Genomic DNA, 95,922 nt, shown 5'->3' on the forward strand with positions numbered 1-95,922 from the left:
ACCCGCGCGCCCGCTCCATCTCGAGCTCGGCCTTGAGATTGTCGAGATCGCGGTTGATCGAGGCGACGGCCAGCACGCGGCCGGCCTTGATATATCGCAGCATGCAATCCCGTTTGGAGATGCTGCCGTCGATCTCAATGTGGTCGTAGCTGTCGGCGTGGCCCAGATAATTGATGACGACGTCAAAATGCTGGCTCCAGAAGAACGGCACGGCGTCGAAGCGCTCGCGCTTGCCCATCATGTTGCGCGCCGCGGTCTGGCCCTGCCGCTCCGCCACCACCCAGTGCTCGACGCGGATGGTTTGCCGCGAATGCGGATCGGGCCAGCGCGCGATATCGCCGGCGGCGAAGATTCCGGCGACGCTGGTCTCCAGATATTCGCTCACGCTGACGCCCCGATCGGCTGCGAGCCCTGCGTGCTCTGCCAGCGCAAGGCGCGGCTTGACGCCGATGCCGACCACGACGAGGTCGGCCTCGATCACGGCGCCGCTCTTCAGCGTGGCGCGGGTACCGTCGATTTTCTCCACGGTGTCCTTGAGGTGGAAGCTTCCGCCGTTCTCCTCGTGAATCTTGCGGATGAAGTCGCCCATCTCGGGACCGAGCACCTTCTGCATCGGCCGCTCCTCCGGCGCGACCACATGGACCTCGAGCTTGCGCGCACGAAGCGACGCCGCGACCTCGAGGCCGATGAAGCTCGCGCCGATCACGAGCACGCGCTTCGCGCTGCCCGCCGCCTTGATGACGGCACGGCTGTCGGCCACGGAGCGCAAGGTGTGGACATGCGGCTGATCGGCGCCCGGGATCTGGAGCTTGACCGGCTCCGCGCCGGTCGCGAGCAGCAGGCGGTCGAACGGCAGCTTGTCGCCATTGCCGAGCGTCACGCTGCGCGTCTTCGGATCGATCGCCGAGACGTTGGTGTTGAGCCGGAGATCGATGCTGGCATCCCCATAGTAGTCCTCGGGGCGCAACGGCAGATATTCTTCCGGCGCATTGCCGGCGAGATAGTCCTTGGACAGGTTCGGCCGGTCGGCCGGCATCGCGCCGTCACTGCTGAGCATCGTGATGCTGCCGGCAAAACCCTCGCGCCGGAGCATCTCGGCCGCCGCAAAACCGGCCCCGCCGCCGCCGACGATAACGAATTTTTCCGGAGTTGGCGCGGTGCGGTGGGACGCCGAAGGCTTCGGCATGTCGCGCTTGCGCTGGACCATGATCCTGTCCTGATCGCGCGTCACCTCCCACACTGTCAGCGTATTGAGTGCCGGCGCACGCGTCGCCTCGCCGGTGCGAAGTGAGAAGCAGGCGTGATGCCAGGGACAGCGGATAGTGTCGCCGACCACCAGCCCTTCGGCCAGCGGACCATGCCAATGGCCGCATTCGGGCTCGATTGCAAACACATCGCCGGCGGCGTGCACCAGCAGGACGTCCTCCTCGCCGACATGCCCGAGCAGCTTACCATCCTTGAACTCGCGCAACGACACGCCCCTGGTCAGGTCGGGTCCGCCCGGCTTCTTGTCCTCGGTCATGGTCATCTCCCTGGCACCTCAACGCGCAGCTCAGGATTGGACGACGGCGACAGCGAAAAGTTCCTGCGATCGCGAAAATCAGGCTTTGGCCGCTCAGGATTCAGAAGCGCCGGCGGCGGCGCTTTCCGCTTCGCTCCATGCGGGCTACAAGAGCCCTACTTCTGCGGTCCGGATAGCGATATCTCGCGTTCGGCCCGGAACACGTTGCTGTAGAGATTGGCGATCCACTGCCGGCCGATCTCGGTCTTGTTGAGATAGCCGATCTCGGTCTGGATGTGCGGCGCGACGCTGTTCCAATAGAATTGCGGATAGCGGTTCACGATGTCGGCGGGCGAGTCGTAGCCGAGTTGGCGGTTCATGCCGACCTCCTCGAACTCGTAATAGAGTGCATTGGCCTTGCGCAGATAGTTGGGATCGCCGAGCTGCCCGATGAAGTCGGCGGCGCGCAGGATCGACGCCTCGTCGTCGTATTCCTGGCCCTCGCGGGCCGGGAAGCGCGTCCCCTCGATGGCGCGGGCGATGCGTTCAGGATCAAGCCCCGGAATGTGCCGCAACCGCCGCGTCACATAGAGCTTCGAGCGGTCGACGTGATACGTCATCAAGCTGGCGTCCGACGCACCGCGCGGCAACGAGATCTTGGTGTCGGCAGCATCGATCACGAAGCCGTCGATGTCATCCTCCTCGAACAGGCCGCGCACATAGCCGATATCGTGGGCGAGGCAGGCGATCAGGACGTGAACGTAGTCCTCGGCCGTCAGGTGGGTATGGAGGCTTCGGCCGCTGAGGATGGAATGGCCCGCCAGCGTCACCAGCATCGTATGCTCGATGTTATGGTAAAGTGCATCGCTGTTGCCGATGCATTCCATCGCCGTGCGGGTTGCGCTCTCGACTATACTCGCAGCGCTCTCGTCATACCGACGCCGCATGAACGTGCCCAGCAGCTTCTCCAGGGATTCAGCTGCCAGTCGCGGTAACGTCATCATGGATGCAGCCCCGTCCGTCGGTGGTGTCCCACGCTAGCCTCCTGACGCCTCATACTCGCCCTCGACGCAGGCTCAGCATAGCCCAATCTGGGGCGACTGGCCAAACCCGGGAGTGAAAACACGGAAATATGTTGCAGTTGTGCTCCGCGATATCGCGGTTGCGGTGAATGCTCGACACATCCCTGGCGGGCGTCGCCGGACGGGCAAAACCGCAATCAGTCCACGAGCTGCACGTCCACGGCGACGCCGAGCTTCTGCTTCGGGGAGCCGACGATGATGCCGTCCACGGGGGACACATCGGAGAAGTCGCGACCGACCGCCAGCACGATGTGGTCATTGGCGACCAGGAGATCGTTGGTCGGATCGAAATCGACCCAGCCGAGCTCCGCGCCGCACCACAGCGACACCCAGGCGTGCGTGGCATCCGCTCCCTGCAAGCGCGGCTGTCCTGCCGGCGGAATGGTGCGTAAGTAGCCGCTGACATAGGCGGCAGGCAGGCCGAGCCCGCGCAGCCCCGCGATCATCACATGGGCAAAATCCTGGCAGACGCCGTGGCGCTTGTCGAAGACCTCGTCGAGCGGCGTCGAGATCGCCGTCGCCTTGGGGTCGTAGCGAAACCCGGTGCGGATGCGATGCATGAGATCGACCGCGCCGGCGAGGATGCCCTTTTCAGGCACGAAGCTCTCGGCAGCATAGGCACTGACGGGACGCAGCACCGGCACCAGCGGGCTCGCAAAGACATAACCGACCGGCGAGGACGGCCCGAGGCTTGTCGCTTCAAACGCGAGGTCGCGGATGCTCTCCCAGGATGGGCTCGCGGCATCGCGCGCCGGCGGCTTCCGCGCGACGGAGACGCGCGAGCGCGAGTCGATGCGTAAATTGCGATGCGCGGCCTCGATCACGATGCTCTCGGTCAGCGTGCCGAAGAAGTCGCGGCGGACGTGGCGCTCGGACGGACGCGGACGGATCTCGATCTTGTGCGAGATCAGCTCCTGGCCGTTGCCGTCCCTCGGCTCAAGCCGCAGCGTGCAGCGGGCGAAGCTGACCGGGCTCTCGTACTCGTAAGTCGTGACGTGCCGGATGTCGTAGATCACGCCAGCCCCGTCAGCTTTTCCGGCCGGCTCGCATTGGTGCCGTGCGGGAAATAATGCAACCCGATCGCTTCGGCGAGGCTGAGCAGATCCTGCTCCAGCGCGAACAAAGTCTTGACCTCGAGCTTCTCGGCTTCGGCGGTCGCCAGCATGGACTGCACCGCCACCGCAAGCCGCTGCGGCTGCTCGATCAGGCCGTGCTCCTTCAGGCTCGGCAGTGCCTCAATATGCTCGTTCAGCGTCGTCACCTGGAACGCCACCGACCGCGGATTGTAGGGGTCGAGCACGGCGAGGTCGCGCACCGGCGCCAGGATCGGCGCCAGCAGATAGCGCGAGCGATAGGTGATCTGGGAATCCACCAGCGTCAGCAGGATGTCGAGGTCCTCGTCGCCGGCCTCGTCATAGGCAAACTGCCGGGCAAAACGCGCGGTGTTGATGGCGCGCTCGGTGCGGCGGCCGATATCGAGGAAGCGCCAGCCGGCCGCGCGGTTCATGTTCTCCTGCGCAAGGCCCGCAAAGCTCGCAAGCTCCTGCAGGGTCAGCTCGGCCGCGCTCAGCACGCTGTCGTCGTCCTCGACCTCGTAGGAGAGCCGATCGGCCATCTCGGTAATGACCTGCCAGGCATCGGGCGATAGCCGCTCGCGCAAGGAGGTTGCGGTGCGCTGCGCCGAGCGCACCAGAGACAGCGCCGAGCCGAAACGCGCCTCGCTCTGCAGGGCTTCGGCGACGATGCGCCCCGGCGCCGTGCGCGAGGTCGGCGAGATCGCGCCCCAGGTCACCAGCAGGCGCTGAATCCGTTCGGACGATTGCAGCGAGGCCGCAGTGCCCTTGTTGGGCCCGCTTGGCGAGCCCAGCGCGCGCACCAGCCGCAGCGTCGCTTCCGCGCGTTCGAGATAGCGGCCAAGCCAGAACAGATTGTCGGCGGCGCGGCTCGGCAGCACACCGGCGATGCGGCGAATGCGGACCTTGTCGGTCGCCGGCAGCAGCGATGCGGTCGAGACCTTCTTGTCCGAGACCACCCAGACGTCGGCGGCACGCGCGCCGTCCCCCATCGACACCGCGCGCGCATCCGCCTGCTCGGCGATCCGGCAGAACCCGCCGGGCATTATGGCCCAGCCGTCCGGCGTCGCGGCCGCAAACACGCGCAGCACGAAGGGGCGCGGCATGATCTGCCCCTGCTCCCACACCGGCATGGTGGACAAGCGCACCACCTCCTGGCCGACATAATCCATGCCGCGGGCGCTGATGGCATCGACCAGCCGCTGACGGCCGGCGGCATCGAGCCCGCTCGCCAGCACCGGGCCGTTGCTGTCGAAGCCGGGCACGCCGCGGCGGTAGGCACCTTCGATCGCGACCTCGTCGAGCCGCGACAGCACCTCGTCGCGCGCCGATCGCTGGCCGCACCACCAGGTCGCGATGTGCGGCATCTTCAGCTCTTCGCCGAGCAGGCGACGGCTCAAGGCCGGCAGGAAGCCGAGCAGCGCCCTCGCCTCCAGCACACCGGAGCCCGGCATGTTGGCAACGACGATGCCGTCCTTGCGCAGCACATCGATCAGGCCGGGCACGCCGAGATGCGAGGAGGCATCGAGCTCGAGCGGATCGAGCGAGTTGGAATCGACACGGCGGAGCAATACGTCGAGCCGCTTCAGCCCCGCGACGGTGCGAATGTGGATGCGATTGTCGCTGACGGCGAGATCGTCGCCCTCGACCAGGAGGAAGCCGAGATAGCGCGCCAGCGTTGCGTGCTCGAAATAGGTTTCGCTGAAACTGCCGGGCGAGAGCACGCCGATCCGCGGCTCGTCGCGATCGGCACGCGCGCGAAGGCTATCGCGAAACGCCTCGAAGAACGGCGCGACGCGCGGCACATTCATCGACTTGTAGAGATCGGAGAAGGCGCGCGACAGTACCAGGCGGTTCTCCAGCGCATAGCCCGCGCCTGACGGCGCCTGCGTGCGGTCGCCCAGCACCCACCAGCGGCCGTCGGGCCCACGGCCGACATCGGCAGCATAGAGCGAGAGGTAGCGCCCGCCCGGCGGCGGCACGCCGCAGACGGGACGGAGGTATTCGGGACTGCCGGCAATCGCGCCGGCCGGCAGCGCACCTTCCGCGACCAGCCGGCCTTCGCCATAGATGTCGCGCAGCACGAGCTCCAAAAGCTCGGCGCGCTGGGTGATGCCGGCGGAGAGCTGCTTCCAGTCGGCCTCGTCGATCAGCAGCGGCAGATGGCTGAGCGACCACGGCCGGTCGGCGCTGTCGCCGGGCGCGCGGTAGGTGACGCCGGCCTCGCGGAGATGGCGGTCGGCCATGCCGAAGCGCCGCTCGACCTCGTCGGGCGCCAGCGTGCCGAAGGCATCGAAGAAGCGGCTCCAGACCGCGCGCGGGGCGCCGTCGGGCCCCAGAAACTCGTCGGGGATGCCGGGCAGGCGGCGATAGTCGCGGACCCATTGCGCGAGGCGGCGCTGACCTTCTCGCTGACCTTGCGCCTTACCCGCCTTGTCCTGTTCGGCTGCGCCCTCGCCCATGCGCCTCTCCCTGCCCCACCATCATACTCATTGCAGGAGCGGTGTCCGCAAGTCGAGGGTCAGCGGGAATTCATTTGTGCGTTCCTCGGGCGGGGGCTGCATGGGGCCCGGCGTATGGCCGTGGTCCTGGAAGCGCGCCAGCCGCCGCGCCTCGGCCTCGTAGGTGTTGACCGGCTTGGTGTCGTAGCTGCGGCCGCCGGGATGGGCGACGTGATAGACGCAGCCGCCGAGCGAGCGGCCGTTCCAGGTATCGATCAGGTCAAACGTCAGCGGCGCATGGACCGGAATGGTCGGGTGCAGGCCGGAGGCCGGCTGCCAGGCCTTGAAGCGGACACCCGCCACGGCCTCCCCCGAGCGTCCGGTCGACGTCATCGGCAGGCGGCGGCCGTTGCAGGTCACGACATGGCGGCCCTCGACGAAGCCGTCGGCCTTGACCTGGAGCCGTTCGACGGACGAGTCGACATAGCGCACCGTGCCGCCGGCCGAGCCCTCCTCGCCCAGCACGTGCCAAGGCTCCAATGCCTGGCGCAGCTCCAGCGTCACGCCGCCATGATGGATGCGGCCGAAGGCGGGGAAGCGGAATTCGAGCTGGGCCAGATACCATTCCGGCTCGAACGGATAGCCCGAGCTCTTGAGCTCGGAGAGCACGTCCTGAAAATCTTCCCAGATGAAATGCGGCAGCATGAAGCGGTCATGCAGCGCGGTGCCCCAGCGCACGAACTTGCCTTGTTGCGGCTCGCGCCAGAATTTTGCGATCAGCGCCCGGATCAGGAGCTGCTGCGCCAGCGACATCCGCGGATCCGGCGGCATTTCGAGCGCGCGGAATTCGACCAGGCCGAGCCGGCCGGTGGGGCTATCCGGCGAATAGAGCTTGTCGATGCAGATCTCGGCGCGGTGGGTGTTGCCGGTGATGTCGACCAGCAGATGCCGGAACAGCCGGTCAACCAGCCACAGCGGCGTCTGATAGCCCGGCGGCGGCACGTGCGAGAGTGCGATCTCGAGCTCGTAGATGCTGTCGTGACGGGCCTCGTCGATGCGCGGCGCCTGGCTGGTCGGGCCGATGAACAGGCCGGAGAAGAAATAGGACAGCGACGGATGCCGCTGCCAGTACAGCACCAGGCTCTTCAAAAGATCGGGGCGGCGCAGGAACGGCGAATCCTGCGGGCTGGAGCCGCCGACCACGACGTGGTTGCCGCCGCCGGTGCCGGTGTGGCGGCCATCGACCAGGAAGCGGTTGGCGCCGAGGCGTATCTTGCCGGCATCCTCATAGAGCCCGACGGTGATGTCGACCGCCTCGCGCCAGTTCTTTGCGGGCTGAACGTTGACCTCGATGACGCCGGGGTCAGGCGTCACCTTGATGACCTCGATGCGCGGATCGAACGGCGGCGCATAGCCCTCGACATGGACCTGGAGCTGCATCTCCTCGGCGGTGGCTTCGACCGCCGCGATCATCTCGAGATAATCCTCGATACGCTCGACCGGCGGCATGAAGGCGCAGATCACGCCGTCGCGGACCTCGATCGACAGTGCCGTGCGGACGGGGACGGACGTATTGAGCTTCTCGGGCGCGACCCGCGGCGACGCTGTCGGGCGCTCCGGGAGTGTGAACACCGGCAGCTTGCCGCGCGCCTCCAGCGGGTCCTGCTCGACGATGTAGGGATATTCACTGGGCGGGACGTAGCCGAGCGAACCGATCGGCAGGCGCAGGCCGAGCGGCGAATCGCCCGGCATCAGGAACAGATGATTGCGCCGGAGCTGCCAGCGCTCGCTGCGCCAGCGTGGCGGCGCGTTCCAGCGCTGCACCGGCAGCACGAAACCGCGTGGCTTGCGGAGGCCCTCATCGAACACCCGCGCCATGCGCGCGCGTTCCTCCGGATTGGACAATTTGGAGTCGGACGGATCGACGTTGACGGGAAGATCGGCCTCCTTCTGAAGCCAGTAGACGGTGTCCTCATAGGCCGGAATGACATAGCCGGGATCGAGCCCGAGCCGTGCCGCCGTGCCCTCCATGAAGTCTTCGGCGTCCTCGGTCACGGCGAGCTTGGGCTTCTCGATCCTGGCGATGAGGTCGCCATTCTTCCAGATCGGCACGCCGTCCTTGCGCCAGTACAGGCCAAAGGCCCAGCGCGGCAGGCTTTCGCCGGGATACCATTTGCCCTGGCCGTAATGCAGCAGGCCGCCCGGCGCGAATCGATTGCGCAGACGGCGGATCAGATCGTCGCCGAGCGCGCGCTTGGTCGGGCCGACCGCTTCCGTATTCCACTCCGCCGCTTCGAGATCGTCGACCGAGACGAAGGTCGGCTCGCCGCCCATGGTGAGCCGCACGTCCTGCGCAGCGAGATCGCCGTCGACCTGCTCGCCGAGATCGTTGAGCCGCGTCCAGGATTCGTCGGAGAACGGCTTCGTGATGCGCGGCGCCTCGCGGATGCGGCGGACGCTCATGTCGAAGGCGAATTCGACCTCGGCAAAGCCCGCGCCACCGGAGATCGGCGCGGCCGAACGATAATGCGGCGTGGCGGCAACTGGGATGTGCCCCTCGCCCGCGAGCATGCCCGAGGTCCCATCAAACCCGATCCAGCCCGCGCCCGGCAGATAGACCTCGGCCCAGGCGTGCAGATCGGTGAAGTCGTTCTCCACCTCCGGCGGCCCCTCGATCGGATCGATGTCGGGGCGGATCTGGATGAGATAGCCGGACACGAAGCGCGCGGCGAGGCCAAGATGGCGGAAGGTCTGGATCAACAGCCAGGCGGAGTCGCGGCAGGAGCCGGCGCACGATGTGAGCGTCTCCTCCGGCGTCTGCACGCCGGGCTCCATGCGAATGACGTAGTTGATCTTCTGTTGCAGCTCCCTGTTCAGATCGACCAGGAAATTGACGGTATTCGGGGCCTCGCGCGGGATCGAGGCGAGATATTTTGCGAATGCGGGATCGGGCTTGATGATCTCGAGATACGGCGCCAGCTCGGCCTTGAGGTCTTTCGGGTATTCGAACGGAAAGCTGTCGGCGTAAGGTTCGACGAAGAAGTCGAACGGATTGACCGTGGTCATCTGTGCCGTGAAATCGACTTCGATCTTCAGCTCGGTCGTTTTCTCCGGGAAGACGTAACGCGCGATCCAGTTACCTAGCGGATCCTGCTGCCAGTTCACGAAGTGATTGGCCGGCGTGACCTTGAGCGAATAGCTCAGGATCGGCGTGCGCGTGTGCGGCGCCGGCCGCAGACGGATGGTCTGCGGTCCCAGATCGATCGGGCGGTCGTATTTGTAGTGCGTGACGTGGTGTAATGCGACGTAGATCGACACGGGGTGCGGTGCTCCAGCAGCTTTTTTGAGCAGAACACCGCTGGTGACCTCGATCAAGCATTAACAACGGGCAGACCGTGCCCATTGCAGAAGCGGTAGATTTTACATGCCGTCATTCCGGGATGGTCCGAAGGACCAGACCCGGAATCTCGAGATTCCGGGTTCGATGCTTCGCATCGCCCCGGAATGACGGCAGCAGATCTCACATCGTCGCGCCCAGCACCCAGGGCGCGAACTCGGCGCCGCCGAAATCAAAGCTTTCGCTCTTGGTCGGCTGGCCGGATGCGGTCTTGAGGATGAGATCGAAGATACGCTGACCGCACTCCTGCACGCTCTCCTCGCCTTCGAGGATGGTGCCACAATTGACGTCCATGTCCTCTTCCATGCGCTTGTACATGGGCGTGTTGGTGGCGAGCTTGATCGAGGGCGCGGGCTTGCAGCCGAACACGCTGCCGCGGCCGGTGGTGAAGCAGACGAGGTTGGCGCCGCCGGCGACCTGGCCGGTGGCGGCGACCGGATCGTAGCCGGGCGTGTCCATGAACACGAAGCCGCGCTTGGTCACCGGCTCGGCGTAGCGCAGCACGTCGACCAGATTGGTGGTCCCGGCCTTCGCCATCGCGCCGAGCGACTTTTCCAGAATCGTGGTGAGGCCGCCGGCCTTGTTGCCGGGGCTTGGATTGGCGTTCATCTCGGCGCCTTCGCGCTCGGTGTATTCGTCCCACCAGCGCATCAGATCGACCAGCTTCTCGCCGACCTCGCGGCTGACCGCGCGGCGCGTGAGCAGATGCTCGGCGCCGTAGGTCTCCGGCGTCTCCGACAGGATCACGGTGCCGCCGTGACGGACGATGAGGTCGCTCGCCGCACCCAGCGCCGGATTGGCCGATACGCCGGAATAGCCGTCCGAGCCGCCGCATTGCAGCGCCACGGTCAATTCACTCACCGGCACGGACTCGCGCTTGACCTTATTGGAATCCGCAAGAGCCTCGCGCACGAAGGCGATGCCGGCCTCCACCGTCTTGCGGGTGCCGCCGACCTCCTGGATGTCCATCGCGCGCAGGCGGCCGGCGAGCTTCTGCTCTTCCATGAGCCCACCGATCTGGTTCACCTCGCAACCGAGGCCAAGCACGATGACGTGGGAGAAATTAACGTGCCGCGCATAGCCGCCGAGCGTGCGGCGGAGCAGCGCCAGCGGCTCGTTCTGCGTCATGCCGCAGCCGGTCTTGTGCGTCAGCGCGACGACGCCGTCGACATTGGGGAAATCGGCCAGCGGATTGTCGCCGGTGAAGGGATTCTTCTTGAAGACGTCGGCAACGAGACCCGCGACATGCGCGCTGCAATTCACCGAGGTGAGGATGCCGATATAGTTGCGCGTGGCGACGCGGCCGTCCGGGCGGCGGATGCCCTCGAAGGTCGCCGGCAGGTCGAAATTCGGCGTCGGCTTGACGTCGGCGCAATAGGCGTAGTCCTTGGCGAAATCGCCCATGCCGATGTTCTGCACGTGCACATGCTGGCCCGGCGCGATCGGAATGGTCGCAAAGCCGATGATCTGACCGTAGCGGATGACAGGCTCGCCCACTGCGATCGGCTTGATCGCGACCTTGTGGCCGGAGGGAATGCGCTCGACCGTGGTCACGCCGTCAGCCACCAGTGTCCCCGGCGGCAGGCTCGCGCGCGCGATCAGCACGCCATCAGCGGGATGCAGGCGGATGACGGGGCTGATGGTCATGGGTATCTCCTGTATCGAAACTATCGTGCCCCGGATGCTGCGCAGCGCGAAAGCGGTGCGCTGCTAAGCCGGGGCCCAGTTATTACGTCATTGCACTTCACTAGCTTCTGGGTCCCGGCTCTGCGGAGCGGCACTGCGTGCCGCACCGCGTCCGGGACACAGAGAGTCATCAAGCCTTGCCGCCGGAATCCTTGCGGGTCGCATTCACCTGCATCTTGGCAAAGGTCGTCATCAGGCCGACCTCGTTCGAGAGGGTCACCAGCCTGAAGCCCATGTTGATGGCGCGCGCAGCACCCTCGGCGCCGCTGCAATGGATGCCCGCGTTGAGGCCGCGCTTGGCGCACTCCTTGATGATCTTGTCGTAGATCGCGAGGATCTCGGGCTCGGAGCGGTCGAGCTTCGGTTCGAGGCCGTAGGAGAAGCCGAGGTCGGACGGGCCGATATAGACGCCGTCGATGCCTTCGACGTCGAAGATCGCTTCCATGTTCTCAACCGCGGTCTTGGTCTCCATCATCGGCAGCAGCACGATGTCGTCATTGGCCGTCTTCTGGTAGGAGCCTGCGGTGCCGTACATGCCAGCGCGGATCGGGCCGTTCGAGCGGACGCCCTTCGGCGGATATTTCGAATAGGACACGAGGTTCCTGGCCTCCTGCGCCGTGTTGACCATCGGGCAGATCACGCCATAGGCGCCGCCGTCGAGCACCTTGCCGATGATGCCGGGCTCGTTCCAGGGCACGCGGACCATCGGGGTGACCGGATGCTTGTCCATGGCCTGGAAGCACTGCACCATCGACTGATAATCCTGCACGCCGTGCTGGATGTCGACGGTGACGCTGTCGAAGCCGCATTGCGCGATCATCTCAGCGGAGAAGCCGGAGGGAATAGCCAGCCACGCATTGACCACGGCCTTGCCCGACTTCCAGATTTCCTTGACCTTGTTCGCCACGTTGCCTTCCTTCTCAGTTGTTCTCGCTCGCCGTCGTGCCGGCGACCTGTTCGCCGAGGCTCAAGCGAAGCAATCCGGAACTTCTTTATTCTGACGCTCCGGATCGCCTCGCCTTTGTACGTCTCGCGGCACTTTGAGCGAAAAAACGCGCGGATGTCCATTGTTCTCGCTGCGCGGGCACGCATATCTGGTCTCACTCCTCGGCTGTTGTCTCGTCCGCGGCGCCAGGTGCGGCAAGACTGCGCTCGAGCTCGCCCAGCATCTCCTGCAACTCCGCGAGCTTGCGCGCGCCGAAGCGCTGCGTGATCTCGGCATAGATCGCTTCCGAGGACGGCGCCACGGAGGCCATCAGCTTCACGCCGTCCCTGGAGATCGAGACCATGCTGCGGCGCTGGTCGGCCTTCGCGGTCTTGCGCTCGATCAGGTTGCGCGCCTCGAGATCGCGCAGGATGCGTGACAGGCTCGGCCCAAGGAGAAACGCGGTGCGCGCGAGTTCCGTGACCTCGGCGGCCTCAATGGACGCGAGCGCACGCAGGATGCGCCATTGCTGTTCGGTCAGGCCGTGCTCGCGCAGCGATGGGCGAAATTGCCGCATCACCGCCTCGCGTGCCCGCAGCAGCGACATCGGCAACGATCGCGAGAAATCGCGCATCGGCACCTGCCGCGCGGCAGGCGCGCTTGCGTTCGCGGAATCAGCCGGTCTCTTCGTCATGACGCCCTTTCAGACTGCAAAACGTTTGCAGTGCAGCAAGCCCGAATTGTGATTGACGCATTCACTTAACATGTTAAGTATCTCCGGGCACCACGATTTTGGTCGATCACTGATGGCGCTTTCCAAAGACGATATCCAAGCTTGCGCGAACCGTCTGCACGAGGCGGAGAAGACGCGCGTGCAGATCCGGCAGCTCTCGCAGGACTTCCCCGACATCACCATCGCCCATGCCTACGCGATTCAGAAGGCCTGGGTCGACATCAAGATCGCCGAGGGACGCCGCGTCAAAGGCCACAAGATCGGCCTGACCTCGAAGGCGATGCAGAGCGCGCTTGCCATCGACGAGCCGGATTCCGGCGTGCTGCTCGACGACATGTTCTTCGCCGATGGCGGCATGGTCCCGACCGAGCGCTTCATCGCAACCCGCGTCGAGGCCGAACTCGCCTTCGTCATGAGCAAGCGGCTCGAAGGTCCCGACTGCACAATGTTCGACGTGCTCAATGCCACCGACTTCGTGGTTCCGGCGCTGGAGATTCTGGACACGCGGATCGAGCGCGTCGATCCCAAGACGAAAGCCACGCGAAAAATCTACGATACCATCGCCGACAACGCGGCGAATGCCGGCATCGTGCTCGGCGGCCGGCCGATCCGTCCGCTCGACGCCGATTTGCGCTGGATCGGCGCGCTTTGCTTCAAGAACGGCCAGCTCGAAGAAACCGGCCTCGCCGCCGGCGTGCTCAATCACCCCGCGACTGCAGTTGCGTGGCTTGCGAACAAGATCGCGCCGCTTGGGCTCGCGCTCGAGCCCGGCCAAATCGTGCTCGCCGGCTCCTTCATCCGTCCGATCGAGACCCGTAAGGGCGACACAATTCAAGCCGATTATGGCGCCTACGGCTCGGTCAGCTGCTACTTCGCCTAAGGCAGTTAGACGACCCAGGGAGTGAAACAGCCATGCCGCATTTCACGATCGAATATTCGGCCAATCTCGATCACCGTGTCGACATCGGCGCCGTCTGCGAGATCGTGCGCAAGGCGGCGGTCGAAACCGGCATCTTCCCGCTCGGCGGCATCCGCGTTCGTGCCATCCGCTGCGAGCACTATGCGGTCGCCGATAACAGGCACGATTACGGCTTTCTCGACATGGTGCTGCGCATCGGTGAAGGCCGCGATCTCGCCACGCGGCAGAAGGCCGGCGAGCATGTCTTTGAGGCGCTCTCGAAACACCTCGATCCCGTTTTTGCCGCCAGCAAGTTCGCCTTGTCGTTCGACATGCAGATCAACGACAAGGACACCAGCTGGAAGCGCAACAACATCCACGACGCATTGAAAGTGGTGGCCGCCCATGGATAAGCCCACGCCGAAAGCCGATGTATTCCAGGCCAACCGCGACCGCGCAGCACCCCTGCTTAAAAAGCTGCAGGCGGACGGCATCGGCCACATGATCGACGGCAAGATTGTCCCGTCGATCTCGGGCCGGACCTTTGAGACAAAGTCGCCGGTCGATGGCGCAACGCTCGCGAGCGTCGCCCGCGGCAATGCCGAGGACATCGACGCCGCAGCAACGGCTGCTGCGCTGGCCTTCAAATCATGGCGCGACATGGGCCCCGTCACGCGGAAGAAGCTGCTGCATCGCGTTGCAGACGCGATCGAGGACAATGCTGAAGACATCGCCGTGCTCGAATGCATCGACACCGGCCAGGCCTATCGCTTCATGGCCAAGGCCGCGATCCGCGCCGCGGAAAACTTCCGGTTCTTCGCCGACAAATGCGCCGAGGCGCGCGACGGCCAGAACACGCCGAGCGACGAGCACTGGAATATCTCCACCCGCGTGCCGATCGGCCCGGTCGGCGTGATTACGCCGTGGAACACGCCGTTCATGCTCTCGACCTGGAAGATTGCGCCCGCGCTGGCGGCGGGCTGCACCGTCGTGCACAAGCCGGCCGAGTGGTCGCCGGTGACGGCATCCATTCTGGCCAGGCTCGTCAAGGAAGCCGGCGTACCCGATGGCGTCTTCAACACCGTGCACGGCTTTGGCGAAGAGGCCGGCAAGGCGCTGACCGAGCATCCTGCCATCAAGGCGATCGGCTTCGTCGGCGAGAGCGCGACGGGATCGGCGATCATGATTCAGGGCGCGCCGACCTTGAAGCGCGTGCATTTCGAGCTCGGCGGCAAGAACCCCGTAATCGTGTTCGACGACGCCGATCTCGACCGCGCGCTCGATGCCGTCGTGTTCATGATCTACTCGCTCAACGGCGAGCGCTGCACGTCATCGAGCCGCCTGCTGATCCAGCAAAGCATCGCGGACAAGTTCATCGAACGGCTGACCGCGCGCGTGTGGGCGCTGAGGGTCGGCCACCCCCTCGATCCCGCGACCGAAATCGGGCCGCTGATCCACGAGCGGCACCTCGCAAAAGTCTGCTCCTATTTCGACGTGGCGCGCCAGGACGGCGCCACGATCGCGGTCGGCGGCAAGGCTTATGACGGTCCGGGCGGCGGACATTATGTCGAGCCGACTCTAGTGACCGGCGCGAGCGGCAAGATGCGCGTGGCGCAGGAAGAGGTGTTCGGCCCCTTCCTCACCGTGCTGCCCTTCAAGGACGAAGCGGACGCGATCGAGATCGCCAACGACATCCGCTATGGGCTCACCGGCTATGTCTGGACCAACGATGTCGGCCGGAGCCTGCGCGTCGCCGACGCACTGGAGGCCGGCATGATCTGGTTGAACTCGGAGAACGTCCGCCATCTGCCGACCCCGTTCGGCGGCATGAAGGCCTCCGGCATCGGCCGCGACGGTGGCGACTATTCGTTCGACTTCTACATGGAAACCAAGCATGTCTCGCTGGCGCGGGGCACGCACAAGATTCAGAAACTGGGAATTTGACTGTCATTCCGGGGCGGCTCGAAGAGCCGAACCCGGAATCCATCGCGCAGCAGAGTTAGTGGAAGAATGGATTCCGGGCTCGCGCTCCGCGCGCCCCGGAATGACAAGGGCCGAGAGGGGAAACGCAATGCCCGTACCGCAACATATCTTCGAGCCGCCGTTCAACATCATCCGCTCCAGCCACGTCGTGCTCGACGTGACCGATCTGAAGCTGAGCCGGGCGTTCTACGAGACCGTCGTCGGCCTGCATGTCGAGGATGCCGACGACAAATGCGTTTACCTTCGCGCCGCCGAGGAGCATCAGCATCACTCGCTGGTGCTGCGCAAGGCAGCCGTGCCCGCCTGTAACAGGCTCGGCTTCAAGGTCGGCAATGACGGCGACCTCGACAAGGCCGCAAAGTTTCTTTCCGAGAACGGTCTTGGCTACGCCTTCGGCGACCAGCCGTTCCAGGGCCGCACGCTGCAATTCACCGATCCCTTCGGCTTCCAGATCGAGCTCTATGCGTCGATGGACCGCAGGCCGCATCTGCTCCGCCGCTACGACCTCTACAGGGGATGCCATCCGCAGCGGCTCGATCATTTCAACGTCTTCGCCGCCGAGGTGCAGGATACGGTCGACTTCTATGCGCGGCTGGGCTTCCGCCTCACCGAATATGCCGAAGAGGACGGACCGAACGGTCGTATCGCAGCGGCCTGGATGCATCGCAAGGGCAACGTCCACGATTTCGCGATCACCAACGGCAAGGGCCCGCGGCTGCATCATTTCGCCTACTGGACGCCGACGGCGATGAACATCATCCATCTCTGCGACGTCATGGCTTCCGCAGGTTTCGTGAAGAATATCGAGCGCGGACCGGGGCGCCACGGCATCTCGAATGCGTTCTTCCTCTACGTTCGCGATCCTGATGGACACCGCCTCGAGCTCTACACCAGCGATTACTTCACTGGGGATCACGACCACGAGCCGCTGCGCTGGTCGCTGCGCGATCCGCGCCGCCAGACCCTGTGGGGCGCGCCGGCGCCACGCTCCTGGTTCGAGCAAGGCTCGTCGTTCTCGGGCCAAGCCGTGCGCGAGCCAAAGTTCGTGGCTGATGTGCTGGTGGCGGATTAACCCATGAAGCTCCCTCGCCTCGCCACCTATTCCGTCAAGGGTGCAACCCGGTACGGCGCCGTCCTGGAGGGCGGCATCGTCGATCTCTCCCCGCGCCACGCCAAGGACTATCCGACGCTGCGCGAGGTGATTGCGGCAGGAAAGCTCGCGAGCCTTGCCGAAGCGGCCGCCAGCCTTACGCCCGATCACGCGCTTGGTGACGTCATCTGGCTGCCGCCGGTGCCTGCGCCGGAAAAGATCATCTGCATCGGCGTCAACTATCCCGACCGCAATGCTGAGTACAAGGACGGCCAGGACGCGCCGAAATATCCGAGCATGTTCATGCGCTCGCCCCGCTCCTTCGTCGGCCACGACACGCCGCTGGTGCGCCCGCGCGCATCCGCGCAGCTCGATTACGAGGGCGAGATCGTGCTGGTGATCGGCAAGCCCGGCCGGCACATTGCGGAAGACGCCGCGCTCGATCACATCGCAGCCCTCACGCTCTGCAACGAAGGCTCGGTGCGCGACTGGCTGCGCCACGCCAAATTCAACGTCACGCAGGGCAAGAACTTCGATTCCAGCGGCAGCCTCGGGCCTTGGCTCGTGCCCTACACCAGGGAAGCGCAAATCGCTGACATTCGCCTCACCACGCATGTCAACGGCGAGCTGCGGCAGGACGACCGTACCAGCCGGCTGATGTTTCCGTTCCGCTATCTCATCAGCTATATCTCGACTTTCGCGACGCTGGTGCCCGGCGACATCATCGTCACGGGCACGCCGACCGGCGCCGGTGCTCGGTTCGATCCGCCGCGCTATTTGAAGCCCGACGATGTCATCGAGGTCGCGGCCGAGGGCATCGGATCCTTGCGCAACGGCGTCGTCGACGAAGCCTGAACAACACCACTAATGGAATGATGCAATGACCACCCTCACCGGCGGCGAAGCGATCGTAAGCGGGCTCGTCGCCCATGGCGTCGACACCGTGTTCGGCCTGCCCGGCGCGCAGGTCTATGGCCTGTTCGACGCCTTCCACCAGGCCCAGCTCAAGGTGATCGGCGCGCGGCACGAGCAGGCCTGCGGCTACATGGCGTTCGGCTATGCCCGCTCCAGCGGCAGACCCGGCGTGTTCAGCGTGGTGCCCGGCCCCGGCGTGCTCAACGCCAGCGCGGCGCTGCTCACCGCTTACGGCTGCAACGAGCCGGTGCTGTGCGTGACGGGCCAGGTGCCGACGCAGTTTCTCGGCAAGGGCCGCGGTCATCTGCACGAGATGCCGGACCAGCTCGCCACCTTGCGCACCTATGTGAAGTGGGCGGACCGCATCGAGCATCCCGGCAATGCGCCGACGACCGTGGCGCGTGCGTTCCAGGAGATGACATCGGGGCGGCGCGGTCCGGCCTCGGTCGAGATGCCCTGGGACATCTTTACGCAGCGCGCCGACACGGCCGCCGCGCAGGTGCTGGAGCCGCTGCCCGCGCCGCCGCCTGATCCTGACATGATCAAGCAGGCCGCAGCACTCATCAAGAGCAGCAAGGCGCCGATGATCTTCGTCGGCAGCGGAGCGATCGAGGCACGCGAGGAGATTCTCGAGCTCGCCGAGATGATCGATGCGCCTGTGGTCGCCTTCCGCAGCGGCCGCGGCATCGTCTCCAATGCGCACGAGCTTGGCCTCACCATGGCCGCCGCCTACAAGCTGTGGCCGAAGACGGATCTGATGATCGGCATCGGCTCGCGGCTGGAGCTGCCGACCATGTCACGCTGGCCGTATCGTCCCGACGGGCTGAAGAGCATCCGCATCGACATCGATCCTGTCGAGATGCGGCGCTTCATCGCCGACACCGCCATCGTCGCCGACGCCAAGACCGCGACCTCCGATCTCACTGCCGCCGTCAGCAAGGCGGGCTACAGCAAGACCGCCGGCCGCCGCGCCGCGATCCGCGAGGCCAGTGCAACCGCGCTGGCGGAGATCCAGCGCATCCAGCCGCAGATGGCGTATCTGAACATCCTGCGCGAGGTGCTGCCAGCGAATGCGATTGTCACCGACGAACTCTCGCAGTTCGGCTTTGCCTCCTGGTACGGCTTTCCGATCTACGAGCCGCGCACCTTCATCACCTCAGGCTATCAGGGAACGCTCGGCTCGGGCTTCCCGACTGCGCTCGGCGCCAAGGTCGCCAATCCCGACAGGCCGGTGGTGGCGATCACCGGCGACGGCGGCTTCATGTTCGGCGTGCAGGAGCTCGCCACCGCCGTGCAATTCAATATCGGGGTGGTGACGCTGGTGTTCAACAACAACGCGTACGGCAATGTCCGCCGCGACCAGCGCGAACGTTTCGACGGCCGCGTGGTGGCAGCCGATCTGGTCAATCCGGACTTCGTCAAGCTCGCGGAGTCCTTTGGCGTGGCGGCCGCGCGCGTGACCTCGCCGGATCAGTTCAAGGCGGCGATGGAGAAGGCGCTTGCCCATGACGGACCGTATCTGATCTCGGTCGAGGTGACGCGGGACTCCGAAGTCAGCCCGTGGGCGTTCATTCACCCGCCGAAGCCGTAATCGAAGCATCGTCTTCCGGGTCTCTTCCTTCTCCCCTTGTGGGAGAAGGTGCCTTCCCGAAGGGAAGGCGGATGAGGGGTCTCTATCCGCGGAGACATACCCCTCATCCGTCTCTCTCCCGCTTCGCGTCAGCGATCCACCTTCTCCCACAAGGGGAGAAGGAAGGTCATCAGCGCGTCCTACGGAAGGTCAGATTGATCCGCTTCCGGCCGAGCAGTGCGTGCTCGCCGTCGGCGAGCGGCGCCACGCCGTGATAGGCGAGCCTGGACGGACCGCCCCAGACCACGACGTCGCCATGGACCAGCCGGAAGCGGCGCGGCTTGTCGGCGCGCGCCATGCCGCCGAACAGGAAGGTGGCGGGCAGGCCGAGCGAGACCGAGACGATCGGTGCCGAATAATCCAGCTCGTCCTTGTCCTGATGTAGCGACAGCCGCGTTCCGGGCTCGTAGCGGTTGACGAGGCAGGCATCGGGCGCAAAGTTCTGGAAGCCGCCCTGCTCCGCGGCGCGGCGAGCGAGATCGCGGAGCACCGGCGGCATCGCCGGCCATGGCGCGCCGGTTCGCGGATCGATGGGATCGTAGCGATAGCCGGTGTGGTCGGCGATCCAGCCGCGCTCGCCGCAATTGGTCATCGCCACCGACATCTGGTAGCCGCCGGGCGTGGTCATGCGGCGGAACGGCGACTGCGCCACGATGGCGCGCACGGCTTCGATCAGCTCGTTCTCGATCGGCTTGACGAAGCCGCGCAGCAGCACCGCACCGTCCGCGATCTCCTCGCGTGACGGCTGCGCCTCGGCAACCCTGTCGAACAAATCAGCCGTCAATCGCCGCACTCATTTGGCATCGTGAAAGATCACACCCAGGGTGTGGCGCTGGCCGGACCTGATCCGGCTGACGCCATGACGCAGGTTAACGCGGTACGTGCCGCGTGTCCCCTGCACGGGGCGATGATGCACAGCGAACGCGACCGCATCGCCTTGAGCGAGCGGAACCACCTCGGCGCGGGACTGCATGCGCGGGCGCTGCTCGGTCAGCACGAACTCGCCGCCGGTGAAGTCGCGGCCGGGCTCGGAGAGCAGGATCGCGACCTGGAGCGGGAACACGTGCTCGCCATAGAGATCCTGATGCAGGCAATTGTAGTCGCCGGCTTCATACTGCAGCAGTAGCGGCGTCGGCCGCGCCTGCCCCGCCTCGTGGCAGCGCTTCAGGAAGGCCGCATGCGCTGTGGGATAGCGGATGTCGATGCCCATCGCCTCGTTCCAGCGATTGGCGACACCCTGGAGATGCGCATAGAGCGCCGGCCGCAGCTGCGTGACGAGATCGGGCAGTGGGTAGGAGAAATATTTGTACTCGCCGCGGCCAAAGCCATGGCGGCCCATGACGATGCGGCTGCGGAAGTTCGCGTCGTCGGGATAGAGGGCGGCGACGGCACGGCACTGATCCGGCGTCAGCAGGTCCTTGAGGACGGCGCAGCCTTGGGTGTCGAGCTCGCCGGCGATGTGGGACCAGTCGAGGGCATCGACGTGGGCGGTGAGGTCCACCGACTGGGACCGAGGTGGTTTGCGTGCCGTTGCTGTCATGGCATTGACTCTCGCAGGACCGCCCCGCCCTCTGCCACCCGATTTCCGACTCTCTCCCCGTCATTGCGAGCGGAGCGAAGCAATCCAGTGTCTTTCCGCGGAGGGATTCTGGATTGCTTCGTCGCAAGGGCTCCTCGCAATGACGCCGAGAGAGCGTCGCTCGCAATGACGGCGGAGAGACTTTAGCCCCGCGCCGGCAGCGTCACCACGTCATATCCGTGCTTGATCGTCCGTTTCAGCACGGGATCTTCCAGCTCGAACTCGAACCGATCCGCGGGGCGGATGCCGCCCTTGGCCGCAAAGGTGCCGCCGAACATGGCGCAACCGTCCGGGAATTTGCCGCTCTCGAAGCCGCGCGCGATGAGGTCGTTGACCGGCAGCATCGCGTCCAGCGTGCCCTCCTGGTAGAGCACGCGTTCGCCCTTGATCGTGGCGTAGGAGCGCAAAATCATCCTGTCCCAATGGCCGATGACGTCCTCGAGCTCCCACAGCGTGGACGCAATCGGCTTGTCGCACATCTGCTTGGAGACCGTGACGTTGTAAGCCTCGACCTTGCGGTCGGTGTGATCCGAGCCGCAGCCGACGAAGATGCGGCCCTGCCAGCCGATCAGCACGAACTCGACCTCGCCGGAGGAATCGGTGCCGCAGCATTCGATGCTGTCTTCCTGGGTCAGCCGCCGCGCCGAGGCGCGGTAGTAGATCGGCGTCGAGGCCGGCCGGGCGATGCCCATCGCCTCCAGCTCGGCGATGTGCTTGTCGCGCGCGATCGCGTCGCGGCCGGTCCAGCCCGCGATGACCATCTGGTCAACCGCCAGCGTCAGCGGCGTGGTGGTGTCCCGGGCGTCGACGGTGAAAGTCAGGTCAAACACGAATTACGGCCTCCATGCCGGCAGCAAGCTCAAAGATACGACGATCGGATCCACCCGCGCCTGCAAGCATCAGACCGACCGGGACGTCGCCCTTGCGATGTGCCGGCAACGAGATGGCGCAGCCGTCGATCATGTTGATCAGGGTGCAATTGCGCAGCGCGCGCAGGTTCTGGACGGTGAACGCCTTGTCGTCGGCGAGATCCGAAATCTTCGGCGGCGTGTTGGCGGTGGTCGGCAGCACCAGGGCATCATAGGGCGCGATGCGCGCATTGACGCGGGCGATCAGCGAGCGGCGCTCGTTGAGCAGATCGATATAGTCGGCCGCGCTCTGCGCCTCGCCGCGCATGATGCGCACGGAGACTCTGGGATCGTAGACGTCGCCCTTGGACGTGATGAGGTAGCGATGCCAGGCATAGCTTTCGGACGCGGCAAAGCCGCCCTTGGCGTTCATCGGGCCGATGTCGTGGAATTCCGCCATCTCGATGCGCTCGATGATGGCGCCGTGATCGGCAAGCGACTTTAGCGCGCGCTCGAACGTCTGGGCTACCTCAGCGTCGAGATCGTCAAGCGCGATCGTGGTCGGCACCGCAAGCCGCATGCCTTTCACGGGGCGCGGCTTCAGGGGCACGATCGGCTCGTTCGCGAGCACGGCGTCGAGAATGGCACAGCAGCTGACCGATCGCGCCAAAGGCCCGATGCTGTCGAGCGAGAACGAGAGCGGCACCGCGCCGTCGAGCGGTACGCGGCGCTGCGTCGGCTTATAGCCGACGATACCGTTAAAGGCCGCCGGAATGCGGCAGGAGCCGCCGGTGTCGGTGCCGAGCGCGCCGTGCGCCATGCCGTCGAGCACGGACACCGCCGCGCCCGAGGACGAGCCGCCGGGCACATGGCCCTCGGCCCGGTTCCAGGCGCCCTTCGGCGTGCCGTAATGCGGATTGATGCCGATGCCGGAATAGGCGAACTCGGTCATGTTGGTGCGGCCGATCACGACAAATCCGGCCCTGCGCAGCCGCGCCACGGTGGCGGCATCCTGCTCGGCCGGCGGGGAATCGTCGAGCGCGCGGGAGCCGGCACGCGTCACCTGGCCCTTGATGTCGAACAGATCCTTGATCGAGACCGGGATGCCGGCATAGCGCGACGGCGCGGCCTTGGCCTTGCGCAAACCGTCCATCGCATCCGCGGTCGCAAGCGCGGCGTCCTTGGCGACATGGACGAAGGTGCGCTGCCCCTCGCCGGCGGGATCGGCGATTTTGGCGATGCACGCCTCGACCAGTTTTCGGGAGGTGGTGCGACCGCTTTCGAGGTCGTCGGCGAGCTTCGCCAGTGTCGGAAAATCGGGCATGTCTGTCTCACGGAATATTGCGCGCGCAATCTATAGCGCCGGCTCAGTTCGACACAAGCATTGTGCGCATGATGGCATGCATGCTGCCTGCTGGACCGTTGACGCGCTATAGCCGATTGTCGCATCAAGATTGAAACAGGCGGGCATGAAGCCTGTCCCTGAGGAGGGCGTTCCGAGATGGCCGAACCGCAGCGCGCGCGACCGAAACCGACGCCGGAAACCCAGCATTTCTGGGACGGCACCAAGGCGGGCGAGCTGCGCCTGCAGCGTTGCGACGCCTGCGCGCATGTCTACTTCCCGCCGCGCCCGTTCTGCCCGTCCTGCGCCTCGCGCAAGGTTTCGATGTTCAAGGCGAGCGGCAAGGGCTTTCTCTACAGCTACGTGATCAATCACCGTCCCGCCGCGCCCGGCTTCACGCCGCCTTACGCGATCGCAGTGGTGGAGCTCGCCGAAGGGCCGCGGATGATGAGCAACATCATCGATTGTCCGCAGACCCCGGAGGCGCTTGAGCTCGACATGAAGCTCGAGGTCGCCTTCGAGGCACTCGACGACAAGATCACCCTCCCCGTGTTCCGTCCGGCGAAGGGGTAAACCATGCGCAAGAACCAGGTTGCCGTCGTCGGCGCGGCCGAGACCACCGAGCTCGGTGTCATCCCCAACGTCTCGCAGCTCCAGCTTCACGCGGATGCGGCGCTCAATGCCATCGCCGATGCCGGGCTAAAACTGTCCGACATCGACGGCTTCGCCACCGCGGTCGAGACGCCGCAGCAGGTCTGCCATTATCTCGGAATCAAGCCCACTTGGGTCGACGGCACCTCGGTCGGCGGCTGCTCGTTCATGCTGCACGTCCGCCACGCGGCCGCGGCGATCGAGGCCGGCTTGTGCAAGACCGTCCTGATCACGCATGCCGAGAGCGGCAAGTCGATGATCGGCAAGGCGCCGCGCTCGATCTCCGCCGACAGCCTGCAAGGCCAGCTCGAGGCACCCTACGGCGTCTACGGCCCGCCCAGCATGTTTCCGATCCCCGTGCTGCGTTTCATGAAGACCTACGGCATCACCCACGAGCAGCTCGCTTCGGTCGCGGTCGTCCAGCGCGAATGGGCGGCGAAGAATCCGCGGGCGATGATGAAGGACCCGATCACGGTTGCCGACGTCCTCAACTCGCGCATGATCGCCTATCCGTTCCGGCTCTTGCAATGCTGCCTCGTCACCGACGGCGGCGGCGCGCTGATCCTGACCTCGGCCGACCGCGCCAGGGATTTTCCGCGCAAGCCCGTCTACATCATGGGCACCGGCGAGAGCGTCGAGACGCCGATGGTCAGCCAGATGGAGACGTTCAACTCCTCGCGCGCGTTCAAGACCGCGGGGCCGTTGGCGTTCAGGGAGGCCGGCATCGCGCACAAGGACGTCGATCACCTCATGATCTACGATGCTTTCGCGCATCTGCCGCTGTTCGGCCTCGGCGACCTCGGCTTCATGCCGCATGAGGAGACCGGCCAATTCATCGCCGACGGCAACACGCGCCCCGGCGGCAAGCTTCCGCTCAACACCAATGGCGGCGGTTTGAGCTACATGCATTCGGGCATGTACGGCATGTATGCGCTCCAGGAGAGCGTGCGCCAGATGCGCGGCATCGCGCCGGCACAGGTGCCCAACGCGAAGATTTCGGTGTGCCACGGCGTCGGCGGCATGTTCGCCGCAAGTGGCACGATCGTGTTTACGAACGAGAGGTAGCGCACCGTCATTCCGGGGCGGCGCGCAAGCGACGAACCCGGAATCCATCGTGCAGCAGCCGAGGCGGAGAAATGGATTCCGGGCTCGCGCCGAGAGGCGCGCCCCGGAATGACAGCGGAAATTGGAACGGACAGCGGAGACACCCACATGAGCAAATCACTGCAGGACAAGGTCATCATCGTTACCGGCGCAGGCCGTGGCATCGGGCGCGAGATCGCGCTGCTCTGCGCGGCGCAAGGCGCCAAGGTCGTGGTCAACGACCCCGGTGTTGCCGCCGACGGCGCCGGCTCGAGCGCATCCCCCGCCGAAGAGGTGGTCGACGAGATCAAGAAGCGCGGCGGCATCGCCGTCCCCAATTTCGAATCGGTCGCGGAAGCCGTGCCGGCGAGTAAGATCGTGAAGACCGCGACCGATCATTTCGGCCGGCTCGACGGCGTCGTCAACAATGCCGGCATCTTGCGGGACATGATCTTCCACAAGATGAGCGTGGAAGCGTTCGAGGCCGTCATCAAGGTACATCTGATGGGCTCGTTCTACGTCAGCCATGCCGCGGCGCGCATCTTCCGCGAGCAGGAAAGCGGCTCCTTCGTGCACTTCACATCGACCTCGGGCCTGATCGGAAACTTTGGCCAGGCCAACTACGCCGCCGCCAAGCTCGGCATCATCGGGCTCTCTAAATCCATCGCCCTCGACATGGGCCGCTTCAACGTTCGCTCGAACTGCGTCTCGCCGTTTGCCTGGACCCGCATGATCGGCACCATCCCGACCGAAACCGACGCCGAGAAGGCGCGTGTCGAGAAGATCAAGCAGATGGGTCCGGAGAAGATCGCGCCGATCTGCGCCTATCTGCTCTCCGATGCCGCCAAGGATGTCTCTGGCCAGATCTTTGGCGCGCGCATGAACGAGCTGTTCCTGTTCAGCCAGAACCGTCCGCTGCGCTCGGTGCATCGCAGCGAAGGCTGGACGCCGCAGTCGATCGCGGAGCACGGCATGCCGGCGCTGAAGGGCTCGTTCTACAAGCTCGATCGCTCCGCCGACATCTTCCCGTGGGATCCCGTCTAGCCATATTTTTGGCATCCCTGCGCCGCGATCTCTGGTTGCCTTGTCCAGAGATCGCCCCGCTTTACGCCCGAATGCGAGCGAATGGTGTCCTCCCAACACAACTTTGGGAGGAAACCATGACAAGAATACTGACCAACTCCGACGACATCATTGCAAGCGAGCGCAGCGGTCTCGGCCGCCGCACGCTCCTCAAGGGCGCCGCGACCGTCGTCGCATCCGCCCTGCTCGCCTCCAAGGCCGACGCCCGCGACTTCGGCGCCAATGCCGAGCCGCAGCGCTATCCCGACCCCGACATCGTCGTCATCGATCCCAAGCGCTTCAAGGCCAAGGTCGGCAACACCTCGATCAAGCGGCTCTATACCGGCTGCCTCTGGGCGGAGGGACCTGCGTGGAATGCGCAGGGGCAATATCTCGTCTGGAGCGACATCCCCGCAAACCGGCAGCTGCGCTATCTCGACGATGACGGCCATATCTCCGAGCAGTTCCACAAGCCGTCGAACGAGGCCAACGGCAATTCGTTCGACACCGAGGGACGCCAGATCAGCGCCGAGCGCACCCGCCTCGTCCGCTACGAGCACGATGGCTCGGTGACGACGCTGGCCGAGCAGGCCAACGGCAAGCCGCTCAACGGCCCGAACGACATGGTCGTGCATCCCAACGACAAGTCGATCTGGTTCACCGATCCCGGCTACGGCGCGATCAGCATCTACGAGGGCAAGCTCGCCAATACCGGCTCGCTGCAGCCCTATCAGAAGGAAGCCGTCTATCGCCTCGATGCGCAGTCCGGCCAGCTGACGAAGGTCGCGGACGACCCGTTCAAGCCGAACGGCATCGCCTTCTCACACGACTACAAGAAGGTATATGTCTGCGACACCGGGATCACGCATTATCCGCAGGCGGAAAACGTGGTGTGGTCCTACGACCTCGACGGTCAAAAGTTATCGAACCCGAAGCGGTTGATCGACATGAAGCTCGACGGCAAGTCAGGCTTCCCCGACGGAATGCGCGTCGACACCGAAGGCAATATCTGGGTCGGCGCCGGCTGGGTTGGACCGGGTTATGACGGCGTGCAGGTGTTCGCGCCGACCGACGGCGCACGGATCGGCCAGATCATGCTGCCGGAGACCTGCGCCAATCTGTGCTTCGGCGGCAAGAAGCGCAACCGACTGTTCATGACCGCGAGCCAGTCGCTGTACTCGGTCTATGTGGAGACGCAGGGCGCGCATTTCTGTTGAGAGCCCCGCTCCTCGTCATGGCCGGGCTTGTCCCGGCCATCCACGCGTTGACACACGGCACGAAGAACGTGGATGCCCGGGACAAGCCCGGGCATGACGACAGAGTGCGAGGCGACCGCGTGGCTCCTGAACCTATCCTGTATTCCTCAGCCCCGCCGAGATGCCGTTGATCGTCAGCTGAATCCCGCGCAGCACCTGCTCATCCGGGTTCTGCGCGCGGTGCTCCCTCAAGAGCTCGACCTGCACGTGGTTGAGCGGATCGAGATAGGGGAAGCGGTGACGCACCGAGCGCTCCAGCAGCGGATTGCCCTGCAGCAGCCGGTCCTGATCCATGATGTCGAGCAACGTCTCGATGCAGGAATGCCACTCGCGGCGGATGCGGCCGAAGATCTTTTCGCGCAGGGCTTCGTCCGGCACCAGCTCGGCATAGCGCGATGCGATCGCGATCGAGCTTTTCGCGAGCACCATGTCCATGTTCGACAACAGCATGCGGAAGAACGGCCATTCCTTGTAGAGCTCTTTCAGGAACGGCATGCCCTTGTCGGGATGCTCCGCGATCCATTGCTCCACTGCGCTGCCAAAGCCGTACCACCCCGGCAGCATGAGGCGGCATTGTGCCCAGGAGAACACCCAGGGGATCGCACGCAAATCCTCGATCGCGCGGGTCTTCTTGCGCGACGCCGGACGGCTGCCGATGTTGAGCGTCGCGATCTCGTTGATGACGGTCGAACCCCAGAAATAATCGACAAAACCGTCGGTCTCGTAGACGAGGCTGCGATAGGCCTTGAAGGCCAGATTTGAAAGCTCGTCCATCGCAGTGAGATATTCGCGGCGCGGCGCGCTCTGGCTCGGCTGCAACAGGCTGGCATCCAGCGTCGCCGCCGCCAGGATTTCGAGATTGTTGCGGCCGACCTCCGCGTTGGAATATTTCGACGAGATGATCTCGCCCTGCTCGGTGATGCGTATCTGGCCGTTCACCGCCCCGCCCGGTTGCGCAACGATGGCGTCATAGCTCGGCCCGCCGCCACGGCCGACCGAGCCGCCGCGGCCGTGGAACAGACGCAGGCGAACGTGGTGGCGCTCGAACACCTCGACGAGGCCGATCTCGGCCTTGTAGAGCTCCCAGCCCGAGGTGACGAAGCCGCCGTCCTTGTTCGAGTCGGAATAACCGAGCATGACCTCCTGCACGCTGCCGCGGCTGTCGACGAGGCGGCGGTAATCGTGCAGCGACAGCATGCGATCCATGATGCCGCTGGAGGCCTGCAGATCCTCGATGGTCTCGAACAGCGGCACGATGTTGATGGCGCTGCGCCCGGAGGGATGGACCAGGCCCACCTCCTTCAACAGCACCGCGACCTCGAGCATGTCGGACATGCCCTTGCACATCGAGATGATGCATTGGGGAATCGCGTCCGAGCCGAACTTCGCATGCGCCTCCGCAGCCGCATGGAAGACGTTGAGCTCGCCCATGGTCTCGTCGCTGTACTTGACGAATGGCGAAACCAGTGAGCGGATGCTGCGCAATTCGTTGGTGAGCAGCGAGATACGCGCCTCCTCGCCGAGCGCGAGATAGGACATGCCGGGGTTTGCCGCGTCCATCAGCTCGGCGATGGTGCGTTCGTGCACCGCCGAGTTCTGGCGAATATCGAGCCGCGCCAGATGGAAGCCGAAGCAATCCACCGCGCGACGCAACAGCCGCAGCCGGCCGCGGGCGATGACGCGGGCGTTATTGGAGATCAGCGAGCGGTGCAGCACGTCGAGATCGGCTTGCAACTCCCTGACGCTCTCATAGGGCGCGCCCTTGCCGACGGGACGGCGGGTGATCTCGACCTCGAGCTTTTCGGCCGTGGCCGTCAGGCGGGCATAGATGCCGGAGACCGCGAGCCGATAGGGCTCGCCGCTCCGGTGCGGCGAGGTATCGGGCGAACGCTCCGCCAGTGTGCGCAGCTCCCCCGAGACGTCGGCGAGATGCGCTGCGATCGACAGCTCCGAGCCGAGCACGTGCAGCTCGTTCAGATAGAACTGCATGACCCGGCTCGACTGGAGCCGCAGCGTGCCGCGCATCACGTCGGCGGTCACGAACGGATTGCCGTCGCGGTCGCCGCCGATCCAGCTTCCCATGCGCAGGAACGAGGCGAGCTCGCTGGCGGCCTGCTCACCGCCCTCCTCCAGCCGATCTTCCAGTGCGTTGACCAACCTCGGCACTTCACGAAGGAAGGTGTAATCGTAGAACGACAGGCCGTTGGCGACCTCGTCGAGCACGGTGAGCTTGGTCCGGCGCAACAGATTGGTCTGCCACAGCGTCAGCACCTCGCGGCGAAGCTGCTCGTCGCTGGCGGCGGCCTCGTCCTCCGTCAGCGCAACCCGCTCGCGGCGGTCGAGCAGGCGAGCGACCTCCATCTCGCGGTCCATGGTGCTCTTGCGGCGGACTTCAGTGGGGTGCGCCGTCAGCACCGGACTGACCAGCGCGCTCTTGAAGAAATTGCGTAGCGTATCCGCGCCAATGCCCGCGGCCTTGGCTTTGGCGAGCGTCTCCGCCAGCACGCCGGAGCCGCCGCCCTTGCCCGCGCGCATCTGGCGGATGTTGTTCTGGTCCTCGGCGATGTTGGCGAGGTGGGAGAAATAGCTGAAGGCACGGACGATTCGCACTGTCTCCGAGGTCGACATGCCGTCGAGGATCTGCTCGAGCTCGCGGCGCGCAGGCCGGTCCTCGTCGCGGTGGAACCGGATCGAGGTCTGCCGGATGCGTTCGACCAGGTCGAACACATCTGCGCCCTCCTGGTCGCGCACCGTGTCGCCCAGGATGCGACCGAGCAGGCGGATGTCGTCGCGCAGCCGCGCATCGGCCTCCAGTGCCTGGGCGTCCTCAGGCCGGTTCGGGCGAAGATCGGCAGCGTCGGATGGTAGGGTCTGGAGGGACATGGCTCGCTCCTTTTGCAGAGCTCCCAATGGCTCCCCGGCCTACCAAGTGTGCAAGTTTTTTGCCGCAGCGCAAGATGAAGTTGGGGGCGGCGCACACAGGCCCGCGCCGGGCTCGAAGTGTGCCGGCAAGGTCAGGCAGGCACGATCACCTTGCCGATCGGCCAGAGCGCGATGCCTGCGAGCTTCAGATGGGCCCACGCAAAGGGAATGCCGATGATGGTGATGGCAAAGATCACGGCCGTCAGGACGTGGCCGAGCGCCAGCCACCAGCCGGCCAGCACGAACCAGATGATGTTGCCTATCACTCCGAGCGGGCCGGTTCCGATATCGCCAGCACCAGTGACCTCGTCGCGACTGACCGCCCGCGAACCGAACGGCAAGAGCGCATAGACGGCGATGTTGAACGCCGCCCGCGCCCAGGGCAGGCCGATGATGGTGATGGCCATGATGATGGACGCCACCAGCCAGCCGAATGCCATCCAGGCACCGCCGATGAGAATCCAGATGACGTTGAGCAGAATGGAAACGGGGGCCATTAGATTCAGGAACCTTGGGATGATCCGGGGTCAATGATCGCGTTTGTATAACACAAATCCGAGCTAGATCTTTCGTCCCGCCTGCTCCCAATAGGGATCGCGCAGGCGGCGCTTGAAGATTTTTCCCGAGTCTTCGCGCGGCAGTCCCGAGCGGACCTCGATATGCTTCGGCACCTTGTAGTCGGCAAGCGAGCTCTTCAGCCGCGCGCGGATATCGGCTGCATTGAGCGTGACGCCCGGCTGCGGCTCGACCACGGCCATCAGCGCCTCGCCGAATTCGGCGTCGGGGATGCCGAACACGGCGCAATCATGCACGCCCGGCACGGCGTGCAGCACGGATTCGATCTCGGCCGGATAGATATTGACGCCGCCCGAGATCACCATGTCGCGCTTGCGGTCGCAGATGAAGACGTAGCCGTCCTCGTCGATATAGCCGACGTCGCCGGAGGTGATGAAACCGTCACGGTCGATCTCGGCGCGCTTCTCCGGCTTGTTGTGGTAGGTGAAGTCGGCCATCGCGGCCATGCGGGAATAGATCTCGCCGATCTCGCCGACGCCAAGCACGCGGCCGTCATCGCCGATGAAGCGCAGCTCGGCGCCGGGCGAGATCTTGCCGACGGTGCCGGGCTTCTTCAGTGCGTCCTCGGAGGTCGCAAACGTGACCGCGCTGGATTCGGTCGAGCCGTAGAATTCGTAGATCACCGGACCCCACCATTCGATCATGGCGCGCTTGACATCGGCCGGACATGGCGCCGCAGCGTGAATGATGTGGCGCAGCGAGGAGACGTCGTAATTGCTGCGCACCTCCTCCGGCAGCTTCATCAGGCGGATGAACATGGTCGGCACCATGAAGATGGTGTCGATCCTGTACTGCTCGATCAGCTCCAGAAATTCTTCCGGCTCGAAGCGCGGCATCAGCGCCAATACGCCGCCGAGCTTGCCGGCGCGGATGCCGAACGAGTTCGGCGCGGAATGATAAAGCGGGCCCGGCAGGATCGCGCGAGCGCCGGGCTTCAAGCCATAGATCATCGCGCGCATGCGCTCGCCGGCGGCCTGCTGCTCCAGCGTCGGCGCATTGCGGCGCACGCCCTTGGGATGGCCGGTGGTGCCTGAGGTGTAGATCATGTTCATGGGCTGCGGCACGACCGGGCCGTCATAGGGCTGGAATTGCGCGAGCCAGGATTCGAGATCGATCGCGAATTCAGGAGCCGTCAGGTGATCGGGATCGATCTTGTAGTTGGACAGGATCTCCGGCGGTGTCGGCACGCTGAGCACCGTCACGCCTTTCGGGATAGCATCGCGCAAGGCGTGCAGCATGTCGGCATGTCCGATCAGCACGGACGTGCCGGTATCGCCAAGGATGTAGTTGATCTCCTCCGGCTTGAAATGCCAGTTGATCGGCACGCCATACGCCCCAAGCCGCATCGCGGCGTAAGCGGCTTCGAGAAAGGCGATATCGTTGCGCATCAGCATGCAGACGCAATCGCCTTGGCGGACGCCGATCCTGGCGAGGCCGGACGCGATGCGGTCGGCGCGATTGGCGACCTCGGCATGGTCGCGACGGCGATCGCCGGAGACGATGCCGAGGAATTGGGACGCTTCGCTCATTTTTGTTTTCCGATGTTTCGTCGGGTTGAGAGAGGTGGGCATCACTCAGGCCGTCATTCCGGGGCGATGCGAAGCATCGAACCCGGAATCCATTTCACAGCGGACGATGAGGTGCGATGGATTCCGGGCCTGCGCCTGCGGCGCATCCCGGAATGACGAACTCAATCCGCAAACCTCGCCGCGCGCTTCTCCAGATTCGACCGCACCGCTTCGGTCTGGTTCGCGCTGCCGATCAGCTTCTGCTGCTCGACCGACTCTGCAAGCAACGCAGGGCCGGAATCGACCGAGAGATTGTTGAGCAGGCGCTTGGCGGCGCGGATCGCATCGGGGCTCTTGCCAGCAATCTCGCGCGCGACTTCGAGCGCTGCGACGCGCGGGTCGTCGCAGATGCGCGTGGCGAGGCCATACGTCATCGCCTCCTGCGCGGAGAAGATGCGGCCGGTGTAAGTAAGATCGCGCAAGATGTCATCGCGCACGAGCGAGGCCAGGATCGGCGTGCCCGCCATGTCGGGCACGAGGCCCCATTTGATCTCCATCACCGACATCCGCGCATCGGGGGAGAGGAAGCGCATGTCGGCGCCGAGCGAGAGCTGGAAGCCACCGCCAAAGGCAACGCCGTGCACGGCCGCAATCACGGGAACCGGAAGCTGGCGCCATCCCCATACCGCCTGTTGCGGAAAGTTCGCCTGGCCATGCGTGCGCTTGGTGAGATCGCGATTTTCGCCACCCGGAATTCCGTTGCCGCCCTTCTCCTTCATGGCGGCAAAACGCCCCATGTCGAGACCGGCGCAGAAGGCGCGGCCCTCGCCGGACAGCACGACGACGCGCACGCCTTTTTCCTTCGAAAGCCGCTCGGTTGCCGCAACAAGGGCCTCGAACATGGCCTGATCGAGCGCATTCATCTTATCCGCGCGCACCAGGCGCACGTCGGCGACGCCTTCCGAGATCGAGATCGAGACGCGCTCTTCCATGGATGAATTCTCCCCTAGTTCTTGCCTGTTCTTGTTCGGTGCCGCTTTACAGAAAGCTGACCGCCGGATTTAGTCAATCGACCAATTAACTGACAATCCGTAAGGGAGAAACAGCCATGTTCAAGGAAAATCTTCTGGCTGGACGGCGCATTCTCGTGACCGGCGGCGGCACGGGCCTCGGCAAATCGATGGCGGCGCGCTTTCTCCAGCTCGGCGCCGAGGTGCACATCTGCGGCCGGCGCAAGATCGTCTGCGACGAGACCGCGACCGAGCTGATGGATCAGTATGGCGGCCGCGTCACCAGCCACGGCGTCGACATCCGCAATGCGCTCGCCGTCGAGGAGATGATCGAGAATATCTTCCGCGACGCGCCGCTGACCGACCTCATCAACAACGCCGCCGGCAATTTTATCTCGCGCAGCGAGGAACTCTCGCCGCGCGGCTTCGACGCGGTCGCCAACATCGTCATGCACGGCACGTTCTATGTGACGCATGCGGTCGGCAAGCGCTGGATCGCCTTGAAGCAGCCCGGCAATGTCGTCTCGATCACGGTGACCTGGGTGCGCAACGGCTCGCCTTACGTGGTGCCGTCGGCGATGAGCAAGTCGGCGATCCACGCCATGACGATGTCGCTTGCGACAGAATGGGGCCGACACGGCATCCGTCTCAACACCATCGCGCCAGGCGAGATCCCGACCGAGGGCATGAGCAAGCGCATCAAGCCCGGCGACGAGGCCGGCGCACGCACCAAGGCGATGAACCCGATGGGCCGCGTCGGCACCATGGAGGAGTTGCAGAACCTCGCGGTGTTCCTGATCTCCGGCGGCTGCGACTGGATCACCGGCGAGACCATCGCCATGGACGGTGCACAGGCGCTGGCCATGGGCGGCAATTTCTACCAGCTCCGGGACTGGAGCGACGACGACTGGAAGACCGCGCGCGAGAGCATCATGGCGCAGAACGAGAAGGACCGGGCGAAGCGGGGATAATCTCGTGCCCCGGACGCAGCGCAGCGCGCCGCCTTCGGCGTGGTGCGGGCGACAATTGAGGGAGCCGTATTGGGCGGGCAAGGATCGACGGGTGAATTGATTTCGTAGGGTGGGCAAAGGTGCGCTCTTCGCGCGCCGTGCCCACCGTCTTACTACGCTAGCCGGAAGCATGGTGGGCACGCTTCGCTTTGCCCACCCTACGAGTGCACAGATTGACGCTCAATGCTTCCCCGGCCCCACATACCCAAACAAAAACCCCGCCACCTTGCGCATCTGGATCTCCTCGCTGCCCTCGGTGATCCGGTAGCGGCGGTGGTGGCGGTAGATGTGCTCGAACGGCTTGTGGCGTGAATAGCCCATGCCGCCGTGGACCTGCATGGCGCGGTCGGCGGATTCGCAAGCGAGGCGGTTTGCCCAGTAGTTGCACATGGAGACGCGATCGGAGAGCGTGAGCTCGACCTGCTCCTCATTGAGCTGGTCCATCTCCCAGGCAGTCTTGCGGATCAACAGGCGCAGCATCTCGGCTTGCGTGGCAAGCTCGACCAGCGGGAACTGGATCGCCTGGTTCTCTGCCAGCGCCCTGCCGAACGGCTTTCGCTCGCGCGCATATTTCACGCTTTCGTTGATGCAGTAAACGGCCGCGCCGAGCGAGCTCGCGGCCTGGCGGATGCGGTTCTGGTGCACGAAGCACTGCGCCAGCGACAGGCCGCGGCCGACCTCGCCGAACTGCGCGTCCTCAGGCACGAACACGTCCGTAAAGCTGACGCGGGGATGGTCGGTCGGCATGTTGAAGGTCCACATGTACTCCTCGACCTTCACGCCATGGCTCTTGGCCGGCACCAGGAAGCAGGTGATGCCGCGGGCATCGCCGTCGTTGCCGCTGGTGCGCGCGAACAGCGCGCAATGCGTGGCGACGTGCATACCGGTCGTCCACATCTTCTCGCCGTTGATGATCCAGCCCTTGACGTTGTCGCGGGTCGCCGGCACCGCGCGCGTCTCCATGTGGGTGGCATCCGAGCCGTGATTTGGCTCGGTCAGGCCGAAGGTGATCCGGTATTTGCCCTTGATCGAGCCGTCGATCATCGCCTTCTGGTCGTCGCGGCCGTAGCGATCGAGCATGGTGACGACGGGAAAATTTCCGACAATGGAGTGCTCGTTCTGGAGGTCGTTGTGCAGGCCGAGGCCCTTTGCGGCAAAATGCTCGCGGATCACGGCCATCCAGAGGTTGGAACCGTCCTTGCCGCCATATTGCTTCGGCACCGGAAACCGAAGGTGGCCGGCGGCGTCCGCGAGATCCTTCGCCTTGCGCAGCAGCGCTTCCCATTCGTGACGCGGCAGGCCGTCATTCTCGAAATCCGTGCGCGCCCATTCGCGGCGATGATCGAAGAAGCGGATGTTGTCGTCGGCCTGTTCCAGCGGCTTGATCTCGCGTTCGATGAAACGATCGAGCTCTCCGAGATAGGCGACGAGATCGGCAGGCAATGAGAAATCCACGGTTCTCTCCCGGATTGATTTTATCGTTTTGCGTTAAGGCGCTAGGCGCGTTTTGCTTCGCACGATTAGGGTGAGAAGAGCGCGCTCAAGTCAAGCAAAGCGAGGCGTGCCAGAGGCGCAAGGCGCATTGCGCAATTCGATGGTGTTGAACGATGCCTCCGCGGTATTATGACGCCAATATTCCTTCACGAGAAAATGCCGGAGCGCGCGATGGAGCTGAAATTCTCAAAAGTGGAACGCAAGGGGCCGATCACGATCATCACGCTGTCGCGGCCCGAGGTCTACAACGCGCTGCACACCGATGCGCATTTCGAGCTGCAAAAGGTGTTTGACGATTTCGCCGCCGACCCTGCGCAGTGGGTTGCGATCGTCACCGGCGCCGGCGACAAGGCGTTCTGCGCCGGCAACGATCTGAAGTGGCAGGCGGCGGGAGGCAAGCGCGGCTGGGACAAGGGCGGTTTTGCCGGCCTCACCGCGCGCTTCGATTGCGACAAGCCGATCATCGCCGCGGTCAACGGCGTCGCCATGGGCGGCGGCTTCGAGATCGCGCTGGCCTGCGACCTCATCATCGCCTCGGAGAACGCGACCTTCGCCCTGCCCGAGCCGCGCGTTGGCCTCGCTGCGCTTGCCGGCGGTTTGCACCGGCTGCCGCGCCAGATCGGATTGAAGCGCGCCATGGGCATGATCCTCACCGCGCGTCATGTCAGCGCCAAGGAGGGTTTTGAGCTCGGCTTCGTCAACGAGGTGGTGCCGCAGGGCGAAGCGCTTGCTGGCGCGCTGCGCTGGGCCGAGATGATCACCAAGAACTCGCCGATGTCGATTCGGGCGTCCAAGCAGACCATCCGGAAGGGCCTTGCCGTCTCGCTGGAACAGGCGATCGAGGAGCAGCGCGAATATCCGGCGGTAAAGGCGATGGTCGCGTCGCAGGATTACATCGAGGGCCCGAAGGCGTTCTCGGAGAAGCGCCCGCCAAAATGGGTGGGGAAGTAGCTCAACGCGTCATTGCGAGCGGAGCGAAGCAATCCAGAATCTTCCCGCGGAGACAGTCTGGATTGCTTCGTCGCAAGGGCTCCTCGCAATGACGGAGGATGGGGCCACTGCCTACCCGCCCCGCCCCAGCTCACGCTTGTATGATGCATAGTTCGGCTGGTCCACCGCGAGCTTGTCCATCGTAGTCGCCCACAGATGCTCGGCCAGCCCCGGCGTTGCGAGATCCACCTCGCCCTTGGCGATACGATCCGCGAGTGCGCGGTTGAGGTCAGTCACCGCGCCGTCCATGCCAAGTAGCGCGCGCAGGCGCTCCACCTCCGCAGCATCGCCCCCCTCCTCCTGCGTCAACTGCCGAGTCACGAGGTCGAGGATGTTGACCGCCACCCGCAACTTGAAGGCCTGATGGCCCGAGACCAGCGGCGTGATGTCGTTGCGGAGGAAGTCGGCGACCGCCTTGGTCAGCTCGATCGGTGTCGGTTCGTCCTGCATGCCTAACCTCCCCGCGGCGCGAGCAGCCGCAGCAGATCGATCTCGGTCTCCGAGGCGCGGCGGCCGATCATGGCGCGCTCCATCGAATGATCCGGCCCCTCGCGGAACCGCTGCATCATGCCGCCGCACATGATGCCCCAGCGCAACGTGCCCATCACTTCCCAAAATTTCACGCGCGACGGATCGACCTTGCGGCCGGCAGCCTCGTAACCGGCGAACAGCTCTTCGCGCGAGCCGAAACCGCCGACGGGCTTGTCGATCTCACCAAAGCGCCAGGAGTTGACGCAGACCCAGCCGAGATCCTCCATGGGATCGCCGAGATGGGCGAGCTCCCAGTCCAGCACCGCGCGAACACCATCAGAGCCGATGATGAGATTGCCGTTGCGGAAGTCGCCGTGCACCAGCGTGGTCTCGGCGGACGGACCGGGATCGTGGTCGCGCAGCCAGCGCAGTGCCAGCTCGAACACGGGCTTTGGCCAATCCAGGCTGCGATAGTCGCGCTCGAACTCGGATATCTCCTGGGTCCCGGACCGGCTGCGCAACTCGGGCAGCTTGTCCTGCGGCAGCCTGTGCAGGCCCGCAAGCACGGCGCCGATCTGCCGCGCGAGAAGCGGCCGCGCCGCCGCGAACTCCTCGTCGCGCAGGATCTTGCGCGCGATCGTCTCGCCCTCGACCCGCTGCATGATGAAACCGGTGCCGAGATTCTCGTCCGGCGTCAGCACGTGCATCACACGCGGCGACGGCACACCCGCCTCATAGGCGAGCTGCATCAGCTGCGCTTCCGCCGCAAGACCCGCTGCACGCGTTGGCGCTACGCCATAGCCTTTCGGCGAGCGGCGCAGGATCGCGCCGATCGGCCCACCGGGATGGGTAATGTCGAAGCGCCAGGTCTCCTGACTGGCGCCGCCGGACAGCTTTGCCGCGCCGGTAACGCCGGTCGCTCCCTTGCACCAGCGCGCAACGCTGCGGGAGAGCTCCGCCTCGATCATTTGCCTTTGAACTGCGCCGGACGCTTCTCCAGGAAGGCGCCGACACCTTCGCGAAAATCCTGCGTATCGCCGGCGCGGAGCTGGCACTGGAATTCGAGATTGAGCTGGTCCTCGAAGGAGTTTTCCGGGCTGTCCCAATAGAGCTTGCGGATCAGCGACAGCGCGACCGTCGGGCCGCTCGCGAGATCGCGCGCGAGCTTCATCGCCTCCTCCATCAGCACGCCGTCATCGTAGACGCGGTTGATGAGGCCCCATTCCAGCGCCTTTTCGGCCGGCAGCCGCTCGCCCATCAGCGACAATTCGACCGAGCGCGCCTTGCCGATCAGGCGCGGCAGCAGCCAAGTCGAGCCGCAATCCGGCACGAGGCCGATGCGGCGGAAGGCTTGAAGAAAGTAAGACGACCGCGCGCATAAAATCATGTCGCCGAGCAGCGCGAAGCTCATGCCGGCGCCCGCTGCCGGGCCGTTGACCGCCGTGACGATCGGGCAATGCAGATTGCGGACGCGGCGCAGGAACGGATGAAAGCCGGTCTCGAGCGTCAGGCCGGCCTTGGTCTTCTTCGACTGGTTGTTGCGGCCCTGGAGATTCGCACCGGTGCAGAACGCCCGCCCGGCGCCGGTCAGCACGACGCAGCGCACCTCATCTTTTTTCTCCTCGATCGCGTCGAGCGCATCGGAGAGCCCGCCCAGCATGTCCACGGAGACTGCGTTCATCACCTCCTGATGATCGAGCCTGATGATCGCAACCGAACCATCGATTTCGAGCGTGACGTGTTTGAACTGCATCGTTTCCTCGTCGGTTGCGGCCCGCGTCAGTTTCGCAGACCGGAATTTGTTGCCGGAGCGCATATTTGATTTTTGGCGCGGTCTTGTCCATGGTGACGAAAGCATACCCCACCGTCATATCGCATGATCTTGCGCGCACCGGCTGACGCGCGGCACACCAAGAAGCCTTGCCAAAAACAGGAAACGCGCCATGAATCTTTTCGACCTCTCCGGCCGCGTCGCGGTGATCACCGGCGGCAATGGCGGTATCGGGCTCGGCATCGCGCAGGCGCTCGCCGGCCAAGGCTGCAACGTCTCGATCTGGGGCCGCAATGCTGACAAGAACAAGGCTGCTGCCGCGAGCATGGCGGGCCTCACCGGCAAGGTCGATACCCGCGTCTGCGACGTCACCGATCCGGCCTCCGTCAATGCCGCTATGAACGCGACGCTCGACAGCTTCGGCCGGGTCGACGGCTGCTTCGCCAATGCCGGCATCGGCGGTGGCGGCCGCAGGTCCTTCATCGAGCGCACCGAGGCGGAATGGCGCGCGATGTTTGCGACCAATCTCGATGGTGTGTTCCACGCCTTCCAGGCGGCCGCAAAGCACATGACCGACCGCGCCAATGCCGGCGATCCCTTTGGCCGGCTGGTTGCGACCTCGAGCCTCGCCTCGATCTTCGGCACTGCGCGCAACGAGCATTATGCGGCGACCAAGGCCGCCATCAACGCGCTGGTGCGCGCGCTCGGCGTCGAGCTGGCGCGCCACGGCGTCACCGCGAACGCGATCCTGCCGGGCTGGATCAAGAGCGACATGACATCAAGCATCATGGCCAACGAAAAATTCGTCGCCAACGTGATGCCGCGCATTCCGGTGCGGCGCTTCGGCGAGGCATCCGATTTCGGCGGCATCGCGGTGTATCTGATGAGCAAGGCGTCGTCGTATCACACCGCGGATACGTTCGTGATCGACGGCGGCTATACGGCGTTTTGAGATCTCGTAGGGTGGGCAAAGGCGCATCTGCGCCATGCCCACCGTGAGCGCTTTCGACTACCGTGGTGGGCACGCTGCGCTTTGCCCACCTACGGTCTCTGGTTTTGCAAGCGCTGAGGGGATAGGCAAATGTTTTCGCACATCATGATTGGCACCAACGATCTCGACAAGGCGAAGGTCTTCTACGACAATTTGCTGAACACGCTCGAAGTACGTCCGGCGAAGGTCGACGGCCATCGCATTTTCTACTTCACCAGGACCGGCGTATTCTCGGTGTCGAAGCCGATCAACGGCGAGCCGGCGACCTGTGCGAATGGTGGCACCATCGGCTTTGCCGCCAACTCGCCTGAGCAGGTCGACAAGTGGCACGCCGCCGGCGTCGCCGCTGGCGGAACGCCGATCGAAAATCCGCCCGGCATTCGCGAGGGCGCGGGAAACAAGCTGTATATCGCCTATTTGCGCGATCTCGACGGCAACAAGATCTGCGCGATGCACCGGATGCCGAACTGATTGCTCAGCACGCCGTCATTCCCCGCGAAAGCGGGGAATCCAGTACGCCGCGGCTTCTCGGTTCAATCACTTCCGTCTCTGGAATACTGGATCGCCCGATTGAATCGGGCGATGATAGCGGAGAGCGCGGCGAGCACATCGAAACAGCGCTCCTCGATTCAAACAACATTTCAAACGCCCTTGCGAAATTCCATCGCATGGCATGGCTTGCGTGAGAAAATACGCGCTCGCGCTTTGGCCGTGCTGCGACTATTCTCCGGCCCAACGCGATCTCAGTGACCCCGGGAGGAACAATGACAAAGCACGCCTACATTCCCCGCACCACCAACTACACGCTCAATCCCGGCGACGAGCTCAACGATCTCCGCATGTCGGACCAGGTGCGGCCGCTCTACGATCATGTCAGGAAATTCATTCGCGAGACGGTCGAGCCGATGTCGATCGAGTTCGCCAAGGCCGGCGAAGGCAAACAGGATCGCTGGAGCTTCACACCGAAGCAGCTCGAGGTGCTTGAGGTCGCCAAGAACAAGGCCAAGAAGGAAGGCCTCTGGAACTTCTTCCTGCCCGATGACGAGACCGGCCAGGGCCTGAAGAATCTCGACTACGCCTATATCGCCTCCGAGCTCGGCAAGAGCCCGCTCGCCTCCGAGACCATGAACTGCTCGGCGCCCGACACCGGCAACATGGAAGTGCTGGAGCGCGTCGGCACCAAGGAGCAGAAAGAGAAGTGGCTGAAGCCGCTGATGAACGGCGAGATCCGCTCGGCCTATGTCATGACCGAGCCGAACGTCGCCTCCTCCGACGCCAAGAACATCTCGACCACGGCAAAGCTCGTTGGTGACGAGTGGGTCATCAACGGCGAGAAGTATTACATCTCCGGCGTCGGCGATCCCCGCTGCAAGATCCTCATCGTGATGGTGAAGACCAATCCGGACGCGGCGCCGAGCAAGCAGCAGTCGCAGATCCTGGTGCCGCGCGACACGCCCGGCGTCGAGGTGCTCGGGCCCATGTATGTGTTCGGCCAGGACCACGCGCCGCGCGGGCACATGCACATGCGCTTCAACAATGTCCGCGTGCCCAAGGAGAACATGCTGCTCGGCGAAGGCCGCGGCTTCGAGATCTCGCAGCTCCGTCTTGGCCCCGGCCGCATCCATCACTGCATGCGCACCATCGGCAAGGCCGAGAAGGCGCTCGACCTGATGGTGCAGCGTGGCCTCACCCGCGAAGCCTTCGGCAAGAAGATCGCCCATCTCGGCGGCAACATGCAGATCATCGCGCAGGCGCGCTGCGAGATCGAGGCGATGCGGCTGATGGTGTTGAAAGCGGCCAAGGCGATGGACGTGCTCGGCAACAAGGAGGCGCGCGTCTGGGTCTCCATGGTCAAGGCCATGGTGCCGGAGCGGGCCTGCAAGATCATCGACCAGTCAATCCAGATGCACGGCGCCACCGGCATCTCGCACTGGACCCCGCTCGCCGAAATGTACCAGGACGTCCGCCACCTGCGCTTTGCGGACGGTCCGGACGAGGTGCACTGGATGGTGGTGGGACGCCACGAGCTGAGCATGGCGTGAGGTCCTTCTTCCCCTTCTCCTCGCTTGCGGGGAGAAGGTCGGGATGAGGGGGAGTCTCCGCGAGGACGATGGCAATTGGACTCGCGGAGACTCCCCCTCACCCGGATTGCATCTTCGATGCAATCCGACCTCTCCCCGCAAGCGGGGCGAGGTGAAGTGAGCACCGCCCTACGACGCAGCAGCGACTTCGCCGATCTTGTCCTGGGTCCTGGTGTCGAAATCGCTCGCGTCGTGGCGTTCGTGAAGCTGGCTGGCGGGGTCGCCGGAGACGCGGTTGACCATGCGGCCGCGCTTCACCGCGGGGCGTTTTGCGATCTGGTCGGTCCAGCGCTGCACGTTCTTGTAGTCCTGCACCGACAGGAACTCGCCGGCGCCGTAGACCAGCCCCTTGGCGAGCGCGCCGTACCAGGGCCACACCGCCATATCGGCGATGGTGTAGTCCTTGCCCGCGAGATATTCGTTATCGGCAAGGCGCCGGTCGAGCACGTCGAGCTGGCGCTTGGTCTCCATCGCAAAGCGATCGATGGCGTACTCGATCTTGAACGGCGCATAGGCGTAGAAGTGGCCGAAGCCGCCGCCGAGATAGGGTGCGCTGCCCATCTGCCAGAACAGCCAGGACATGGCTTCGGTGCGGGCCTTGATGTCCTTCGGCAGGAAGGCACCGAACTTCTCGGCGAGATAGAACAGGATCGAGCCGGACTCGAACACCCGGATCGGCTCCGGACCCGAGCGGTCCATCAGCGCCGGGATTTTCGAGTTCGGGTTGATGTCGACAAAGCCGCTGCCGAACTGGTCGCCATTGCCTATTCTGATCAGCCAGGCGTCGTATTCGGCGCCCTTGTGGCCGAGCGCCAGCAGCTCCTCCAGCATCACCGTCACCTTCACCCCGTTCGGCGTCGCCAGCGAATAGAGCTGGAAGGGATGCTTGCCGACCGGCAGCTCCTTGTCGTGGGTGGCCCCGGCAATCGGCCGATTGATGCTGGCGAACTGGCCGCCATTCTCCTTGTTCCAGGTCCAGACTTTTGGCGGCACGTAAGGGGTATCGGTCATGCGAGGGCTCCGGCGAAAAGATGCGCATGCATTAATTAGCCCGCTGACGGCCGATGACAAGCCCTGCCGGGTCTGCACGAGGCGCGGAGCTCACGTCCGGGTCATGCAACTTGACCTTGCCGAGGAAGGCCTGGAAATGGAGGCCGCCCTGCCGAGCCCCCGCGTGCGGCCTGGCACGCAGCACGGCGTGTGCACGCAAGATGCGTTGCCAAATCCGGATTGGCATTGCGCAAGACGATGGCCTAGCTTCGATGGCCTTCGCCCGAGAGACAACAACAGCAACGTGAAGGCCGCCGGGAGAGGACCATGAAATCGCCGATCTGCGACATGCTGGGCATCGAGTTTCCGCTGCTCGCCTTCAGCCATTGCCGCGATGTCGTTGCTGCCGTCAGCCGTGCCGGCGGCTTTGGCGTGTTAGGTGCTACCGTGCATACGCCGGATACGCTCGAACGCGAGCTGAAATGGATCGACGACCACGTCGACGCCAAGCCCTACGGCATCGACGTGCTGATCCCCGAGAACATCTCGACCGCGGGCGAGAAGGACGTCACCTGGAAGAGCCTGGAAGCGCGTGTGCCGCAGGAGCACCGCAAATACACCAGCGATCTGCTGAAGAAGTACGACATCGAGCTGATGACAACCGATGTGGCTGACGACGAGCCGCAGCCGTTCGATGCCGAGACCGCGCTGGAGTTGCTAAAAGTCTCCTTCAATCATCCGATCCGGCTGATCGCGAACGCGCTGGGCGTGCCCCCGAAAGCGATGATCGAGATGGGCAAGAAGCACAACGTGCCCGTGGCCGCCCTTGTCGGCGCCAAGGAGCACGCGTTGCGCCAGGTCGCGGCCGGTGTCGATATCCTCGTGGTGCAGGGCACCGAAGCCGGCGGCCATTGCGGCGAGGTCTCGACCATGGTGCTGGTGCCCGAGGTGATCAAGGCGATCAAGAAGGTCCGCGACGTGCCGGTGCTGGCGGCTGGCGGCATCATGACGGGCCGGCAGATGGCAGCCTGCATGGCGATGGGTGCAGCCGGCGCCTGGACCGGCTCGGTGTGGCTTGCCACCGTCGAGTCCGAGACCAGTGAGATCTTTCGCGAGAAGATGATCGCTGCGTCGTCCCGTGACGCAATCCGCTCGAAGGGCCGCACCGGAAAGCCGGCGCGACAGCTCCGTTCGGTCTGGACCGATGCCTGGGACCGCGCGCCGGAAAGTCCCGGCGCGCTGCCGATGCCGCTTCAAAGCATCATCAGCCGCGATGCCTTCAACTCGATCGACCGAGCCGCGGCCGCCGGCAACGCCAGGGCGCGCGACCTCGTCAGCTATTTCGTCGGCCAGGGCGTCGGCCTGATCGACAGCGTGAAATCGGCCGGCGCCGTGGTGCAGGAGTTCAAGGAAGAGTTTGCCGAAGCCGTCGAGCACATGAATGCGCTGGTGGCGGAGTAACAACCACCTGTGCGAGCGTAGCGAAGCAATCCAGACCGTCATCGCGGAAAGATTCTGGATTGCTTCGCTACGCTCGCAATGACGAAAACAATCGATATCGTGAATTGAGGCCATGACCGAAAAGACCATTGTTCCCGAAGACCGCATCCCCGTCATCGTCGGCATCGGCGAGATCGTCGACCGCCCCAAGGAGATCGCCGAGGGCCTCGAGCCGCTCGATCTGCTCGAACAGGCGCTGCGACGCGCCGAAGCTGACGCCGGCGCGAAGCTGCTCGGTGAGGTGCAATCGCTCGACGTCGTCAACTTCCTGAGCTGGCGCTATCGCGATCCGGAGAAGCTGCTTGCGCAACGGCTCGGCGTCTCGCCGGCGCATTGCTATTACGGTCCGGTCGGCGGCGAGAGCCCGATCCGCTTCATTCACGAGGCAGCCAAGCGCATCGCGCGCGGCGAATGTACCGTCGCCGCGGTCTGCGGCGCGGAAGCGCAATCGACGGCAACCAAGGCCGAGCGCGCCGGCGTCAAGCTGCCATGGACGCCGTTCGCCCACGATGTCGCGGAGCCGAAACGCGGCGCCGCGTTTCAGAAACCGCTGGCTATCAAGCTCGGCGTGTTCCGGCCCGTGACCGTCTATCCGTTCTATGAAGCGGCATCGTCCGCGCATTGGGGCCAGACACCGCGCGAGGCGATGGCGGAATCAGGCACGCTGTGGTCGCGCTATTCGGCGGCCGCCGCGCAAAATCCCAATTCGTGGCTGAAGCGGCGCTATGCGCCCGAGGAGATCACGACGCCGACCGCGGACAACCGGCTGATCGCCTGGCCCTACAACAAGCTCATGGTCGCTAACCCAAGCGTTAACATGGGCGGCGCGCTGTTGCTCACCAGCCTTGCCAGGGCGCGTGCGGCTGGCATTGCTGAGGACAAGCTGGTCTACCCGCTCGGCGGCGCGTCTGCCGAGGAGCCGCCCGACTATCTCGTGCGCGACCAGTTTTACGAGAGCCATCCGCAGAACGCGGTGCTGACGGCCGTGATGGACATCGCCGGCGGCGACGGTAAAAATTTCGACGCGATCGAGCTGTACAGCTGCTTCCCTTGCGTGCCGAAGATGGCGCGGCGGACGCTGGGGCTGGGCGCCGACGTGCAGCCCACGGTAACCGGCGGGCTCACCTTCTTCGGCGCGCCGCTCAACACCTACATGACGCATGCAGCCTGCGCGATGGTGCGGCGCCTGCGCGACGGCGACAAGCTCGGCCTGCTGTACGGCCAGGGCGGCTTCGTCACCAAGCATCACGCTCTGGTGGTGTCGAAGACGCCACCGCGCGAAGCGCTGGCGCAGGAGACCAGCGTGGAAGATGAGGCCGACCGCAACAGGCGCGCGGTGCCGGAGTTCGTCACGGAGGCGAGCGGAAAAGGCAAGGTGGAGAGCTTTACCGTGCTCTACGGCCGTGACAGCGATGCCGAGCACGGTGTGGTGATGTTGCGCACGGCGGATGACCGGCGCACGCTGGCACGGATTCCGGCGAGCGATAGTGCGACGCTGGCGCATCTATCGAACATGGATAAGACGCCAGTCGGCTCAATTGGCGAGATCACCCTGGCAGCCGATGGCACACCGGAGTGGCGGGTGGCGTAGCTAGCTCTCGTGTCCCGGACGCGGTGCGGCATGCAATGCCGCTCCGCTGAGCCGGGACCCATAAAGCAACACGGTACTTTGAGGAGAGATGGGCCCCGGCTCAGCAGCGCACCACTTCGTGCTGCGCTGCGTCCGGGGCACGAGACCGCCCTTAACTAGCTCTTCGGCGCCTGCTTTTCCGACGCAGTTGCCGGCTTGCCGCCGGCACCAACGACGCGAACCGCATCGCCATCAGACAAACCGTCCGGCGGGGCAGTGATGACGCGGTCGTCCGGTGTGATGCCCGAGGCTAGCTCAATCTCTTTGCCGAGATCACGGGCGATGGTCACGGTCTTGAACTGCACCTTCTCGTCCGCACCGACGGTCGCAACACGCAGGCCGCTGCCGTTGAAGATCAGGGCGCTGGCGGGAATGCTGAGCGGCGCGGTGTCGCGCTGGAGGTTGAGCTTCACGCTCGCATAGCCGCCGGGCATCAGCTCGCCGTTGGAATTGTCCAGCCCAAGCTGCATCCGCGTGGTGCCCGAGGCGACGTCGACGGCCTGGGAAGAAGCTTCCACCGTCGCCTGGAAGGTCCGGTTCGGATATTCCGGCATCACGATGGAGGCCTTTGCGCCGATCTTGATCGCCGGCACGTAGTTCTGGGGAACGTTGACGTAGACGCGCAGCTTGGTGATGTCGGAGACCACGAACATCGCCGGCCCCGAGCCGCCGCCCGCGTTGATCAGCGCGCCAACGTCGGTGTCGCGCGCCGTGACCACGCCATCGAATGGCACCGTAATCTTCTTGTAGCCGGCCAGCGCCTCGAGACGCTCGACATTGGCCTGGCCGGAATGGACCGCGGCATTCTTGTTGGAGAGATCGGCGGTGCGCTCGTCGATCTCCTGCGCCGAGACGAAGTTGGAGGCGACCAGCGTTTTGCGCCGGTTCAGGGTTGCTTCCGACAGCCTGGCGCTGGCTTGCTGGCTGGCGAGGTCGGCGCGGGCCTGCAGGAGCTGCTGGTCGAGGTCTGGCGCCTCGATCTCGGCGATCACCTGGCCGGCCTTGACGCGGGCGCCGATGTCCGCGCTCCAGCTTTTGAGATAGCCGGAGACGCGCGCGAAGATCGGAGCGCGGTAATAGGCCTCGAGCCGGCCCGGCAGATCGATGGTGGAATTGAGCGCCTTGGCGTTTGGCAGCGTCACCGCAACGCTGGGAACGGCCTGGTCGTCGGTCCATTCCTTCAGCTTGGAGCCTTGCTCCTCGCGGGCCCGGATGCCGGTGCCAACCACGAGGCCTGCCGCAATCAGCGCCACCACGCCGAAAATGCCCAGTTTCCGGTGCGACACCGGGGAGCGGGGTTCAGTGGGCGACATGCGGAGTCTCCGATCGGGCGGCGGCTTTGGCGCCTTGTTTCTTGTGTACCATACTGAACACCACGGGAACAAAGATCAGCGTTGCGAAGGTTGCAAAGATCAGGCCGCCGATCACGGCGCGGCCAAGCGGCGCATTCTGCTCGCCGCCCTCGCCCAGCCCGAGCGCCATCGGCGCCATGCCGATGATCATGGCAAGCGCAGTCATCAGCACCGGGCGGAACCGGACGAAGCCGGCTTCCAGCGCGGCCGCAATGGGATCGCCGAGCTCCTCATAGCGCTCGCGGGCGAAGGAGATCACCAGCACGCTGTTGGCGGTGGCCACGCCCATGCACATGATCGCGCCGGTCAGCGCCGGCACGGACAGCGTGGTCTGGGTCGTGAACAGCATCCAGATGATGCCGGCAAGGGCTGCCGGCAGCGCCGTGATGATCACGAACGGATCGGACCAGGACTGGAAGTTCACGACGATCAAGAAGTAGATCAGCACGACGGCGCCGAGCAGGCCGAACAGAAGGCCGGTGAAGGCGCTATTCATGGTCTGCACCTGACCAAGCAACGCCACGGAGGAGCCCTTCGGCACATCCTTGGCGGTGTCGGCGATGGCCTGGCGGATGTCGGTTGCGACCGCGCCGAGATCGCGGCCCGACGTCGTGGCAAAGATCTGCACGAGGTTTTGAATGTCGTACTGCGACACCACCGCGCTCGAGGTTGCACGCTTGATGTCGGCGATGCCGCCGAGGATCGGCGACTGCGAGGCGCCGGCCGCGGTGATTGGCAGCGTCTGCAACGCGCTGAGCGAATCGATCTGGTATTGCGGCGTCTGCATCACGATCGAGTAGGACACGCCGTTGTCCGGGTTGAGATAATAGGTCGGCGCGACCTGTGAGGAGCCGGCGAGATTGACCACGAGGCTGTTGGTGACGTCGCGCTCGGTCAGGCCGACATATTGCGCGCGGGTGCGATCGACATCGATGTTGAAGGTCGGCAGGTTCGGTGATTGCTGGACGCGTGCATCGGCAATGCCTGGAATCCGGCGAACCCTGGCGAGCAATTTGTTGGCGTAGGCAAAGTTACTGTCGAGATTGGCGCCGCGGATCTGCAGGTCGATCGGCGCCGGCGCGCCGAAATTCAGGATCTGGCTGACGATGTCGGCCGGCAGGAAGGCGAAGCTGACGCCCGGAAACAGCCGTGGCAGCTGCTCGCGCAGCACCTTCACATGTTCTTCGGTCGGCTTGTGACCTTCCTTCAGCTTGATCTGGATGTCGCCGTCCTGCGGACCGATCACGCCAGTGTTGTTGTAGGTCATGTTGATACCGGAGATCGGCATGCCGATGTTGTCGGTCATGGTCTCGATCTCGCCCGGAATCAGCTTGCGCACCGCCTTCTGCACATCCGCGAGCTGGTTGGCAGCCTCCTCGACGCGAGTGCCGACCTGGGTGCGCACATGCATCAGGATGTTGCCGGCATCGACGGCGGGGAAGAAATTGCGCCCCAAGAACGGCACCAGCGCGAAGGACGCACCGACCACGCAGAGGAAGCCGATCACGAACACCGCGCGATGCGCCAGCGCCATGCCGAGCAGACCGCGGTAACCGCCGCGAATACGCTCGAACCGCGCCTCGAATCCGCGCTGGAACCAGACGAAGGGATTGCGCGACTTCGGTGGCTCGCCCTCATGATGGACGTGCGCATGCAGCAGATAGTTAGCCATGGTCGGCACCAGCGTGCGCGACAGGATGAACGACCAGATCATCGCGAACATCACCGCTTCAGCCATCGGCACGAACAGGAAGCGCGCGACACCGGTGAGGAAGAACATCGGCACGAACACGATGCAGATACAGAGCAGCGAGACGAAGGCCGGCGTCACGATCTGGTTGGCGCCGTCGAGGATCGACTGCTCGACCGGCTTGCCCTGCTCGAGATGATAATTGATATTCTCGATGGTTACCGTGGCGTCGTCGACCAGGATGCCGACCGCGAGCGCAAGGCCGCCGAGCGTCATGATATTGAGCGTCTCGCCGATCGCCGAGAGCATGACGATGGCACCGAGCACGGACAGCGGGATCGAGACCGCGATGATGAGGGTCGAGCGCCAGCTGCCGAGGAACAGCAGGATCATGACGCTGGTGAGCAGCGCCGCGATCACGCCTTCGAAGGCGACGCCTTGAATCGCGCCGCGGACGAACACCGACTGGTCGCCGATGAAGCCGATCTTCAGCGCATCCGGCAACTGATCCTTGACGTCGATGACCTTCTGCTTGATGCCGGCGATGATATCGAGCGTCGAGGTCGCGCCCGCCTTCAGCACCATCATCAGCACCGAGCGGTTGCCGTCGACGTGGACGATGTTGGTCTGCGGCGGATTGCCGTCGCGCACGGTGGCGACGTCGCGCACATAGACCATCGCGCCGTTGACGGTCTTGATCGGCAGATTGCCGAGCTCGTCGATCTTGAGCGGCGAGTTGTTGAGCTGGATGCTGTACTCGAACTGGCCGATCTTCTGGGTGCCGACCGGTGTGATCAGGTTTTGGGCTGCGAGCGCATTGGCGACGTCCTGGCCCGAAAGGCCGCGGGCCTGAAGCGCGGTCGGGTCGAGGTCGATCTGGACCTGGCGCTGCTTGCCGCCGAACGGGTACGGGATCGCCGCGCCGGGCACGGTGACCAGGGGTGTGCGGAGCTGGTTGATGCCGATGTCGGCGAGGTTCTGCTCGGTCAGGCCGTCGCCCGACAGCGCCACCTGGATGATCGGGACGGTCGAGGCGGAGTAGTTCAGGATCAAGGGCGGCGTCGCGCCCGGCGGCATCTGCTTGATCAGCGTCTGCGAGATCGCGGTGACCTGCGCATTGGCGGTGCGGATGTCGACATTGGGCTGGAAGAATATCTTGATGATGCCAAAGCCGTTATAGGAATTGGCGGTGATGTGCTCGATGTCGTTGACCGTCGTTGTCAGCGCCCGCTGGAACGGCGTGGTGATACGGCCGGACATCTGGTCCGGCGGCAGGCCGGTGTACTGCCAGACCACGCCGATCACGGGGATGCGGATGTCCGGAAAGATGTCGGTCGGCGTCCGCAGCGCCGCGAGCGGTCCGATGATCAGAAGCAGGAGCGCCAGCACGACAAACGTATAGGGCCGGCTCAGGGCAATACGGACCAGAGCAATCATTCGTCAGGCAATTCCAAATACGGGGGACAAGTCCAAATACGGGGGACAAGGAACACGCCCCACCGGTTCCTCGGCTGATTTACCCGAACACCGCCGAAATGGCCAACGACAGCATGTCACGCGCGGTCAATTCCCTGCTATCGCACGGCGAAATCGCATTCCAGATATGCAGCCTCTCGTCGAAAGATTACAGCGAGGGCCTTCAACCACGCAAAAAAGCGGCGCCCGGAGGCACCGCTTTCAGAACTGACATCGTCTTGAGGTCTACGCCGCCCGAACGTTGGTCAGGAACTTGCTGACCTCGGTTTTCAACCGGGTCGAGTCGTTCGACAGCATCTGCGCCGCCGAGAGTACTTGCGAGGAGGCTGTGCCGGTTTCGGTGGCGCCGCGCTGCACGTCGGTGATGTTGGACGAGACCTGCTGGGTGCCCTGCGCCGCCTGCTGGACGTTGCGGGCGATTTCCTGGGTCGCAGCACCCTGCTCTTCCACCGCGGCTGCGATGGCAGAGGAGATTTCCGAGAGACGCTCGATGGTCGAGGAAATTTCCTTGATCGCGCCGACCGAGTCGTTGGTCGCCGCCTGGATGCCGGAGATCTGCTGGCCGATCTCGCCGGTCGCCTTCGCGGTCTGCTCGGCCAGTGCCTTCACTTCGGAGGCGACCACCGCGAAACCGCGGCCGGCTTCACCGGCGCGCGCCGCCTCGATGGTGGCGTTCAGCGCCAGCAGGTTGGTCTGGCCGGCGATGGTGTTGATGAGCTCGACGACATCGCCAATGCGCGAAGCGGCTTTCGACAGCTCGCTGACGCGCTCGGTAGTGGCGCGGGCCTGGCCGACGGCGTCACCCGCCATCCGCGCCGATTCCTGCACCTGTCGGCTGATCTCGCCGACCGAGGAGGCCATCTCTTCCGTCGCCGAAGCCACCGACTGGACGTTGGTGGAAGCCTCTTCCGAAGCGGCGGCAACAGTGGTCGCCAGCCGCTGCGAGCGGTCGGCGGTGGAGGTCAGCGTCGAGGCCGAGGCTTCGAGCTCGGTCGAGGCCGAGGACACGGTCTGAACGATCTCGCCGATCATGGTCTCGAATTCGCGGGTGACATTGTCGACGCGGCGGCCGCGCTCGATCTTGGCTTCGGCGTCGGCCGTAGCAGCCTCGTCGGCAGCTTTCTTGGCGATCAGCGCTTCCTTGAAGATCTGGAGCACGTCGGCCATGGCGCCGATCTCGGTCTTCTCGCCACGGTGCGGGACTTCAGCGTTCAGATCGCCGCGGCCCAGCGCCTGCATCGGCTGGGTGATCGAATTGATGCCGGTCGAGACGTCCTGGACAAGGTAGAAGCTGACGCCAATGCCGGCGAAGACGGCCGCACCGAGGATGATCGCGACGAGCACGAAGGCGTAATAGTAAGTATCGGAGGCGTCTGCGGAGGCCTGATCGCCGCCTTTGGTGTTCAGCTCGATATCCTTGGCCAAGATGGCGTCGGCCTCGAGCCCGATCTTGTTGACCGTCTTGGTGTTCAACTCGTGCGCCTCGTGCGGAATCTTGCCGGCCTCCTTGCGCGACAGCGCCATGACTTCCTGGGTGCCCTTCTTGTAGTCCTCCCAGATCTTGGACCACTGGCTATAAAGCGCGCGCTCCTCGGGCGAGGTAATCATCGCCTCGTATGCCTTGCGGAATTTCGTATTGGCCTCGATCACCGTCGCGAGCGTCTTCTCCGCCGCGAGCTTCTCCTCCAGCGTTTCCGCCAGCATATGCTCGCGGATGACGTTGCGGTAGGTGATGACGCCGGCGCGCAGATCGCCGATCACCCGCACGCTGGGCATCCAGTTCGTGGTGATATCGACCGTGTTCGCGTTGATCGACCGCATCTTCATGACGGCGAGCAGGCCCATGCCGGTCATCGCGACCAGCAGGAACGCCACGACACTGATGATCTTGGCGCGGATGGAGAGGGAGGCGAACATAATCGGATCTCTTTGCTGGGCGCGGTCGCGTCCGGGAATTTACCAATCAACCGAGGGGAGCAGTGCCGACATCACCAACAAAGCATCTGAGCAGATGTGAACTCTGATTCCTCACGGGTAAGGAACCCGAAAGAGATGAACAGGGGGATAAGAATGCCCTGCGCTCAGCGCATGAGCCCGATCGCATCCGAAAAAAACTGCGCTCCACCGAAATTTCCGGACTTGAGAGCGAGCAACATGCCGGCTTTTTCAGCACCGACAGCGCGCAGCACGGGGACACCCGCAGCGATCTCCACTCCAACGAGAAATCCGGGAATCTTCAACCGATCGACCACGGCGCCAGAGGTCTCGCCGCCGGCGACGATCAAGCGCCGCACCCCTGCTTTCACAAGGCTTTCGGCGATGTCGGCCATCGTCTGCTCGATGGCGTGCCCTGCGGCGTCGCGGCCGTGACGCGCCTGGAGCGCAGCAACGTCAGCCGGCGTCGCGCTCGATGCAATCAGCACGGGCCCCTGGGCCAATCGCTCCTTCGCCCAGTCCAGCGCACGCTGCGTTTCGTTCGCGCCCGTAAGAATACGGTCAGGATCGAGACGGAGCACCGGCATGACCCGTTCGGCATTGGCGATCTGCTGCAAGGTGGCTTGCGAGCAGCTTCCGGCGAGGCACGCCACCTGTCCACCGACGGCGGCGCGCTGGTCGCTGCTTGTGGTGGCCGATTTGACCTTGCCGGTCGACACCAGCGCGCGGGCGAGCCCGAGGCCGATACCGGAGGCGCCGACCGACAGCCGGTGCTCTGCGGCGACGAGGCCGATGGTCTCGAGGTCGCGGTCGAACACGGCGTCGATGATGGCGGCGCCGATACCCTTGCCTGATAGTTCGGCAAGCCGGGCGTGCACGGCCTCCGCTCCGCGCGCGAGGGTCGCGAGATCGACGAGACCGATCTGCGTCTTGCTCTGGCGCGCCAGCACGCGCACCAGATTGGAATCATGCATCGGGTTGAGCGGATGGTCCTTCAAAGGGCTCTCGTTCAGCGGCACGGCGCCGACGAACAGATTGCCCTGGTAGACGGTGCGGCCGGTTTCGGGGAAAGCCGGCGTCACCAGCACGACCGCCTCGCCGCAATCGGCGCGCAGCGCGTCCATCACCGGCCCGATATTGCCGGCATCGGTGGAATCGAAGGTCGAGCAGATCTTGAACAGCACGTGGCTCGCGCCGCGACCACGCAGCCATTTCTCCGCCGCGCGCGAGCGCGACACCGCAAGCCCCGCCTCGATCGAGCGGCTCTTCAGCGACACCACGACGGCGTCGACTTCCGGCAGCTTCAGATCGTCAGCAGGCACGCCGATGGTCTGCACCGTGCGCAAGCCGGCGCGCGTGAGCGTGTTGGCGAGATCGGAGGCGCCGGTGTAGTCATCGGCGATGCAACCCAGCGCAAGTGTCACGACTTCACTCCAGCATAGGGCTTGAACCAGGCCAGGCCATCGGTGGTCTTGCCGCGCGGATTGTATTCGCAGCCGACGAATCCAGCGTAGCCGAGGCGGTCGAGCTCATCGAACAGGAACGGATAATTGAGCTCCTCGCCGTCGGGCTCGTTGCGCGAGGGAATGCTGGCGATCTGGATGTGGCCGATGATCGGCATCATCTCGCGCAGCCGCATGGTGACGTCGCCATGGATGATCCCGCAATGATAGATGTCGAACTGGAGCTTCAAATTGGGAAGCCTCAACTCCTGGATCAAATCGCGCGCGAAGCCGAAATCGTTGAGGAAGTAACCTGGGACGTTGCGAGCGTTGATCGGCTCGAGCACGATGTCGATGCCATGCGGCGCGAAGAATTCCGCAGCCCACGTCACCGATTTGTAGAAGGCCTCGATCGCCACCCGTTCGCCACGGTTGGCGATGCCCGCCATCAAATGCAGGCGCTTGACGCCGGTCGCTTTGGCGTAAGGCAGCGCCGTCTCCAGGCTTGCCTTGAGGTCGCCAAAGCGCGCCGGCAGTGCGGCAAAACCTTTCTCGCCTGCATTCCAGTCGCCCGGCGGCAAGTTGAACAGCGCCTGTGCCAGGCCGTTGCGCTTGAGCCGCTCACCGATCGCTTCGATCGGATGCTCATAGGGAAAGAGAAACTCGACAGCGGTGAAGCCGGCCTGCGCGGCGGCGTCGAACCGGTCGAGGAACGGCACCTCGGTGAACATCATCGAGAGGTTGGCGGCGAAACGGGGCATTGGAATCCTCTTCTACTTGTCGCCGGGAAGTTTTACGCCGGTGACCTGCGCATACATTCGCGCCACCGACGCATCATCGTCACGCCCCATGCCGGCAGCTGACGTCATCAGGAACATCTGGAGGGCTGCGGCGGAAACCGGCACCGGGAATCTGGCGCTGCGCGCCATGTCCTGGATGATGCCGAGATCCTTGACGAAGATCTCCACCGCGCTCCGCGGCGTGTAGTCGCCGTCGAGCACGTGCGGCATACGGTTCTCGAACATCCACGAATTGCCGGCAGACGCCGTGATCACCTCATAGACCTTGCGGATGTCGAGGCCCTGCTTGGCCGCGAACGCTATCGCTTCGCTGGCGGCAGCGATATGCACGCCGGCCAGCAGCTGGTTGATCATCTTGAAGGCCGCGCCTTCGCCAGCGGCATCGCCGAGCTCGTAGAGCTTTGCTGCCATGGCATCGAGCGCCGGGCGCGCCTTGGCGAAGGCGGCGGGACTGCCCGAAGCAAGGATCGTCAGCTCGCCTTGCGCGGCGCGTTGCGCGCCGCCGGAGATCGGCGCATCCAGGTAATTTCGGCCGGTCGCTTCCAGCTCTTTTGCCAGGCGCCGGGCCACGTCGGGATCCATGGTCGCAGAGGAGATGAAGACGCTGTCCTTCGGCAGGGTCTCGGCCACGCCGTCCTTGCCGAACAGGATCGCTTCGGTCTGCGCGGCATTGACGACGACGCTGACGACGATGTCCGCGCCCTTGGCCGCCTCGGCCGGCGTTGTGGCGCCGGCGCCGCCGTCCTTGACAAAACGCGCCACCGCATCAGCCGAAACGTCGCAGCCGGTGACCGTATGGCCGGCGCGCTTCAGCGAGGTCGCCATGCCGTACCCCATCGAGCCGAGCCCGATGACCGCGATGCGCTGATTTTGTGACGTGGAGGCGGACATGCAACTAACCCTTGCGAACGTTTCCCGGACGGCCGCCTTTGCGGCGGCTCGTGATCTCGAATAACACGGCTTGGCCGCGCTGCCAAAGCGTGAGACAAGCGAGCATGACGGCCATGAAAACTGAAACAAGCAACGAGACAAGGCTGCGTGATGATATCTGCCGCTTCGGACGGTCCCTGTTCGAGCGCGGGCTGACGCCGGGCTCCTCCGGCAATATCAGTGTCAGGCTGGATAGCGGCGGCTGGCTGGTGACGCCGACCAACGCCTCGCTCGGCTTCCTCGATCCTGCAAAACTGTCGCGGCTGGACGATCAGGGCCGGCTCATGTCCGGCGATGCGCCGACCAAGGAAGTTCCGCTGCACACCGCGCTCTACGATACGCGCGGAAGCGCGCGGGCAATCGTGCATCTGCACTCCACTCATTCGGTCGCGCTCTCGATGCTGCCCGAGATCGACCCGCACGCCGCGCTGCCGCCGATGACGGCCTATTATCTGATGAAATGCGGCGCCACCGCGCTCGTGCCCTATTACCGCCCGGGCGATCCCGCGGTCGCGGATGCGATCAAGGGACTGGCCGGAAAATATTCATCCGTGCTGCTCGCCAATCACGGGCCGGTGGTCGCCGGCGAGACACTGGAATCGGCGGTGTTCGCGACCGAGGAGCTGGAGGAGACGGCGAAGCTCTATCTGCTGCTGCGCGGAATGAACCCGCGGTATCTCTCGCCGGAGCAGGTGGCGGATCTGGTGAAAGTGTTCGGGGTGACGCTGCCGGAGCATGGGCACGAGCACGGGCATTGAGCCCAGCTTTAACCTCGTCATTGCGAGCGCAGCGAAGCAATCCAGAGTCTTTCCGCGGAGGGATTCTGGATTGCTTCGCTGCGCTCGCAATGACGGTTGGCGCTAGAGCCCCAGATACGCCTTCCTCACGTCCGGATTGCCCCTGATCTCCGCCGCCGGACCCTGCATCAGCACACGGCCGGTTTGCAGGATGTAGGCGCGGTCGGCGATCTCCAGGCACTCGGCCATGCGCTGTTCGACGATCAGCACGGTCATGCCGGCTTCGCGGATGGTTTTCACCGCCTGGAAGATTTCGTCGACCAGCTTCGGCATGATGCCCTGCGAGGGTTCGTCGAGCATCAGAAGCCGCGGACGCGTCATCAGGGCGCGGCCGATCGCGAGCATCTGCTGCTCGCCGCCGGAAAGCGTTTCGGCGCGCTGCTCGAGGCGTTCGGACAGGCGCGGAAACAGCTTGAAGACGAGATCGAGCGGCCCCTCGCGATCGGCCTCGCCGCGATAGAGATAGCTGCCGAGGCGCAGATTGTCGCGCACCGACAAGCGTGGGAACAGGCGGCGGTTCTCCGGCACATAGGCGATGCCGGTGGCGGTGATGTGATGCTGCGCCATGCCGTCGAGGCGTTTGCCGTCGAACGTCACCGTGCCCGAGCGCGGACGCTCGGCACCGGCGATGGACTTGAGCAGCGTCGACTTGCCCGCACCGTTGGCGCCGGCAACGCAGACGATCTCCCCCTTCTGGACTTCGATCGAGACCGCGGAGATCGCGACCAGGCCCTGATAGGCGGTCGTGACTTCATGCACCGACAGCATGACGATCTCCCAGATATGCGCTGATCACCTTGGGATCGCGAACCACGTCGGCGGGCTTGCCCTCGACCAGAACCTTGCCGAGATCGAGCACGATGGCGCGATCGACCAGCGGCATCACGATCTCCATGACATGCTCGACCATCAGAACAGTGATGCCGGCATCGCGTACTTTTCGCACCAGCGCCACGCCGGTCTGTGCCTCGGTCGGCGTAAGGCCGGTGAGCACTTCATCGAGCAGCAACAGTTTCGGTTCGGTCGCAAGCGCACGCGCGACTTCGAGACGGCGCTTCTCGGCCGGCACGAGGTCGCTTGCGAGCACGTCGGCGCGCGCCGCAAGGCCGGTGAATTCCAGCACCTGATGCGCCTTGCGGCGAGCCTCGCGCATCACCGTGTTGCGCACGAGTGCGCCGACGATGACGTTGTCGATCACCGTCATGGTCTCAAAGCTCTTGACGACCTGGAAGGTGCGACCAACGCCGCGCTGGCAGCGCTCGGCCGCCGGCAGCTTTGTCACGTCCTCGCCGTCGAACCAGATCGAGCCTTGCGTCGGCGGCAGAACGCCGGCGATCAGATTGAACAGCGTCGATTTGCCGGCGCCATTCGGACCGATCAGCCCGACGATCTCGCCGCGGCCGACCGAGATCGAGACGTCGCTGTTGGCGACGAGACCGCCAAACCGCTGCCAGACGCCACGGGTTTCAAGGAGCGCGGTCATCGCGTCGCTCCTTTTGCCTTGGAACGGGAGAACAGGCTGACCAGGCCTTGCGGCAAAGCGAGCGAGATCGCCACGATCAGCGCGCCATAGACGATGAGGTCGACGCCGCGGCCGGAGCCGCCGATATAGGAGCGCGTCAGCTCCGTCATCGGGATCAGGATGGCCGCTCCCAGCACGGGACCCCAGAGCGTGCCGATGCCACCGAGCACGGCCGGGAGCGCCATCAGAAGCGAGAACTGGAAACCCATGACGCTTTCGGGATCGATATAAGCGAGGAATTGCGCATAGAAGGCGCCGCCGACGGCAACGAGGAATGCAGAGACCGCTGCCGCACCCATCTTGGAGTTGAACACGACGACGCCCAGGCTTTCAGCGGCTTCCGGATTATCCTTTACCGCGCGCCACCAAAAACCCCATTTGGAGTCCTCGAGCCACCAGGTGACGAACCAGGCGACGCAGCAAAGCGCCAGCGCGAAATAGAAGTACGGCAGCTTGCTGCGCATGAACTGGAACTTCAACCAGCTATCGCCGCGCACCGGAATGGTAATTCCCATTGCAGCCCCCGCCCATTCCCAGTTCTGGAACAGCAGCAGCCCGATCTCGGCGATGACGATGGTCGCGATCACGAAGTAATGGCCACGCAGACGGAAGAAGGGATAGCCGAGCCCCATCGCGATCACGGCAGCGATCACGCCGCCGGCAAGCATGCCGAACCAGGGCAGCACGCCGAACTTGGTGAACAGCAGCTCCGTGGTGTAGGCGCCGATGCCGAAATAGAGCGCGTGTCCGAGCGAGATCTGTCCGCAATAGCCGGACAGGATGTTCCAGCTCTGCGACAGCGCCGCATACATCAAGGTCAGCACCAGGATGTTCTGGATGTAGACGTTCTTGACGAACAGCGGCGCGAGCGCGGCCAGTGCGGCCAGCACTGCGGCAACGATGAGATCGCGGCGACGCCGCGCGGCAAAATTCTTATCCATCACATCGACCCGAACAGGCCACGCGGCCGGATGAAGACAACGAGCAAGTACACCGCATAGATGCCGACCGACTTCAGTGAGGGCGGCAGCATCAGGGCGGTCACCGCTTCAACCAGGCCGACAATGATGCCGCCGGCAAAGGCGCCGAACACACTGCCAAAGCCGCCGAGCGCCACCGTGACATAGGCAATCAACGCAAAGGACGCGCCAACGTCGGGATAGATGTAGAAAAACACCGCCATGATCGCGCCGGCGAGACCGACAAGCGCAGCGCCAAGGCCCCAACCGAACGCGAACACGCGGTTCTTGTCGATACCGACGAGCGCGACCGCGCCGGGATCTTCACGGGTGGCTTCCAGCGCGCGGCCGAAATCGGTGCGATGGATGAAGAAGTAGAGGCCGGCAAAGGCCGCGATCGAGACCAGCGCGCCGACCAGCTGCGGCTCCGGCAGGAAAATGCCCGCAACCGAGATGGTTTTGCCACCGAGCCAGGATTGCGGAATGCTGCGATAGTCCGGCGTGAAGAACAGCTGGGCCAGTCCGCGCATCACGATGGCCAGGCCGAAGGTGGTGAAGATCTGCACCATGCCGGCATTGGCCTTGGCGCGCATGGCGAAGCGCACGATCAACAGGTAGATCACCGCTCCGAACACGAACATCCCGGCCGCGACCAGCGGCGCCGAAAGCAAGGGGTCGATGGCGAAGAACGTGAACAGGAAGAAGGACGCGTACATCGCGATCATCAGGAACTCGCCATGGGCGAAGTTCGTGACGTCCATCAGGCCGAAGATCAGCGCGAGGCCGACGGCGATCAGTCCGTAGAGCAGGCCCATCAGCAGGCCGCTCGCGAGACTTTGGACAATTGTTTCGACTGTCAGCAACTTGTCCCCCAGAAAAAGCCCTCGCCCCGAGGGGCGTCATCGAACGCGCATCGCCAAGGACGGGCAACCCTCGTCTTTCCCGACGCGGGCTCCGTCTTACTCCGCAGGATCAGGATCAGGAGCTACCGTCCGGGCTCCCGATTTCGTCCTCACTTCATCGGCCAGACTGCTTCGGCCACGGCCGCCTGCGACGGGAAGATAGTGACAAACTTGCCGCCGATATATTGCAGCAGCACCGGATCGGCGTCGTTGTTCTGGCCCATGTCGTCGAACTTGACCCGCTTCCAGGGCATGATGGTCTGCTCGCCCGGGATGTCGGTTGCGGCCATCGCGTCGCGGATCTTCTCGCCGTCGGTCGACTTGGCGCGGTTGATGGCGTCCGCGATCACGATCATCGCCATGAACTGCCGCGACGTGTTGTCGTTGAGATCCTTGCCCGATTTCGCCTTGAACAGATCGTTGATCTTGCCGACCATCGGCCGCTTGGCGGCGAGATCGAGCGAGAAGCTGCCGCGGGTGATCGCACCTTCGAGCTTGTCGCCGACGGCGTCGTAAAGCGCCTTTTCGGAGAAGCCCGCTGCCTGGGCCAGGATCGCGTTCGGCTTGTAGCCGAGCTCCGCCATCGTCTTGACCAGTAGGATGCCGTCCGTGGTGTAGCTCGAGGGCAGCAGCACATCGGCATTGGCGGCCTTGAGCTGCTGGACTTCGGCAGACAAGGACGGCGAGTTGGCGCGGTACTTGATGTCGGCGACGATCTTGTAGCCGCGCTCGGTTGCGAACTTGGTCTGGGCGTTGGCGGAGTCGGTGCCGAAGATCGTATCTTCGTGGAACAGCGCCAGCGTCTCGGCCTTGACGCCCTTCTTCTTCATCGAGTCGAGGAAATCGAACATCCCGGCCGAAAACATCTCGTCATGCGGCGAGGCGCGGAAATAGTACTTCAGTCCGCGGCGATGCAGGCTCGGCGAGGAATTGTCCGCCGACAAGAACGGGATCTGGTAACGCTCGCAAATCTGACTGACCGTGACCGCGACTGCGCTCTGATAGGAGCCGAGCACCGCGCAGACTTTTTCCTGGGTGATCAGCCGCTCGGCTTCGGCGCGCCCCTTTTGCGGGTCGCCCTGGTGGTCGGCGTACACCATGCGGATCTTGGCGCCACCGAGACCGGGCAAGCCGACACCCTTCGCCAGCGGAAGGTCGAAGTCCTGGTCGTTGTTGATGATATCGATCGCGGTCTCGAATGCACGCTGCGCGTCGACCCCTACCTGGGCGCCGGCGCCGGACAAGGGATAGGTCGCGCCGATCACCACCTCAGAGGTTTGCGCGCGCGCCGCTAGCGGCAACAGCGCGGCAGCGGCGGTGGCTCCGAGCAGAACGTCGCGGCGAGTGATCGTCATTGGCAAAGTCCTCTGTATTTTGTGCGTATCGAATGAAGCGATTGGCAAACTGCGTAAAGCCTGAAGAAGCAGCAAATGCTGCCCACTAAATCACGGCCATGTTCCTGTTCTTCAGATCGGTCACCAACATCAGGCCGGGCGAATGCGTGATCGCGAAAGGGACCTTGGCCGCATTGATGACCGATTGCGGCGTCACGCCGCAGGCCCAGAACACCGGGATCTCGTCATCGGCAACAGCTACGGGATCACCATAGTCGGGCTTGGCGATGTCCTTGATGCCGATCAGATGCGGATGGCCGAGGTGCACGGGCGCGCCGTGCACGGCGGGATAGCGCGAGGTGATCTGCACCGCGCGGATCGCATCGGCCGCCTTGAACGGGCGCATCGACACCACCATCGGACCCGCGAACGGGCCGGCCTCGCCGCAGGCGATGTTGGTGCGGTACATCGGCACCCGCACGTTCTGCTCGATGTGGCGGATCGGCATGCCCTCGTCGAGCAGCGCCTCCTCGAATGAGAACGAGCACCCGAGCACGAAAGTCACGAGGTCATCGCGCCAATACTTGGTCACATCGGTTGGCTCATCGACGACTTCGCCGTCGCGCCAGACACGGTAGCGCGGCACGTCGGTGCGAATATCGAGATCGGCGCCAAGCGCAGGGATGTACGGGCTGCCGACATCGGACATCCCGATGATCGGGCACGGTTTCGGATTGAGCTGGCAGAAGCGGTGGAAGGCGCCGGCGTATTCCGCCGGCAGGATCGCCAGATTGCCCTGGACGAAGCCGGGCGCGACCCCGGCGGTGGAACCGACCTCGCCGCCACGATAGGCGAGCCGCGCCTGACGGCTCGGGAGGGTGTCGGGTGTTTCAGTTTGCTGCGCTGCCACCAAAACAGTCATGTGATCGACCTGCCTATAAACTCGACAAAGACAGCCAACACCAAGCATGCTATAAAGTCTAATCGTCCTTTCTAATCGATATCGATAAATCTATTTTATCGATCAGGAAAATCCCTTCAATGCTGGACTTCAGGTCGATCGAAACCTTCCTCTGGGTTGTGAAGCTCGGCAGCTTCCGCGGCGCCGCAGCACGACTCAATACGACCCAGCCGGCGATCTCCCAGCGCATTGCCCAGCTCGAGCGCGAGATGGGCGTCAAACTCCTGAACCGCGATCATCGCGTGGCGTCGCCCACCCCGAGCGGCCGGCAGATGATGGTCTATGCGGAAAAGCTGATCGGCCTGCGCGCTCAGATGATGGCCGAGATCGGCGATCGCTCGGCGATGCGCGGCGTGATGCGGCTTGGCGTCGCCGAGACCATCGTGCACACCTGGCTGCCGCGGCTGGTGAAGAGCATGAACGGGATCTATCCGAACCTGTCGCTGGAGATCGAGGTCGACATCACGCCGAACCTCACCGCGCGCCTGCTCGCGCAGGAGATCGAGCTGGCCTTCGTTGTCGGACCGCTGTCGGCCTCCGGCGTGCACAATCGCGTGCTCGCCGACTATCCGATCGGCTTCCTCGCAAGCCCCTCACTCGGGCTCGGCCACGGCCCGGTGACGCCCGCCGATCTCGCACGGTTTCCGATCATCACTTTTCCGCGTAAGACCAGACCCTACGAGGTCGTGCGCGAGGTGTTCGACCGGCCCGACTTGCCGCCGATCCGTCTCCACGCCTCTGCCTCGCTTGCCACCGTGATCCACATGGCAGTGGAAGGACTCGGCATCGCCGTGATCCCCGACGCCATCGTCGAAAACGAGCTCGCCGACGGCCGGCTGCAATTGCTCGACACCGATCTGGAGATCGCACCGCTGACGTTCACCGCAAGCTGGCTCGCCTCGCCCGACGTCGTCGCGGTCGAGCGCGTCGCCGAGCTTGCATGTCAGATTGCGCAGAGCAGCCTCGCGGTTGACGCGCCCGCGCTGGCGCGTCATTGAAACAGGCGCCGGACAAATGAGAGACTGATGCATGAGCCGAGCCGCCACCAATTTGCAGATCGATTCCGCCCGCCTCTGGGGCTCCATCCACGAGACCGCGCAATTCGGCGCGACGGCCAAAGGCGGCGTACGGCGGCTGACGCTCAGCGGCGAAGACAAGCAGGTTCGCGACTGGTTCCGAAAGGCCTGTGAGGAAGCCGGCCTCGACGTGCATGTCGATGCGCTCGGATCTCAGTTCGGCCTGCGCAAGGGCCGCGACATGTCGAAGCTTCCCGTCGGCATCGGTTCGCATCTCGACACCCAGCCGACCGGCGGGAAGTATGACGGCATTCTGGGAACGCTCGGCGCGCTCGAAGTGATCCGCACGCTGAACGATGCCGGCATCGAGACCGAGGTGCCGATCTGCATCGTCAACTGGACCAACGAGGAAGGCTCGCGCTTCGCGCCGGCGATGATGGCGTCCGCGGCCTACGTCGGCGATTTCACGGCCGACGACATCCTGTCGCGCAAGGATATCGAGGGCACGACCGTCGGCCAGGCGCTCGACAGCATCGGCTATCGCGGCGACAAGCCGGTCGGTTTCCAGAAGCTCGGCTGCTTTGTCGAGCTGCACATCGAGCAAGGCCCGATCCTGGAGGCCGAAGGCAAGACCATCGGCGTGGTCGACTCCGGCCAGGGCGTGCTCTGGTATGACGGCAAGATCTCCGGCTTCGAAAGCCATGCGGGATCGACCCCGATGCCGTTGCGGCGCGACGCGCTGGCGACACTGTCCGAGATCGTGCTGGCGATGGAGGCCATTGCCAGGAAGCACGGACCGAATGCAGTCGGCACCATCGGCGAAGCCGTGATCGCTAATCCCTCGCGCAACGTCATTCCCGGCGAGATCGCCTTTACGATGGATTGCCGCAGCGCAGATGGCACGATCATGGATGCCCTCGATCGTGACCTGCACACTACGATTGCCGAGATCGCCGCGCGCCGCAAGGTCGAGGTCAAGATCGATCTCGTCTGGCGCAAGCCGCCGACGCATTTCGATCCCAAGCTGATCGCCGCAGTCGAGAATGCAGCCAAGACGCTCGGTTATTCCTCCCGCCGCATCACCTCCGGCGCCGGCCACGATGCCTGCAACCTCAATACGGTCATGCCGGCGGCGATGGTGTTCGTGCCCTGCAAGGACGGCATCAGCCACAACGAGCTGGAAGATGCCACGCAGCCCGACTGCGCCGCGGGCACCAACGTGCTGATGCACACCGTGCTGGCGATCGCCGGCGTCGCATCCTGATCGGAGACAGACATGCGCGGAGTTTTCGTCGACGCCAATGAAGCCCTCGCCGTGATCATGGAGCGGCTTGAGAAGCCGGGCGATCCCAAGGTGCGGATCCACCGGGATCCCGACATCAAGCCCGAGCAATATCCTCAGATCCTCGACGGCGCCGAGATCGCCATCGTCGACCACACCGCGCTTCCCACCGAGGTCGCAAAACAATGCGCGGGGCTGAAGCACGTCGTGTTTCTCGGCACCGGCGCGCGCAGCTACATGAATCCGGAGGAGCTTAGCCAGCTCGGCATCTCCGTGCATCTGATCAACGGCTATGGCGACACGGCCGTGGCGGAGTCCGCGATCGCACTGATGTGGTCCTCCGCCCGCGTCATCGCGATGATGGACCGCGAGATGCGCGCTGGTAACTGGCTGCGCGAGGATGGCATGCAGCTCACCGGCAAGACGCTCGGCCTGATCGGGTTCGGCGGTATCGCCGCCGAAGTCGCGCGCATTGCGTCAGGCGGCGGCATGAAGGTGGTTGCCTGGAACCGCTCGCCAAAGGCCTATCCCGGCGTCGAGTTCACCGATCTCGACACGCTGCTGGCGAGAAGCGACGTGGTGTCGCTGCACCTGCTGCTCAACGACGAGACACGCGGCATGATCACGCGCGAGACAATCGCGAAGATGAAGCCGGGCGTCGTCTTCATCAACACCGCGCGTGGCGCGATCGTCGACGAGCAGGCGATGATCGACGCGTTGACGTCGGGCCACATCCGCCATGCCGGCCTCGATGTCTTCAATATCGAGCCGTTGCCCGCGGACCATCCGCTGACCAGGATACCGAACGTAACGCTGTCGGCGCATTCGGCGTTCCGCACACCGGAAGCCAGCGAGAATCTGATCGAAGCGGCATGGGTCCATTGCCGCGGGATCGTGAAAGGATAAGAGCAACGACAATGGCCGACACTCGCACCATCAAGGCGGAACCGCTCACCAATGTCATCCGCGCCATCGTGAAGGCGGGCGGGTCTACGGACCGCGAAGCCGAGCTTGTCTCCACCAACTTAGTCGAGGCCAATCTGAAGGGACACGATTCGCACGGAGTCGGCATGATCCCGCGCTATGTCTCGAGCGTCACCAACGGCGGCCTCGCCGTGAACCAGCACGTCAAGATCGTGCTCGACACTGGTCCGCTTCTCACCCTCGACGGTCTCACCGGCTACGGTCAGGTGATCGGCCATGAAGCGATGGAGCTGGCGGCAGAGCGCGCCAAGAGCAACGGCGTCTGTCTCGTCGGCCTTTCCAACGCCCACCACATCGGCCGCATCGGCCATTGGGCCGAGCAGTGCATCGACCACGGGCTGGTCTCGATCCACTTCGTCAATGTGATTTCGCGCCCCATCGTGGCGCCCTGGGGCGGCAGCGATGCGCGCCACGGAACCAACCCGTTCTGCGTCGGCATCCCGCGCAGGGGCAAAGAGCCGATCGTGCTCGACTTCGCCACCAGCAGGATCGCACAGGGCAAGACCCGCGTCGCCCACAACAAGGGCGTCGAACTCGAGCCCGGCACCATCATCGACAACGAAGGCAAGCCCACGGTCAATCCACGCTACACCGTGATCCCGCCGCACGGTGCCATCCTGCCGTTCGGCGAGCACAAGGGCTCGGGTCTCGCTCTGGTGTGTGAAATCCTCGGCGGTGCGCTCTCCGGCGGTCAAGTGGTCAAGGGCCCGTCCGACGGCAAGCACAACGTCCTCAACGGCATGCTCTCGATCATCATCGACCCGGGCAAGCTCGGCACCGGCGAAAACCTTGCGCGCGAAGTCGAGAGCTTCGTCGCCTGGCACACCGGCTCGCCGCCCGCCCTCGGCGTCGACAAGGTCAAGATCGCCGGCGAGCCCGAGCGTGAGACCAAGAAGAAGCGGCTCGCGGAAGGTATCCCAGTCGATCCGACCACCTGGCAGGAAATTTTGACGGCCGGGAAGAAGTTCGGACTGGATGAAGCGGTGATCGAGAAGATCGTGGGCTAATCGAAGCAAGGCACACTCGCCTTCGCTTCTCCCCTTGTGGGAGAAGGTGGCGCGGAGCGCCGGATGAGGGGTCTCTGTCCGCGAAGAGAAATGTACAGTTGTGAGGTCTGTCTCTGCGGAGAGACACCCCTCACCCGTCTTCGATGCTTCGCATCGAAGCCACCCTCTCCCACAAGGGGAGAGGGTCAAGCAGCGAATTAATCCACCATATCTGCGACCGCCTTGCCGCAGGCTGTGGTATCGGCGTTACCGCCGAGATCCTTGGTGCGGAGCGTGCGCTCGGCCAACGTGCGCTCGATCGCATCGACGATCGACTTGCCGGCAACCTTCTCGCCAAGATGCTCGAGCATCATCGCGCCCGACCAGATCGCGCCGATCGGGTTCGCTATGCCCTGCCCTGCGATGTCAGGCGCCGAACCGTGCACCGGCTCGAACACTGAGGGGAAATCGCCCTCGGGATTGATGTTGCCTGACGGTGCGATGCCTATGGTGCCGGTGCAGGCCGGGCCGAGATCGGACAGGATGTCGCCGAACAGGTTGGAGCCGACCACGACGTCGAACCAGTCCGGGTGCAGCACGAAGTTCGCCGTGAGAATGTCGATGTGGTACTTGTCCCACTTCACGCCCGGAAACTTCTTCGCCATCGCCTCCACGCGCTCGTCCCAATAGGGCATGGTGATGGAGATGCCGTTGGACTTGGTCGCCGACGTCAGGTGCTTCTTCGGCCGCGACTGGGCGAGCTCGAAGGCGAACTTGAGGATGCGATCGACGCCGGTGCGGGTCATCACCGTCTGCTGCGTCACGAACTCGCGGTCGGTGTCGGGGAACATGCGGCCGCCGACGGAGGAATATTCGCCTTCCGTGTTCTCGCGCACGACCCAGAAATCGATATCACCGGGCTTGCGGCCCGCCAGCGGCGACGGCACGCCGGGCATCAGCCGCACCGGGCGCAGATTCACATACTGGTCGAACTCGCGGCGGAATTTGATCAGCGAGCCCCACAGCGAAACGTGATCCGGAATCTTGGCCGGCCAGCCGACCGCGCCGAAATAGATCGCGTCGTGCTTGCCGATCTTCTCTTTCCAGTCGTCCGGCATCATCTGCCCGTGCTTCTCGTAGTAGTCCCAGGACGAGAAGTCGAAATGATCAAAATGCAGGGAGACCCCGTGCCTCTTCGCGGCCGCCTCCAAAACGCGCAGGCCCTCGGGCATCACTTCCTTGCCGATGCCGTCGCCGGGAATGACTGCGATCCGGTATTGTTTCTTGCTCATCGAGAACGTCCTTTTTTGGTCCGGCAGCCGCCGCCTTTTTGACCGCACTGCAATGGACCAAAGTCAACGGCAGTGCAACGCTGCACTGCAATGTTGACCATGGCGCAGCCGTGCGCCTACTGATTTCATCCCTGTTCCCACCCTGCGAGTACCTCTCATGGATCTGCATCTGCGTGGCAAGCGCGTCCTCATCACAGGCGCGTCCAAGGGCATTGGCGCAGCCGCCGCCGAGGCGTTTGCCGAGGAAGGCGCTCATCTCCTGCTCGCCGCGCGCAACGGCGAGCAGCTCGAGGCGCTGGCCGACCGCTTGCGCTCGGCGCATCAGATCGATGCCGCGACCAGCATCGTCGATTTACGCAACGCCGAGGATTTGGCGCGGCTAGCCAGGGAGGCCGCCGACATCGACGTGCTCGTCAACAATGCCGGCGACATCCCCGGCGGCTCCATCGACAAGATCGATGAAGCCATCTGGCGCCACGCCTGGGAATTGAAAGTGTTCGGCTATATCAACCTGACGCGGCAGATCTACGCGCAGATGAAGGCCCGGGGCGGCGGCGTCATCGTCAACGACATTGGTGCTGCCGGCGAAAAATTCGACGCCAATTACATCTGCGGCAGCGCCGGCAATGCCGCGCTGATGGCTTTCACCCGCGCGCTCGGGGAAAAAGCCTCGCCGACAACATTCGCGTGGTCGGCATCAATCCCGGCCCGGTTGGCACCGACCGTCACGTCACACTGCTGAAGACGCGCGCAAAGCACCAGTTCGGCGACGAGAACCGTTACAAGGAATTCCAGAAGAGCCTGCCGCTCAGCCGCCCCGCACATCCGCGCGAGATCGGCGACCTCATGGCGTTCCTGGCGTCGGACCGCGCCGGCTATACGTCGGGCGTGATCTATACGGTCGACGGCGGCATCAGCGCAGGATGGGGTTAACTCTATCCACGTCATCGCGAGCGCAGCGAAGCAATCCAGACCGTCCCCGCAGATGCATATCTCGATTGCTTCGCTGCGCTCGCAATGACGAAGCCTTTTCATGAGCAGGAGCAAAATAGTTGTCTCAAGACCTGATCCACGAAACCGCCTGCACCGTCGTCGACAAGCTACGCTCCGGCGATGTCTCGCCACTCGAACTGCTGGATGTCGTGGAGAGGCGCATCAGTGCGGTCGATAGCACGGTCAACGCGCTGCCGACGCTGTGCTTCGATCGGGCGCGAGATAGCGCCAAGGCGCTGATGCAGAAGCCGGCCGGCGCGCGCGGGCTGCTCGCGGGCTTGCCGGTGCCGATCAAGGATCTGACCGATGTCGCCGGCGTGTTGAACACGCAGGGCTCGCCCATCTTCAAGGACAACGTTGCAGCGAAATCCGACCTCATGGTCGAGAACCTCGAGGCCAATGGAGCGGTCGTCTACGCCAAGTCCAACACGCCGGAATTTGGCGCCGGCGCCAACACCTTCAACGAAGTGTTCGGCGCGACGCTCAATCCCTGGGACACGTCGAAGTCGGCGGCCGGCTCCTCCGGCGGCGCCGCGGTGGCGCTCGCCACCGGCATGGCCTGGCTGGCACAGGGCTCGGACATGGGCGGCTCGTTGCGCAGCCCCGCGGCCTTCTGCGGCGTGGTCGGCATGCGGCCGAGCATCGGCCGCGTCGCCCACACTCCCAAATCGAGCATCGATCGCAATCTCGGCGTCGTCGGGCCAATGGCGCGTAACGTCGAGGACCTCGCATTGCTGCTCGACGCCATGAGCGGCGACTATGCGGACGATCCGCTGTCGCTGCCGGCGCCTGCGACCTCTTTCCTGTCAGCGGTGCGCTCGGGCACGAAGCCGAAGCGTATCGCCTACTCGCCCGATCTCGGCATCACGCCGGTCGATCCCGAGGTCAAGGCGATCACGCGCAAGGCGGCGGAGCGCTTCGCGGAAGCCGGCGCCATCGTCGAGGAGGCGCATCCCGACTGGCGCGAGGCGCATGAATGCTTCCACGTGCTGCGCGCCTTCGATTTCGCGATCACCAAGGCCAATCTGCTGCGTACCAAGCGCAACCTACTCAAGCCCGAGGTGATCTGGAACATCGAGGAGGGCCTTAAGCTCACCGTCGAACAGCTCGCACGCGCCGAAGCACAGCGCGTCGGCATGACCGCGCGCGCAATCGAGTTTTTCAAGACCTATGACCTGTTGCTGACGCCGACCACAATCGTGCCGCCGTTCCCGATCGAGAACCGCTATGTCGCGGAATGCGCCGGCAAGACCTTCGAGAATTATGTCGAATGGCTCGGCATCGTCTATGCGATCACGCTGGCCTGCTGCCCGTCGCTGTCGCTGCCCTGCGGCTTCACCGCCTCCGGCCTGCCGGTCGGCGTGCAGGTCGTCGGCGCACCCCGCGCGGACGCGCAAGTGATCGCGGGTGCGAAGGTGCTGGAGGACATTTTGGGCCTGCGCGGGCAGACCCCGATCGATCCGCGGGTGAAGAGGTAAGGCACTCTCTTGCCCCGGACGTAGCGCAGCGCGCCTTCGCGGTGCGCTGCAGAGCCGGGGCCCATCTCTCCGGGACCTCCTGTGCGATCCTGGGTCCCGGCTCTGCGGCACAGCGCTCGCGCGCTGCACCTTGTCCGGGACACCGGACCTCACCTCGCGCTCGTCGCCTCCAGGCTGCGGCTATAGCGCGACATCGCGAAGCAGAAGACGAAATAGATCGCGGCAACGAAGATATAGACTTCCACCGAGAACTGCTGCCAGGCAGGATCGATGATCGCGGTCTTCGCCGTCGTCAGCAGGTCGAAGATACCGATGATCAGGACCAGGCTGGTATCCTTGAAGAAGGCGATGAAGGTGTTGACCAGCGGCGGGATGACATGGCGGATCGCCTGCGGCAGGACGATCAGCCGGTGCTTGCGCCAGTAGGACAGCCCGAGCGCGTCGGCCGCCTCATATTGCCCGCGCGGCACGGCCTGGAGGCCACCTCGGATCACCTCGGCAAGATAGGCGCCCGCGAAGAGAATGATCGCGATCTGCGCACGCAACAGCTTGTCGATGTTGAATCCGCTGGGCATGAACAGCGGAAACATCACGCTCGCCATGAAGAGAAGGCTCACCAGCGGCACACCGCGGATCAACTCGACATAGAGCACCGAGAGCGAGCGGATCGCCGGCAGCTTTGAGCGCCGGCCGAGCGCGACCAAAATGCCGAGCGGGAAGCCGAACGCCAATCCGAATGTCGCCAGGATCAATGTCACCGGCAGCCCACCCCAACGATCCTGCGAGACGAAGGACAGCCCGAACACGCCGCCCCACATCAGCACGCTGATCAGCGCGAGCGCGCCGATCCAGAGATAGGCCAATTCGCGCCGCCATAGCGCGCGGCGCGTGGAGAGAAAGAACAGCGCGATGAACAGCACGACGGAGAGCGCAGGCCGCCATTGCTCGTCGAACGGATAGGTGCCGAACAGGATGAAGCGGTACTTCTCGGGGATGATGGCCCAACAGGCGCCGAGGCCGCGCGCGGCCTTGCAGGCGCTGGAATCATTGGCTGGTGCGAGCCAGACCGCGTTCGCGATGCCCCATTGCACGAAGCTGATCACGCCTTTCGCCAGCACCGCCAGCAGGACGACCGTCAGGATGCCGTTGGGGATCGACGAGAACAGATTGGTGCGCAGCCAGCGCAGCACCGGGTTGCCGATTTGGGGACGGCGGGCGGCGCGCGGCACGTCTGGCATGTCAGTGATCGCGGTCATGCTCAGCGCTCCGCCAGCGCGATGCGCGCATTGTACCAGTTCATGAAGAAGCTGATGCCGAGACTGATGGTCAGGAACACGGCCATGATCAGCGCGATCGCCTCGATCGCCTGTCCGGTCTGGTTCAGCGTGGTGTTGGCGATCGAGACCACGTCCTGATAGCCGATCGCGACCGCGAGCGAGGAGTTCTTGGTCAAATTGAGATACTGGCTGGTCATCGGCGGCACGATCACGCGCAGCGCCTGCGGCAGAATGATCTGCCGCAGCATGAAGCTGCGGCGCAGGCCGAGCGCGCTGGCGGCATCCCACTGCCCGCGTGGCACCGACTGGATGCCGCTGCGCACGATCTCGGCGATGAAGGCGGACGTGTAGGTCACGAGCGCGATCAGCAGCGCGAAATATTCAGGCGCGAGCGTCAGCCCGCCGACGAAGTTGAAGCCGCGCAGCGCAGGCCATTCGATGGTCCAGGACACGCCAAGCGACAACGACACCGCTACCGGCAGCACGGCAATGAGACCAAGCGCAAAGGGCCAAGCCGGCCGCGGCTTGCCATCGCGCACCTGCTGAGCGACCAGCCATCGCTGAATGACAAGGAATGCAGCGCAGCCCAGCACGGCCGTGCCGAGCACCCAGAGCTGTGGTGAGCCAACCGGGATCGCCGGCAGGATCAGGCCGCGGTTGGATAGGAAGACGCCCTCGACCGGCCGCCACGCCGCACGCGCAGCCGGCAACGCCTGCATCAGCACGTACCAGAACAGGAGTTGAAGCAGCAGCGGGATGTCGCGCAGGACCTCGACATAGACGGCCGCAAACCGGGATAGCAGCCAGTTCGTAGACAGCCGCGAGATGCCGATCAGTGTGCCGAGGATCGTCGCGAGCACGATGCCGATCACGGCGACGCGCAGCGTGTTGGCGACGCCGACGACGAAAGCCCAGAGGTAGCTGTCTCTCGGATTGTACGCGAGCAGGCTGTCGGAGATCGGCATCCCGGCCTCGCGGCCGAGAAAGGCAAAGCCGGTGGTGATGCGGCGAGCCGAGAGGTTGGTGACAGTGTTGGACCAGAGGAAGACGATGACGGCGACCGCGATGCCGACCACCAGCACCTGCCAGAACAAGCCCTTCAATTCGTTCGGCCCGAGCGCGCCGAAAAAGCTGCGGCGCGGCGGCGGCCTGGGGTCATCTGAGGTCACGGGCGCAAAAATCCTTCCTGACAGCAGCGATTTCCGGCGGCGCACGTCAACTGTTGCACCAATCCAAGAACCGTGCAACAAATGTTTCATGGCCGAGCCCGCGAAATTCTCGCCCCTGAGCGAACTCCGCATTGCGTTGCCATCGCTCCCCCTGCGCTTGCAGGAGGTCGGGCGTTTTGTCGCGGCCAATGATTACGACGCCACCACCCGTTCGATGCGCGACCTCGCGGCCGAAGCCGGTGCCGATCCCGCCGCATTCACGCGCCTTGCGAAGGCGATCGGCTATTCCGGCTGGGACGAATTGCGCGCCGCGCTGACCGAGGCACGGCGGCCGTCGCAGACCTCGCCCTTTTCGGCTCGCGCCAAGAGCCGCCGCCACGGCCCGAACGCCGATGTCGCGCTTATCTCCGACAAGCTCGAGGCCGAAGCCGCGGGCCTGCCGCGCATATCCGCCCACGCGATCGCGGACGCGGCCCGCACGCTGCACGACGCGAAACGGATCTGGATCACCGGCTATCGCAGCTGCCGCAGCGTCGCGGAATTGCTCAACTACGAGCTAAGGCTGTTCCGCCCCGAGCAGGTGCAGATCGTCGGCGCGTCCGGCCCTGACGATCTCGATCTCGGCGCATTCCGGCCCGACGAGGCCGTGATCGTCATCGGCTTCATGCCCTATACCAATGCCAGCGTCCGGGTCGCGCAGGCCGCCTATCGCGCCGGCGCGACGCTGATCGCGATCGCCGACAGCGTGGCCGCGCCGATGGCCGAGGGCGCCGACCACGTCCTGCTGTTCGAAGCCGCCTCCTCGCCCGGATTCTTCCCGAGCCTCACCGGCGCGATCGCGATCGCGCAGTCGCTAGCCGCCGCGACGTTCTTGCTCGGCGGCACGGCTGCGAAGAAGCGCCTCCAGGATACCGAGGCGCGGCTTGCCGCCACCTCTACCTACGTCTCAGAGAAAGGTTGACCATGAGCACTCGCACCAGCCGCGTGCTGCACCGTTCGCTGCGCGAAACGCCGCCCAAGGCGATTGGCGGCGCGGGCGTCTATCTCTTCGCCGAAGACGGCCGCCGCGTGATCGACGCGTCCGGCGGCGCGGCGGTGTCCTGCCTCGGGCATCAGCATCCCCGCGTGATCGCGGCAATGGCGAAGCAGGCCTCGACGCTCGCCTATGCGCACACCGCGTTTTTCTCCTCCGAGCCGGCCGAGGCGCTTGCTCAAACGCTGGTCGGGCATGAGCCCGGCGGTCTCGCCTACGCCTATTTCGTCAGCGGCGGATCGGAGGCGATCGAGGCCAGCATCAAGCTCGCGCGGCAATATTTCATCGAGCGCGGCGAGTCGCAGCGGCAGCATTTCATCGCGCGGCGGCAGAGCTATCACGGCAACACGCTCGGCGCGCTCGCAGCCGGCGGCAACGCCTGGCGCCGCGCGCCCTATGCACCCCTGCTCTCGGCCGCGTTCAGCCACGTGACGCCGGCCTTTGCCTATCACGAGGAGCACGACAGCGAATCCGATGCGCAATTCGTGGCGCGGCTCGCCGCGGAGCTTGAAGCCGAGTTTCAACGGCTTGGCCCTGACACTGTTGCGGCGTTCCTCGCCGAGCCCGTCGTCGGCGCCACAGCCGGCGCGGTGACGGCGCCGGACGGCTACTTCAGGGCCGTGCGTGAGATCTGCGACCGGCACGGCGCTCTTCTCATTCTCGATGAGGTCATGTGCGGCATGGGCCGCACCGGCACGACGCATGCATGGCAGCAAGAAGGCATCGCCCCTGATATCCAGGCGATCGCAAAGGGGCTTGGCGGCGGCTACCAGCCGATCGGTGCAATGCTCGCGAGCGGCAAGATCATCGACACAATCCGTGCAGGGTCGGGCGCGTTCCAGCACGGCCACACTTATCTCGCCCACCCCCTCGCCTGCGCGGCGGCGCTTGCGGTGCAGGACGTGATCCGCGAAGACAATCTGCTCGACCGGGTCAAGGAGCGCGGCAAGCAGCTCGAGCAGCGGCTGACCGAACGCTTCGGCAATCATCGCCATGTCGGCGACATCAGGGGACGCGGGCTGTTCTGGGCGATCGAGCTCGTCGCTGATCGTGCCAGCCGCACCTCGTTCGATCCAGCACTCAAGCTGAACCAGAAGATCAAGGCTGAAGCCTTCGCCAACGGACTCGGCTGCTATCCCGGCGGCGGCACCGTGGATGGTATCCGCGGCGACCATGTGCTGCTGGCGCCGCCCTATATCGCTTCGGCCGACGAGATCGATCTGATCGTCGACAAGCTCGGCACGGCCGTGGACAACGTATTGCGTAGTGTCAATCACTGAGGGGAGAGTAGCATGATGAGGACAATAGTTATCGCGGCGAGCGTGCTCACCGCATCGACGGTCGTCGCGTCGGCGGCGACGCTCGACACGGTCAAGAGCCGCGGCACGCTGGTGTGCGGCGTCAGCGCGGGCTTTGCCGGTTTCTCGGCGCCGGACTCGCAAGGCAATTACAAGGGCCTCGACGTCGACTATTGCCGCGCGCTCGCGGCCGGCGTGCTCGGTGATGCCAACAAGGTGCGTTACGTCTCGCTGACCGCGCAGAACCGCTTCACCGCGCTGCAATCGGGCGAGATCGACGTGCTCTACCGCAACTCCACGCAGACATACTTGCGCGGCGTCACGCTGGGCCTGCGGCAGGGACCGATCAACTTCTACGACGGCCAGGGTTTTGTCGTGAAGAAGGACCTCGGCGTGAAAGAGCTGAAGGACCTCAAGGGCGCCACCGTTTGCGTCGCGCAGGGCACGACCCATGAGGTCACGCTTGGCGATTACGGCCGCGCCAACGGCATCGACTGGAAGCCGCTGGTGTTCGACCGCGTCGACACCATGTACCAGACCTTCTTCGGCGGCCGCTGCGATGCCATGACCCAGGACGCCTCCGCGCTTGCCGGTGCCGTGACGACCGCGGCGCCGAACCCGGCCGACTACGTCGTGCTGCCGCAGACCATCAGCAAGGAGCCGCTCGGGCCCTTTACCCGCAATGGCGACGAGGTCTGGAGCGACATCATCACCTGGCTGCATTACGGCCTGATCGAGGCTGAGGAGCTCGGCGTCACCCAGGCCAATGTCGACGAGATGACGAAGTCGCAGACCCCCGCGATCCAGCGGCTGCTCGGCTCCTCGGGCGATCTCGGCTCGCGGCTTGGTCTCGACAACAAATGGCTGGTCACCGCGATCAAGGCCACCGGCAATTACGGCGAGATCTATGAGCGCAATGTCGGCAAGGCGAGCCCGCTCAAGCTCGAGCGCGGCCTCAACGGCCTCTGGAGCAAGGGCGGCTTGATGTACGCGGTGCCGTTCAAGTAAGGAGTCCACCTCTCCCCGCCCTTGCGGGGAGAGGTCGGATTGCGGAGCAATCCGGGTGAGGGGCCGCCTCCTCGAGTCCGTTTCTCACCTATCGTGCGGACAGCGCCCCTCACCCCGACCCTCTCCCCGTAAGAACGGGGAGAGGGAGAAGAAGCACCGAGCCTCATGCGCATCGCCCTGATCCACGCCCTCAAGCACTCCATCGCCCCGATCGAGGCGGCGTTCGCGCAGGCGTGGCCGGAGGCGCGGCTGATGAACCTGCTCGACGACAGCCTCTCGGCGGATCTGGCGCGCGACGGCAAGCTCAACGATGCCATGACCGAGCGTTTTCTTGCGCTCGGCGATTATGCGGCAGCGACCGGGGCAAACGCGATCCTGTTCACCTGCTCGGCCTTCGGCCCCTGCATTGAGGCCGTCGCGCGCGCGCATGCGCCGATGCCGGTGCTCAAGCCGAACGAAGCCATGATCGAACGGGCCGTGACGATGGGCAAGAAGATCGGCCTGCTCTCGACCTTCCCGCCAACGCTGGTCTCGATGCCGCCGGAGTTTCCGACCTCCATCCAGATCGTGCCAAAGCTTGCCGACGGCGCGCTTGCCGCACTCGACCGCGGCGACCGTGCCACGCATGACCGGCTGATCATCGAGGCGTCAAAGGATTTGCGCGACTGCGACGTCATCGCGCTGGCGCAGTTCAGCATCGCGGCAACCGCACCGCTCGTCGCGGAGGCTACGGGCCGCCCGGTCGTGACGACACCGGATAGCGCGGTCGAAAAGTTGATGCGGCTGCTGAAAACGAAGGCTTAAGCGCCCGCCTTCTTGCGACGCTGCGCGTCCTTGATCGCAACCGCGAGCGCGGCCTTCGTCTCGTTCACAAAGTCCTCGACCAGTTCCTCGCGCGTGGCATGTGCGGCCTCGCCGGTGAACAGACCCTGCTCGGCCAGCATCACCACGCCGTGCAGCGCGGCCCAGATCTTGAGTGCTTGCCGCTCGCGCAGATAGCCAATTGCTGGCGCTTCCAGCGCCTCGATCACAAGTGCAAAGGTCTCGCGCGTAGCCTCGTGCAGCTCGCTGCCCTTGGCTGCGCAAGACACCGTGCGCGAGGCAAACATCAACCGGTAGATGCCGTTGCGGTGTAGGCCGAAATCGAGCGTCGCCTGCGCCAGCCGCGACAGCTTTGATTGCTTCGACGGCTTGGCCATTGCCTCACGCAGAATCGCGCTGAGCTGCCGGAACGCCTCCGCCGTCGCCGCGGCAAGCAGCGCCTCTCGGTCAGCAAAATGACGGTACGGCGCCGGTTGCGAAACACCGAGCTGCTTTGCCAGCGCCTTGATGCTGATCGCTTCCGCCCCGCCCTGCTCGGCCTCGCGCAGCGCGGCCTTAATCAGGGCGTCGCGGAGATCGCCATGGTGGTAGTTATTGTGCGGCTTGCGGGCAAGTTGTGAACGCATGTTGCGCCGAGCCTATAAGTTTGCGCTTGACAGGGGAAGCCTGTCGCGAATGTAATAGACTATAACTTAAAGCCAGCGGCAAATGCCGCGGATAAAAATCTACATGAGGAACGCGCGCCACCTTCCGGCCGCGCGCATACGACCGAGGAAGCCGCAATGACAGAGCGACTGAGGGTTCGCGTCGATCCCGACAAATGCCAGGGCCACGCGCGGTGCAAGGCACTCGCGCCAGAGCTGTTCGAACTCGACGAATACGGCAATGCCCATGAGGCCGGAGACGGCACGGTTCCACCGGGCCTTGAGGACAAGGCCTGGCTTGCCAAATCCAACTGCCCGGAAACCGCGATCGATGTGATCGAGGAGTAGCGCGGCGCCTGCCCGCGCGCGCTTTGCGTGCCTTCAGCGAACACGAGCCCCAAGGGATATTCAAGGGATTTCCTGCCATGTCCGACGTCAGCCAGCCCGCCGCCCATCCGCCCGTGACCGACTGGGTCAATGACTTCGACCACACCGATCCGCAATGGACCGACGATCCCTTCCCGATCTGGGAAGAGCTGCGCGCCGCGAGCCCGGTCGTGCATACCGGGCGCTTCCTCGGCTGCTACATGCCGACGACCTATGAGGCGGTGCGCGAAATCGCCAACGACACCGAACATTTTTCGTCACGCCGCATCATCGTCCGCGACGTACGGCCCGAGGTCGCCAGGAACGCGGCCCCGCCGATCACTTCGGATCCGCCCGTGCACAAGCCGGCCAAGCAATTGCTGCTACCGCCCTTCACGCCGGATGCGATGAAGAAGCTGGAGCCGCGGATGCGCGCAATCTGCAACGAGCTGATCGACGGGTTCATTGCCGACGGCAAGGTCGATGCCGCAGCGCAGTACAGCAAATACATTCCGGTTCAGGCCATCGCGCACATGCTCGGCATTCCCGAGTCTGACAGCGATCTCTTCATCAACTGGATCCACATGATCCTGGAGCTCGGCATCAAGGACGAGAACAGATTGCTCCAGGCGGTGCAGGAGATGAGCGCCTATTTCAGGACGCATATCGAGGAGCGGAGGTCGAAGCCGACCAACGATCTCATCTCCTATTTGATGAATGCCAAGGACAAGGAAGGCCAGCCGCTGGAGGAGTCGCACGTGCTGGGCTCTCTGCGGCTGCTCCTGATTGCCGGCATCGATACCACCTGGAGCGCGATCGGCTCCTCGCTCTGGCATCTCGCCCGGACGCCGGCCGATCGCGAGCGGCTGATCGCCGAGCCCGGGTTGATCCCGATCGCCGTAGAGGAACTGCTCCGTGCCTATTCGCCGGTGACCATGGCTCGTGAGGTCGTCAAGGAGACCACGGTCTCGGGCTGCCCGGTCAAGACGGGCAACATGGTGCTGCTGTCCTTCCCGGCCGCCAACCGGGACCCAAAAATGTTTCCGGACGCTGACAAGGTCGTGATCGACCGGCGGGAAAACCGCCATGCCGCCTTCGGCCTCGGCATCCATCGCTGCGTCGGTTCCAATTTGGCGCGGATGGAGATGCAGGTCGCGCTCGAGGAATGGCTGAAGCGGATTCCGGACTTCCGGCTCGACCCAGCCGGCACCGTGACCTGGTCGCAGGGCACGGTACGAGGCCCCCGCCAGTTGCCATTTCTGCTTGGAAAGGCGATGTAGGCTCCCAACACATGATTTCTGGGAGGCCGGACGTGACAGAGCAAGCAATCAAACCGGGCTCCGACCACATTGACATCGCCGACGCAGAGCGCCGGATCAAGGCGATCTTGATCGGCTCGATCGGCAATCTCGTCGAGTGGTACGACTTCTACGCCTACACGGCGTTCGCGCTCTATTTTGCCCCGGCCTTCTTCCCGGGCAGCGATCCCGTTGTCCAGCAATTGAACGTCGCCGTGGTGTTCGCGGCAACCTTCCTGATGCGGCCGCTGGGCGGCTGGCTGTTCGGCTACATCGCCGACCATTTCGGGCGGCGGATCTCGCTGACGCTGTCGGTCGTCTTCATGTGCTTCGGCTCGCTGATCATCGCGATGACGCCGACCTATGCTACGATCGGCCTTGCCGCCCCGGTGATCCTGGCGCTGGCCCGCGTGATCGAGGGTCTGAGCCTCGGCGGCGAATATGGCGCCAGCGCCACGTACCTGAGCGAAGTCGCCGATCCCAGGCATCGCGGCTTTTATTCGAGCTTTCAATATGTCACGCTGATCGGCGGCCAGCTCACCGCGATCATCGTGCTACTGCTGCTGCAAAAGGTCTTCCTGACGCCCGACGAGCTGAAGGCCTGGGGCTGGCGGATTCCGTTCGCGATCGGCGCGGCGCTCGCGATTTTTGCCGCAGTGATGCGGCGCAATCTGCAAGAGACCGAGGCGTTCGAGGAAGCCAAGAAGGTGGTGAAGCCGACCGGCTCGATCACCAATTTGCTGCGGTATCCGCGCGAGCTGCTACTCGTGGTCGGCCTCACTGCCGGCGGCACCGCGGCGTTCTACACTTTCACCACCTACATGCAGACCTTCGTGAAGCTCTCGGTCGGCTTGACCGAAGACCAGACCACCTTCGTGATCTTCGGCACGCTGATCTTCGCGACCATCCTGCAGCCGATCTATGGTGCGATCTCCGACAAGATCGGCCGCAAGCCGCTGTTGATCTTCTTCGGCGTCGCCGGCACGCTCGCCACCGTGCCGCTGCTGATGACGCTGAAAGAGACCAAGTCGCCATTCGTGGCGTTCATCCTGATCTGCGCCGCCTGGCTGTTCGTCGCCGGCTACACCTCGATCAACGCGGTGGTGAAGGCCGAGCTGTTCCCGACCAACGTCCGCGCGCTCGGCGTCGGCCTGCCCTACGCGATCACGGTCTCGATCTTCGGCGGCACGGCGCCGGCGATCGCGCTCTATTTCAAGAGCATCGGGCACGAGGAATGGTTCTACTATTATCTCGCCGGCGTCATTTTCCTGTCGCTCATCATCTATTCCACCATGCGCGACACCAAGCATGCCTCTGCGATGCACCGCCACGAGTAGCTCATGGCCGACCAGACGCCATACGACAGCAAGCTGACGCGCACCAAGGAGAAATGGGCGCGCGAGGGCCGCTTTCTCACGGGTAAGGTTACGCGCTCCGAGGATCAGCGCCTGCCGCCCGGCCAGCATCTGACGAAAGACTGGCCGGTGCTCGACCTTGGCGTCCTGCCGCCGGTCTCGCGCGATCGCTGGCGGCTCGACGTCTACGGCGCGATCGAGAATCCCGTGTTCTGGACTTTTGCGGAGCTCGCCGCGCAAAAGCAGGACCAGTTCACCTCCGACATCCATTGCGTGACGACCTGGTCGCGTTACGACAATGAGTGGGAAGGGCTCGCAACGCGCGAGCTGCTGGCAGCCTGCCAGCCGCGCGACGATGCACGTTTCGTCGTGCTGCATTCCTATGACGGGTACACCACCAACCTCGCGCTCGAAGACTTTGCCGCCGAGGACGCGCTGCTCGCCCATAGCTGGTCGGGCCAGCCGCTGTCGGACGAGCATGGCGGCCCGGTGCGGCTGGTCGTGCCGCATCTCTATTTCTGGAAGAGCGCAAAGTGGCTCCAGGCTATCGAATTCCTGACCGACGACGCGCCGGGCTTTTGGGAGGTCCGCGGCTATCATAACCGCGGCGATCCCTGGGCCGAGCAGCGCTATTCGGCCGACTAGGCTCAAGCAAGAACGGGGGAAGCCCATGACGACGGAACGCTTTCAATTCACCGGCGAAGGCGGCCATCAACTCGCCGCCGCGCTGGAGCTCCCTGACGGCGAGCCCGTAGCTTACGCACTGTTTGCCCACTGCTTCACCTGCGGCAAGGACACGCTGGCGGCCAAGCGCATCTCGGTCGCCCTCGCCGCCAAAGGCATCGCAGTGCTGCGCTTCGACTTCACCGGGCTCGGCTCCAGCGAAGGCGAGTTTGCCAATTCGACGTTCTCCTCCAATGTCGCCGATCTCGTGCATGCCGCCGATCATCTGCGTGCGACCCGCAAGGCGCCGTCGATCCTGGTCGGGCACAGTCTCGGCGGCGCGGCGATTCTGGCGGCCGCCGGAAAGATTCCGGAGGCCAAGGCGGTCGCGACCATCGCGGCGCCGTCCGATCCTGCTCACGTCACCGGTCTCTTTAGAGAGCATCTCGACAATATCCGCGCGCAGGGTGAGGTCGAGGTTTCTCTCGCGGGCCGCCCGTTCCGGATCAAGCGCGAATTTCTCGACGACATCGTCGAACACGAGCTGATGAAGGACGTCACCGGCCTGCACAAGGCGCTGCTGGTGATGCATTCGCCGGTCGACGACACCGTAAGCATCGACAACGCAACCAAGATCTTCGTCGCGGCCAGGCATCCCAAGAGCTTCGTCTCGCTCGACCATGCCGACCATCTCCTGACCAAGCCGGCCGACGCGCTCTATGCGGCCGATGTGATCGCTGCCTGGGCGAGCCGATATGTCGACACGGCAAAGCCCGCGAAAGCGATGGACCTCCCTGAGGAACCGCGGAAGGTCGTGGTCCGGGAGACCCGCAAGAGCAAGTTCAACCAGATCATCACAGTCGGACCGCATCATCTGGTAGCGGACGAGCCGGTGGCGGCTGGGGGTGAAGATGCAGGTCCCGGGCCCTATGATTTCCTTCTCGCCGGTCTCGGTGCCTGCACCTCCATGACCATGCGCCTCTATGCCGACCGCAAGTCGCTGCCGCTCGACCGCGTCACCGTCACGCTGAAGCATTCAAAAATCTATGCCAAGGACTGCGCGGAGTGCGAGACGCGCGACGGCATGCTCGACCAGATCGAGCGCGATATCGCAATCGACGGCGCGCTCGACGCTGAGCAGCGCAAGAAGCTGATGGAGATCGCCGACAAGTGCCCGGTGCACCGGACGCTGACCTCGGAGATCCGTATCGTCACGAAGGCGGTTGACTAGCGCGACTGCCTAGAAACATGACGCCATCGTTCGCACCGCTGCGCTGATCTCGCTCTCGCGCCAGGCCGCAAAGCCGAGCAACAGGCCATTATCGCGCGGCTTGCCCAGCGCCAGGCTGGACAGGGCGCGCGTTTCAACGCCTGCCTTGACGAGCCGCTTCACCGCCGCCTGATCGGCACGACCGCGCTTGAGGCGGGCGACGAGCTGGATGCCGCCCGATGGCACCTCGACCAAGAGCACCTCACCGAGATTGCGCTCCAGCCCCTCGACGAGGTGATCGCGGCGCGCGTGATAGAGCCGGCGCATCCGACGCAGATGCGCCAGGAAATGCCCATCAGCGATGAACTCGGCGAGCGCTTCCTGGATATGACTGGACGCGATCAAGCCGATATGCCGCTGCGCGATCTCGAATGTGCTGACCAGCGCCGGCGGCACGACGAGATAGCCGAGCCGGATATCCGACGTCATCGCCTTTGAGAACGTGCCGACATAAAACACGCGGCCATGGGCGTCGAGCCCCTGCAAGGCCGGCACCGGCCGGCTGTCATAGTGGAATTCACCGTCATAATCGTCCTCGACGATCCAGGTGTTGCCGGGCCTGCTTGACCTGAGAAACTTGGTGCGGCGGGCCAGCGACATCAGCCGTCCGGTCGGGTGCTGGTGCGACGGCGTCATGAAAACGAGTTTGGGCACGGCCATTCCCGGCATCGGCTGCATGCCCTGCTCATCCAGCCCAATGCCGGTCACGCGCGCGCCAGAGGCGCGGAAAGCCGCCGCGGCGCCGGGATAGCCGGGATCCTCGACCCAGACGTCGTCGCCCGGGCTAACGAGCGCAGCCGCTATCAAGGTCAACGCAGCCTGTGCGCTTGGCAGGATCATGATCTGGTCGGCCGTGGCACGAACGCCTCTGCTGGTCGCGAGATAATGCGCCAGCGCCTCGCGCAGGCGCGCTCGGTTGAGCGGACCAAGCTCGCGCTTGGCGGCGCGCACGGCGCTGCGGCGCAGGCAGCGCGCCCACACCTCGTTCGGAAACTCCCTGAAATCGCCATGCCCCGGCCGCAACGGCTTGAGCGGAGCCTGATAGGACATCGGCCAGTCCGTCTGCTTGAGCTGCGAAGCCCAAGGCGAGAGCTGCGGCCTGGCGGAGCGAACGCGCGAAGCGGCGGCGCCAGCTCCTTCGACGGGCTCAGCACCATCGACCGTCACTACAGGACGACGTCCGTGCGACGCCTGGAGATATCCCTCGGCGGCGAGCTGCTCGAACGCATAGGTGACAGTGTTGCGCGAGACGCCGAGATCGCTCGCAAGCCGGCGGCTTGACGGCAGCGCGCGGCCTTTGGCGAGGCGGCCGGTCGCGATCAGGCTCCGGAGTTGGCTGGTCAGCTGGGCCACCAGCCCCTCTTCCTCGGTCCGGCTCAGGTCGATCAGACCGGAGATCATGCTTTCTGAAACTGGCACTTTATTCCTTTCAGATCTGGCACTTTTTCAGGTGCCAGCCGGGATGCTATCTCACAGACCGCACTGCTTCAAGGATTCTGCGATGAACTCTTCCCTCTCTCCCCGCACGGCAATCGGGCTGTTCCTCATCGTCGTGCTGGCCTGGGGCGTGAACTGGTCGATCACGAAGCAGCTCGTGCAATTCCTTCCGCCGCTCTGGACGTCGGCGATCCGGAGCTGGATCGCGCTGGCTGGGTTGTTCGTGATCCTGGGACTGAGCAACAATCTTGTGATCCCGGAGCGGCGCGACATTCCTGTGGTCTTGAGCGTGGCGCTGCTGCACATGACGGTGTTCTCGGTCCTGGTTGCGGCTGGTGTGCGCTTCCTGCCCGCGAGCAAGGCCGTCGTGCTCGGCTACACCACGCCGCTCTGGGTTGCGATTGCAGCACCCTTGCTGGGGGAAGATACGCTGACGGCGCCAAAGCTCGCGGGCGCCCTGCTCGGACTGATCGGGCTAGCCGTGATCCTGAACCCGGCATCGATCGATTGGACCAACACAAACGTCGTGCTTGGTGCCGGCATGGTGATCCTGGCCGCGATCTCCTGGGCCGCGAACATCATCTATATCCGCGCGCATCGCTGGATCGGCTCCCCGCTCCAGCTCCTGATCTGGCAGGTGCTCGTGGCAACCATCGTGCTCACAGGGTCGGCGCTGATCACGGACGGCCTGCCGCATGCGGAGTGGTCGTGGAGGCTCGTGCTGCTGTTCCTGTACTCCGGCCTGATCGGGACAGCGCTGGCCTATTGGGCGATGTCGATGGTCAACAAGAGTATCTCCGCCTTGACGACCTCGCTCGGCACCACCGGGACGCCGCTCGTCGGTATCGCCAGTGCGGCCGTCCTGCTGGGTGAGCCAATCGACATCAGTCTGGCCGTTGCGGCCGGACTGATCGTGGCCGGCATTGGCCTTGCGACGCTGGGCGACCGGCTGCTGCGCCGTCAGGCCACCGCGAGCGGCTGAACGCGCAAGCTTCCGCGCAGGCCCGCCGTCGTGCCGAGCAGGATGCCGGCAACCGCAATGAACGAGCCCAGTGCGAGCGTCGATATGCCCGTGAGCCCCTGCCCGATCGAGCAGCCAAAAGCCATCACGCCGCCGATCCCCATCAGCGCGGCGCCGCCGGCCGAGCGCAGCATGTGGCGCGGCGAGGAATAACCTTCGAGATGGAAGCGGCCCGTGGTGAGCGCAGTGACCAGACTGCCGGCAAAGACGCCGGCAACGGTCGCGATGCCGAAGTTCGGTGTCAGGCCCGTCGAGAGCATCGCGTATTGCAGGCTATCGGCGATCGGCGCGACGAAGGTGAGCGAGGTCACCGGGACGGGATTGAAGTCGTCGGCGCCGAGATAGCCGGTGACGTACCAGCCAGCGGCGACGAGAAGGCCTACGATGATGCCCGCCGCGATCTGACCCGGCGAGCGGCGAAACGCCGGATGGGCAAAGGCAAACAGGACCAGCGCTACGACGATCGCGGCAGCGCAGAGTACGCGAGAAAGAGCTTCACCAAGACCAAGCGTCGTCAACAGCGTGGGCAGCGAATTGGCTCCGGCGGTGGTTTGGGAAGCCTGAACCAGCGCAATGCGCGCTGGCGCGATCAAACCTTTGAGCGTCATCTGCGCGGCAATGGCGAGCACGATCACGACGACGAAGGAGCGGAGATTGCCGCCGCCGAGCAGCACCAGCGCGCGCGAGCCGCAGCCGTTCGACAGCACCATGCCGTAGCCGAACAGCAGGCCGCCGAGGAACAGCACCGGTACCGAAAAGGTCGGCTGCAGGTAGATCGACTTGCCGAGATCGACCATGCCTTCGCCGGCGAGGAATTGGCTCATGGCAATCGCGACCGCGATCGCCAACGCATAGCTGCGCACCAGCCGCCCGTCTCCCGCCGCCAGCCATCCGCGCATGCTGCTCATCAGGCAGAAACCGCTGAGCAGGCCGACGGCACCATAGACCAGGCCGATGACGAGGCCGGCGATGATGACGAGTTGGGCGGGCGAGTCCATGATTACGGCTTCAGGATCACGCGATCACGCGAGGAGCCGGCGACCGCAACGTAGGCTTCCTTCGCGCGCTCGAGCGGATAGATCGCATTCGCGTTGATTGGGAACGGCCTCAGGTGGCCGCCCGCAAAGCCCGGACCGAGATCGTGCAGCACGGCGCCCGTTGCGGCCGACGACAGGCCGAGCGTGTCGATGCCGACATAGGTGTGCTGTCCCCGGTAGAATTCGAGGATGTTGAACTGCACGATCCGGTCGATCGCGGCGATCAGGATCTGGCGGCCGCGCAGCGCGAGCGACTTGTGCGCGGCCTGGAAATAGGGATCGCCGACGGTGTTGAAGACGATGTCGGCGCCGTTGCCGCCGGTCAATTCGCGCACGCGTGTGGCGGCATCGACGGCGGAAGCGTCGATGACCTCGATCGGCGCATTGCTGTGGCCTTCATAGGCTTCCGCCTTGCGCACCACGCCGACGACGCGCGCACCCTGCCAGGTCGCGATCTGCACCGCGGCCTGACCGACCTTGCCGTTAACGCCGAACACCAGAACCGTCTCGCCGCTCTTCGGCACGCCCGCGCGGCGAAAGCCTTCCATCGCGGTGACGAAGGGCACGCCGATGCCGGCGGCCTCCTCCCACGATACGCTCTTCGGCTTCTCCACGACCGCGTCAGCTTCGACCACGAGATGGCTCGCGTGCGTACCGTCGCGGCGGATGCCGAGATCACCCGAGGAGCCGAACACCTCGCGGCCGATCGTGCCGGCCGGCCCGTCGATCACCACGCCGGCGTAGTCTCGGCCGGGCGTACGCGGGAACACGGCATAGGGCATCAGCCCGGTGGCAGCCTTGACGTCGGACGGATTGACGGCGGCGGCCTTCACCTCGATCAGGAGATCGTTCGGGCCGCACGTCAGCATACGGCGCTCGACGCTGGGTGCAATCGCGGCGGCGTTTTCGGCCTTGGCATCGAGGCGGACGCAACGCGCCTCGACGGTTCTGGTATCGGCTGGCGACATAGGAAAGACCCGCGATTTCTCGCGGGCCTTGTCGCCTTTGGGGGCGGTCAAGTCAATCCTTCGGCCGCTTGTCGTAAAGGCGCTTGGCCTTGCCGAGCGAGCGCTCCAGCGTGGCCGGCGCGACGATCTGCACTTTGGAGCTGACGCCGATGGTGTTCTTGATATGGGTCGAGATCCGATCTGCTTGGTCGATGAGGCCTTGTCCATCCCAGCTTTCGGGGCGCGCCTCGGCGATGATGGTCAGTTCGTCCATCCGGCCTTCGCGGGTCAATTCGAGGATAAAGTGACCGCCGCACCAGTCGGTGGCGAGCAGCACCTCCTCGATCTGGGTCGGGAACAGATTGACACCGCGCAGGATGATCATGTCGTCCGAGCGGCCCGTCACCTTTTCCATCCGCCGCATGCCTGGCCGCGCCGTGCCTGGCAACAGCCGCGTCAGATCGCGCGTGCGATAGCGGATCACCGGAAAGGCTTCCTTGGTCAGCGAGGTGAACACAAGTTCGCCCTTCTCGCCATCCGGCAGCACCGCGCCGGTCAAGGGATCAATCACCTCGGGATAGAAATGGTCCTCCCAGATGTGAAGGCCGTCCTTGGTCTCGATGCATTCCTGCGCGACGCCGGGGCCAATCACCTCGGACAGGCCATAGATGTCGGTCGCATCCATGTCGAAGGCGTCCTCGATCTCGCCGCGCATGGCGTTGGTCCACGGCTCGGCACCGAAGATGCCGACCTTGAGCGAACATTGGCGCGGGTCGAGCTTCTGCCGCTTGAACTCGTCCAGGATCGCCAGCATGTAGCTCGGCGTCACCGTGATGATGTCAGGCCGGAAGTCGTTGATCAGTTGCACCTGCCGCTCGGTCATGCCGCCCGAGATCGGCACCACGGTGCAGCCGAGCTTTTCGGCACCGTAATGCACACCAAGACCTCCGGTGAAAAGACCATAGCCATAGGCGTTGTGGATGATCATGCCGGTGCGACCGCCGGCCGCCCGGATCGAGCGCGCCACCACCTCCGACCAGGTCTCGATGTCGCGTCGGGTGTAGCCGACGACGATCGGTTTGCCTGTCGTGCCGGAGGACGCATGCACGCGCACCAGTTGTTCACGCGGCACGGCGAACATGTTGAAGGGATAGCTGTCGCGGAGATCCGTCTTCACCGTGAACGGAAACTTTGCGAGATCAGGAAGCTCGCAAAAATCGGACGGATGCACGCCAGCCTTATCAAAAGCCTTGCGATAATGCGCGACGTTGTCATAGGCGTGCTTCAGCGACCAGACCAGCCGCTGCTTCTGCAACGCCATGATCTCGTCGCGTGACGCGCGCTCCTGCGCGTCCAACTCGGCCCTATAGACGTGGCCGCCTTCCTTCAGCTTCGTCGAAGCCATTTTCGTTTCCCCACATTGATTTGTTCTCTTTATTGATTTCTTACTGTTCTTGCGCCGGCAACCACGTGCCGGGAATGACACGCGAATGCCCGCGGAATTCGGCTATGACGGTATCGCCGGTGGTGACACGCACGTCATAGATGCCGGAGCGGCCGCCGCGGGTGACCTCTTTTGCTTTCGCAACGAGCCGATCGCCGAGCTTGCCCGGCTTGATGAAGGTGATCTGGCCTTGTGCAGCCACGACACGGTCATTATGCGAGTTGCAAGCAAAGGCGAAGGCGGAATCGGCGAGCGTGAAGATGAATCCGCCATGGGCGATGCGCTGACCGTTGACCATGTCCGGCCGCACCGTCATGGCGAGCGTCGCAAAGCCCGGGCCGACCTCGACGATCTCCATGCCGAGGCCCTTTGAGGCGTCGTCCTCCGCCCACATCGCATCGGCACAGGCCCGCGCGACATCCTCAGGCGACAAGGCGGCTTTGACGTTCACGCGCTTCTCCCGACGAAATGCTTGCTCATGATGTTCTGCTGGTTGGCCAACACTGTCAAACGTGGTCGTAGTCGACCACGACCCGCTCCGACGATGGCTTGGCCTGGCAAGTGAGAACAAAACCCGCCTTCAGCTCCCACGGCTCCAGTGAATAATTGGTGTCCATCGGCGCCTCGCCCTCCACCAGCTTCGCCCGGCAGGTCGAGCACATGCCGCCCTTGCAGGCGAAGGGAAGATCGACGCCCGCGCGCAGCGCAGCATCGAGAATCGCTTCGCCGTCAGCGACCGGCACGTCGCGGCGCTTGCCGTCGATGATCAGTGATGCGATCGCCTTCGGCGGCGCATCGGGAGCAACGATCTTCTTCGGTCGCGGCTTGCCGCCGAATTCGGAGACGAAGCGTTCGACATGGATGCGGTCGTCGGCGATGCCGAGATCGCGGCAGGTTGCCTCGATCTCCTCGCTCATGCCAAGGGGCCCGCAGACGAAGACGTGATCAACGCTCTCCGCCGGCACCAGCGAGCGTAGCAGCACCCTCACCTTGTCGCCGTCGAGCCGGCCATGCAGGATCGGGATATCCTGCTCCTCGCCCGAGATGACGTGAAAGATCGAGAGGCGGTCGATGAAGCGGTCCTTCAGCTCCTCCAGCGCCTCGAGGAACATGATGTTATCGGTCGCGCGGTTGCCATAGAACAGGAAGAAGCGGCTATTGGGCTCGCGCGCCAGCACGCCCTTCACGATCGACAGGATCGGCGTGATGCCGGAGCCGGCCGCGAAGCCGACATGGATGCGCCCAGCATCCGCCGGCGGGACCACGCCGAAGCGGCCGGTCGGGGTCATCACGTCGAGCTCGTCGCCACTCTTCAGCTCATCGGCCGCCCAGTTCGAAAACGCGCCGCCGTCGACCTTCTTCACGGCAATCCGGATCTCGCCGTCGTCAGGGCCGGAGCAGATGGAATAGGAGCGCCGCACCTCCTCCCCGTCGAGTGTGGTGCGGAGCGTGAGATACTGGCCGGGGGTAAAGGCGTAGTCGCCGGCGAGTTCACCGGGGATCGCGAAGGTCAGCGACACGGCGTCAGAGGCCTCGCGGCGGAGGTCGTTGACGGCCAGGCGATGGAAGCGCGGTGCGGCTGCGGACATGGTCAATGACACTTGAAATAATCAAAGGGTTCGCGGCAGGACTTGCAGCGCCAAAGCGCTTTGCAGGAGGTCGATCCGAATTCGGACAGCAGCTCCGTCTCCTGCGAGCCGCATTGCGGGCATGTGACGGCCTGCTCGCCGAACAGCGCGCGACGCGAGTGTGAGGATTGCGGCGGCGCGATGCCGTAGGCGTGCAGCTTGCGGCGTCCCTCTTCGCTCATCCAGTCGGTGGTCCAGGCCGGCGACAGCACGGTGCGCACTTTCGGCTGACGAAAGCCGGCGCGCTCCAACGCAAGCTCGATTTCGAGCGCGATCATGTTCATGGCCGGGCAACCCGAATAGGTCGGCGTGATCGCAACCTCGACGTGGTCGCCGTCGAGCACGACATCGCGCAGCACGCCGAGATCGGCGATGGTCAGCACCGGGATTTCCGGATCGACGACGTTTGCAGCAGCGTCCCAGGCGCGCCGGCGCAACTCGCTATCGTGCTCCAGCACCGTCACCATGTCTGCCCCGGAAACGTGCGCTGCATCGATTGCAGCTCGGACAGGAGATGACCGAGATGCTCGCCGTGCCGACCCGAACGGCCGCCCTGCTGCATCCAATCATTCTGCGGCAGCCGGAGCGTTGCTTCACCAACGACATCAGACAGCGTCGTCATCCAGCGGCCGCGCAAGGTGCCGGGATCGACGGCGATACCGGCATGAATCATCGCGCGCTCGCCGTCATCGACGGCAAACATCTCGCCCGTGAAGGCCCAGAGGTGATCGATCGCCGACTGCGCCCGTTGACGGCTCTCGTCGGTGCCGTCGCCGAGCCGGATGATCCATTCCGAGGCGTGACGCAGATGATAGGCGCTCTCCTTCTCCGACTTCGCTGCAATCGCCGCAAGCGTAGCGTCGCGCGAGGTCATCATGGCGCGCCAGTAGAGATCGGCGAAGGCCGAATAGAAGAACTGCCGCACCAGGGTCTGGGCGAAGTCACCATTGGGTTGCTCGACCAGCAGCAGATTGCGGTATTGCCTGACGTCGCGCAGATAAGCGAGCTTGTCCTCGTCGTTATCCTTGCCTTCGGTCTTGGCGGCATAGGTATAGAGCTCGCGCGCCTGGCCGATGAGGTCGAGCGCAATGTTGGAGAGCGCCATATCCTCTTCCATCATCGGCGCGTGCCCGCACCATTCCGACAGCCGGTGTCCGAGGATGAGCGCATCGTCGGCCCGGCGCAGTGCGTAGAGCACGAGCGGCGTTTCGGAGACCTGGATGTTGGCGGCGGGCATCACATGTGCCCCACTTCTTCCGGCACCTCGTAGAATGTCGGATGCCGGTAGATTTTGGACTCAGCTGGCTCGAACATCATGCCCTTCTCGGCGGGGTCGCTTGCGGTGATCGCGGTCGACGGCACCACCCAGATCGAAAGGCCCTCGCCGCGGCGGGTGTAGATATCGCGCGCAGCCTGCAGCGCCATCGTGGCATCGCTCGCATGCAGCGAGCCGACATGCTTGTGCGCGAGCCCGTTGCGGCTGCGAATGAAGACTTCCCACAGCGGCGTATTCGGCGTGGTCATTTTTGATCTCCCTATTCCGCAGCTTGCGCGGTCTGACGCTGCGCGCGCTTCGCCGCGTAGGCGGCAGCGGCCTCGCGCACCCAGGCGCCCTCGTCGTGCGACTTGCGGCGCGCGGCCATGCGGTCACGGTTGCAGGGGCCGTTGCCGGCGAGCACCTGCTTGAATTCGGTCCAGTCGATCTCGCTGTAGCGCCAGTGACCTTCCGCATCCTGAGTCATGCCGGGATCGGGGATGGTGAGGCCGAGATATTGCGCCTGCGGCACGGTGGCATCGACGAATTTCTGGCGCAGCTCGTCATTGGAGAAACGCTTGATCTTCCACTTCGTCGACGTGTCGCTGTGCTGGCTGGTGGCATCGGGCGGGCCAAACATCATCAGCACCGGCCACCACCAGCGGTTCAGCGCGTCCTGCGCCATCGCCTTCTGCTCGTCCGAGCCGCGGCACAGCGTCAGCATGATCTCGTAACCCTGGCGCTGATGGAACGACTCCTCCTTGCAGACGCGGATCATCGCGCGCGCATAGGGGCCATAGGAGCAGCGGCACAGCGGGATCTGGTTCATGATCGCGGCGCCATCGACCAGCCAGCCGATGGTGCCGATGTCGGCCCAGGACAGCGTCGGATAGTTGAAGATCGAGGAATATTTGGCCTTGCCCGAGAGCATCGCGTCGACCAGCTCTTCGCGCGAGGTTCCGAGCGTCTCGGCGGCGGCGTAGAGATAGAGCCCGTGGCCGCATTCGTCCTGCACTTTGGCAAGTAACGCCGCCTTGCGCCGCAGCGTCGGCGCGCGCGTGATCCAGTTGCCTTCGGGCAGCATGCCGACGATTTCGGAATGGGCGTGCTGGGAGATCTGGCGGGTGAGCGTCTTGCGATAGGCCGCCGGCATCCAGTCATTCGGCTCGATGCGCTCTTCGGCATCGATGCGGGCCTGGAACTGCGCGGCCTTGGCCGCGTCCTCAAGACCGCGATCATCGGTGTCGGCCGTGTTCAGCGCCTGGGTATACATGCGCATCCTCCCGTTTGGTTGGGAGGAAATATATAACAAAAATTATCTCATGCAAGATATTTCTGTAACATATAGGTCAAGCCTCGAACCTCCGTTCCAGCAGCTTTCTCGCCGGCGGCAGCGCCCCCTTCTCGTTGGTTCCATGCCTATCAAGCCATTGCTCGGACGGCGCCAGCAGCGCGCGATAGATCTCGCCGCAAAGTTCGCGGGCAGTCCTGCCCGGCCAATCCGCCGGCAGCAGGCTCTCAGGCAGCAGCGGATCGCGCAGCACGACGCGGCGGTAGTAGTGGATCAGCAGGATGCGCGCGGTGAAGGCATCGGCCTCGGAGAGGTCCGCGCCGCGCGCAAGCGCGGCGCGCAGCGGCTCGAACGTCTTCATGAATTTCAGATAGGCGTCGGCGGTGCGCTCCAGCGGCCAGCTCGCGCCGAGCAGGCGACGCCCGCTGTCATCCTCAGCCGAAACTTCGAGCCGGATGGCACCGGCAGCTTCCTCCGGCACCGGAACACCCGACGGAGCGACCCAGACGCCCGGCAGCGGGCTACCGAAGCCGGCATTGCGCAAGGCTTCGCGCGAGGCGTCGCGGTCCTCACCATTGCCGATCAGCAGCAGCTCGAAGCGGCCGGTCCAGTCCGACGGTGGCGGATCGTAGATGTGGCGCGTCGCGGCCTCGAACGTTTCTCGGCCCTTCTCGGCAAGTCGATAAAAGCTGTTGCGGCCGACCTTTTCGCGCGTCAGCCAGCCATCGGCAGCGAGCCGCGACATCGCGGTGCGCACAACGCCGGCATCGATGTCCAGGCTCTCGAAGAACGCCAGCAGCGTGCCGAGCCACACCGAACCGCCGCGCGGCACGATGGCATCGCCGAACATGGTGATGACGATGGAGCCGGTGCGCGACGGCTCGCGCTTGAGCTGGTCGATGATGCGAGAGAGCGGATGCGCCATGCGCGAGGCATAGCGCGTTTGGTGCGGGCGCGACAATGGACAGACGCGACGATCTTGCTGCTCGCTCTTCCCGTTCTTACCGGGAGAGGCGAAGAAACTACCTGTGCGGATCGGGATAAACCAGGCTGCGCCAGCCGCTGCGATCAAAAGGCTGCCACTGGCCTTCCTTCTGCGCGAGACGGTCGGCGACCGCGTAGACAACGGCTGGATGGTGACCCATGCCGCAATGGCTGCTTTCGACCTCGATGCTCTCGGTCTGCGCGCCCGACTTCTCCATGCAGCCTTGCCAGGCGCAGACGCCGTCGGTACGGCTGAAGATCGCGCTGGTCGGCACCGGCGGCGGGACGGCGAGCTCGCCACCGAACTCTGGATCGACATCATCGGCCTTGCGGCCGCTCGCCCATTCGTAGACACGCCAGGCATTGGTCGAACGGTGATCGCCGGCAAAGGGGCTGCCGAGCGTGATCACCTGGCGCACGCGCTCGGGCATCATCTTGGCGAGCTGGCGTGCATAGAGGCCGCCGAGGCTCCAGCCGACCAGGCTGATCTTTCGGACGTGCTTGTCGCTGAGCTCCTCGACCAGATCGACCATCGCGTGCTGCACGCCCTCGCGCAGGCCGTAATTGCGGCCCTGGCGCCAACCGCTCACCGCGTAGCCCTTGCTGGTCAGAAAGGTGCGCAGCGCCCGCGTTGATGCGTCGGAGGCCACGAGGCCCGGCAACACCAGCACCGGATGCCCATCCCCGTGCGGCGCGAGGCTCAGCAGCGGCAGCGCCCCGAGGAATGCGCCGAACTCGTGGATCGCGCGCCCTTCCAGAAACATCAGGGTACGGGATGGCGGACGCAGCGTCTGGGCAGTAGCGGTCATCAATGGATCCCCTGGGCAAGAATTCCTGGAAAGCTTGCCGGGCGCGATGCCGGCAATGGGCATGAATTCCAATACGCCGGCTTCTTGAACGTTCCGCAGCGCAACATGAATCAGCTAGGCGGCCGGTTCCCGACATTCAAGCCGGTGCAGCACTGCGCCACAATAGGCCCAGGCGTTAATGCTAAGGGCCGTGACGCAAAAGTCACAACCATCGGAGCAGGAATTCTACGGAGTAGAGGACGAGACCGGCGAGCCCGCCGATCAGCGAGCCGTTGAAGCGGATGTATTGCAGGTCGCGGCCGATGTTGATCTCGATCAGCGAAATCAGCTGCGCCATATTCCATGATTTCACCTGATCTGAGATGAAGGTCGAGACGCCGCTCTTCTGGTCAGCGACGAAGCTGCGCAGCACCGTCACCAGCCCCTTGTTGATCTCGCCACGCAACTCGGCGTCGCCGGCGAGCGCATCGCCCGCCGAAACGAACATTCCGGCGAGATGATGCTGCAGCACCTGCGTCTCGCCGGACGCACTGCGCTCGATGAAGGATCGCGTGTTAGCCCAGACGGTGCGGGCGAGATCGGCAAGCTCGGGCCGCGCCAACAGATCGCGCTTCAAGCCGTCGATACGATCGATATAGGCCTGATCGGTGCCGAGCCGGTCAACGAAGCTCAGCACCATGCGGTCGAACTCGCCGCGGAACGGATGCTTGGGATCGCTGCGCACCTCATTGAAGAAGGCAGTGGCGGACGCCACGATCTTGTTCACCAGAAACTTGTCGGCGCGATAGAGCCTGAGCAAGGTCGGCAATTCCGCGCGCACCTTCTCGCGGATCATCGCCATCGTCTCTTTCTGGTTCAGCGTCTCGTGCATCACGCGGAGGAGATCGTCGAACAGGATCTGGTGCCGCCCCTCCGCGACGAAGCCGCGCAGCGTTCCGGCAGCGAGCGGCGCAAGGTCGATCGCCTGGAGCTGGGAGGACATGCGGCGGATGATGAAGGTCATCAGGCCCGAGCTTTCGGTTGTTGAGACCGCCTCCGGCAGCAGCCGCAGCGCGAAGCGCGCAAGGTCATTGCTGCGCTTGCGGTCGCGCAGCCAGTCGGCGACGAAAGAGCCGAAATCGATCTCCTGCAGCTTGGCCTCGACGGGACCTGCCTCGAGGAAATGCACCTGGATGAATTCGCCGAGCTTGTCGGCGATGCGGGCCTGGTTGCTCTGGATGATCGCGGTGTGCGGGATCGGCAGGCCGAGCGGCCGCTTGAACAGCGCGACCACAGCGTACCAATCGGCGAGCCCGCCGATGGTCGCAGCTTCCGCGAAGGCCGCGATGAAGCCGAACACGGGATGCACGGGCAGCAGCCATTTCGCGACAACGAACAGCAGAAGCGTCGAGGCCAGCACCAGCGTCGCCAGCGCCTTGACGCGGCGCAGCTCGGCCGCGCGTTCGGCATCGCCCGGAGTGTCGAAGGAAAAGGTGGCGGGTGAAGTCATCACTGCATCACCCTACCCGTCATTGGGAGCGAAGCGAAGATTCCATGGGGGGTGGATAGCGACCGAGTCTGGAGCCAGACTGGAGTTGCAAAACCACCCAACCTGGAGACACCGATGTTGCTCGATC

At 64.5% G+C, this 95,922-nt stretch carries 83 protein-coding genes and 1 pseudogene (1 of these 84 only partly in view); 34 read left to right on the top strand and 50 right to left on the bottom strand.

What is annotated here, in order from left to right:
• The 8 genes from ABIC09_RS03695 to hpaR form a co-directional block, all read right to left on the bottom strand.
• Nucleotides 1–1,522: the 5' portion of an FAD-dependent oxidoreductase gene (locus ABIC09_RS03695; protein WP_354108422.1), read on the bottom strand. It extends 2 nt beyond the left edge of the window; the window shows 1,522 of its 1,524 coding nt (coding positions 1–1,522); it begins with the start codon at nt 1,520–1,522; the stop codon is cut by the window's left edge — 1 of its three bases falls inside, at nt 1.
• Nucleotides 1,523–1,677: 155 nt separating this feature from the next.
• Nucleotides 1,678–2,505 carry a 3',5'-cyclic nucleotide phosphodiesterase gene (locus ABIC09_RS03700; protein WP_148752115.1) on the bottom strand — a complete coding sequence of 276 codons (828 nt, stop codon included), beginning with the start codon at nt 2,503–2,505 and terminating at the stop codon, nt 1,678–1,680.
• 215 nt (nt 2,506–2,720) lie between these two features.
• The gene (locus tag ABIC09_RS03705) at nt 2,721–3,599 is read right to left on the bottom strand and encodes a transglutaminase family protein (RefSeq protein WP_354108423.1); all 879 of its coding nucleotides are present in this window, start codon (nt 3,597–3,599) and stop codon (nt 2,721–2,723) included.
• Entirely contained in the window at nt 3,596–6,118 is a 2,523-nt protein-coding gene (locus ABIC09_RS03710; RefSeq protein WP_354108424.1) for a circularly permuted type 2 ATP-grasp protein, read from the bottom strand. The genes ABIC09_RS03705 and ABIC09_RS03710 overlap by 4 nt, the downstream gene beginning before the upstream one ends.
• 27 nt (nt 6,119–6,145) lie before the next feature.
• Complete coding sequence (locus tag ABIC09_RS03715) at nt 6,146–9,415, bottom strand: transglutaminase family protein (protein ID WP_354108425.1); 3,270 nt, start codon at nt 9,413–9,415, stop codon at nt 6,146–6,148.
• 202 nt (nt 9,416–9,617) lie between these two features.
• Nucleotides 9,618–11,141 (bottom strand): UxaA family hydrolase, encoded by a 1,524-nt coding sequence (locus tag ABIC09_RS03720; RefSeq protein ID WP_148752119.1) that lies wholly within the window; start codon nt 11,139–11,141, stop codon nt 9,618–9,620.
• A 169-nt stretch (nt 11,142–11,310) separates the two neighbouring features.
• Entirely contained in the window at nt 11,311–12,087 is a 777-nt protein-coding gene (locus ABIC09_RS03725; RefSeq protein ID WP_354031820.1) for an HpcH/HpaI aldolase family protein, read from the bottom strand.
• Between the two features lie 193 nt (nt 12,088–12,280).
• The gene (gene hpaR, locus ABIC09_RS03730; protein WP_354031819.1) at nt 12,281–12,799 is read right to left on the bottom strand and encodes a homoprotocatechuate degradation operon regulator HpaR; all 519 of its coding nucleotides are present in this window, start codon (nt 12,797–12,799) and stop codon (nt 12,281–12,283) included.
• Between the two features lie 112 nt (nt 12,800–12,911).
• On the opposite strand from hpaR, the gene hpaH reads away from it, so the two are divergent.
• The 6 genes from hpaH to ABIC09_RS03760 all read left to right on the top strand — a co-directional run bounded on the left by hpaH (nt 12,912) and on the right by ABIC09_RS03760 (nt 19,315).
• On the top strand, nt 12,912–13,718 hold the full coding sequence (gene hpaH, locus ABIC09_RS03735) for a 2-oxo-hept-4-ene-1,7-dioate hydratase (protein ID WP_354108426.1): 807 nt from the start codon (nt 12,912–12,914) through the stop codon (nt 13,716–13,718).
• 32 nt (nt 13,719–13,750) lie between these two features.
• A complete protein-coding gene (locus tag ABIC09_RS03740) occupies nt 13,751–14,149 on the top strand; it encodes a 5-carboxymethyl-2-hydroxymuconate Delta-isomerase (protein WP_148752123.1) in 399 nt (132 codons plus the stop codon).
• Nucleotides 14,142–15,680 (top strand): 5-carboxymethyl-2-hydroxymuconate semialdehyde dehydrogenase, encoded by a 1,539-nt coding sequence (gene hpaE / locus ABIC09_RS03745; RefSeq protein WP_354108427.1) that lies wholly within the window; start codon nt 14,142–14,144, stop codon nt 15,678–15,680. Before ABIC09_RS03740 ends, hpaE begins: the two co-directional genes overlap by 8 nt.
• A 127-nt stretch (nt 15,681–15,807) precedes the next feature.
• Nucleotides 15,808–16,791 carry a 3,4-dihydroxyphenylacetate 2,3-dioxygenase gene (gene hpaD, locus ABIC09_RS03750; RefSeq protein WP_354031816.1) on the top strand — a complete coding sequence of 328 codons (984 nt, stop codon included), beginning with the start codon at nt 15,808–15,810 and terminating at the stop codon, nt 16,789–16,791.
• 3 nt (nt 16,792–16,794) lie between these two features.
• The gene (locus ABIC09_RS03755; RefSeq protein WP_354108428.1) at nt 16,795–17,664 is read left to right on the top strand and encodes a fumarylacetoacetate hydrolase family protein; all 870 of its coding nucleotides are present in this window, start codon (nt 16,795–16,797) and stop codon (nt 17,662–17,664) included.
• Nucleotides 17,665–17,689: 25 nt separating this feature from the next.
• Nucleotides 17,690–19,315 (top strand): thiamine pyrophosphate-dependent enzyme, encoded by a 1,626-nt coding sequence (locus tag ABIC09_RS03760; protein ID WP_354108429.1) that lies wholly within the window; start codon nt 17,690–17,692, stop codon nt 19,313–19,315.
• 169 nt (nt 19,316–19,484) lie between these two features.
• Here ABIC09_RS03760 and alkB read toward each other — a convergent pair whose 3' ends face one another.
• The 4 genes from alkB to ABIC09_RS03780 form a co-directional block, all read right to left on the bottom strand.
• A complete protein-coding gene (gene alkB / locus ABIC09_RS03765) occupies nt 19,485–20,138 on the bottom strand; it encodes a DNA oxidative demethylase AlkB (protein ID WP_354108430.1) in 654 nt (217 codons plus the stop codon).
• Between the two features lie 9 nt (nt 20,139–20,147).
• A complete protein-coding gene (locus ABIC09_RS03770) occupies nt 20,148–20,894 on the bottom strand; it encodes a 2OG-Fe(II) oxygenase (RefSeq protein WP_354108431.1) in 747 nt (248 codons plus the stop codon).
• A gap of 182 nt (nt 20,895–21,076) precedes the next feature.
• Nucleotides 21,077–21,763, bottom strand: a complete 687-nt coding sequence (locus ABIC09_RS03775) for a DUF2848 domain-containing protein (RefSeq protein ID WP_354108432.1) — start codon at nt 21,761–21,763, stop codon at nt 21,077–21,079.
• Nucleotides 21,756–23,105, bottom strand: a complete 1,350-nt coding sequence (locus ABIC09_RS03780; RefSeq protein ID WP_354108433.1) for an amidase — start codon at nt 23,103–23,105, stop codon at nt 21,756–21,758. The genes ABIC09_RS03775 and ABIC09_RS03780 overlap by 8 nt, the downstream gene beginning before the upstream one ends.
• A 177-nt stretch (nt 23,106–23,282) precedes the next feature.
• Between ABIC09_RS03780 and ABIC09_RS03785 the strand changes: the two genes are divergently transcribed.
• The 4 genes from ABIC09_RS03785 to ABIC09_RS03800 all read left to right on the top strand — a co-directional run bounded on the left by ABIC09_RS03785 (nt 23,283) and on the right by ABIC09_RS03800 (nt 27,136).
• Nucleotides 23,283–23,696 (top strand): Zn-ribbon domain-containing OB-fold protein, encoded by a 414-nt coding sequence (locus ABIC09_RS03785; protein WP_148748862.1) that lies wholly within the window; start codon nt 23,283–23,285, stop codon nt 23,694–23,696.
• 3 nt (nt 23,697–23,699) lie between these two features.
• The gene (locus tag ABIC09_RS03790) at nt 23,700–24,839 is read left to right on the top strand and encodes a thiolase C-terminal domain-containing protein (protein WP_354108434.1); all 1,140 of its coding nucleotides are present in this window, start codon (nt 23,700–23,702) and stop codon (nt 24,837–24,839) included.
• Nucleotides 24,840–24,986: 147 nt separating this feature from the next.
• Nucleotides 24,987–25,901 carry an SDR family oxidoreductase gene (locus ABIC09_RS03795; protein ID WP_354108435.1) on the top strand — a complete coding sequence of 305 codons (915 nt, stop codon included), beginning with the start codon at nt 24,987–24,989 and terminating at the stop codon, nt 25,899–25,901.
• A 116-nt stretch (nt 25,902–26,017) separates the two neighbouring features.
• On the top strand, nt 26,018–27,136 hold the full coding sequence (locus ABIC09_RS03800; protein ID WP_354108436.1) for an SMP-30/gluconolactonase/LRE family protein: 1,119 nt from the start codon (nt 26,018–26,020) through the stop codon (nt 27,134–27,136).
• Between the two features lie 132 nt (nt 27,137–27,268).
• Here the strand turns inward: ABIC09_RS03800 and ppc are convergent, their stop codons facing one another.
• The 4 genes from ppc to ABIC09_RS03820 form a co-directional block, all read right to left on the bottom strand.
• Nucleotides 27,269–30,058, bottom strand: a complete 2,790-nt coding sequence (gene ppc / locus ABIC09_RS03805; RefSeq protein ID WP_354108437.1) for a phosphoenolpyruvate carboxylase — start codon at nt 30,056–30,058, stop codon at nt 27,269–27,271.
• Between the two features lie 131 nt (nt 30,059–30,189).
• The gene (locus ABIC09_RS03810; protein WP_148748867.1) at nt 30,190–30,594 is read right to left on the bottom strand and encodes a YccF domain-containing protein; all 405 of its coding nucleotides are present in this window, start codon (nt 30,592–30,594) and stop codon (nt 30,190–30,192) included.
• A 63-nt stretch (nt 30,595–30,657) separates the two neighbouring features.
• A complete protein-coding gene (locus tag ABIC09_RS03815; protein WP_354108438.1) occupies nt 30,658–32,202 on the bottom strand; it encodes an acyl-CoA synthetase in 1,545 nt (514 codons plus the stop codon).
• Between the two features lie 161 nt (nt 32,203–32,363).
• The gene (locus ABIC09_RS03820) at nt 32,364–33,173 is read right to left on the bottom strand and encodes a crotonase/enoyl-CoA hydratase family protein (RefSeq protein WP_354108439.1); all 810 of its coding nucleotides are present in this window, start codon (nt 33,171–33,173) and stop codon (nt 32,364–32,366) included.
• A gap of 116 nt (nt 33,174–33,289) precedes the next feature.
• Between ABIC09_RS03820 and ABIC09_RS03825 the strand changes: the two genes are divergently transcribed.
• Nucleotides 33,290–34,162, top strand: coding sequence for an SDR family oxidoreductase (locus tag ABIC09_RS03825; protein WP_148748870.1), 873 nt, complete (start codon nt 33,290–33,292; stop codon nt 34,160–34,162).
• A 219-nt stretch (nt 34,163–34,381) separates the two neighbouring features.
• On the opposite strand, the gene ABIC09_RS03830 is transcribed toward ABIC09_RS03825, so the two are convergent.
• Nucleotides 34,382–35,656: an acyl-CoA dehydrogenase family protein gene (locus tag ABIC09_RS03830; RefSeq protein WP_354108440.1), complete on the bottom strand. Its 1,275-nt coding sequence runs from the start codon at nt 35,654–35,656 to the stop codon at nt 34,382–34,384.
• 210 nt (nt 35,657–35,866) lie between these two features.
• On the opposite strand from ABIC09_RS03830, the gene ABIC09_RS03835 reads away from it, so the two are divergent.
• Nucleotides 35,867–36,646, top strand: coding sequence for an enoyl-CoA hydratase-related protein (locus ABIC09_RS03835; protein WP_354108441.1), 780 nt, complete (start codon nt 35,867–35,869; stop codon nt 36,644–36,646).
• A gap of 111 nt (nt 36,647–36,757) precedes the next feature.
• Here ABIC09_RS03835 and ABIC09_RS03840 read toward each other — a convergent pair whose 3' ends face one another.
• From ABIC09_RS03840 to ABIC09_RS03850, 3 genes are read right to left on the bottom strand one after another with little or no spacing between them, the layout of a single operon-like run.
• Nucleotides 36,758–37,135 (bottom strand): DUF6285 domain-containing protein, encoded by a 378-nt coding sequence (locus tag ABIC09_RS03840; RefSeq protein ID WP_354031799.1) that lies wholly within the window; start codon nt 37,133–37,135, stop codon nt 36,758–36,760.
• A gap of 2 nt (nt 37,136–37,137) precedes the next feature.
• Nucleotides 37,138–38,124, bottom strand: coding sequence for a phosphotransferase family protein (locus ABIC09_RS03845; protein WP_354108442.1), 987 nt, complete (start codon nt 38,122–38,124; stop codon nt 37,138–37,140).
• Entirely contained in the window at nt 38,121–38,909 is a 789-nt protein-coding gene (locus ABIC09_RS03850; RefSeq protein ID WP_354084400.1) for an enoyl-CoA hydratase/isomerase, read from the bottom strand. The genes ABIC09_RS03845 and ABIC09_RS03850 overlap by 4 nt, the downstream gene beginning before the upstream one ends.
• Nucleotides 38,910–39,099: 190 nt before the next feature.
• Here ABIC09_RS03850 and ABIC09_RS03855 point away from each other — a divergent pair, with 190 nt between their 5' ends.
• The 3 genes from ABIC09_RS03855 to ABIC09_RS03865 all read left to right on the top strand — a co-directional run bounded on the left by ABIC09_RS03855 (nt 39,100) and on the right by ABIC09_RS03865 (nt 41,960).
• The gene (locus ABIC09_RS03855; protein WP_148748876.1) at nt 39,100–39,879 is read left to right on the top strand and encodes an SDR family NAD(P)-dependent oxidoreductase; all 780 of its coding nucleotides are present in this window, start codon (nt 39,100–39,102) and stop codon (nt 39,877–39,879) included.
• A 129-nt stretch (nt 39,880–40,008) separates the two neighbouring features.
• Nucleotides 40,009–40,389 carry a VOC family protein gene (locus ABIC09_RS03860; protein ID WP_148748877.1) on the top strand — a complete coding sequence of 127 codons (381 nt, stop codon included), beginning with the start codon at nt 40,009–40,011 and terminating at the stop codon, nt 40,387–40,389.
• Between the two features lie 293 nt (nt 40,390–40,682).
• A complete protein-coding gene (locus ABIC09_RS03865) occupies nt 40,683–41,960 on the top strand; it encodes an acyl-CoA dehydrogenase family protein (RefSeq protein ID WP_008138641.1) in 1,278 nt (425 codons plus the stop codon).
• Nucleotides 41,961–42,128: 168 nt separating this feature from the next.
• On the opposite strand, the gene yghU is transcribed toward ABIC09_RS03865, so the two are convergent.
• Entirely contained in the window at nt 42,129–43,010 is an 882-nt protein-coding gene (gene yghU, locus ABIC09_RS03870; RefSeq protein ID WP_354108443.1) for a glutathione-dependent disulfide-bond oxidoreductase, read from the bottom strand.
• Between the two features lie 306 nt (nt 43,011–43,316).
• On the opposite strand from yghU, the gene ABIC09_RS03875 reads away from it, so the two are divergent.
• On the top strand, nt 43,317–44,450 hold the full coding sequence (locus ABIC09_RS03875; protein WP_354108444.1) for a nitronate monooxygenase: 1,134 nt from the start codon (nt 43,317–43,319) through the stop codon (nt 44,448–44,450).
• 112 nt (nt 44,451–44,562) lie between these two features.
• Nucleotides 44,563–46,080, top strand: a complete 1,518-nt coding sequence (locus tag ABIC09_RS03880) for an acetyl-CoA acetyltransferase (RefSeq protein WP_354108445.1) — start codon at nt 44,563–44,565, stop codon at nt 46,078–46,080.
• Between the two features lie 155 nt (nt 46,081–46,235).
• Here ABIC09_RS03880 and ABIC09_RS03885 read toward each other — a convergent pair whose 3' ends face one another.
• The 6 genes from ABIC09_RS03885 to ltnD form a co-directional block, all read right to left on the bottom strand.
• The gene (locus tag ABIC09_RS03885) at nt 46,236–47,432 is read right to left on the bottom strand and encodes an efflux RND transporter periplasmic adaptor subunit (protein ID WP_354084397.1); all 1,197 of its coding nucleotides are present in this window, start codon (nt 47,430–47,432) and stop codon (nt 46,236–46,238) included.
• Nucleotides 47,419–50,598: an efflux RND transporter permease subunit gene (locus ABIC09_RS03890; protein WP_354108446.1), complete on the bottom strand. Its 3,180-nt coding sequence runs from the start codon at nt 50,596–50,598 to the stop codon at nt 47,419–47,421. The genes ABIC09_RS03885 and ABIC09_RS03890 overlap by 14 nt, the downstream gene beginning before the upstream one ends.
• Before the next feature lie 264 nt (nt 50,599–50,862).
• Nucleotides 50,863–52,554 (bottom strand): methyl-accepting chemotaxis protein, encoded by a 1,692-nt coding sequence (locus tag ABIC09_RS03895; protein ID WP_354108447.1) that lies wholly within the window; start codon nt 52,552–52,554, stop codon nt 50,863–50,865.
• Nucleotides 52,555–52,718: 164 nt separating this feature from the next.
• The gene (otnK, locus tag ABIC09_RS03900) at nt 52,719–53,996 is read right to left on the bottom strand and encodes a 3-oxo-tetronate kinase (protein WP_354108448.1); all 1,278 of its coding nucleotides are present in this window, start codon (nt 53,994–53,996) and stop codon (nt 52,719–52,721) included.
• On the bottom strand, nt 53,993–54,775 hold the full coding sequence (gene otnI, locus ABIC09_RS03905; protein ID WP_354108449.1) for a 2-oxo-tetronate isomerase: 783 nt from the start codon (nt 54,773–54,775) through the stop codon (nt 53,993–53,995). The genes otnK and otnI overlap by 4 nt, the downstream gene beginning before the upstream one ends.
• Nucleotides 54,776–54,787: 12 nt before the next feature.
• Nucleotides 54,788–55,846: an L-threonate dehydrogenase gene (gene ltnD, locus ABIC09_RS03910; protein WP_354108450.1), complete on the bottom strand. Its 1,059-nt coding sequence runs from the start codon at nt 55,844–55,846 to the stop codon at nt 54,788–54,790.
• On the opposite strand from ltnD, the gene otnC reads away from it, so the two are divergent.
• Nucleotides 55,810–56,502: a 3-oxo-tetronate 4-phosphate decarboxylase gene (gene otnC / locus ABIC09_RS03915; protein ID WP_354108451.1), complete on the top strand. Its 693-nt coding sequence runs from the start codon at nt 55,810–55,812 to the stop codon at nt 56,500–56,502. The genes ltnD and otnC overlap by 37 nt on opposite strands.
• Nucleotides 56,503–56,604: 102 nt before the next feature.
• On the opposite strand, the gene ABIC09_RS03920 is transcribed toward otnC, so the two are convergent.
• The 6 genes from ABIC09_RS03920 to ABIC09_RS03945 form a co-directional block, all read right to left on the bottom strand.
• On the bottom strand, nt 56,605–57,309 hold the full coding sequence (locus ABIC09_RS03920) for an ABC transporter ATP-binding protein (RefSeq protein ID WP_148748889.1): 705 nt from the start codon (nt 57,307–57,309) through the stop codon (nt 56,605–56,607).
• The gene (locus ABIC09_RS03925) at nt 57,293–58,024 is read right to left on the bottom strand and encodes an ABC transporter ATP-binding protein (RefSeq protein ID WP_148748890.1); all 732 of its coding nucleotides are present in this window, start codon (nt 58,022–58,024) and stop codon (nt 57,293–57,295) included. Before ABIC09_RS03925 ends, ABIC09_RS03920 begins: the two co-directional genes overlap by 17 nt.
• Complete coding sequence (locus ABIC09_RS03930) at nt 58,021–59,004, bottom strand: branched-chain amino acid ABC transporter permease (protein ID WP_354031784.1); 984 nt, start codon at nt 59,002–59,004, stop codon at nt 58,021–58,023. Before ABIC09_RS03930 ends, ABIC09_RS03925 begins: the two co-directional genes overlap by 4 nt.
• Nucleotides 59,004–59,882 (bottom strand): branched-chain amino acid ABC transporter permease, encoded by an 879-nt coding sequence (locus ABIC09_RS03935; protein WP_354108476.1) that lies wholly within the window; start codon nt 59,880–59,882, stop codon nt 59,004–59,006. The genes ABIC09_RS03930 and ABIC09_RS03935 overlap by 1 nt, the downstream gene beginning before the upstream one ends.
• A 152-nt stretch (nt 59,883–60,034) precedes the next feature.
• The gene (locus tag ABIC09_RS03940; protein ID WP_354031783.1) at nt 60,035–61,279 is read right to left on the bottom strand and encodes an ABC transporter substrate-binding protein; all 1,245 of its coding nucleotides are present in this window, start codon (nt 61,277–61,279) and stop codon (nt 60,035–60,037) included.
• A gap of 85 nt (nt 61,280–61,364) precedes the next feature.
• Nucleotides 61,365–62,180: a putative hydro-lyase gene (locus tag ABIC09_RS03945; protein ID WP_354084390.1), complete on the bottom strand. Its 816-nt coding sequence runs from the start codon at nt 62,178–62,180 to the stop codon at nt 61,365–61,367.
• 119 nt (nt 62,181–62,299) lie between these two features.
• On the opposite strand from ABIC09_RS03945, the gene ABIC09_RS03950 reads away from it, so the two are divergent.
• The 4 genes from ABIC09_RS03950 to ABIC09_RS03965 are packed head-to-tail and all read left to right on the top strand — an operon-like array spanning nt 62,300 to nt 66,508.
• Nucleotides 62,300–63,217: a LysR family transcriptional regulator gene (locus ABIC09_RS03950; RefSeq protein WP_148748894.1), complete on the top strand. Its 918-nt coding sequence runs from the start codon at nt 62,300–62,302 to the stop codon at nt 63,215–63,217.
• Between the two features lie 31 nt (nt 63,218–63,248).
• Nucleotides 63,249–64,499, top strand: a complete 1,251-nt coding sequence (locus tag ABIC09_RS03955; protein WP_354108452.1) for a Zn-dependent hydrolase — start codon at nt 63,249–63,251, stop codon at nt 64,497–64,499.
• 12 nt (nt 64,500–64,511) lie between these two features.
• On the top strand, nt 64,512–65,423 hold the full coding sequence (locus ABIC09_RS03960) for an NAD(P)-dependent oxidoreductase (protein WP_354108453.1): 912 nt from the start codon (nt 64,512–64,514) through the stop codon (nt 65,421–65,423).
• Between the two features lie 11 nt (nt 65,424–65,434).
• On the top strand, nt 65,435–66,508 hold the full coding sequence (locus ABIC09_RS03965; protein ID WP_354084387.1) for a malate/lactate/ureidoglycolate dehydrogenase: 1,074 nt from the start codon (nt 65,435–65,437) through the stop codon (nt 66,506–66,508).
• A 197-nt stretch (nt 66,509–66,705) separates the two neighbouring features.
• On the opposite strand, the gene ABIC09_RS03970 is transcribed toward ABIC09_RS03965, so the two are convergent.
• A complete protein-coding gene (locus ABIC09_RS03970; RefSeq protein WP_354031779.1) occupies nt 66,706–67,779 on the bottom strand; it encodes a tartrate dehydrogenase in 1,074 nt (357 codons plus the stop codon).
• A gap of 157 nt (nt 67,780–67,936) precedes the next feature.
• Between ABIC09_RS03970 and ABIC09_RS03975 the strand changes: the two are divergent.
• Both ABIC09_RS03975 and ABIC09_RS03980 read left to right on the top strand, forming a co-directional pair.
• Nucleotides 67,937–68,712: pseudogene (locus tag ABIC09_RS03975) on the top strand (SDR family oxidoreductase).
• Nucleotides 68,713–68,831: 119 nt separating this feature from the next.
• On the top strand, nt 68,832–70,250 hold the full coding sequence (locus ABIC09_RS03980; protein WP_354108454.1) for an amidase: 1,419 nt from the start codon (nt 68,832–68,834) through the stop codon (nt 70,248–70,250).
• A gap of 149 nt (nt 70,251–70,399) precedes the next feature.
• On the opposite strand, the gene ABIC09_RS03985 is transcribed toward ABIC09_RS03980, so the two are convergent.
• Nucleotides 70,400–71,506 (bottom strand): amino acid ABC transporter permease, encoded by a 1,107-nt coding sequence (locus ABIC09_RS03985; protein WP_148748901.1) that lies wholly within the window; start codon nt 71,504–71,506, stop codon nt 70,400–70,402.
• Between the two features lie 2 nt (nt 71,507–71,508).
• Nucleotides 71,509–72,696 (bottom strand): amino acid ABC transporter permease, encoded by a 1,188-nt coding sequence (locus ABIC09_RS03990; RefSeq protein WP_148748902.1) that lies wholly within the window; start codon nt 72,694–72,696, stop codon nt 71,509–71,511.
• Nucleotides 72,697–72,784: 88 nt separating this feature from the next.
• On the opposite strand from ABIC09_RS03990, the gene ABIC09_RS03995 reads away from it, so the two are divergent.
• The 4 genes from ABIC09_RS03995 to ABIC09_RS04010 all read left to right on the top strand — a co-directional run bounded on the left by ABIC09_RS03995 (nt 72,785) and on the right by ABIC09_RS04010 (nt 76,839).
• A complete protein-coding gene (locus ABIC09_RS03995) occupies nt 72,785–73,657 on the top strand; it encodes a MurR/RpiR family transcriptional regulator (protein ID WP_148748903.1) in 873 nt (290 codons plus the stop codon).
• Nucleotides 73,658–73,659: 2 nt separating this feature from the next.
• Complete coding sequence (locus ABIC09_RS04000; protein ID WP_354108455.1) at nt 73,660–75,009, top strand: aspartate aminotransferase family protein; 1,350 nt, start codon at nt 73,660–73,662, stop codon at nt 75,007–75,009.
• Nucleotides 75,010–75,021: 12 nt separating this feature from the next.
• Nucleotides 75,022–76,035 carry an amino acid ABC transporter substrate-binding protein gene (locus ABIC09_RS04005; RefSeq protein WP_354108456.1) on the top strand — a complete coding sequence of 338 codons (1,014 nt, stop codon included), beginning with the start codon at nt 75,022–75,024 and terminating at the stop codon, nt 76,033–76,035.
• A gap of 165 nt (nt 76,036–76,200) precedes the next feature.
• Nucleotides 76,201–76,839, top strand: coding sequence for an aspartate/glutamate racemase family protein (locus tag ABIC09_RS04010; RefSeq protein WP_354108457.1), 639 nt, complete (start codon nt 76,201–76,203; stop codon nt 76,837–76,839).
• On the opposite strand, the gene ABIC09_RS04015 is transcribed toward ABIC09_RS04010, so the two are convergent.
• Nucleotides 76,836–77,483 carry a TetR/AcrR family transcriptional regulator gene (locus tag ABIC09_RS04015; protein WP_354108458.1) on the bottom strand — a complete coding sequence of 216 codons (648 nt, stop codon included), beginning with the start codon at nt 77,481–77,483 and terminating at the stop codon, nt 76,836–76,838. The two genes, ABIC09_RS04010 and ABIC09_RS04015, sit on opposite strands and share 4 nt — an antisense overlap.
• 156 nt (nt 77,484–77,639) lie before the next feature.
• Between ABIC09_RS04015 and ABIC09_RS04020 the strand changes: the two genes are divergently transcribed.
• The 5 genes from ABIC09_RS04020 (at nt 77,640) to ABIC09_RS04040 (ending at nt 82,414) form a co-directional block, all read left to right on the top strand.
• Entirely contained in the window at nt 77,640–77,849 is a 210-nt protein-coding gene (locus ABIC09_RS04020; RefSeq protein WP_354084379.1) for a ferredoxin, read from the top strand.
• Nucleotides 77,850–77,926: 77 nt separating this feature from the next.
• Nucleotides 77,927–79,147, top strand: a complete 1,221-nt coding sequence (locus tag ABIC09_RS04025) for a cytochrome P450 (protein ID WP_148748908.1) — start codon at nt 77,927–77,929, stop codon at nt 79,145–79,147.
• A gap of 32 nt (nt 79,148–79,179) precedes the next feature.
• Complete coding sequence (locus ABIC09_RS04030) at nt 79,180–80,502, top strand: MFS transporter (protein ID WP_354108459.1); 1,323 nt, start codon at nt 79,180–79,182, stop codon at nt 80,500–80,502.
• Between the two features lie 3 nt (nt 80,503–80,505).
• Nucleotides 80,506–81,165 (top strand): sulfite oxidase-like oxidoreductase, encoded by a 660-nt coding sequence (locus tag ABIC09_RS04035; protein WP_354084377.1) that lies wholly within the window; start codon nt 80,506–80,508, stop codon nt 81,163–81,165.
• Nucleotides 81,166–81,190: 25 nt separating this feature from the next.
• Nucleotides 81,191–82,414: a bifunctional alpha/beta hydrolase/OsmC family protein gene (locus tag ABIC09_RS04040; RefSeq protein ID WP_354108460.1), complete on the top strand. Its 1,224-nt coding sequence runs from the start codon at nt 81,191–81,193 to the stop codon at nt 82,412–82,414.
• Between the two features lie 9 nt (nt 82,415–82,423).
• Here ABIC09_RS04040 and pdxR read toward each other — a convergent pair whose 3' ends face one another.
• Nucleotides 82,424–83,854, bottom strand: a complete 1,431-nt coding sequence (gene pdxR / locus ABIC09_RS04045; protein WP_354108477.1) for a MocR-like pyridoxine biosynthesis transcription factor PdxR — start codon at nt 83,852–83,854, stop codon at nt 82,424–82,426.
• A gap of 100 nt (nt 83,855–83,954) precedes the next feature.
• Between pdxR and ABIC09_RS04050 the strand changes: the two genes are divergently transcribed.
• A complete protein-coding gene (locus ABIC09_RS04050; protein ID WP_148748913.1) occupies nt 83,955–84,872 on the top strand; it encodes a DMT family transporter in 918 nt (305 codons plus the stop codon).
• Here ABIC09_RS04050 and ABIC09_RS04055 read toward each other — a convergent pair.
• From ABIC09_RS04055 to ABIC09_RS04110, 12 genes are all read right to left on the bottom strand, one after another.
• Complete coding sequence (locus ABIC09_RS04055; protein WP_148748914.1) at nt 84,851–85,909, bottom strand: YeeE/YedE family protein; 1,059 nt, start codon at nt 85,907–85,909, stop codon at nt 84,851–84,853. The genes ABIC09_RS04050 and ABIC09_RS04055 overlap by 22 nt on opposite strands.
• A 2-nt stretch (nt 85,910–85,911) precedes the next feature.
• Nucleotides 85,912–86,916, bottom strand: coding sequence for a quinone oxidoreductase family protein (locus tag ABIC09_RS04060; RefSeq protein WP_148749021.1), 1,005 nt, complete (start codon nt 86,914–86,916; stop codon nt 85,912–85,914).
• 52 nt (nt 86,917–86,968) lie between these two features.
• Nucleotides 86,969–88,300 carry a phenylacetate--CoA ligase PaaK gene (gene paaK, locus ABIC09_RS04065; RefSeq protein WP_354108461.1) on the bottom strand — a complete coding sequence of 444 codons (1,332 nt, stop codon included), beginning with the start codon at nt 88,298–88,300 and terminating at the stop codon, nt 86,969–86,971.
• A gap of 40 nt (nt 88,301–88,340) precedes the next feature.
• Nucleotides 88,341–88,790 carry a hydroxyphenylacetyl-CoA thioesterase PaaI gene (gene paaI, locus ABIC09_RS04070; RefSeq protein WP_354084372.1) on the bottom strand — a complete coding sequence of 150 codons (450 nt, stop codon included), beginning with the start codon at nt 88,788–88,790 and terminating at the stop codon, nt 88,341–88,343.
• 55 nt (nt 88,791–88,845) lie between these two features.
• A complete protein-coding gene (gene paaE, locus ABIC09_RS04075; protein WP_354108462.1) occupies nt 88,846–89,928 on the bottom strand; it encodes a 1,2-phenylacetyl-CoA epoxidase subunit PaaE in 1,083 nt (360 codons plus the stop codon).
• Nucleotides 89,929–89,930: 2 nt separating this feature from the next.
• Nucleotides 89,931–90,434 carry a 1,2-phenylacetyl-CoA epoxidase subunit PaaD gene (gene paaD, locus ABIC09_RS04080; protein ID WP_148748918.1) on the bottom strand — a complete coding sequence of 168 codons (504 nt, stop codon included), beginning with the start codon at nt 90,432–90,434 and terminating at the stop codon, nt 89,931–89,933.
• Complete coding sequence (gene paaC, locus ABIC09_RS04085) at nt 90,428–91,204, bottom strand: 1,2-phenylacetyl-CoA epoxidase subunit PaaC (RefSeq protein ID WP_354108463.1); 777 nt, start codon at nt 91,202–91,204, stop codon at nt 90,428–90,430. Before paaC ends, paaD begins: the two co-directional genes overlap by 7 nt.
• Complete coding sequence (paaB, locus tag ABIC09_RS04090; RefSeq protein ID WP_092186062.1) at nt 91,204–91,491, bottom strand: 1,2-phenylacetyl-CoA epoxidase subunit PaaB; 288 nt, start codon at nt 91,489–91,491, stop codon at nt 91,204–91,206. Before paaB ends, paaC begins: the two co-directional genes overlap by 1 nt.
• A gap of 11 nt (nt 91,492–91,502) precedes the next feature.
• Entirely contained in the window at nt 91,503–92,495 is a 993-nt protein-coding gene (gene paaA, locus ABIC09_RS04095) for a 1,2-phenylacetyl-CoA epoxidase subunit PaaA (RefSeq protein WP_354084370.1), read from the bottom strand.
• 76 nt (nt 92,496–92,571) lie between these two features.
• The gene (gene paaX, locus ABIC09_RS04100) at nt 92,572–93,438 is read right to left on the bottom strand and encodes a phenylacetic acid degradation operon negative regulatory protein PaaX (RefSeq protein ID WP_354108464.1); all 867 of its coding nucleotides are present in this window, start codon (nt 93,436–93,438) and stop codon (nt 92,572–92,574) included.
• A 97-nt stretch (nt 93,439–93,535) separates the two neighbouring features.
• Entirely contained in the window at nt 93,536–94,306 is a 771-nt protein-coding gene (locus ABIC09_RS04105) for an esterase/lipase family protein (RefSeq protein WP_354108465.1), read from the bottom strand.
• A 202-nt stretch (nt 94,307–94,508) separates the two neighbouring features.
• A complete protein-coding gene (locus tag ABIC09_RS04110; protein WP_148748924.1) occupies nt 94,509–95,795 on the bottom strand; it encodes a DUF445 domain-containing protein in 1,287 nt (428 codons plus the stop codon).
• Nucleotides 95,796–95,922: the final 127 nt, after the last annotated feature.

This window comes from Bradyrhizobium sp. S3.12.5 (assembly GCF_040548225.1).
Lineage (GTDB): Bacteria > Pseudomonadota > Alphaproteobacteria > Rhizobiales > Xanthobacteraceae > Bradyrhizobium > Bradyrhizobium cytisi.

Bases quoted from the DNA above. Each gene is read 5' to 3' on its own strand.
- ABIC09_RS03700 (WP_148752115.1), bottom strand. From the start codon at position 2,505: ATGATGACGTTACCGCGACTGGCAGCTGAATCCCTGGAGAAGCTGCTG.
- ABIC09_RS03710 (WP_354108424.1), bottom strand. From the start codon at position 6,118: ATGGGCGAGGGCGCAGCCGAACAGGACAAGGCGGGTAAGGCGCAAGGT.
- ABIC09_RS03720 (WP_148752119.1), bottom strand. From the start codon at position 11,141: ATGACCATCAGCCCCGTCATCCGCCTGCATCCCGCTGATGGCGTGCTG.
- hpaR (WP_354031819.1), bottom strand. From the start codon at position 12,799: ATGACGAAGAGACCGGCTGATTCCGCGAACGCAAGCGCGCCTGCCGCG.
- hpaH (WP_354108426.1), top strand. From the start codon at position 12,912: ATGGCGCTTTCCAAAGACGATATCCAAGCTTGCGCGAACCGTCTGCAC.
- ABIC09_RS03740 (WP_148752123.1), top strand. From the start codon at position 13,751: ATGCCGCATTTCACGATCGAATATTCGGCCAATCTCGATCACCGTGTC.
- hpaE (WP_354108427.1), top strand. From the start codon at position 14,142: ATGGATAAGCCCACGCCGAAAGCCGATGTATTCCAGGCCAACCGCGAC.
- hpaD (WP_354031816.1), top strand. From the start codon at position 15,808: ATGCCCGTACCGCAACATATCTTCGAGCCGCCGTTCAACATCATCCGC.
- ABIC09_RS03755 (WP_354108428.1), top strand. From the start codon at position 16,795: ATGAAGCTCCCTCGCCTCGCCACCTATTCCGTCAAGGGTGCAACCCGG.
- ABIC09_RS03760 (WP_354108429.1), top strand. From the start codon at position 17,690: ATGACCACCCTCACCGGCGGCGAAGCGATCGTAAGCGGGCTCGTCGCC.
- ABIC09_RS03770 (WP_354108431.1), bottom strand. From the start codon at position 20,894: ATGACAGCAACGGCACGCAAACCACCTCGGTCCCAGTCGGTGGACCTC.
- ABIC09_RS03780 (WP_354108433.1), bottom strand. From the start codon at position 23,105: ATGCCCGATTTTCCGACACTGGCGAAGCTCGCCGACGACCTCGAAAGC.
- ABIC09_RS03785 (WP_148748862.1), top strand. From the start codon at position 23,283: ATGGCCGAACCGCAGCGCGCGCGACCGAAACCGACGCCGGAAACCCAG.
- ABIC09_RS03790 (WP_354108434.1), top strand. From the start codon at position 23,700: ATGCGCAAGAACCAGGTTGCCGTCGTCGGCGCGGCCGAGACCACCGAG.
- ABIC09_RS03795 (WP_354108435.1), top strand. From the start codon at position 24,987: ATGAGCAAATCACTGCAGGACAAGGTCATCATCGTTACCGGCGCAGGC.
- ABIC09_RS03800 (WP_354108436.1), top strand. From the start codon at position 26,018: ATGACAAGAATACTGACCAACTCCGACGACATCATTGCAAGCGAGCGC.
- ppc (WP_354108437.1), bottom strand. From the start codon at position 30,058: ATGTCCCTCCAGACCCTACCATCCGACGCTGCCGATCTTCGCCCGAAC.
- ABIC09_RS03810 (WP_148748867.1), bottom strand. From the start codon at position 30,594: ATGGCCCCCGTTTCCATTCTGCTCAACGTCATCTGGATTCTCATCGGC.
- ABIC09_RS03815 (WP_354108438.1), bottom strand. From the start codon at position 32,202: ATGAGCGAAGCGTCCCAATTCCTCGGCATCGTCTCCGGCGATCGCCGT.
- ABIC09_RS03820 (WP_354108439.1), bottom strand. From the start codon at position 33,173: ATGGAAGAGCGCGTCTCGATCTCGATCTCGGAAGGCGTCGCCGACGTG.
- ABIC09_RS03825 (WP_148748870.1), top strand. From the start codon at position 33,290: ATGTTCAAGGAAAATCTTCTGGCTGGACGGCGCATTCTCGTGACCGGC.
- ABIC09_RS03835 (WP_354108441.1), top strand. From the start codon at position 35,867: ATGGAGCTGAAATTCTCAAAAGTGGAACGCAAGGGGCCGATCACGATC.
- ABIC09_RS03840 (WP_354031799.1), bottom strand. From the start codon at position 37,135: ATGCAGGACGAACCGACACCGATCGAGCTGACCAAGGCGGTCGCCGAC.
- ABIC09_RS03845 (WP_354108442.1), bottom strand. From the start codon at position 38,124: ATGATCGAGGCGGAGCTCTCCCGCAGCGTTGCGCGCTGGTGCAAGGGA.
- ABIC09_RS03850 (WP_354084400.1), bottom strand. From the start codon at position 38,909: ATGCAGTTCAAACACGTCACGCTCGAAATCGATGGTTCGGTTGCGATC.
- ABIC09_RS03855 (WP_148748876.1), top strand. From the start codon at position 39,100: ATGAATCTTTTCGACCTCTCCGGCCGCGTCGCGGTGATCACCGGCGGC.
- ABIC09_RS03860 (WP_148748877.1), top strand. From the start codon at position 40,009: ATGTTTTCGCACATCATGATTGGCACCAACGATCTCGACAAGGCGAAG.
- ABIC09_RS03865 (WP_008138641.1), top strand. From the start codon at position 40,683: ATGACAAAGCACGCCTACATTCCCCGCACCACCAACTACACGCTCAAT.
- yghU (WP_354108443.1), bottom strand. From the start codon at position 43,010: ATGACCGATACCCCTTACGTGCCGCCAAAAGTCTGGACCTGGAACAAG.
- ABIC09_RS03875 (WP_354108444.1), top strand. From the start codon at position 43,317: ATGAAATCGCCGATCTGCGACATGCTGGGCATCGAGTTTCCGCTGCTC.
- ABIC09_RS03880 (WP_354108445.1), top strand. From the start codon at position 44,563: ATGACCGAAAAGACCATTGTTCCCGAAGACCGCATCCCCGTCATCGTC.
- ABIC09_RS03885 (WP_354084397.1), bottom strand. From the start codon at position 47,432: ATGTCGCCCACTGAACCCCGCTCCCCGGTGTCGCACCGGAAACTGGGC.
- ABIC09_RS03890 (WP_354108446.1), bottom strand. From the start codon at position 50,598: ATGATTGCTCTGGTCCGTATTGCCCTGAGCCGGCCCTATACGTTTGTC.
- ABIC09_RS03895 (WP_354108447.1), bottom strand. From the start codon at position 52,554: ATGTTCGCCTCCCTCTCCATCCGCGCCAAGATCATCAGTGTCGTGGCG.
- otnI (WP_354108449.1), bottom strand. From the start codon at position 54,775: ATGCCCCGTTTCGCCGCCAACCTCTCGATGATGTTCACCGAGGTGCCG.
- otnC (WP_354108451.1), top strand. From the start codon at position 55,810: ATGACGGCCATGAAAACTGAAACAAGCAACGAGACAAGGCTGCGTGAT.
- ABIC09_RS03920 (WP_148748889.1), bottom strand. From the start codon at position 57,309: ATGCTGTCGGTGCATGAAGTCACGACCGCCTATCAGGGCCTGGTCGCG.
- ABIC09_RS03925 (WP_148748890.1), bottom strand. From the start codon at position 58,024: ATGACCGCGCTCCTTGAAACCCGTGGCGTCTGGCAGCGGTTTGGCGGT.
- ABIC09_RS03930 (WP_354031784.1), bottom strand. From the start codon at position 59,004: ATGGATAAGAATTTTGCCGCGCGGCGTCGCCGCGATCTCATCGTTGCC.
- ABIC09_RS03940 (WP_354031783.1), bottom strand. From the start codon at position 61,279: ATGACGATCACTCGCCGCGACGTTCTGCTCGGAGCCACCGCCGCTGCC.
- ABIC09_RS03945 (WP_354084390.1), bottom strand. From the start codon at position 62,180: ATGACTGTTTTGGTGGCAGCGCAGCAAACTGAAACACCCGACACCCTC.
- ABIC09_RS03950 (WP_148748894.1), top strand. From the start codon at position 62,300: ATGCTGGACTTCAGGTCGATCGAAACCTTCCTCTGGGTTGTGAAGCTC.
- ABIC09_RS03955 (WP_354108452.1), top strand. From the start codon at position 63,249: ATGAGCCGAGCCGCCACCAATTTGCAGATCGATTCCGCCCGCCTCTGG.
- ABIC09_RS03960 (WP_354108453.1), top strand. From the start codon at position 64,512: ATGCGCGGAGTTTTCGTCGACGCCAATGAAGCCCTCGCCGTGATCATG.
- ABIC09_RS03965 (WP_354084387.1), top strand. From the start codon at position 65,435: ATGGCCGACACTCGCACCATCAAGGCGGAACCGCTCACCAATGTCATC.
- ABIC09_RS03970 (WP_354031779.1), bottom strand. From the start codon at position 67,779: ATGAGCAAGAAACAATACCGGATCGCAGTCATTCCCGGCGACGGCATC.
- ABIC09_RS03985 (WP_148748901.1), bottom strand. From the start codon at position 71,506: ATGACCGCGATCACTGACATGCCAGACGTGCCGCGCGCCGCCCGCCGT.
- ABIC09_RS03995 (WP_148748903.1), top strand. From the start codon at position 72,785: ATGGCCGAGCCCGCGAAATTCTCGCCCCTGAGCGAACTCCGCATTGCG.
- ABIC09_RS04000 (WP_354108455.1), top strand. From the start codon at position 73,660: ATGAGCACTCGCACCAGCCGCGTGCTGCACCGTTCGCTGCGCGAAACG.
- ABIC09_RS04005 (WP_354108456.1), top strand. From the start codon at position 75,022: ATGATGAGGACAATAGTTATCGCGGCGAGCGTGCTCACCGCATCGACG.
- ABIC09_RS04010 (WP_354108457.1), top strand. From the start codon at position 76,201: ATGCGCATCGCCCTGATCCACGCCCTCAAGCACTCCATCGCCCCGATC.
- ABIC09_RS04015 (WP_354108458.1), bottom strand. From the start codon at position 77,483: ATGCGTTCACAACTTGCCCGCAAGCCGCACAATAACTACCACCATGGC.
- ABIC09_RS04020 (WP_354084379.1), top strand. From the start codon at position 77,640: ATGACAGAGCGACTGAGGGTTCGCGTCGATCCCGACAAATGCCAGGGC.
- ABIC09_RS04025 (WP_148748908.1), top strand. From the start codon at position 77,927: ATGTCCGACGTCAGCCAGCCCGCCGCCCATCCGCCCGTGACCGACTGG.
- ABIC09_RS04035 (WP_354084377.1), top strand. From the start codon at position 80,506: ATGGCCGACCAGACGCCATACGACAGCAAGCTGACGCGCACCAAGGAG.
- ABIC09_RS04040 (WP_354108460.1), top strand. From the start codon at position 81,191: ATGACGACGGAACGCTTTCAATTCACCGGCGAAGGCGGCCATCAACTC.
- pdxR (WP_354108477.1), bottom strand. From the start codon at position 83,854: ATGATCTCCGGTCTGATCGACCTGAGCCGGACCGAGGAAGAGGGGCTG.
- ABIC09_RS04050 (WP_148748913.1), top strand. From the start codon at position 83,955: ATGAACTCTTCCCTCTCTCCCCGCACGGCAATCGGGCTGTTCCTCATC.
- ABIC09_RS04055 (WP_148748914.1), bottom strand. From the start codon at position 85,909: ATGGACTCGCCCGCCCAACTCGTCATCATCGCCGGCCTCGTCATCGGC.
- ABIC09_RS04060 (WP_148749021.1), bottom strand. From the start codon at position 86,916: ATGTCGCCAGCCGATACCAGAACCGTCGAGGCGCGTTGCGTCCGCCTC.
- paaK (WP_354108461.1), bottom strand. From the start codon at position 88,300: ATGGCTTCGACGAAGCTGAAGGAAGGCGGCCACGTCTATAGGGCCGAG.
- paaE (WP_354108462.1), bottom strand. From the start codon at position 89,928: ATGTCCGCAGCCGCACCGCGCTTCCATCGCCTGGCCGTCAACGACCTC.
- paaD (WP_148748918.1), bottom strand. From the start codon at position 90,434: ATGGTGACGGTGCTGGAGCACGATAGCGAGTTGCGCCGGCGCGCCTGG.
- paaC (WP_354108463.1), bottom strand. From the start codon at position 91,204: ATGCCCGCCGCCAACATCCAGGTCTCCGAAACGCCGCTCGTGCTCTAC.
- paaB (WP_092186062.1), bottom strand. From the start codon at position 91,491: ATGACCACGCCGAATACGCCGCTGTGGGAAGTCTTCATTCGCAGCCGC.
- paaA (WP_354084370.1), bottom strand. From the start codon at position 92,495: ATGTATACCCAGGCGCTGAACACGGCCGACACCGATGATCGCGGTCTT.
- paaX (WP_354108464.1), bottom strand. From the start codon at position 93,438: ATGGCGCATCCGCTCTCTCGCATCATCGACCAGCTCAAGCGCGAGCCG.
- ABIC09_RS04105 (WP_354108465.1), bottom strand. From the start codon at position 94,306: ATGACCGCTACTGCCCAGACGCTGCGTCCGCCATCCCGTACCCTGATG.
- ABIC09_RS04110 (WP_148748924.1), bottom strand. From the start codon at position 95,795: ATGACTTCACCCGCCACCTTTTCCTTCGACACTCCGGGCGATGCCGAA.